Origin of the sequence: Photorhabdus akhurstii (assembly GCF_018448925.1) — a bacterium.
Taxonomy (GTDB): Bacteria; Pseudomonadota; Gammaproteobacteria; order Enterobacterales; family Enterobacteriaceae; genus Photorhabdus; species Photorhabdus akhurstii.
In genome coordinates this window covers 57,672-146,048 of sequence record NZ_RCWE01000010.1, presented here as the reverse complement: position 1 = coordinate 146,048, position 88,377 = coordinate 57,672, and the positions used below count along the sequence as shown (strand labels likewise).

67 protein-coding genes, 3 tRNA genes, 1 pseudogene and 1 riboswitch (1 of these 72 cut by a window edge) are annotated in these 88,377 nt (G+C 44.0%); of the genes and pseudogenes, 44 read left to right on the top strand and 27 right to left on the bottom strand.

What is annotated here, in order from left to right; translation table 11 throughout:
* Window positions 1-247 precede the first annotated feature (247 nt).
* A complete protein-coding gene (locus EAE93_RS13260) occupies window positions 248-1,069 on the top strand; it encodes a S8/S53 family peptidase (RefSeq protein WP_214039848.1) in 822 nt (273 codons plus the stop codon).
* Window positions 1,038-1,814, top strand: a complete 777-nt coding sequence (locus tag EAE93_RS13255; RefSeq protein ID WP_214039847.1) for a S8 family serine peptidase — start codon at window positions 1,038-1,040, stop codon at window positions 1,812-1,814. Before EAE93_RS13260 ends, EAE93_RS13255 begins: the two co-directional genes overlap by 32 nt.
* A gap of 210 nt (window positions 1,815-2,024) precedes the next feature.
* Here the strand turns inward: EAE93_RS13255 and EAE93_RS13250 are convergent, their stop codons facing one another.
* On the bottom strand, window positions 2,025-3,656 hold the full coding sequence (locus EAE93_RS13250; protein WP_214039846.1) for a sodium/sugar symporter: 1,632 nt from the start codon (window positions 3,654-3,656) through the stop codon (window positions 2,025-2,027).
* Window positions 3,657-4,026: 370 nt separating this feature from the next.
* Between EAE93_RS13250 and EAE93_RS13245 the strand changes: the two genes are divergently transcribed.
* The 3 genes from EAE93_RS13245 (at window position 4,027) to galM (ending at window position 7,397) form a co-directional block, all read left to right on the top strand.
* Window positions 4,027-5,079 carry a UDP-glucose--hexose-1-phosphate uridylyltransferase gene (locus EAE93_RS13245; RefSeq protein WP_214039845.1) on the top strand — a complete coding sequence of 351 codons (1,053 nt, stop codon included), beginning with the start codon at window positions 4,027-4,029 and terminating at the stop codon, window positions 5,077-5,079.
* A gap of 69 nt (window positions 5,080-5,148) precedes the next feature.
* Window positions 5,149-6,309, top strand: coding sequence for a galactokinase (galK, locus tag EAE93_RS13240; protein ID WP_214039853.1), 1,161 nt, complete (start codon window positions 5,149-5,151; stop codon window positions 6,307-6,309).
* Window positions 6,310-6,317: 8 nt separating this feature from the next.
* A complete protein-coding gene (gene galM, locus EAE93_RS13235) occupies window positions 6,318-7,397 on the top strand; it encodes a galactose-1-epimerase (protein ID WP_036812269.1) in 1,080 nt (359 codons plus the stop codon).
* A 109-nt stretch (window positions 7,398-7,506) separates the two neighbouring features.
* Here the strand turns inward: galM and satP are convergent, their stop codons facing one another.
* The gene (satP, locus tag EAE93_RS13230; RefSeq protein ID WP_036812267.1) at window positions 7,507-8,076 is read right to left on the bottom strand and encodes an acetate uptake transporter; all 570 of its coding nucleotides are present in this window, start codon (window positions 8,074-8,076) and stop codon (window positions 7,507-7,509) included.
* A gap of 312 nt (window positions 8,077-8,388) precedes the next feature.
* On the opposite strand from satP, the gene dnaK reads away from it, so the two are divergent.
* Together dnaK and dnaJ are read left to right on the top strand one after the other, a co-directional pair.
* Window positions 8,389-10,299: a molecular chaperone DnaK gene (gene dnaK, locus EAE93_RS13225; protein WP_036777027.1), complete on the top strand. Its 1,911-nt coding sequence runs from the start codon at window positions 8,389-8,391 to the stop codon at window positions 10,297-10,299.
* A 108-nt stretch (window positions 10,300-10,407) separates the two neighbouring features.
* Window positions 10,408-11,529, top strand: a complete 1,122-nt coding sequence (gene dnaJ, locus EAE93_RS13220; RefSeq protein ID WP_036812261.1) for a molecular chaperone DnaJ — start codon at window positions 10,408-10,410, stop codon at window positions 11,527-11,529.
* A gap of 137 nt (window positions 11,530-11,666) precedes the next feature.
* Here the strand turns inward: dnaJ and EAE93_RS24590 are convergent.
* Window positions 11,667-11,826, bottom strand: a pseudogene (locus EAE93_RS24590) (family 1 glycosylhydrolase); the annotation flags it as partial.
* A 348-nt stretch (window positions 11,827-12,174) separates the two neighbouring features.
* On the opposite strand from EAE93_RS24590, the gene EAE93_RS13215 reads away from it, so the two are divergent.
* From EAE93_RS13215 to nhaR, 4 genes are all read left to right on the top strand, one after another.
* Window positions 12,175-12,336: a hypothetical protein gene (locus tag EAE93_RS13215; protein ID WP_162835238.1), complete on the top strand. Its 162-nt coding sequence runs from the start codon at window positions 12,175-12,177 to the stop codon at window positions 12,334-12,336.
* 39 nt (window positions 12,337-12,375) lie between these two features.
* Window positions 12,376-12,639 carry a helix-turn-helix domain-containing protein gene (locus EAE93_RS13210; protein WP_040151826.1) on the top strand — a complete coding sequence of 88 codons (264 nt, stop codon included), beginning with the start codon at window positions 12,376-12,378 and terminating at the stop codon, window positions 12,637-12,639.
* A 168-nt stretch (window positions 12,640-12,807) separates the two neighbouring features.
* Window positions 12,808-13,974, top strand: coding sequence for a Na+/H+ antiporter NhaA (nhaA, locus tag EAE93_RS13205; protein ID WP_105398583.1), 1,167 nt, complete (start codon window positions 12,808-12,810; stop codon window positions 13,972-13,974).
* Between the two features lie 209 nt (window positions 13,975-14,183).
* Complete coding sequence (gene nhaR, locus EAE93_RS13200; RefSeq protein WP_040151823.1) at window positions 14,184-15,098, top strand: transcriptional activator NhaR; 915 nt, start codon at window positions 14,184-14,186, stop codon at window positions 15,096-15,098.
* Between the two features lie 71 nt (window positions 15,099-15,169).
* Here nhaR and rpsT read toward each other — a convergent pair whose 3' ends face one another.
* A complete protein-coding gene (rpsT, locus tag EAE93_RS13195) occupies window positions 15,170-15,433 on the bottom strand; it encodes a 30S ribosomal protein S20 (protein ID WP_105398585.1) in 264 nt (87 codons plus the stop codon).
* 350 nt (window positions 15,434-15,783) lie between these two features.
* Here rpsT and ribF point away from each other — a divergent pair, with 350 nt between their 5' ends.
* The 8 genes from ribF to carB all read left to right on the top strand — a co-directional run bounded on the left by ribF (window position 15,784) and on the right by carB (window position 27,244).
* Window positions 15,784-16,728 carry a bifunctional riboflavin kinase/FAD synthetase gene (ribF, locus tag EAE93_RS13190; protein ID WP_036812253.1) on the top strand — a complete coding sequence of 315 codons (945 nt, stop codon included), beginning with the start codon at window positions 15,784-15,786 and terminating at the stop codon, window positions 16,726-16,728.
* A 24-nt stretch (window positions 16,729-16,752) separates the two neighbouring features.
* Window positions 16,753-19,566, top strand: coding sequence for an isoleucine--tRNA ligase (gene ileS / locus EAE93_RS13185; protein ID WP_214039844.1), 2,814 nt, complete (start codon window positions 16,753-16,755; stop codon window positions 19,564-19,566).
* The gene (gene lspA, locus EAE93_RS13180; protein WP_065392087.1) at window positions 19,566-20,069 is read left to right on the top strand and encodes a signal peptidase II; all 504 of its coding nucleotides are present in this window, start codon (window positions 19,566-19,568) and stop codon (window positions 20,067-20,069) included. Before ileS ends, lspA begins: the two co-directional genes overlap by 1 nt.
* Before the next feature lie 5 nt (window positions 20,070-20,074).
* The gene (gene fkpB, locus EAE93_RS13175) at window positions 20,075-20,545 is read left to right on the top strand and encodes an FKBP-type peptidyl-prolyl cis-trans isomerase (RefSeq protein ID WP_214039843.1); all 471 of its coding nucleotides are present in this window, start codon (window positions 20,075-20,077) and stop codon (window positions 20,543-20,545) included.
* Window positions 20,526-21,479 carry a 4-hydroxy-3-methylbut-2-enyl diphosphate reductase gene (gene ispH, locus EAE93_RS13170; protein WP_214039842.1) on the top strand — a complete coding sequence of 318 codons (954 nt, stop codon included), beginning with the start codon at window positions 20,526-20,528 and terminating at the stop codon, window positions 21,477-21,479. Before fkpB ends, ispH begins: the two co-directional genes overlap by 20 nt.
* A 105-nt stretch (window positions 21,480-21,584) precedes the next feature.
* Window positions 21,585-22,406, top strand: a complete 822-nt coding sequence (gene dapB, locus EAE93_RS13165; RefSeq protein WP_214039841.1) for a 4-hydroxy-tetrahydrodipicolinate reductase — start codon at window positions 21,585-21,587, stop codon at window positions 22,404-22,406.
* Between the two features lie 434 nt (window positions 22,407-22,840).
* Complete coding sequence (carA, locus tag EAE93_RS13160) at window positions 22,841-24,004, top strand: glutamine-hydrolyzing carbamoyl-phosphate synthase small subunit (protein WP_036812242.1); 1,164 nt, start codon at window positions 22,841-22,843, stop codon at window positions 24,002-24,004.
* 15 nt (window positions 24,005-24,019) lie between these two features.
* Window positions 24,020-27,244, top strand: a complete 3,225-nt coding sequence (gene carB, locus EAE93_RS13155) for a carbamoyl-phosphate synthase large subunit (RefSeq protein WP_036812240.1) — start codon at window positions 24,020-24,022, stop codon at window positions 27,242-27,244.
* A gap of 97 nt (window positions 27,245-27,341) precedes the next feature.
* Here carB and EAE93_RS13150 read toward each other — a convergent pair whose 3' ends face one another.
* Window positions 27,342-27,956 carry a LysE family transporter gene (locus EAE93_RS13150; protein WP_040151810.1) on the bottom strand — a complete coding sequence of 205 codons (615 nt, stop codon included), beginning with the start codon at window positions 27,954-27,956 and terminating at the stop codon, window positions 27,342-27,344.
* 178 nt (window positions 27,957-28,134) lie between these two features.
* On the opposite strand from EAE93_RS13150, the gene folA reads away from it, so the two are divergent.
* Complete coding sequence (folA, locus tag EAE93_RS13145) at window positions 28,135-28,620, top strand: type 3 dihydrofolate reductase (protein ID WP_040151807.1); 486 nt, start codon at window positions 28,135-28,137, stop codon at window positions 28,618-28,620.
* A 55-nt stretch (window positions 28,621-28,675) separates the two neighbouring features.
* Here folA and apaH read toward each other — a convergent pair whose 3' ends face one another.
* The 6 genes from apaH to lptD all read right to left on the bottom strand — a co-directional run bounded on the left by apaH (window position 28,676) and on the right by lptD (window position 35,387).
* Complete coding sequence (gene apaH, locus EAE93_RS13140; protein WP_214039840.1) at window positions 28,676-29,491, bottom strand: bis(5'-nucleosyl)-tetraphosphatase (symmetrical) ApaH; 816 nt, start codon at window positions 29,489-29,491, stop codon at window positions 28,676-28,678.
* 2 nt (window positions 29,492-29,493) lie between these two features.
* Entirely contained in the window at window positions 29,494-29,871 is a 378-nt protein-coding gene (gene apaG / locus EAE93_RS13135) for a Co2+/Mg2+ efflux protein ApaG (protein WP_036812231.1), read from the bottom strand.
* A 12-nt stretch (window positions 29,872-29,883) separates the two neighbouring features.
* The gene (gene rsmA, locus EAE93_RS13130) at window positions 29,884-30,702 is read right to left on the bottom strand and encodes a 16S rRNA (adenine(1518)-N(6)/adenine(1519)-N(6))-dimethyltransferase RsmA (protein ID WP_214039839.1); all 819 of its coding nucleotides are present in this window, start codon (window positions 30,700-30,702) and stop codon (window positions 29,884-29,886) included.
* Complete coding sequence (pdxA, locus tag EAE93_RS13125) at window positions 30,695-31,714, bottom strand: 4-hydroxythreonine-4-phosphate dehydrogenase PdxA (RefSeq protein ID WP_040151800.1); 1,020 nt, start codon at window positions 31,712-31,714, stop codon at window positions 30,695-30,697. The genes rsmA and pdxA overlap by 8 nt, the downstream gene beginning before the upstream one ends.
* Complete coding sequence (gene surA / locus EAE93_RS13120) at window positions 31,692-32,993, bottom strand: peptidylprolyl isomerase SurA (RefSeq protein ID WP_036812225.1); 1,302 nt, start codon at window positions 32,991-32,993, stop codon at window positions 31,692-31,694. Before surA ends, pdxA begins: the two co-directional genes overlap by 23 nt.
* Window positions 32,994-33,062: 69 nt before the next feature.
* A complete protein-coding gene (gene lptD, locus EAE93_RS13115; RefSeq protein WP_110085955.1) occupies window positions 33,063-35,387 on the bottom strand; it encodes an LPS assembly protein LptD in 2,325 nt (774 codons plus the stop codon).
* 184 nt (window positions 35,388-35,571) lie between these two features.
* On the opposite strand from lptD, the gene djlA reads away from it, so the two are divergent.
* Entirely contained in the window at window positions 35,572-36,393 is an 822-nt protein-coding gene (gene djlA, locus EAE93_RS13110; protein ID WP_036776975.1) for a co-chaperone DjlA, read from the top strand.
* Between the two features lie 236 nt (window positions 36,394-36,629).
* Here djlA and rluA read toward each other — a convergent pair whose 3' ends face one another.
* The 8 genes from rluA to thiB all read right to left on the bottom strand — a co-directional run bounded on the left by rluA (window position 36,630) and on the right by thiB (window position 48,534).
* Window positions 36,630-37,280, bottom strand: coding sequence for a bifunctional tRNA pseudouridine(32) synthase/23S rRNA pseudouridine(746) synthase RluA (rluA, locus tag EAE93_RS13105; RefSeq protein ID WP_036812219.1), 651 nt, complete (start codon window positions 37,278-37,280; stop codon window positions 36,630-36,632).
* A 95-nt stretch (window positions 37,281-37,375) separates the two neighbouring features.
* Entirely contained in the window at window positions 37,376-40,282 is a 2,907-nt protein-coding gene (rapA, locus tag EAE93_RS13100; protein ID WP_110085954.1) for an RNA polymerase-associated protein RapA, read from the bottom strand.
* A 180-nt stretch (window positions 40,283-40,462) separates the two neighbouring features.
* Complete coding sequence (locus tag EAE93_RS13095) at window positions 40,463-42,811, bottom strand: DNA polymerase II (protein ID WP_214039838.1); 2,349 nt, start codon at window positions 42,809-42,811, stop codon at window positions 40,463-40,465.
* A gap of 1,088 nt (window positions 42,812-43,899) precedes the next feature.
* Complete coding sequence (locus EAE93_RS13090) at window positions 43,900-44,640, bottom strand: hypothetical protein (RefSeq protein WP_214039837.1); 741 nt, start codon at window positions 44,638-44,640, stop codon at window positions 43,900-43,902.
* 2 nt (window positions 44,641-44,642) lie between these two features.
* Complete coding sequence (locus EAE93_RS13085; RefSeq protein WP_110085952.1) at window positions 44,643-45,122, bottom strand: Hcp family type VI secretion system effector; 480 nt, start codon at window positions 45,120-45,122, stop codon at window positions 44,643-44,645.
* Window positions 45,123-45,240: 118 nt separating this feature from the next.
* Window positions 45,241-45,948, bottom strand: coding sequence for a thiamine ABC transporter ATP-binding protein ThiQ (gene thiQ / locus EAE93_RS13080; protein WP_214039836.1), 708 nt, complete (start codon window positions 45,946-45,948; stop codon window positions 45,241-45,243).
* Window positions 45,935-47,545 carry a thiamine/thiamine pyrophosphate ABC transporter permease ThiP gene (thiP, locus tag EAE93_RS13075; protein ID WP_110085950.1) on the bottom strand — a complete coding sequence of 537 codons (1,611 nt, stop codon included), beginning with the start codon at window positions 47,543-47,545 and terminating at the stop codon, window positions 45,935-45,937. Before thiP ends, thiQ begins: the two co-directional genes overlap by 14 nt.
* A complete protein-coding gene (thiB, locus tag EAE93_RS13070) occupies window positions 47,521-48,534 on the bottom strand; it encodes a thiamine ABC transporter substrate binding subunit (RefSeq protein WP_214039835.1) in 1,014 nt (337 codons plus the stop codon). The genes thiP and thiB overlap by 25 nt, the downstream gene beginning before the upstream one ends.
* Before the next feature lie 72 nt (window positions 48,535-48,606).
* A riboswitch (TPP riboswitch) is annotated at window positions 48,607-48,711 on the bottom strand.
* Between the two features lie 113 nt (window positions 48,712-48,824).
* Here thiB and rppH point away from each other — a divergent pair.
* From rppH to EAE93_RS13040, 6 genes are all read left to right on the top strand, one after another.
* Window positions 48,825-49,355 (top strand): RNA pyrophosphohydrolase, encoded by a 531-nt coding sequence (rppH, locus tag EAE93_RS13065; protein WP_036812197.1) that lies wholly within the window; start codon window positions 48,825-48,827, stop codon window positions 49,353-49,355.
* A gap of 9 nt (window positions 49,356-49,364) precedes the next feature.
* A complete protein-coding gene (gene ptsP, locus EAE93_RS13060) occupies window positions 49,365-51,611 on the top strand; it encodes a phosphoenolpyruvate--protein phosphotransferase (protein WP_036812194.1) in 2,247 nt (748 codons plus the stop codon).
* A gap of 75 nt (window positions 51,612-51,686) precedes the next feature.
* Window positions 51,687-52,562 (top strand): prolipoprotein diacylglyceryl transferase, encoded by an 876-nt coding sequence (lgt, locus tag EAE93_RS13055; protein ID WP_036812191.1) that lies wholly within the window; start codon window positions 51,687-51,689, stop codon window positions 52,560-52,562.
* Entirely contained in the window at window positions 52,559-53,353 is a 795-nt protein-coding gene (gene thyA, locus EAE93_RS13050; protein ID WP_214039834.1) for a thymidylate synthase, read from the top strand. The genes lgt and thyA overlap by 4 nt, the downstream gene beginning before the upstream one ends.
* 126 nt (window positions 53,354-53,479) lie before the next feature.
* Window positions 53,480-53,746 carry a hypothetical protein gene (locus tag EAE93_RS13045; RefSeq protein WP_110085946.1) on the top strand — a complete coding sequence of 89 codons (267 nt, stop codon included), beginning with the start codon at window positions 53,480-53,482 and terminating at the stop codon, window positions 53,744-53,746.
* On the top strand, window positions 53,743-54,075 hold the full coding sequence (locus EAE93_RS13040) for a hypothetical protein (RefSeq protein ID WP_052739388.1): 333 nt from the start codon (window positions 53,743-53,745) through the stop codon (window positions 54,073-54,075). Before EAE93_RS13045 ends, EAE93_RS13040 begins: the two co-directional genes overlap by 4 nt.
* A gap of 133 nt (window positions 54,076-54,208) precedes the next feature.
* On the opposite strand, the gene EAE93_RS13035 is transcribed toward EAE93_RS13040, so the two are convergent.
* A complete protein-coding gene (locus EAE93_RS13035) occupies window positions 54,209-54,631 on the bottom strand; it encodes a helix-turn-helix domain-containing protein (protein WP_110085945.1) in 423 nt (140 codons plus the stop codon).
* Complete coding sequence (locus EAE93_RS13030) at window positions 54,628-54,756, bottom strand: type II toxin-antitoxin system HigB family toxin (RefSeq protein ID WP_258165361.1); 129 nt, start codon at window positions 54,754-54,756, stop codon at window positions 54,628-54,630. The genes EAE93_RS13035 and EAE93_RS13030 overlap by 4 nt, the downstream gene beginning before the upstream one ends.
* 389 nt (window positions 54,757-55,145) lie before the next feature.
* On the opposite strand from EAE93_RS13030, the gene EAE93_RS13025 reads away from it, so the two are divergent.
* The 14 genes from EAE93_RS13025 to EAE93_RS12960 all read left to right on the top strand — a co-directional run bounded on the left by EAE93_RS13025 (window position 55,146) and on the right by EAE93_RS12960 (window position 81,706).
* Window positions 55,146-55,661: a prepilin peptidase-dependent protein gene (locus EAE93_RS13025; RefSeq protein ID WP_082300976.1), complete on the top strand. Its 516-nt coding sequence runs from the start codon at window positions 55,146-55,148 to the stop codon at window positions 55,659-55,661.
* Between the two features lie 167 nt (window positions 55,662-55,828).
* Entirely contained in the window at window positions 55,829-56,416 is a 588-nt protein-coding gene (locus EAE93_RS13020; RefSeq protein ID WP_214039833.1) for a prepilin peptidase-dependent protein, read from the top strand.
* A 5-nt stretch (window positions 56,417-56,421) separates the two neighbouring features.
* Window positions 56,422-56,883 (top strand): YgdB family protein, encoded by a 462-nt coding sequence (locus tag EAE93_RS13015; protein WP_105399667.1) that lies wholly within the window; start codon window positions 56,422-56,424, stop codon window positions 56,881-56,883.
* Entirely contained in the window at window positions 56,880-57,266 is a 387-nt protein-coding gene (locus EAE93_RS13010; protein WP_214039832.1) for a prepilin-type N-terminal cleavage/methylation domain-containing protein, read from the top strand. Before EAE93_RS13015 ends, EAE93_RS13010 begins: the two co-directional genes overlap by 4 nt.
* Window positions 57,244-60,666, top strand: a complete 3,423-nt coding sequence (gene recC / locus EAE93_RS13005; protein ID WP_214039831.1) for an exodeoxyribonuclease V subunit gamma — start codon at window positions 57,244-57,246, stop codon at window positions 60,664-60,666. The genes EAE93_RS13010 and recC overlap by 23 nt, the downstream gene beginning before the upstream one ends.
* Window positions 60,666-63,554 (top strand): pitrilysin, encoded by a 2,889-nt coding sequence (ptrA, locus tag EAE93_RS13000; RefSeq protein WP_214039830.1) that lies wholly within the window; start codon window positions 60,666-60,668, stop codon window positions 63,552-63,554. Before recC ends, ptrA begins: the two co-directional genes overlap by 1 nt.
* Window positions 63,554-67,159, top strand: a complete 3,606-nt coding sequence (gene recB / locus EAE93_RS12995) for an exodeoxyribonuclease V subunit beta (protein WP_415186290.1) — start codon at window positions 63,554-63,556, stop codon at window positions 67,157-67,159. Before ptrA ends, recB begins: the two co-directional genes overlap by 1 nt.
* A complete protein-coding gene (gene recD, locus EAE93_RS12990) occupies window positions 67,159-69,012 on the top strand; it encodes an exodeoxyribonuclease V subunit alpha (RefSeq protein ID WP_214039828.1) in 1,854 nt (617 codons plus the stop codon). Before recB ends, recD begins: the two co-directional genes overlap by 1 nt.
* A 738-nt stretch (window positions 69,013-69,750) precedes the next feature.
* Window positions 69,751-71,886, top strand: a complete 2,136-nt coding sequence (locus tag EAE93_RS12985) for a type I secretion system permease/ATPase (RefSeq protein ID WP_214039827.1) — start codon at window positions 69,751-69,753, stop codon at window positions 71,884-71,886.
* A gap of 121 nt (window positions 71,887-72,007) precedes the next feature.
* Window positions 72,008-73,423: an HlyD family type I secretion periplasmic adaptor subunit gene (locus EAE93_RS12980; protein WP_214039826.1), complete on the top strand. Its 1,416-nt coding sequence runs from the start codon at window positions 72,008-72,010 to the stop codon at window positions 73,421-73,423.
* 109 nt (window positions 73,424-73,532) lie between these two features.
* Entirely contained in the window at window positions 73,533-74,054 is a 522-nt protein-coding gene (locus EAE93_RS12975; protein ID WP_214039825.1) for a DUF5625 family protein, read from the top strand.
* A 58-nt stretch (window positions 74,055-74,112) separates the two neighbouring features.
* Window positions 74,113-74,631: a DUF5625 family protein gene (locus tag EAE93_RS12970; RefSeq protein ID WP_214039824.1), complete on the top strand. Its 519-nt coding sequence runs from the start codon at window positions 74,113-74,115 to the stop codon at window positions 74,629-74,631.
* 48 nt (window positions 74,632-74,679) lie between these two features.
* Complete coding sequence (locus EAE93_RS12965; protein ID WP_214039823.1) at window positions 74,680-75,210, top strand: DUF5625 family protein; 531 nt, start codon at window positions 74,680-74,682, stop codon at window positions 75,208-75,210.
* 49 nt (window positions 75,211-75,259) lie between these two features.
* Window positions 75,260-81,706 (top strand): S8 family serine peptidase, encoded by a 6,447-nt coding sequence (locus EAE93_RS12960; protein WP_214039822.1) that lies wholly within the window; start codon window positions 75,260-75,262, stop codon window positions 81,704-81,706.
* Between the two features lie 529 nt (window positions 81,707-82,235).
* Here the strand turns inward: EAE93_RS12960 and argA are convergent.
* Window positions 82,236-83,570 (bottom strand): amino-acid N-acetyltransferase, encoded by a 1,335-nt coding sequence (gene argA, locus EAE93_RS12955; RefSeq protein ID WP_214039821.1) that lies wholly within the window; start codon window positions 83,568-83,570, stop codon window positions 82,236-82,238.
* A gap of 245 nt (window positions 83,571-83,815) precedes the next feature.
* Here argA and amiC point away from each other — a divergent pair, with 245 nt between their 5' ends.
* Window positions 83,816-85,060, top strand: coding sequence for an N-acetylmuramoyl-L-alanine amidase AmiC (gene amiC / locus EAE93_RS12950; protein ID WP_040153197.1), 1,245 nt, complete (start codon window positions 83,816-83,818; stop codon window positions 85,058-85,060).
* 77 nt (window positions 85,061-85,137) lie between these two features.
* Here the strand turns inward: amiC and EAE93_RS12945 are convergent, their stop codons facing one another.
* The 5 genes from EAE93_RS12945 to EAE93_RS12925 all read right to left on the bottom strand — a co-directional run bounded on the left by EAE93_RS12945 (window position 85,138) and on the right by EAE93_RS12925 (window position 86,219).
* A complete protein-coding gene (locus EAE93_RS12945) occupies window positions 85,138-85,437 on the bottom strand; it encodes a helix-turn-helix domain-containing transcriptional regulator (RefSeq protein WP_036812155.1) in 300 nt (99 codons plus the stop codon).
* A gap of 11 nt (window positions 85,438-85,448) precedes the next feature.
* Entirely contained in the window at window positions 85,449-85,772 is a 324-nt protein-coding gene (locus tag EAE93_RS12940) for a type II toxin-antitoxin system RelE/ParE family toxin (protein ID WP_036812152.1), read from the bottom strand.
* Between the two features lie 159 nt (window positions 85,773-85,931).
* Window positions 85,932-86,008, bottom strand: a tRNA-Met gene (locus EAE93_RS12935).
* 29 nt (window positions 86,009-86,037) lie between these two features.
* A tRNA-Met gene (locus EAE93_RS12930) sits at window positions 86,038-86,114 on the bottom strand.
* 28 nt (window positions 86,115-86,142) lie between these two features.
* A tRNA-Met gene (locus tag EAE93_RS12925) sits at window positions 86,143-86,219 on the bottom strand.
* 224 nt (window positions 86,220-86,443) lie between these two features.
* Between EAE93_RS12925 and mltA the strand changes: the two genes are divergently transcribed.
* Window positions 86,444-87,541 (top strand): murein transglycosylase A, encoded by a 1,098-nt coding sequence (gene mltA, locus EAE93_RS12920; protein WP_214039852.1) that lies wholly within the window; start codon window positions 86,444-86,446, stop codon window positions 87,539-87,541.
* Between the two features lie 48 nt (window positions 87,542-87,589).
* A protein-coding gene (tcdA, locus tag EAE93_RS12915) for a tRNA cyclic N6-threonylcarbamoyladenosine(37) synthase TcdA (protein WP_036781567.1) crosses the window boundary here: on the top strand, window positions 87,590-88,377 show its 5' portion. Its footprint extends 25 nt past the window's final position; 788 of the gene's 813 nt are visible here — the first part of the coding sequence; the start codon lies at window positions 87,590-87,592; its stop codon lies beyond the right edge, outside the window.

Below are 88,377 nucleotides of genomic sequence, written 5' to 3'. Positions count from 1 at the left end.
TGAAGGGTAAAGTTCTCAAGGCACATGATATAGGTTTTCACTCTCAAAAGAGAGTATAAGATCACAGTGCTTTATTTGAAGCAACCTATTTTATTTTTGGCTAAAAAACATTCGTGATCTTGCCCTGAAGAAAGAACTTGAAGAGTTTGCTAATCAAAAGATTATTGGTTTTGGTCATTCTAAATTTGATAATGTTTTTAAAAATGAAGAAATACAAAAAAAGGGAAATAGATATTTTCCAAGAAAGTTGGATGAGTATTTAATCGACGGAATATTATCATTTACCACAGTAATGAATAGTTTAGAGAATTTTAATAAGTTAATTAGCTCTGGTATTGTTTATAGAATTGAGCCGGTGCATCATGTTTCAGTAAAATCAGTGCCACCAGGTAGCGGTAAAGAACCAATACCTAATTTATCTAACTTGAAAAATATCCCAACAGTAGTAATTGTTGATGGTGGTTGCTCTGCTGTTTCTTATTTACCTTTTAATGTAATGAGTATTACTCCATTAGTAGATCAGCATGATGCAGATTTAAAGCATGGTAATAAGGTTACTTCAGTAATTTGCCAAGGATCTGCGTGGAATAATAATCTCGCTTTACCTGAGTTGGAGTGCAAGTTTATTAGCGTTCAAGCAATTAATAAAAAAGGAGTCGCTATCCAACCAACAACCGAACAATTTATTAACTATCTTAGAGATGTTGCCAATGAGACAAATGGGGTATCTCAGATATGGAATCTTTCATTTAATGAGAGTGAGCCATATTATTCGAATGAGGAAATTAGTTATTTAGGGCATGAAGTTAATAGAATTGCCCGTGAGTTTAACATATTACCAATTATTTCAATCGGTAATGTAAGTAGATCAAATAGTATAAGATTGTGTCCCCCTGCCGATTGTGAATCTGCTTTAACTATAGCGGGACGATGTGCGGATGAAAATGGTATGGCAACTACACCTTGCTCGATGAGCTTGCGAGGGCCTGCTCCAGCAGGAATGAAAAAGCCAGAACTATTGGTTTTCAACGTTACGAATGATTGGTGGGGTAATAGATACTGGAACTAGTTACAGTACACCTCTTATTTCATCAATAGCAGCCCATGTGTTTAAAAATCTAAAAGAACCTACTCCTGATTTAGTTAGAGCATTGTTAATAAATAAAGCTGAGAGGTGTGTACATGATTTGCGTCTAGGTTGGGGATCACCTTGGAAAGAAGGTAATAACCTTCCTTGGTATTGTGATGAAGGGACAGTTACTCTCGCTTGGAATAGTAAAATTCGTGCAGGATTTGCATATTATTGGAATGATATTTTTCTACCTACTGAAATGTTGAAAGATGGAAAAATTAAAGGAGAAATAATATTAACAGCAATATTAAAACCCTTGGTTTCTGAACTGGGCGGCGAAAATTATTTTGCTACTAGGCTACAGTGCTCTTTGCAGAGCATTAGTAACGACGGTAAAGTAAAAAATCTTCTTGGTACTATGAAGGAATCTAAAGAAAAAGAACTTCAGTCTCGCCAAGAGTTAGCTAAATGGAGCCCGATAAGACATCATGGCAAATCTTTTTCAGGAGTATCCGTTGATAATACGAAGTTAAGACTCTATGCTCGAATTTTTACCCGTGATTTATATCAGTTTGATATGTCATCACACCATGAACTATCAGAACAAGAGGTATCATTTGTCTTAACTTTTAAAAGTCACGATAAAGATTCTGGTATTTATAACTCAATGAAACAACGTTTAGGACCAAAAGTTGAAGTTGGAATAATTGAGCAAGATATTGATATCGATAATACAATATAAATACATAGTATCCCCCCTGTATTAGCTGCTTGATACAGGGGCGAATATCTATCATATCTATGTAAATTAACTGTTAGTAACGTGTCAATCCTCGCATATGAGAGGCTTTTTCATTTCTATGCCGCTTAAAAAGTTGAAGTGAACACTAGAAGTTGGATTTAAGGGACTCACTTCACTTTTTTGCGGTAGTCTCAATTGGTGGGAGATTGACTACCAGAAAACAACGTACAATACAGCCAGAATGATCATAATGGCATAAGATGCAATATTAAAACTGCGGTCCGTAGCAAACATAGATGAAACCAATACAATGCCTTTAGGATCGTCGTCATTAGCCGATGTACTTAAACTCGTGAATGCAATAACGACCAGTGTAAAGAGTAATGTGTAGAGCATTTGATCCATAAATGGCATTGCAAACGGCATAAATTTCAGAAATAAGGCAAAGGGGATCGATAAAACCACACCAATTATCGCCCCTTTACTGGACGTCTTTTTCCAGAATAACCCAAGTAAGAATACGGCTAAAATACCGGGGCTGACAAGACCAGTATATTCTTGAATATATTGGAATGCTTGGTTAATACCGCCAAGCATTGGCGCAACAAAACAGGCGATAATCAGGGCAATAGTGGCAGAAATACGGCCAACATTAACCAGTTTGTGGTCGCTTGAATCAGGTGCAATATATTCCCTGTAAATGTCCATAGTGAAAATGGTGGCGGTCGAATTTAGCATCGACGCTAATGATGAAACGATAGCGGCTGCTAATGCGGCAAATACGATACCTTTGAAACCGACAGGTAGAAATTGGGTTAACCACGGATAAGCTTTGTCTGCATGCGTTGCATCAGGCACGTTATTTAGCGCAAGGTCGCCTAAACCTGCCATTAATTCAGGGGAGGTTGTGATCACATAAGCGGCAATGCCCGGCACAACAACCAGGAAAGGCAGAATAAGTTTCAGAAAAGCGGCAAAAACAATTCCTTTCTGTGCTTCCTGCACTGACTTGGCAGCAAGGGTACGTTGAATAATGTATTGGTTGAAGCCCCAATAATAGAGGTTAGCAACCCATAAACCGCCAATCAGTACAGCAATACCAGGCAAGTTTATGAATTGAGGATTACTTTTATCCAAAATCATTTCAAAGTGTCTTGGTGCTGCATCAACCATTTTGGCAAATCCCGCCATTATGCCTTCACTGCCGCCAATATAGCTGACGGCAATAAGTGTTGTGAGCAATCCCCCTAATATTAGGAAAAAGACTTGAATAACATCGGTCCAAACGATAGCCGAGAGGCCGCCGTAAATAGAATAAACCAAGGAAAATATTGCAAGCCCAATAATGGAATAGATCAATGGAATATTCAGAATGGTTTCCAGTGCTAAGCCACCCAAATAAAGCACAGAGGTCAGATTGACGAAAATATAGAGTGAGATCCAGAACACTGCCAGAATGGCTTTTAAATTTTTATTAAACCGTTGTTCCACAAATTCTGGGATAGTATAAATGCCTTTCTCAATGAAGATAGGTAAGAAATATTTACCTACGATGATTAATGTAATTGCCGCCATCCATTCATAAGAAGCTATTGCTAAACCAATGGAATAACCGGAGCCAGACATGCCAATAAATTGCTCGGCAGAAATATTTGCCGCGATCAGTGAGGCGCCTATTGTCCACCAGGGCAAGGATTTACCTGCCAGGAAGTAATCTTCAGTGCTTTTGTCCAAGCCTTTTTTATCCCTGGATACCCAGAGCCCCACACTGATGATAATGGCGACATAGAACATAAATACCAATATATCTACCAAGCTTAAACCGTGTTCTATAGTGGACATGTTTCTTTTCCTGGTTAGTTTATTTGATATTGAATTGTAAACGTTACCATTTGGTGGAGATGTAATCAGAATCACAAAATTGTTATTAAATATCGTATTTGTAATTTATCTTAATTCTTAATAATTTGTTTTAATTAATAGATTAAGTAAATTTACTGTGACTTTAACTCATGTTTGCAGAATATGTCGAAGTTGAACACCTTAATCTGTCTTTTAGGTTTATATCTAAGCTTCTTGTGTAATTGTTTACATTTACGTGATTGGTATCTCAGATTAGTATTAATGCTCGTTGTTAAACTGTGTTCAGCCTGAGTGTGAATAAAGATTTTCACAATCGGTATTGGAAAATATAAATGAGGTAGAGACTGTTATGTCCAAGATTGTATTCAATCCTGCTGAACATCCCCACCGTCGTTATAATCCGCTAACCGGGCAATGGGTTTTGGTCTCTCCCCATCGGGTAAAGCGGCCGTGGCATGGGCAGGATGAGAAATCATTGATAGACGATATTCCAAGTTATGATGAGCAATGTTTTCTTTGCCCATTAAACACGCGTATTTCCGGTGATAAAAATCCTGCTTATCAAGGAACCTTTGTTTTTAATAATGATTTTTCGGCTTTAATACCAGATTCACCTGATGTGCCTCAATCGTCTCACTCATTGTTTAAAATACAAGGAGTACGAGGATTAAGTCGTGTAATCTGTTTTTCTCCGGATCACAGTAAAACGTTACCTGAATTGCCGGTTGAACAAATTCGTCAATTAATTGATACCTGGAATGAACACATTGAAACATTGGGTAAAGAATATCTTTGGGTTCAGGTTTTTGAAAATAAGGGTGAAGCAATGGGCTGTTCTCAGCCTCATCCTCACGGGCAAATCTGGGCGAATAGTTTTCTGCCAAACGAAATTGAGCGTAAAGATAAACAACTGCGTGCTTATTACCAGGAACAGGGTTCCAATTTATTGGTGGATTATGTTCAGGCTGAATTAGTTGATGGTGAACGGGTTGTAATCGATACAACTCATTGGTTAGCGGTTGTGCCTTATTGGGCAGCATGGCCCTATGAAACCATGTTGTTACCTAAAGTTCATGTTCGTCGTATGAATGAATTAACGGATGAACAACGCGATGATTTGGCGGTCGCGCTTAAAAAGCTTACCAGTCGTTATGACAACTTATTTCATAGCTCTTTTCCTTATTCAATGGGTTGGCATTTTGCACCGTTTTTTGACCAAGGTACTGATGTTGAACATTGGCAACTGCATGCACTTTTCTATCCGCCATTATTGCGATCGGCTACTGTGCGAAAATTTATGGTGGGCTATGAAATGTTTGCTGAAACACAACGTGATTTAACCGCAGAACAGGCGGCTAAATTTTTACGTGCGGTGAGTGATGTACATTATAAAGCGCAATAATGTTAATTATCTGGCAGGATATTTCATGAGAAGTATCGTTCAGTTAATATCTTATTTGAGAATGAAATGATGGAAACTTTAATTAATTGTGTTAAAGATGTTTTTGATTTGGTATTTCATTATATGCCAACACATATTATTCAAGCACCAGGTCGGGTTAATTTGATTGGAGAGCACACTGATTATAATGATGGCTTTGTATTGCCATGTGCTATTAATTACCAAATTGTGGTTGCGGCGGCAAAGCGGGAAGATAATATTATTCGTGTTGTTTCGGTTGATTACGGCAATCAATTAGATGAGTTTGATATTAGCCAGCCTATTAAATTTGACGAAAATAAAATGTGGGCCAATTATATTCGCGGTGTTGTAAAATGCTTGCTTAGTCGTGGATATATATTTAACGGGGCAGATATTGTGGTAACGGGTAATGTGCCACAAGGGGCGGGGTTAAGTTCATCGGCTGCACTGGAAACAGTGATTGGTGAAACGATAAAAACACTTTATCATTTAGCTATTAGCCAAACGGAAATAGCGTTAAATGGGCAGCAAGCTGAAAATGAATTTGTCGGTTGCCATTGTGGCATTATGGATCAATTAATTTCCGCGCAAGGTAAGAAGGAACATGCGTTATTAATTGATTGCCGCGATTTAACCACGCAAACCGTATCTATGCCGAAAGATATTACAGTTATGATTATTAATTCAAATAAGAATCGGGAATTGGTTGGCAGTGAATATAATATCCGCCGGGATCAATGCGAACAAGCAGCGGCATTATTTGGGGTTAAAGCTTTGCGGGATGTGACATTAGATGAATTTGAAAAACGGAGTGTTGAGCTTGATAGCATAGTGGCTAAACGTGCTCGCCATGTAATTACAGAAAATGAACGTACACTTCTGGCAGCAAAAGCATTAGCGGAGGGTGATATGTCATTAATCGCGGAACTTATGGCGCAATCACATCAGTCAATGCGTGATGATTTTGAAATTACCGTACCTGAAATCGATACCTTGGTTGATATTGTGACGCAAGCCATTGGTAAACAGGGGGGAGTGAGAATGACCGGTGGTGGATTTGGTGGCTGTGTGGTGGTTTTAGTCCCCCAAACTTTGGTTGATGTGGTTAAACGCGCGGTAGAGCAACACTATTTTGCGTTGATAGGTCTGAAAGAGACCATTTATGTGTGTCAGGCTTCGGACGGTGCAAGTTTGGTTGAAACACGGTAGGTAATAAAATGGCAGATGCTTACTTTGAATTATTGAATGCTTCAATGACACAACATATTGCTTTGGATGGAAAAAAAGCAAATCTTGTCTGCCTTTCCAATGCTTCGGGTTTTTCCATCGTGCTAATGGATATTGGCGCTTCGTGGCTGAGTTGCCGTGTACCTTTAAATAGGGAGAAAAGAGAAGTTTTACTAGGTGTTGCCACCTTACAAGACTTTTATAAACAGACCAGCTATTTAGGCGCTACCGTGGGGCGATACGCCAATCGTATTGCCAATGGGTGTTTTAATCTTGATGGTAAAACTTATCAATTACAGGTCAATCAGGCGGGAAATTGTTTGCATGGTGGGATTGAGGGTTTTGATAAGCGGCGTTGGACAATCACTGCAAGAGATGCCTATTCAGTGAGTTTTACATTACAGTCACCAGATGGTGATCAGGGTTTTCCTGGTAATGTCGTTGTGACTGTTCGTTATGTATTAACCAATGATAATCAGATAATCGTGGATTATTTAGCCCATACAGATGTTGCGACGCCCATTAATTTGACTAATCATGCTTATTTTAATTTGTTAGGGGCCGATTCTGGAAAAACATGTTTATCGCATCGCCTAGAGGTGAAAAGCGATGACTATTTACCGATCGATGAAAATGGTATTCCGTTGGGCCAACTGGCTTCGGTTAATAATACGGGTTTTGATTTTCGAAAACCTAAAGTAATTAACAGTCACTTTATGCTGGATAAACAGCAACAGATTGTGAATGGGTATGATCATTCATTTTGGTTGCAAGCCGCTCGTTTGAATTCGGATTATGCAATTTCAATTACTTCCCCCGATGAGGTAATCACAATGAAAATCTTCACCACAAAACCGGCTGTGCAGTTTTATACAGGCAATTGGTTAGGTGGAGAGCTTAACCGTGATGGTGGGCGATATGAGAACTATGCGGGCATGGCATTTGAGCCACAATTTTTACCGGATTCTCCCAATCATCCTGAATGGGAGCAAGAGAGCTGCATACTTCGTCCTAACCAACGCTATAAGCACCATACTTGCTATCAATTCGAAATCCACAATGCTTATTAAACTTCAAGCGGCTTCAATCAGCACTGAACATTGGAAAAAATAGGGTAGCAATACGCTCATAACGGACTGGAAGAGGGGGAAAAATTTCCTTCTTCCAACCCTTGGTTTATTACGCTTTTATCTCGCCAATGGGCAGAATAGTGCGTCCATACTGTTCATTCAGCACTTCCGCCATTGCCAGATAAATTGCGCTGGCGCCACAGATTATCCCTTCATAACCGGCAATCGTCAGAAGAGTGGTATTTCCGGTAAAGTTGCCAATCGCTAACAAAGCGAACAACAGCGTCAGGCCGCCAAAGATAAACTGTAGCATGCGGTTAGCCTTGAAGGTGCCAAAGAACATAAACAGGGTAAACACACCCCACAGGCCAAGATATACGGCTAAATATTGGCTGCTGGTGGCTTCTGCCAGTCCCATTTTAGGTAGAAACAGCAACCCGACCAGGCTGAGCCAAAATAACCCATAAGAGGTGAAAGCGGTTGCGGCAAAGGTATTGCCTTTCTTATATTCAAAAAGTCCTGCCAGTACTTGGGCCAGGCCGCCGTAGAAAATGCCCATACTCAGGATAACGGATGCCAGTGGAAAGAAACCTGCGTTATGCAGATTCAGAAGAATGGTTGTCATGCCGAAGCCCATCAAACCTAAGGGGCCGGGATTAGCCAATTGATTCGCGCTCATAAGTCCTCTGAAAAAAAATCATAAAAGTCAAAAATAGCAAAGGTGGCGAATCATAATGATCTGTCAGCAAGGAAACAATGACCTTTGAAATAATAAAAAGGTTTTTTTTCACATCCCCCCTTGATGATAGTTTTAACGACCCCATCTTATAATCAACCGCAGTTGCTAATCGCTGTCCTATACAGCCGGTATATATAAGCAAAGGTGAGGAATCGCGTAGAGGCATAAAAATGGGTGCCATTGAAAAGCAGAAAGTTATCCTCATATTGATTAGCAACTTGACTGATTACGAATTTCTTTGGAGGCGTTTAGATGGGTAAAATTATTGGTATCGACCTGGGAACTACCAACTCTTGTGTAGCTATTATGGATGGCACGACAGCTCGTGTGCTGGAAAACAGCGAAGGTGATCGCACAACCCCTTCCATCATTGCTTATACCCAGGATGGTGAAACTCTGGTTGGTCAACCGGCTAAACGTCAGGCTGTTACTAACCCGCAAAATACGTTGTTTGCTATTAAGCGTCTGATTGGACGTCGTTTCCAAGACGAAGAAGCGCAACGCGACGTAGCTATCATGCCATACAAAATTATTGCGGCAGATAATGGCGACGCATGGCTGGAAGTGAAAGACCAGAAAATGGCTCCTCCTCAGGTTTCTGCTGAAGTTTTGAAGAAAATGAAGAAAACAGCGGAAGATTATCTGGGTGAGCCAGTTACTGAAGCGGTAATTACTGTACCTGCATATTTTAACGATGCTCAGCGTCAGGCGACCAAAGATGCGGGCCGTATCGCAGGTTTGGAAGTAAAACGCATTATCAACGAACCAACGGCCGCCGCGCTGGCTTATGGTTTGGATAGAGAAGTGGGTAACCGTACTATTGCGGTTTATGACCTCGGTGGTGGTACTTTCGATATCTCTATTATCGAAATCGATGAAGTTGACGGCGAAAAAACCTATGAAGTGCTGGCGACCAATGGTGATACTCACTTGGGCGGTGAAGACTTCGACAGCCGTATGATCAACTATCTGGTTGACGAATTTAAGAAGGATCAGGGCATTGATCTGCGTAATGACCCACTGGCAATGCAACGTCTGAAAGAAGCAGCAGAGAAAGCAAAAATTGAACTCTCTTCTGCACAGCAGACCGATGTTAACCTGCCATATATCACCGCAGATGCAACCGGTCCTAAGCACATGAACATCAAAGTGACCCGTGCGAAACTGGAATCACTGGTAGAAGATCTGGTTAAACGTTCTATGGAGCCTGTACGAGTTGCATTGCAAGATGCTGGCCTGTCAGTTTCTGATGTGAACGATGTCATTCTGGTGGGTGGTCAGACCCGTATGCCAATGGTACAGAAAGTCGTCGCTGACTTCTTCGGTAAAGAGCCACGTAAAGATGTGAACCCTGACGAAGCGGTGGCAATGGGTGCTGCGGTACAGGGCGGTGTTTTGGCCGGTGATGTGAAAGATGTATTGTTGCTGGATGTTACACCATTGTCTCTGGGTATCGAAACAATGGGTGGCGTAATGACTTCCCTCATTGCGAAAAACACCACGATCCCAACCAAACACAGCCAGGTGTTCTCTACGGCAGAAGACAATCAGTCTGCGGTAACTATCCATGTGTTGCAGGGTGAGCGTAAACGTGCCGGTGATAACAAATCTCTGGGCCAGTTCAATTTGGATGGTATTCAGGCAGCTCCTCGTGGCATGCCTCAGATTGAAGTGACTTTTGATATCGATGCTGATGGTATTCTGCATGTGTCTGCTAAAGACAAAAATAGTGGTCGCGAACAGCAGATCACTATTAAGGCTTCTTCCGGTTTGAATGAAGAAGAAATTCAACGGATGGTTCGTGATGCAGAAGCGAACGCGGAATCTGATCGTAAGTTTGAAGAGTTGGTACAGGTCCGTAACCAGGCAGATCAACTGGTTCACGGCACGCGTAAGCAAGTAGAAGAAGCTGGTGACAAACTGCCGGCAGAAGATAAAACCGCGATTGAAAGCGCTGTGGCTGAGTTGGAAAAAGTTGCTAAAGGCGAAGATAAAGCGGATATCGAAGCGAAAATTCAGGCTTTGGTTCAGGCTTCCGCTAAGTTGTTGGAAATTGCCCAGCAGCAGGCTCAAGCTGGTGCGACCGCAGACGCTGGCGACAGTGCGAAGAAAGATGACGACGTTGTAGACGCTGAATTCGAAGAAGTTAAAGATAAAAAATAATTGCCCTTAGCGGGCGCGGCGACAGTTATGACAATTGTTGCTGATTAACCGGCACGGGCGTTGAGGGAACTCTGCGCCCGTGCGCGTATGTTAAGGGTAAAATAAGAGATGGCAAAGAGAGACTGTTACGAAGTTTTGGGTGTTTCCAAAACAGCGGACGAAAAAGAGATTAAAAAAGCCTATAAGCGGCTGGCAATGAAATATCACCCTGATCGTAATCAGGGCGATAAAGATGCGGAAAGCAAATTCAAAGAAGTTAAAGAAGCCTATGAAATTCTGACGGATGATCAGAAACGAGCTGCTTATGACCAATATGGTCATGCTGCTTTTGAACAGGGTGGCATGGGTAGCGGCGGCGGCGCTGATTTTAGTGATATCTTTGGTGATGTTTTCGGTGATATCTTCGGCGGTGGTCGTCGTCAGCAGCGTCCAAGTCGCGGGGCTGATTTGCGTTACAGCATGGAGTTGACGTTGGAAGAAGCGGTTCGTGGTGTGACCAAAGAGATCCGCATCCCGACATTGGAAACCTGTGATACCTGTCATGGCAGCGGTGCTAAAGCAGGAACCAGCCCTGTAACCTGCTCAACCTGTAAAGGTGCTGGTCAGGTTCACATGCGTCAGGGGTTTTTCACCGTTCAGCAACCTTGTCCACACTGTCATGGCCGTGGTCAGATCATTAAGGATTCTTGCCATAAATGTCATGGACATGGGCGAGTTGAAAGATACAAAACCCTGTCTGTTAAGATCCCGGCGGGTGTTGATACCGGCGATCGCATTCGTTTGAGTGGTGAGGGTGAAGCAGGAGCAAAAGGCGCACCGGCAGGTGATCTGTATGTTCAGGTACAGGTGAAATCGCACCATATTTTTGAGCGTCAAGAAAGTAATCTCTATTGTGAGGTGCCGGTTAACTTTGCAATGGCGGCACTGGGCGGAGAAATCGAAGTTCCAACCCTTGATGGCCGTGTGAAACTGAAAATACCTGCCGAAACTCAGACAGGTAAAATGTTCCGCATGAAAGGCAAAGGCGTTAAATCTGTCCGTGGTGGTGTTCAGGGTGATTTACTGTGCCGGGTAGTGGTAGAAACGCCGGTTAAATTGAATGAAAGACAGAAAGAATTACTGCGCGAATTGGGTGAATCTTTCGGCGGTACTGGCGAAGAAACGAATAGCCCACGCTCTAAAAGTTTCTTCGATGGCGTAAAGAAATTCTTTGATGATTTGACCAAGTAACAGTCAATATCTCCACATATATAGAGCTGGATTGCTAAATAAAGCTCGAATTACTGGTAAAAAGTCCTTGCTTAAATGAGGACTTTTTGTTTGAGTTGAGAATTATAAACTGAAGTAATTTGTGTGAGTAAATTATAGGCATCATTTAAATTGCGTTCTATGCTGTGACCAATGACTCTGTGGGGTTGCATATCTGAGGTTGATAACCCTTTCCCATCTATATTGATAGTCTCCTTCAACCTGATTTGTAGCCAGCGTGCCTCCCCAAAGGAAGTTATTTGGAAATTGTTTTTTCATGATTTTCCTCTTATTAATTGCTCGTTAAACTTGGAAGATATCCTCTTAATATGATTTCTCCTCTCAGAGTTTAAATTAATTATTTGTGCTGTTTTCTCGTTATTATTGTCTTATTTTATCTTATCTGTCGAACGTTTAGAAATTATCTGGTTATATAAATTCTGAAAGAAATATATATTGCATAATATGAAATCATATTGAACACTAATGTTTTTAGATGAAAAATTAATCGATTGACATTGACAATTTAGCTTCAAAAGGGCTACTTTTTATCGTGTAATAATGTAAGGTAGTGGAATGGCCGCAGCCTGGCATCCCTAAAAAGGAAGAACGATAAGCATTACTGAAATGACTACTTCTGAACTCGAAAAAATCCACGCTGAAATAGCAAAATTAATGGCAGAAACGACAAAGATAAATCGTGAGGCTACATGGTATCCGATTGTTGTCGCTTCTGGTCTTATTGGTGCGGTAGCTACCATCACAACTCTATTGCTCAAATTCATTTAATTAATTGGCCCCGTTAAGGGGCTTTTTTCTGGAATACTTATGCGACTGATCGGCAATTATTCTCCTCTTACTACAGAAGATCTCATTAAGCTCAAACAAGAATTAGGTTTCACAGGAGAACAAATGGCCGATTTAGCGGGAGTTTCCGGCAACAACCAATGGAGAAAATACACGGGTGGGAAAATGCCACGCGTTGTTTCTCCGCATATTCTGTTCTATATAGCAACACAGTTAACACTATCAGAAGATGATTTAAACCGCATTTTGGCTAAGATGCGGGAAATTGGTGCTAATGTAAGATAAATAGGGCCTCTCCATTTAACGATTTCCTCTGATTGATAATCTATTTTATTGAGATGTAGATCATCAATAGATCGGTTATAGCGAATTATTCTGGTTATAAAATCGATTTTTTTCGAAACCATCGCTAGAGTACCATTTAAGTCCGATCAATTTCAGAGGTTAATCATCGTGACAGCAATTATTCGTCAATTCCTGAAATTAGAAGCGGCTGGAGGGCTCCTTCTTATCATCGCTGCCATTATTGCGCTGATGATGGCAAATTCACCATTACAGGGTATTTATCAGCAATTTCTTAATCTTCCAGTGGTAATGCAATTCGCTGCACTGGAGATCAATAAGCCTTTATTGTTGTGGATTAATGATGGCTTAATGGCGGTCTTCTTTTTGATTGTTGGTCTGGAAGTCAAACGGGAACTTCTGGAAGGTTCTTTGGCTGGGCGTGATAAGGCAGTATTTCCGGTGATAGCGGCGATAGGTGGTATGGTCGCTCCGGCACTAATATATCTGCTATTTAATGGCAATGATGAGTTTACCCGTCAGGGGTGGGCTATTCCTGCGGCAACCGATATTGCTTTTGCCCTGGGTGTGATGGCGCTATTGTCTAAACGAGTACCAACAGAACTCAAGGTTTTCTTGTTGGCGCTAGCGATTATTGATGATCTGGGCGTTATCGTGATTATCGCTCTGTTTTATACCAAAACAGTTTCCCTTGTGGCGCTTGGATTATCAGTAGCAATGACGGCTTTGCTGGTTTGGATGAATTGGCGTGGTGTCGGAAAAATATCGGCTTATATGGTTATTGGCGCTATTCTTTGGGTTTGCATCCTGAAATCGGGTATTCATGCAACACTGGCAGGGGTTATCGTTGGTTTTCTGATCCCTCTGCGTAGCCGGAATGGTCATTCACCATCTGAATCACTTGAGCATGGTTTGCATCCTTGGGTGGCGTATCTTATTTTGCCATTATTTGCCTTTGCCAATGCAGGCGTCGTCCTGAATGGCGTTACGTTAAGTGGTTTGACCGATATATTACCGCTAGGTATTGCTGTGGCTCTGTTTATTGGTAAGCCATTGGGAATTTTTTTGTTTAGCTATATTTCTATTAAGATCGGATTTGCTAAATTGCCACAGCAGATTAATCTTAAACAGATATTTGCGGTTTCCGTTCTTTGTGGAATCGGTTTTACTATGTCTATCTTTATTTCAGGATTGGCCTTTGAAGGGGTAGATGAATCTTTCAGTATCTATTCTCGTCTTGGCATTCTGATGGGTTCAACCATCGCTGCGTTTATGGGTTATGGCTTGTTACGAATGGTCTTACCAAAGAAAAAGTGATGGCAGAGCTGTGGTAAATTCATTAATTTAGCCGGTAGTTTCAGAAAGAATTTCCGAACTGACTCTCATTTTTGTACTCGCGGTACAATAACAAAATGGTATCGCGGATATTTTATGTAGTGGAAAACAGGAAATCGCCGTAAAACGGTAAATTAGAGATGTATGGCTAGGTAGTCTGTTAGACGAAAGCGATACACAAGGAAAAATATATGCGGGTGTCACATCTGAATTTTAATCATCTCTATTATTTCTGGCATGTTTGCAAAGAAGGATCTGTGGTTGGGGCGGCAGAAGCGCTTTATCTAACACCTCAGACGATAACCGGACAGATAAAGGCGCTGGAGGAGCGTCTGGGAGGCAAGCTGTTCAAACGTCAAGGTCGGGGTCTGGTGCCGTCAGAACTAGGACAGCTTATCTTCCGCTATGCGGATAAGATGTTTATGCTGAGCCAGGAGATGTTGGATATCGTTAACTACAGCCGTGAATCTAACCTTTTATTTGATGTTGGTGTTGCTGATGCACTGTCCAAACGTCTGGTTAGTCAGGTATTGGAAACAGCGGTTGTGGAGCATGAACAGATCCATCTACGTTGTTTTGAATCAACTCATGAATTGTTGTTGGAACAACTCAGCCAGCACAAACTCGATATGATATTGTCTGATTGTCCGGTGGATTCTTCCCAGCAGGAAGGGCTATTTTCAGTAAAACTGGGTGAATGTAATGTGAGTTTTTTCTGCCGACAACCTATCCCGGAAAAACCTTTCCCGGAATGTTTGGAGGAACGTCGCTTATTGGTTCCGGGACGCCGCTCTATGTTGGGGCGTAAGCTGTTGACTTGGATACGTAATAAAAATCTTCAGGTTGAAGTATTGGGTGAGTTTGATGATGCCGCGTTAATGAAAGCGTTTGGTATGTATCATAATGCGATTTTTGTAGCGCCATCTTTGTATACCAATGATATTTTTGCAGATAATGATATTGCTGAAATTGGTCGGTTGGATGCGGTGCAGGAAGAGTATTATGTGATTTTTGCTGAACGAATGATTCAACACCCGGCTGTTCAAAGGGTATGTAATAAAGATTTTTCTGCGTTGTTTAATGTGCCGCCTAAGAAACGCGCTTAAAAAATAATGGATAATAGCTGCAAACACAAAAAAACCGGCGCAGGCCGGTTTTTCAGTAATCCAAACGCAAATTATTGCATTGCGTTGATTTGAGCCGTCAGATTAGATTTATGACGTGCTGCTTTGTTTTTGTGGATCAGACCCTTACAGGCGTGACGATCGACAATAGGTTGCATGTCATTAAATGCTTTCTGTGCAGCTTCTTTATCGCCAGTAGCGATAGCAGCATGTACCTTCTTAATGAAGGTACGCACCATAGAACGACGACTAGCGTTGTGCTGACGACGTTTTTCAGACTGTATGGCGCGTTTCTTAGCTGATTTGATATTAGCCAAGGTCCAACTCCCAAATATATTCTATCGAGGACAATTCAAAGGTCGAGGAATATGCCTGTTCAACCTTCTTTTGTCAATGGATTTGTGCAAATAAGCGCCGTTGTACCGCGGCAACTTGTTTCGTTGTGATGGCGCAGGATTTTATCAGCTTACTCAGTGGGAATACAGTCTTTCACAATAAAAATCTCATTGAATAGTCCAGATAGAAATAAAATGAATATTTTTCGGGATTCCTGCTCGTTTTTGTTGTATGAATCAGGGCTATTGATTTAAATCATCTTATGATGATGGGTTAACCTTGAGCTTTGTACAAGGTATAATTTGGCAATTTCCAGGGTATTGAGCCAGCTATGGAGCTAATTCGCGGTATACGTAATATCCGGACATGTCACCGCGGTTGCGTGTTGACGATTGGTAATTTTGATGGCGTTCACCGAGGTCATCAGGCACTACTGAAACACTTAAAACACGAAGGGCAGCGTCTGGGATTACCAGTAATGGTCATGATTTTTGAGCCACAACCCTTGGAGTTTTTTGCTAAGGGTAATGCTCCTGCGCGTCTGACGAGATTGAGGGATAAAGCCAAATATCTCGCCCAATGTGGCGTGGATTATTTATTATGCGTGAAATTTGACAGAAATTTTGCGGCAAATACGCCAGAAGCTTTTGTTTCACGGTTGCTGGTGGAAAAATTGGGTGTTAAGTTTCTCGCTGTAGGCGATGACTTTCGTTTTGGTCAAGCTCGCAGTGGTGATTTTGCCTTTTTGCAGCGAGCCGGTGAAACATACGGCTTTGATGTGACCAACAGTGAAAGTTTTTGTGATAATGGTTTGCGGATCAGCAGCACAGCTATCCGTCAAGCATTGCAAAATGATGATTTGGTATTAGCCGAAACATTATTAGGGCATCCATATAGCATTTGTGGCCGGGTTGTTCACGGTAAACGACTAGGGAGCACTATTGGTTTTCCAACAGCGAATTTGCCGTTAAAACGATTAGTGGCTCCTGTACAAGGTGTTTATGTTGTTGAAGTCTATGGTTTAGGAGACCAGCCCTTACCGGGTGTTGCCAATATTGGTACACGCCCAACAGTTTCTGGTCAGGGTCAACAACTTGAAGTACATCTAATTGATACCCAAATGGATCTCTATGGGCGTTATATTGATGTGGTGTTACGCAAAAAATTGCGTAATGAGCAGCGGTTTGCTTCCCTTGATGCACTCAAGCAGCAAATTGCTAATGATTTGGTCGCTGCGAGGGAATTTTTTAAACAGCGATCTGTGTCATGTATCTAGCGGAAAATTGGAATTGAGAATCGAATGAGTGACTATAAAAACACCCTGAATCTGCCAGAAACAGGGTTTCCAATGCGTGGAGATTTAGCAAAGCGCGAACCAGATATGTTAAAACGTTGGTACAAAGATGAGTTGTATCAGGTAATTCGTAAAGCAAAAGCCGGTAAAAAAACATTTATTCTGCATGACGGCCCTCCTTACGCGAATGGCAGTATTCATATTGGTCACTCAGTCAATAAGATTCTCAAAGATATTATTATTAAATCCAAAGGGATGGCGGGATATGATTCGCCATATATTCCTGGTTGGGATTGTCACGGTTTACCTATTGAGCTTAAGGTTGAGCAGATTATTGGTAAACCCGGGGAAAAATTTTCCGCCGCTGAATTCCGTGCCGAATGCCGTAAATATGCCAAAGAGCAGATTGAAGGTCAGAAGAAAGACTTTATTCGTCTGGGTGTATTAGGTGACTGGGAACGTCCATATCTGACGATGGACTTTAAGACCGAGGCCAACATTATTCGCGCATTGAGCCGTATTATCGCTAATGGTCATTTGTTGAAAGGCGCTAAACCTGTTCACTGGTGTGCTGATTGTGGTTCATCATTGGCCGAAGCGGAAGTTGAGTATTACGATAAAACTTCGCCATCGATTGACGTGCGTTTTAAGGCAGTTGATGCAGCCGCCGTTTGTGAGAAATTTGGTGTGCAGGCACCAGATCAACCGGTCTCTTTGATTATCTGGACAACCACGCCGTGGACGTTGCCAGCCAACCGGGCAATCGCTTTGCATGCTGAATTTAGCTATCAATTAGTGCAGATTGAGGGCGAATGTCTGATTCTGGCCGCTGATTTGGTAGAAAGAGTGATGCAGCGTGCGGGTATAACTTCGTGGACAGTGCTAGGGCATTGTGCGGGTTCCGCTCTGGAACTGCTGCGCTTCAAACATCCGTTTATGGATTTTGAGTCACCGGTTGTGCTAGGTGATCATGTGACTCTGGATGCAGGTACCGGTGCTGTGCACACGGCGCCAGGTCATGGCCCAGACGACTTTGTTCTTGGTCAGAAATATGGCTTGGAAGTTGCAAATCCGGTTGGGCCTAATGGTTGCTATCTGCCTGGTACTTATCCTTCACTGGATGGCCTGTTTGTTTTTAAGGCGAATGATGTTGTTCTGAATATCCTGAGTGAAAACAATGCTTTGTTGCATTTGGAAAAGTTACAGCACAGTTATCCTTGTTGTTGGCGCCATAAGACGCCTATCATTTTCCGTGCCACGCCGCAGTGGTTTGTCAGCATGGATCAAAACGGTCTGCGTAAACAGTCGTTGCAAGAGATCAAAGGCGTTCAGTGGATTCCGGGCTGGGGTCAGGCTCGTATTGAGGCAATGGTTGAAAACCGCCCTGATTGGTGTATTTCACGTCAACGTACTTGGGGCACGCCGATGTCTCTTTTTGTCCATAAAGAGACAGAAGAGCTTCATCCACGTACTATTGAATTGATGGAAGAAGTGGCAAAACGTGTTGAAGTTGACGGTATTCAGGCGTGGTGGGATCTGGAACCAGCCGAATTGCTAGGTGATGACGCGGCTAACTATGTCAAAATTTTTGATACGTTGGATGTATGGTTCGATTCGGGATCAACTCACGCATCGGTGGTTGATGCTCGCCCTGAATTCCAAGGTAACGCTGCGGATATCTATCTTGAAGGTTCAGATCAGCACCGTGGCTGGTTTATGTCTTCCCTGATGATCTCAACGGCAATAAAAGGTAAAGCGCCTTACCGTCAGGTGTTAACACACGGTTTCACTGTGGATGGTCAGGGCCGTAAGATGTCTAAATCTATCGGTAACACCATCAGTCCGCAGGATGTCATAAATAAATTAGGGGCGGATATTCTGCGTCTATGGGTTGCTTCTACCGATTACACCGGTGAAATTGCGGTATCCGATGAGATCTTGAAACGCTCTGCTGATGCATATCGCCGTATCCGTAACACGGCGCGTTTCCTGTTGGCAAACTTGAATGGTTTTGATCCTGAACAACATAGGGTTGAACCAGAAGAGATGGCTGTGCTGGATCGTTGGGCTGTGGGGCGTGCTCAGGCGGCACAGGCGGGCATTGCAAAAGCCTACGATGAATATGATTTTCACACTGTTGTTCAGCGTATGATGCAATTTTGCTCCGTGGAGATGGGATCGTTCTATCTCGATATCATTAAAGATCGTCAGTACACCGCTAAGAGTGATAGTCTGGCGCGTCGCAGTTGTCAGACTGCGCTGTATCATATTGCGGAAGCGTTGGTTCGCTGGATGGCGCCTATCCTCTCCTTTACTGCCGATGAAGTTTGGAATGAGTTGCCTGGCAAACGTGCTCAATATGTATTTACCGAAGAGTGGTATGACGGTTTGTTTGGTCTGGCCGCGGGCGAAGCAATGAATGATGATTTCTGGGCTGATTTGCTGGCAGTGCGTGGTGAAGTTAACAAAGTGCTGGAGCAGGCACGCGCAGACAAACATATCCGTAGTTCATTGGAGGCCGCGGTGACGCTGTACGCTGATAATGAACTGGCGGACAAACTCAATAGCCTCGGAGATGAATTGCGTTTCGTTCTGCTAACATCTCAGGTTGTTGTTGCAGGTTATGAGCAGGCTGGTGAAGATGCGCAACAAAGCGAAATCGGTAGCCTGAAAATTGCTTTCCGTAAAGCGGATGGCGAAAAATGTCCTCGTTGCTGGCATTACGCTAAAGATGTGGGATTGGTGGCGGAACACGCAGAACTTTGTGGCCGCTGTGTAACTAATGTTGCCGGTAACGGCGAAGAGCGTAAGTTTGCCTGATGAATAAACCCATTTGCTCCACCGGCCTTCGCTGGCTTTGGTTAGTCGTTGTGGTATTGATTCTGGATCTGGGTAGTAAACAGCTAGTGTTGCAACACTTTCATCTGTATGAATCCGTTCCACTGATACCTTATTTTAATCTGACTTATGCCCAGAATTTTGGGGCGGCTTTCAGTTTCCTTGCAGAGAAAGACGGTTGGCAGCGTTGGTTCTTTGCATTCATTGCCGTTGCCATTTCAGTTGTGTTGACGGTGATGATGTATCGTGCCAGTGCAAAGAAGAAACTGAGTAATATCGCTTATGCCCTGATTATTGGTGGAGCATTGGGTAATCTGTTTGACCGGTTGGTTCATGGTTTTGTCATCGATTTTATTGATTTTTATGTCGGTGATTGGCACTTTCCAACTTTTAATATCGCCGATATGGCGATATGTATCGGGGCTGGATTGGTTATCATTGATAGCTTTTTAAGCCCGGATGAAAAGACAATTAAAGTGGGATAAGTAATATGTCAAACCAGGTGCAGGAGGATAGTGCAGTTTTACTGCACTTCACTTTAAAACTGCAAGATGGCTCTATTGCCGACTCCACTTACACTCAGGGTAAACCTGCATTATTCCGCTTAGGTGATGGAACCCTTTCCTCACCTTTGGAACAGCAGCTTACTGGGCTAAAAGAGGGAGATAAACATAGTTTTACTCTGGCTGGTGAGAATGTATTTGGTAAACCGAATCCCGATCTGATCCAATATTTTACTCCGCGTGATTTTGCTGAAACGGGTATGCCTGAAATTGGCACTATAATGTTATTTACGGCGATGAATGGCAGTGAAATGCCGGGTATAGTCAAAGCCGTAACAGAAGAATCTGTGACTGTTGATTTCAATCACCCGTTAGCTGATCAGAACGTCACGTTTGAAATTGAAGTGTTGGAAATTGATCCACAATTGGAGGAAAACCATGCAGATATTGCTGGCTAACCCTCGCGGTTTTTGTGCCGGTGTTGACCGTGCTATCAGTATTGTAGAACGCGCACTGGAATTATATGGCGCGCCAATCTATGTTCGTCATGAAGTTGTGCATAACCGTTATGTTGTAGATAACCTGCGCAAGCGGGGTGCTATCTTTATTGAAGAAATTTCAGAAGTACCGGATGATGCGATTCTGATTTTTTCGGCACATGGTGTTTCACAGGCTATTCGTGCAGAAGCGCGTTCTCGCAATTTGACCATGTTGTTCGATGCGACTTGTCCTTTAGTGACTAAAGTCCATATGGAGGTAGCAAGAGCCAGCCGCAAGGGTAAAGAAGCTATTCTGATTGGTCATGCTGGACATCCCGAAGTTGAAGGTACAATGGGTCAGTACAACAATGCGGAAGGTGGAATGTATCTGGTTGAATCTCCGGAAGATGTATGGAATTTGAAAGTCAAAGATGAAGACAACTTGTGTTTTATGACTCAAACCACGTTATCCGTTGATGATACTTCAGAAGTGATTGATGCACTTAATGCGCGATTCCCAAACATTGTTGGTCCTCGTAAAGATGATATCTGCTATGCGACGACTAACCGCCAGGAAGCAGTGCGGGATTTGGCGTCTGATGCGGATATTGTCTTGGTTGTGGGTTCGAAGAATTCATCTAACTCAAATCGTCTTGCTGAGTTAGCTCAGCGAGTTGGTAAGCCTGCTTATCTGATAGATTCTGCTGAGGATATTAAAGAAGAGTGGATTACCGGTACCTCCTTGGTTGGTGTAACCGCTGGCGCTTCGGCACCGGATATTTTAGTTCAGCAAGTTATTGAACGCCTGAAAAATCTTGGGGCTGATTCCGTCAGGGAATTACATGGTAGGGAAGAAAATATTGTGTTTGAAGTACCGAAAGAGTTACGTGTTGAAGTCAAAGAAATTAGATAAATAATCTAAATTATTACGATAGGTTTATATTCTCTTTATCTAAAACATTCATCTGACTGATCATCGTGTTAATCAGGAAAAGGACTAACTTCATAGTGAGGGCTTATGGCTGATACAGATATTCGTGTTGCTATTGTTGGCGCTGGTGGGCGTATGGGACGTCAGTTGATTCAGGCTATTTATCAATTAGATAATGTGGCTCTTGGTGCAGCTTTGGAACGTTCAGGTTCTTCTCTGATTGGCGCAGATGCCGGAGAGTTAGCGGGTATTGGTCATACAGGTGTGACTGTTTGTGATGATCTGAAAAGTGTTGTTGATAATTTTGATGTCCTTATCGATTTTACCCGTCCGGAAGGAACGTTGGCTCATCTTGAAATTTGTCGCCAGAACGGTAAAGCGATAGTGATTGGTACAACTGGCTTTGATGAGGCTGGTAAGCAGACAATTAAAGAGGCTTCTGCTGATATCCCGATTGTTTTTGCTGCGAATTTCAGCGTGGGTGTGAATCTGGTACTTAAGTTATTAGAAAAAGCAGCGAAAGTGATGGGGGAGTATAGCGATATCGAAATTATCGAAGCGCATCACCGCCATAAAGTGGATGCGCCATCAGGAACAGCTTTAGCAATGGGAGAATCTATTGCTCATGCTTTGGGGCGGGATCTTAAAACGTGTGCTGTCTATGCCCGTGAAGGTTATACCGGTGAACGTGATCCGAAAAGTATTGGTTTTGCGACTGTCCGTGCCGGGGATATCGTAGGTGAGCATACCGCTATGTTTGCCGATATTGGGGAGAGAGTAGAGATAACTCATAAGGCTTCCAGTCGGATGACGTTTGCAAATGGCGCTGTAAAGGCTGCCTTATGGCTAAGGGGTAAAAATAGCGGTCTTTTTGATATGAAAGATGTGCTAAATCTTGATTTACTTTGAAAGAAAATTTTTTCAACTTATTGATATCGCATAATTAAATATTTTATTATGCGATTTTAGATTTCTTTGTTTAATTTTGTTATTTTTTGGTTTGTTTTTTCTATTTTTGTCTTATTTCCAACCTTAATTTTCTGCTTTTTTCTCCTTTTTATGATTATTTTCAGCTTTTCATCTGAGAATCAAGTTTTCTATGCTGATTACTGTTTTCTAAATTAGTTTTGTTGCTGTTTTTAGTCTTATTTTATTAATTCACTCAGTGAAATGTGTAAAAAAATAAGAAAAGTAACATTTTTTGTAGACAACTCCCCCTCTCATCATTAGAATGCGCGCAATTTGCCAAAATTTTGCCTAAAAAGCAGCTTTGGCATTGATTTTGAGGAACAGATCTGAATTAATATGCACTAATTGCGAGTAATTATTCTTTGGAGGGTGTTTTGATTAAGTCAGCTATATTGGTTCTGGAAGACGGAACCCAATTCCACGGTCGTGCCATCGGTGCGGAAGGGGCGGCAGTTGGGGAAGTGGTTTTCAATACCTCGATGACCGGATATCAAGAAATTCTCACAGACCCTTCCTATTCCCGCCAAATTGTCACTCTTACTTATCCCCATATTGGTAATGTCGGTGTTAACTCAGCCGATAAAGAATCACTAAAAGTACAGGCCCAAGGGCTGGTGATTCGTGATCTACCACTGTTGACCAGTAACTTCCGCTGCGAAGAAACGCTTTCTGATTACCTTAAACGCCATAATATTGTTGCGATAGCAGATATCGATACCCGTAAACTTACGCGTTTGCTAAGAGAAAAGGGATCACAGAATGGTTGTATTATAGCAGGTAAACAGATTGACGCTCAGGTTGCACTGGAAAAAGCGCAAGCGTTTCCGGGACTGGAGGGAATGGATTTAGCAAAAGAGGTGACAACTAAACAGATTTATCCGTGGTTACAGGGGAGCTGGACGTTGGCGGAGGGATTACCGGAAGATAAGCAAGAGCAGGATCTGCCTTATCATGTTGTTGCTTATGACTTTGGTGCAAAACGAAATATTTTGCGAATGTTGGTGGATCGTGGCTGCCGCTTGACAGTTGTTCCTGCCCAGACACCGGCTGAAGATGTACTAAAACTGAATCCAGATGGTATTTTCTTATCTAATGGACCGGGGGACCCGGCACCTTGTGGCTATGCAATCGAAGCAATTAAAACCCTGCTTGAGACAGAGATTCCAATTTTTGGTATCTGTCTTGGACACCAATTGCTGGCATTGGCGAGTGGCGCGGAAACCATGAAAATGAAATTCGGCCATCATGGTGCTAACCATCCGGTAAGAGATCTTGAATGTAATGTTGTTATGATTACTGCCCAAAACCACGGTTTTGCTGTAGATGAAAGATCACTGCCGTCAAATCTGAACATTACTCATAAATCTCTGTTTGACGGTACGTTGCAAGGGATTCATCGCACAGATAAACCCGCATTCAGTTTCCAGGGGCACCCAGAAGCCAGCCCTGGTCCACATGAAACAGCATCGTTATTTGATCACTTTATTGACCTAATTGAACAGTATTGTCAGAAAAATAATCGTCATAACACCAAGTAATCAGGAGAAAATAAAATGGCAAAACGTACTGATATTAAAAGTATCCTGATTCTGGGTGCTGGCCCAATTGTTATTGGTCAGGCTTGTGAATTCGACTATTCAGGAGCACAAGCCTGTAAGGCGTTACGGGAAGAGGGTTATCGTGTCGTTCTGGTGAACTCGAACCCTGCTACCATTATGACTGATCCAGAAATGGCCGATGCCACTTATATTGAGCCGATCCACTGGGAAGTGGTGCGCAAAATTATTGAAAAAGAGCGTCCAGATGCGATTCTGCCAACAATGGGCGGACAGACTGCACTTAACTGTGCGCTAGAATTGGAGCGTCAGGGAGTTCTGAAAGAGTTTGGCGTTACTATGATTGGCGCTACCGCCGATGCGATTGATAAAGCGGAAGATCGCCGCCGTTTCGATATATCAATGAAAAAGATCGGCTTGGAAACTCCGCGTTCTGGTATCGCCCATTCAATGGAAGAAGCGCTGGCTGTTGCTGATAAAGTCGGTTTTCCTTGTATTATCCGCCCTTCTTTTACTATGGGAGGAAGCGGTGGTGGTATTGCTTATAACCGTGAAGAATTCGAGGAAATTTGTGAGCGTGGCCTGGATCTTTCACCAACCAACGAACTTTTGATTGATGAGTCTCTGATTGGTTGGAAAGAGTATGAAATGGAGGTCGTGCGGGATAAAAATGATAACTGCATTATCGTCTGCTCCATTGAAAACTTTGATGCGATGGGGATTCACACCGGTGATTCCATCACAGTCGCCCCGGCACAAACACTGACGGATAAAGAGTATCAAATCATGCGTAACGCTTCGATGGCGGTATTGCGTGAAATCGGTGTAGAAACTGGGGGATCTAACGTACAGTTTGCGGTGAACCCAAAAAATGGCCGTTTAGTTATCATCGAAATGAATCCACGCGTTTCCCGCTCTTCTGCGTTGGCTTCGAAAGCGACAGGTTTCCCGATTGCTAAAATTGCCGCTAAATTGGCTGTGGGTTATACCCTTGACGAATTGATGAATGATATCACTGGTGGTCGCACGCCAGCTTCCTTTGAACCTTCTATCGACTACGTAGTCACTAAAGTTCCTCGCTTTAATTTCGAGAAATTTGCTGGCGCTAATGATCGTCTGACAACCCAGATGAAATCTGTTGGTGAGGTGATGGCGATTGGCCGTACTCAGCAAGAATCTTTGCAAAAAGCATTGCGTGGTTTGGAAATTGGGGCAACCGGTTTTGATCCGAAAGTCAATTTAGATGATCCAGAAGCACTGACTAGAATTCGTCGCGAATTAAAAGATGCAGGTGCTGAACGTATCTGGTATATCGCCGATGCTTTCCGTGCGGGTATGTCTGTTGATGGTGTGTTTAACCTGACTGATATTGATCGCTGGTTCTTAGTACAAATTGAAGAACTGGTGCGATTGGAAGAGCAGGTGGCAGAGCAGGGCATTAACAGCTTGACGGCCGACTTCCTGCGTCATCTGAAACGCAAAGGTTTTGCTGATGCGCGTTTGGCAAAACTGGTCGGTGTGGCCGAAAAAGAAATCCGCAAGCTGCGCCACAAATATAATCTGTATCCGGTTTATAAGCGCGTTGATACCTGTGCGGCAGAATTTGCGACTGATACTGCATACATGTATTCCACTTATGAAGATGAGTGTGAGGCTAATCCGAATAGTGATAGGCCAAAAATCATGGTATTGGGTGGTGGCCCTAATCGTATCGGGCAAGGGATTGAATTCGACTATTGTTGTGTTCATGCAGCCTTGGCACTGCGTGAAGATGGGTATGAAACCATCATGGTGAACTGTAACCCAGAAACCGTTTCAACAGATTATGATACTTCGGACCGTCTCTATTTCGAACCGGTGACTTTGGAAGATGTTCTTGAGATTGTACGTGTTGAACAGCCAAAAGGGGTGATTGTGCATTATGGTGGGCAGACTCCGCTGAAATTGGCTCGTGAACTAGAAATCGCTGGTGTTCCAATTATTGGTACCAGCCCGGATGCGATTGATCGTGCGGAAGATCGTGAACGTTTCAAACAGGCAGTAAATCGTCTTGGCCTGAAACAGCCTGAAAATGCCACAGTAACCACGATAGAACGCGCAGTTGAGAAGGCAAACATTCTCGGTTATCCGTTGGTGGTTCGTCCATCTTATGTTTTGGGTGGCCGCGCGATGGAAATCGTATATGACGAAATTGACCTGCGTCGTTACTTCCAGACTGCGGTCAGTGTCTCTAATGATGCCCCGGTATTGCTTGATTGTTTCCTTGATGATGCAGTGGAAGTGGACGTTGACGCTATCTGTGACGGTGAGCGTGTCTTGATCGGCGGCATTATGGAACATATTGAGCAGGCTGGCGTGCATTCCGGCGATTCAGCTTGTTCACTGCCTGCTTACACCCTAAGTCAGGAAATTCAGGACGTTATGCGTCAGCAGGTAGAAAAACTGGCATTTGAATTAGGTGTACGTGGTTTGATGAATGTCCAGTTTGCCGTCAAGAATGACGAGGTTTATCTGATTGAAGTTAACCCGCGTGCAGCTCGTACTGTGCCATTTGTTTCTAAAGCGACCGGTTTACCACTAGCGAAAGTTGCGGCTCGAGTGATGGTTGGTCAATCTCTGGCTGAGCAAGGCGCAACTCATGAGATCATTCCTCCATACTATTCGGTGAAAGAGGTTGTATTGCCTTTCAACAAATTCCCAGGAGTGGATCCGATTCTTGGGCCTGAAATGCGGTCAACCGGAGAAGTAATGGGAGTTGGGCGTACATTTGCCGAAGCTTTCTCAAAAGCACTATTGGGGTGTAGCGCCAAAATGCCACAAAGTGGTAGAGCGCTTCTGTCAGTGCGTGAAGGTGATAAAGGCCGGGTTGTGGATTTGGCCGCTAAGTTGCTGAAACAGGGTTTTGAACTGGATGCGACTCATGGTACTGCGGTTGTACTAGGTGAAGCGGGGATTAACCCTCGTCTGGTGAACAAAGTTCACGAAGGGCGTCCGCATATTCAGGATAGAATCAAAAATGGTGAATATAGCTATATTGTAAATACGACTGCCGGTCGTCAGGCAATTGAGGATTCCAAACTTATTCGCCGTAGTGCACTGCAATATAAAGTGCATTATGACACCACGTTAAATGGTGGATTTGCGACAACAATGGCACTGAGTGCAGATCCAACTGAGCAGGTGATTTCTGTACAGGAAATGCATGCGGCAATTAAAAGTTAGTCTATATTTTGATTAATTGAAGTAATAAAAAGGTGCGCTCTGTTAAGCGCACTTTTTTATGTTTATTGAAAAATTAAAGAGAAAGAATCACTGTCTGTTATCCCAGAGCTACTTTGACACCTAAGCCAATCAAAACAATACCTAGTAGTTTATCAATAACTTTCTGAGTTTTAGCTAATCCGCGGCGTACTGGTGCGCTTTGAATTAATATGACTAACAGTGGCCAATAGATAACCGCCAGTCCCCAGATAATAGAGGCATACCACAATTTCTCACCAACACCAGAATTGATATTTAGTAACTGAGTAAATATTGCCAGGAAGAACAACGTTGCTTTGGGATTGAGCAAATTACATAAAAACCCCTGCATAAACGCTTTTTTGAAAGTGATGATCTGTCGTGGTTGAGCATCGAGAGTGAGAGTATTCCCTCCGCGAGAAAACAAGCTATTGATCCCAATCCAAATAAGATAAGCCGCTCCAGCATATTTCATCAGATTAAATAGCCACGGTGTTGTGGTGATAACAATCGCCAACCCGGCGACACAGTAAACCATATGGCAAGCGATAGCGGCGATTAAGCCCATAACTGTCATCATGGCGGCAGAACGTTGGTAACGTATGGCATTTTTGACTACCAGAAAGAAATCAGGACCGGGAGAGAGCATACCTAACGTTGAGATAGTGATGACGACTAGTGATGTTTCCAGCATAATGTACCCTATAGTTAATATTAGTTTTGTTATTATTTTGATCAATAAATGTCTTAAGTAATAAACCAAGTATAAATTAATTTTTTGTACTTAAGAAGGTGTTGAGCCTATCGACTGGGTACATCCCTTTCCGTATAGTGTCATCAATTTTTATACTATTTGCCTATAAGGTGGCTTAATGAATATCAGCTTGATCGCTGCTTTAGCTATGGATCGGGTTATCGGCATGGAGAATAAAATGCCGTGGAATCTGCCGGGGGATTTAGCCTGGTTTAAACGTAATACATTGAATAAACCCGTTATTATGGGGAGAGTGACTTATGAATCCATAGGTCATCCGTTACCTGGAAGGCTCAATATTGTATTGAGTAATCAGCCGGGTAATGATGAACGTGTAACCTGGGTAAGCTCAGTTGATGAAGCACTGGCTGTGGCGGGTGATGCAGAAGAGGTTATGGTCATGGGTGGTGGTAAAGTTTATGACCAATTTATTTCACGAGCGAATCGCATGTACCTGACACACATTGATGCAGAAGTGATAGGCGATACGCATTTTCCTGACTATGAACCGGATGAGTGGGATTCTGAGTTTACTGAATACCATGATGCCGATGAATTAAATTCTCACAGCTACTGTTTTGAGATTTTACAACGCCGCCTCTAATTGATAGAACACGCCGATGAGCTTTTTTCACGGCGTGTCTGGCTTTATTGCTGTTTTACTGCGGTAACGATAATTGTGTGAAATATTGTTTATCTTCCCAACGTAGCATCGTCAGTTGTCCTCCCCAGCAACAACCTGTATCCAATGCATAAAATCCGTCGGGTGTTCCCTGGCCTTCTAATGATGCCCAGTGACCGAAAACGATGCCATACTCTGATGGGATCTGGCGTGGCAGTTCAAACCAGGGTTTTAGCGGCGCAGGCGCGTTTTCGGGTTTATCTTTGCACAATATATCCAATTGACCATTTGGAAAACAGTAACGCATGCGTGTCAATGCATTGGTACTGAAACGTAAACGCGCCAGTCCAGAGAGTTCTGGTGACCAATTGTTTGGCATATCTCCATACATGGAATTGAGAAACAGAGGGTAACTGCTACTGTTGAGCATAGTTTCAACTTCGCTAGCGCACATTTTGGCTGTTTCCAAATCCCATTGAGGCGTAATGCCAGCGTGTGTCATGAGTAGTTTTAGATCATCATCGCACTGTAGTAACGGTTGTTTGCGTAGCCAATTAATTAATTCATCGGCATCTGGCGCAGACAGTAACGAATCAATTTTATCTTTAGGTTTATTACGGCTGATCCCGGCATAAACTCCCAATAAATGGAGATCGTGATTGCCTAGTACCACTTTTGCGGCTGAGCCTAGCTGTTTAACATACCGGAGAACGTTAAGAGAGTCTGGGCCGCGGGCAACTAAATCTCCTGTTAACCACAACGTATCATTTTTAGGATCAAAATCGACTTTAGTTAATAAAGCTCGTAATTCACGATAACAGCCGTGAATATCGCCAATGAGATATGTAGACATAATCAATTAATCAGCGTTGGGATAGCCAGACGGAAAACCGGAATGGCAACGCGGAATGGTTCGCCATTGTGGTCGACCATTTCATAATGGCCTTCCATAGTACCCAAGGGTGTTTCCAATATTGCGCCGCTGGTGTAACGGTATTCGGTCCCTGGCTGGATTATGGGTTGTTCACCAACAACACCTTCCCCCTGAACTTCTGTTTGATGACCATCACTGTTAGTAATTAGCCAGTAACGATTAATTAATTGAACCAGTTCGCGCCCAAGATTTCGGATAGTGATTGTATAGGCAAAAACGAAACGCCGTTGATCGGGACACGATTGACTTTCTACATAAACACTTTGTACCTGAATAGAAACCCTGGGCGTATTAATCATAATTGACTCCTGTTATGACAGCATTTCAGGTTGTTCTGATAGCCAGTTTGCCATTTTACAGTACTGCTCAACAGAAATATTCTCGGCACGAGTACTTGGATCGATACCAAGTTCTGTTAGCTGTTCTACAGTAAAAAGATCACCGAGGCTGTTACGGATGGTTTTACGCCGTTGGTTGAAAGCTTGAGTCGTGATCCGGCTCAGCATACGAATATTTTTGACGGGGTGAGGTATGCTTTTGTGCGGTATCAGACGTACAACGGCTGAATCGACTTTAGGTGCGGGAGCAAACGCGCTTGGTGGTACTTCCAGCACAGGGATAACCTGACAATAATATTGGGCCATGACACTCAAACGCCCGAAAGTTTTACTTCCGGGGCCAGCTACCAGACGGTTCACCACCTCTTTTTGTAACATAAAATGCATGTCGGCAATAGCATCAGTATAACTAAAAAGGTGGAACATTAACGGCGTGGAAATATTATAAGGTAAATTACCAAAGACACGCAGAGGCTCCCCTCTTTGTTGAGACAATTCGCCAAAATTAACCGTCATGGCATCTTGCTGGATAATGGTAAGTTTATCTTTTAATTTTGGATGAATTTGTAGGCGAGCGGCTAAATCGCGGTCGAGTTCAACCACGGTCATTTTATCCATGCGCTCGCCGACCGGTTCTGTCAATGCACCAAGACCGGGGCCAATTTCCAACACAGCTTGGCCAGGTTGTGGATTGATAGCGGCAACAATACTATCAATGACAAATTGATCGGTTAAGAAGTTTTGCCCGAAGCGTTTACGGGCAAAGTGCCCTTGGTGGACTCTGTTATTCATTACTGTTTTGTATCATTTTAATTGCTAAATTCAATGCGGTGATAAAGCTTCCCACATCAGCTTGACCTGTCCCGGCCAGTTCCAGTGCTGTGCCATGATCGACCGAAGTACGGATAAACGGCAGGCCTAATGTAATATTCACTGCTCTGCCAAAACCTTGGTATTTTAACACGGGTAATCCTTGGTCATGATACATCGAGAGCACGGCGTCTGCATGTTGAAGATATTTAGGCTGAAACAGGGTATCTGCCGGTAAAGGACCCTCCAGCACAATGCCTTCTGCTCTCAGACTGGCTAATGCAGGAATAATGACATCAATCTCTTCCCGTCCCATATGGCCGCCCTCTCCCGCATGGGGATTCAGACCGCAAACATAAATACAGGGTTTCGCCAGGCCAAACTTTGTTTTCAAATCATGGTTAAGAATAGTAATCACTTCCCGAAGACTATCGAAAGTGATGGACTTTGGTACATCAACAATAGGCAGATGAGTCGTTGCCAGGGCAACCCGAAGTTCTTCTGTTGCAAGCATCATGACAACTCGCTGGCATCCACTGCGATCGGCAAAGAATTCGGTATGGCCGATAAAAGGCACGCCAGCATCGTTGATATTCCCTTTATGAACCGGTCCTGTGACTAATGCTGAAAATTCTCCGTTTAAACAGCCGTCACAGGCTCGGGCCAGTGTTTCGGTGACATATCTGCCGTTTTCTTGGTTCAATTCGCCGGCGATTGCGGGGGCATGAAGAGGAACTGGCAATATTGTCAACGTCCCGGCAGCTTGTGGTTCGGGGGTTTTGTCAGCAGAGTATTCTTGTAATTGCAAAGGTAAATTAAGTTGTTTGGCTCTGTCGAGAAGCAGGTTGGGGTCTGCGCAAGCGACCAATTGCATTGGCCAACTTTGTTGAGCGAGAGCAACCGTTAAGTCGGGTCCAACCCCGGCAGGCTCGCCGGGGGTAATAACAATTGGTTTATTGATAATAATCGGTTTATTGTTGTGCATCGCTGCCATCTAAAATTTTCACATAAGCTGAGGCGCGTTGTTCCTGCATCCAGCTTTGTGCTTCTTCGGTGAATTTACGGTTGAACAACATACGGTAAGCGCGATCTTTCTGAGCGGCGTCTGTTTTATCAACTTTGCGGGTATCCAATAGTTGGATTAGATGCCAGCCAAAAGATGAGTGAACAGGTTGACTGATTTCACCTTTATTCAGGCGCATTAACGCGTCGCGGAAAGCAGGATCATAGATATCAGGGGTAGTCCAGCCGAGATCACCACCACGTAGGGCTGAGCCAGGATCGTCTGAAAACTCTTTTGCGGCATCGGCAAAATCAGTTTTTCCGCTGCGAATATCACTGGCGATTTGCTGCAACTTGGTGCGCGCTTGATCATCGGTCATGACAGGGGAAGTTCTCAATAGAATATGGCGGGCGTGAACTTCAGTGACGGCGATGGTTGGGTTACCGCCACGGATATCATTGACTTTGAGAATATGGAAACCAACACCGGAGCGGATTGGGCCAACAACGGCTCCTTTCTGAGCTGATTGCAGTTGTTCAGCAAACAGAGTTGGTAATTCCTCAAGCCGACTCCAACCCATATTACCGCCTTTCAGCGCTTGTGGATCAGCAGAGTAAGCGATAGCCAATTTACCGAAATCAACACCATGTTTAAGTTCAGACATAATTTTCTGCACTACCGTCATGGCTTTTTCCATTTGCGCCTGATCTGGGTTTTCTGGCAATGGGATCAGAATATGGCTGATATTCAGTTCTGTATCGTTAGTATTCTGGTTGCTAATTTGTTTAACTAAGGCGTCGATCTCTTGAGGCAAAATGGTGACACGACGGCGAACTTCATTATTGCGCACCTCTGCTATCATCATCTCTTTACGGATTTGATCACGGTAAGTATCGAAACTCATTCCGTCAGCAGTAATGCGATGTTTCATTTGTTCCACAGTGATGTGGTTCTGAGCTGCAATATTGGCAATTGTAGAATCCAATGCTTGATCAGGAATGGTGATTCCCATCTGTTTTGCCATTTGCAACAGGATGTTATCCATAATCAGACGTTCAAGGATCTGATGACGTAGCGTTTGTTCATCCGGTATTTGCTGGCCGGCATGTTGCGCATCCAGTTTGACAGATTGTAAGCGGTTGTTGATGTCGCTTTCCAGTACCACTCCGTTATTAACGACCGCAGCAATTTTATCCATTTGCTGAGGTGCAGCGAAGGCAGTACTCACTGAAAACATCAATCCGAAAATGAGAGTTCTCCAGTTCTTCATACTTTTCCCATCATATGTAGGTTCCGCAATAGCGGATTTATCGTGTTTAATATCAAAATGTTTTTGGCGTCAGAATGCTCGTTGGTATGGCATGATGCCAGACTTCAACATTTTCTGGCTACCCAAACTATGATTGTTACTTAAGCCACGAAGTTCAAAGTTAAATGACCATTTGTTGTCATATTCGCTATCGCTGTCTTTCCAACCAATGATCTTGCGTTCATAGCCAACGTTGATTGCCCAGCAACAAGTGTTGTACTGCAAACCCACTAACTGACTTGCCGGTTGCTGTTCTTTAGTATCGTAGTAGTAAGCGCCTACGAAACCCCAGCGCTCACTTAACGGCCAACTTGTAACCAGACCGACTTGAGAAATCCCTTGCTGGAAAGCCGGAGCGCTCTTAGCTGTAGCTTGGATATAATCTCTGTCAACAAAACGATAGTTCAATTGCACAAGTCGGTCTTCATCACGGCGATATTCTAGCACTGCATTTCCCATCGTTACGCTACCTAGGCGAGTATCGTATTGCATGCCACCTTTCAAGCCCCAGGAATCATTAATTTTCCAGTAAGTATCACCTGCCCAGGTCATCATACCTGTATTATCTTTACTGTTGATGATGGTTTCTTTACCGGTGCGTGGACGTTCAAAGTAATAGATTTGACCTAATGACAGGTTAAAACGTTCAACTAAACCTTCATCATAAAGGCGGGTAGTGAGACCGGTAGTCACTTGATTGGCAGATGAAATACGGTCCAGGCCACCATAAAAGCGGTCACGGAACAGGCCGGTATAGTCGGTTTGTAGTAAAGATGAGTCGAAGTTGTTGATATTATCCTGGTCTTTGTATGGCACATACAGATACTGAACCTGCGGTTCTAGCGTTTGGGTGTAATTGCTGTTCAGGTATGTTGAACGTTCAAACACCATTTTGGCTTCGCTTTTGAACTGTGGCAGAACCCGGTTAACAGATTCTTTATATTCAGCATTCTCAAGAGCCTTAGGAATATCCTGCTGATAGTGAGTCGCCATCAGCTTAACTTCATTATTCATACTGGCCCAGCCATTGGAGAGTGGCAGGTTAATGGAGGGTTCCAGATGCCAGCGGGTTGCTTCCGGGTTGTTTTTACCTACACTGGTGAATTTTGCCGCCTGACCATAGACTTTCAGGTCAAATGGCCCCAGATCGTTTTTGTAATAGTTCAAATCTAACTGTGGTTCAGCTCTGTAGGCTTTTCTACTGGTATCTTTAGAAAAAATTTGGAATTGTTTAGTTGATAGCGTGGCATTCCAGTTCTGTTGAGCATAGCCCAGACTGAATTTTTGCGTAGCGTAGCCATCGGTGGTGGAACCATACTGAGAGCTGAAATCAGAAAAATATTCAGGATCACTGACTTTGGTATAGTCGATATTAAAACGCCATACCCTATCCATCACACCACTGTGTCTCCAGTAGAATAACCAGCGATTATCACTCTCTCTGGCGGTACGTGTGTTTGTCTTTTTGTCTTTGACATATTGCTCATCGTTATTCAGCCAGTCAAGAGCAAGGGTACCTGTACCTGCATTGGTTAAATAACGGAATTCATTATCCAGTTTTAAACCACGTTTACTGAGATAGTGCGGTGTAATCGTCGCATCATAATTCGGTGCGATATTCCAGTAATAAGGCAGCTGAAATTCAAAGCCGGCTTTTTTGGAATAGCTGGCGTTAGGAATAAGAAACCCTGAACGGCGTTTATTACCGATCGGTAATTGAAGATACGGGCTATAAAATACTGGAATGTTAGCCATTCTGAAACGGGCATTCCATATTTCGGCCACTTCTTCTTCGCGATCGAGAATGACTTCGGAACCGACAACGCTCCAGCTATCATTACCCGGCAGGCAGGAGGTAAAAGTACCATTATCCAGAATGGCATAACGGTTTTCACCACGCAGTTTCATTTTGTCTGCGGTGCCGCGTCCTTGACGCCCGACCATCTGATAATCACTCTGATACATATCGGTATCTTTATTATTTAAATTAGACCAGGCACGTGGCCCTTTTAGAATAATCAGAGGGTCATCATAATGAACATTACCCGTTGCAGTCACGGTTCTTAACGGAACTTCATCTTCTGTTTGATCAAGTTGTACTTTATCTGCGGTTAGGGTCTTATTACCCTGTTTAATATTAACATTACCGATAAATTTAGCAGAACGCGGATAATCTGCGTGTGAATCATCTGCCAGAATATTGATAGGAAGTTGATTGAGATCGCCATTAATTATTGGCTGATCATAAACAGGTATACCCAGCATACACTGTGCTGCGAGATCAGCATGTGCATGCTGACCATAAAGTGCGGCCCATACCGTTGTGGCCAGCAAAGTTGGATAACATTTCTTCATAGATATTTATGCGGTTCCATCATCAGTGGCATTATGCCGGGCAAACCTCAAGAGACTAGCGCACTCGATGAATATGCGCCAGTGTAAAGTCATGCCTTTACTTATCTTGCCGTTAGGCACGGAGCTGAATGAATAGTATGATAATGCAAAACGACACTCAGAGCATTGGTGAATTGAGGAGTATATGCATTATTGGGGAAAATTGCTTGGGCTGATTTTTGGTGTTGTGTCTGGGGCCGGCTTTTGGGGTATTGTCATTGGTCTGTTTATTGGTCATATGCTTGATAGGGCGAGTGCACGGAGAAACCAAGGTTTTTTTGCAAATAATCAGTCTCGTCAATTGCTATTTTTCAGTAGTACTTTTCAGGTGCTGGGGCATATTACTAAATCAAAAGGGCGGGTGACTGAAACAGATATTCGTCTTGCGAGCCAGTTAATGGATCGCATGCAACTTCACGGACAAGCCAGGATAGCAGCACAGCAGGCTTTTCGTGAAGGTAAAGAGCCCAATTTTCCTTTGCGTGAGACACTAAGACAATTGCGTCGTGCCTGTTTTGGCCGGTCTGACTTAGTTCGCATGTTTTTGGAGATCCAATTACAGGCTGCATTTTCTGATGGGCAATTGCATCCGAATGAGAGGAAGGTGCTGTTTATTATTGCTGATGAACTTGGGATCTCTCGTAACCAATTTGAACAATTCCTTGCCATGATGGAAGGTGGCCGCAATTTCGGTGATGGAGGAGAGTGGCGGCAACGGCAGTATGGCGGTTATCAGAGGGCCGCACAGGGGCCAACACTTGCGGACGCTTGTAAGGTGTTAGGTGTGCGTGAAAAGGATGACGCGACGACAATTAAACGTGCCTATCGTAGATTGATGAGTGAACACCATCCGGATAAGCTGGTGGCAAAAGGTTTACCACCGGAAATGATGGAGATTGCTAAACAAAAGGCCCAATCAATTCAGGCTGCCTATGATCTCATTAAAAAAGAGAAGGGTTTTAAATAGGCTATTTTTTTATCTTTAAAAACATGCCACTAAATATATAGGGGAATAACATCCCCTACGGCTGTTGAGTTTATTTTTTATTTCTCTAAAATATTAGAATATTTTATGTTTTATTTTGTTTTAATTTAGGAGGAAGGCAAAAAATGGCAAATATCCGTGTTCTTTTGGCTTGTTGTGGCTTGGCCTTATGTTTGATATTGGCTTCATTGGATTCGGTTACTGTATTTGTCTATTAATCAAAAATCGGCTTTACACTGAAAATGCATTGGCGTTCCATAGGCCGGATGTGTGATATATAACTCTTGTGCATGTAATTGCAGGCGAGGCGCCATTGCTCTTGCCTGCTGGTGAGCATAAAACCGATCTCCCAGAATCGGATGTTCAAGTGCTAGCATATGTACTCTGAGCTGATGTGAACGACCGGTTATCGGTGAGAGTTTTACTCGCGTTGCCTCATCTTCGTAAGCGAGTACTTCGTATTCAGTTTGAGCCGATTTCCCGGTTTCAAAACACACTTTCTGCTTTGGTCGATTCGGCCAGTCACAAATCAGCGGTAAATCGACAAGACCAGTTTTTGGTTCCAGACGTCCCCAAACCCGCGCAATATAGGTTTTTTCCGGTTCTCGTTCACGGAATTGGCGTTTTAATTCACGCTCTGCGTCTTTGGTTAATGCAACTACCATTACGCCGCTGGTTGCCATATCTAGTCGGTGAACAGATTCTGCCGTGGGAAACTGTTGTTGTATCCGCGTCATAATGCTGTCTTTATGTTCTTCTGCCCGACCGGGAACAGAGAGTAACCCGCTGGGTTTATTGACTACGATGATATGTTGATCCTGATAAAGCACATGTAACCAGGGATCGGTAGGAGGGTTATAAGCTTCCATTGAGGCTCCGGTAGCTGAATATTAGGGGAGGCGTGGAATGGGGTGCTTAGTAAAGTTTACCCCATTCCGGTTTAGCCTCCGGGTATTGCTAATATTTACTGATGCGTAACGACAACAAGGCGAATAGCATCCAGACGCCAGCCTGCCTGATTTAAGTTAAGCAGCAACTGTTGGCGATTGGATTCAATGGCTTCCAATTCATCATCACGAATATTTGGATTGACGGCCTTCAATGCTTCCAAACGGGAAAGTTCAGCAGTGAGATTTTCATCTGCTTGCTGTTTCGCTTGTTCAATCAATGATTGAGCTTGAGTTTCTACTAAACCTTCGGCCTGTTGCAAAATAGCGTGAACTTCTTTTTGTACCGCATTGACCAGTTTACTTGCAGTATGACGATTCACTGCATTAAGTTGGCGGTTAAAGCTTTCAAACTCCACCTGACCAGCCAGATTATTGCCTTTCAGGTCCATCAGTATCCGCAATGGCGTTGGTGGAAGGAAACGGGTCAATTGCAGGTGTTTCGGGGCTTGAGCTTCAACTACGTAGATCAGTTCTACCAGCAGGGTTCCAACAGGTAATGCTTTATTTTTCAAAAGGGATACCGCACAACTACCCGTATCGCCGGAAAGGATCAGATCCAATCCATTACGGATAATTGGGTGCTCCCAGCTGATAAACTGAGCATCTTCACGAGACAGGGACTGTTCACGATTAAAGGTGATAGTACAACCATCTTTGGGTAACCCAGGGAAATCTGGGACCAGCATATGATCGGATGGTGTCAGCACTATCATGTTGTCATTGCGATCTTCCTGATTAATACCAACGATATCAAATAAGTTGAGTGAGAAGTTCACCAGATCAGTATCATTATCATACTCTGAAATTTTTTCTGCCAGTTGCAAACCATGTTCGCCACCGTTGGAGTTCATTTCCAGCAGCCGGTCACGGCCTTGCTCCAGTTGCTGTTTGAGTTGCTCATGTTGCTGGCGGCACTGATCAATAAATTCACCAAATTTTTCCTGGCTATTGGGTTTGGCAAGATAGTTCAGCAGAGTTTCATAATAGTGATCATAAATAGTACGACCGGTTGGGCAGGTATACTCGAATGCATCCAAACCTTCGTGATACCAACGAATCAGGACAGCTTGGGCGGTATTTTCCAGATAAGGCACACTAATCTGGATATCACGGCTTTGGCCGATACGATCCAGGCGTCCGATACGTTGTTCTAGTAAATCTGGATTGAATGGTAAATCAAACATCACTAATTGGTTAGCGAACTGGAAGTTGCGGCCTTCTGAGCCAATTTCGGAACACAGTAATACCTGAGCTCCTTCTTCTTCGGAAGCAAAATAGGCAGCGGCGCGATCACGTTCAATCAGTGATAGCCCTTCATGGAAAACAGCGCCACGAATCCCTTCGCGCTCACGTAGTACCTGTTCCAATTGCAGAGCGGTGGTTGCTTTAGCACAAATTACCAGCACTTTTTCATGGCGATTTTCCATCAGAAAACCAAGTAGCCACTCTACGCGGGGATCAAAGTTCCACCAGGTAGCGTTTTCGCCTTCAAACTCCTGATAAATTTGTTCTGGGTAGAGCATATCCCATGCGCGTGCTTCCAGTGATTTTTTAGCACCCATAATATCGGAGACTTTAATAGCGGTCTGATATTGGGATGGCAGAGGCAACTTGATCTGGTGCAGTTCGCGACGGGGGAAGCCTTTTACGCCATTACGGGTATTACGGAACAGAATACGGCTGGTGCCGTGACGATCCATCAGCATGGAAATCAGTTCACGGCGTGCGGTTTCACTTTCATCGCTATTACTATTGGCGGCTTTCAGCAGAGGCTCAATATCTTGCTCGCTAATCAATTCACCCATTAGGTTTAATTGATTATTATTAAGTTGTTCACCGGATAACAGCAGTGTGACAGCATCGGCAACTGGACGGTATTTTTGTTGTTCGTCGATAAAAGCCTGATAATCGTGGAAACGGTTTGGATCAAGTAGACGTAGACGGGCAAAATGGCTTTCTTGCCCTAGTTGTTCTGGTGTTGCAGTCAATAGCAGTACACTTGGGATCTGTTCAGCTAATTGCTCGACAACCTGATATTCACGGCTAGGAGCATCCTCGCTCCAGGCCAGATGGTGAGCTTCATCCACCACCATCAGATCCCAGCTAGCTTCAAGCATATGTTCAAAACGCTGTTTATTACGGCGGACAAAATCCAGTGAACAGAGTATCAATTGTTCTGTTTCAAATGGATTATCACTGTCATGTCGTGCTTCGGTATAGCGGCTATCGTCAAACAGGGCGAAACGCAGGCTGAAACGGCGTAGCATTTCTACCAGCCATTGATGTTGAAGGCTATCGGGTACAATCACCAGAACGCGTTCAGCACGACCGGCCAGCAATTGCTGGTGGATGATCATCCCGGCTTCGATGGTTTTACCTAAACCGACTTCATCGGCCAATAGAACCCTTGGCGCGTAGCGTTTGCCGACTTCATTAGCGATATGAAGTTGATGAGGGATCAGGCTGGCGCGGATACCCCGCAAACCGCTTTCAGCCAGTTTAAATTGTTCGCTTTGATATTTACGGGCGCGAAAACGCAAGGCAAAGCGGTCCATACGGTCAATCTGACCAGCAAACAGGCGATCCTGTGGTTTGTTGAAGGTAAGTTTACTGTCAAGGAGCACTTCGCGCAGACTGATATTCTCTTCCAGAGTATCAAGTCGTGTGCCTGTATAAATCAGCAGGCCATTTTCTAGTTGGACTTCATCCACTTTGAGTTGCCAGCCTTCATGGCTGGTGACAACATCCCCCGAGTTAAACATAACACGGGTAATAGGAGAATCATTGCGTGCATAGAGGCGGTTTTCGCCGCTGGCAGGAAAGAGCAAAGTGACCATTCGTGCGTCCAGTGCAACAACGGTTCCTAATCCAAGTTCGCTTTCTGTATCGCTGATCCAGCGTTGACCGAGGGTAAATGGCATAAATTTTAACTCAGTTTTTGTTAGATAATGTTATTCATAGGTGAAGGACGAAAGCTTTTTATTTGGTCTAACGGAGATAATGGGCAGACAGCAAGACACCCCGTTAATTCCCTTATCACTCGTCAAAGGGGCGATATGTTAATGGAAGCAAAGCCGGTCGTCACCTGCAAAAAATAGTAATCAGCCAAAAGGCATTACCATCTGTCCGGTGAGTAAAGTTATAAAATCATCCTGTAAAAACGGCAGGATAGCATCAGCGATAGGCTGAAGTTGCTTATTGATGTAGTGATCATAGTCTGGTGATGAATGCAGATTTTCCAGTGGTTCCGGCCCGGATTGTGTCATGACATAGCTTATCCAACCCCCATTTTGGTACTGCAAGGGCCGGTTATGTTGCAGATTGTATTCATCTGCCAGCCTTGCTGCCCTCACATGGGGTGGTACATTGCGCTGATAGTCAGACAACTTACGGCCCAACCTTTTACGGTAGATTAGTTTATCATCAAATTTTCCTTTTAGGGTACTGGTAACATAACCACGGATAAACTCTTGGTAAGGCTGTTCATGAAAAATCAGTGAATACAGTTGCTTCTGGAAATTTTGCGCCAGAGGTGTCCAGTCAGTGCGTACTGTTTCCAGACCTTTATAGACTATGCGGTCACCACTCAGACCGGCATAACGTTTCTTACTGCCTTGTTCAGCCCCACGGATGGTTGGCATCAGAAAACGGCGATAGTGAGTTTCAAATTCCAACTCAAGGGTGCTTTTAAGCCCAAAATGTTCTTGCAGGTGTTTTTGCCACCATTGGTTAACGAATCGCGCAAGTTCTTTGCCGATACTGAGAGCCAGTTCTTCTTCATGCGCTTGTTTCAGCCATATAAAGATAGAATCTGTATCACCGTAGATAACTTGATAGTTTTGAGATTCAATCAGCTTTCTGGTCTGGAGCATAATTTCGTGGCCGCGCATAGTAATGGAAGAGGTCAGGCGCGGGTCGAAGAAACGACAGCCCTCCGCCCCAAGAACGCCGTAGAAAGCGTTCATGATGATCTTCAATGCTTGTGACAATGGGGCGTTATGCTGTTTTTTTGCTGCGTCACGTTCATGCCAGATTTGCGTCACGATATCAGGCAGACAATGCTGAGTACGGGAAAAGAAGGCATTGCGAAAACCGGGAACCGCATGCTCGCTGTCCGGCTGTGCCAGACCTTCCACCATACCGACAGGATCGATAAGAAAAGTGCGGATAATCGAGGGATACAGACTTTTATAATCCAGCACTATCACTGAATCATACAAGCCGGGGCGAGAATCCATTACGAAACCACCGGGGCTGTTATCTTCAGGCTTCCCGCCTGGATTTGGGGCGACATAACCGATGCGGTGCATTTTTGGCATGTAAAGATGGGTGAAAGCGGTGACTGAACCGCCACTGCGATCTACGGCGAGACCGGTAACTGTTGCCCTTTCCAACAGGAACTTCATTAAGTGGGTTTTATCGAAAATCTGGTTTACCAGAATACAGTCTTGCAGATTATATTGTGCCAGTGCGGGCTTATCTTGCTGGAAACGGCGGTCAATCTCATCCATACGCTGATAGGGTGTATCAATGGCTTTGCCTTCGCCCAATAGCTCTTGCGAGACATATTCCAGACTGAAAGAAGGAAAATTCCAGGTAGCGGTTTTCAGTGCTTCAATACCATCAATAATCAACCGACCGGCTGTAGAAGCGAAAAAGTGCCCCGGTTTAAAGCCGTGCTCCCGCCACTCTAGTAACCCTCCAGCCCGTCCAAATTTCAGTGGAACACCGTAGCGCTCAGCATGTTTTTGTAAAATCCGTAGATCGAATTGAATCAGGTTCCAGCCAATAATGGCGTCAGGGTCATATTTTTCCAGCCACTCGTTGAGTCTTTCCAGCATTTGCGGACGACTTGCTACATATTCCAAATCAAAATTTACCGGATGCTCATTACTGTTAGCAGGGCCAAGCATAAATACTTTTTGCTGATCACATCCTGCTAATCCAATGGAATAGAGTTCTCCATGCCGACTGGTTTCAATATCCAGGGATACCCATTTCAATGTTGGGCGATAAGCCGGGTTAGGCTTCATCTGATAGCTACCATTAGGCGCCTGACTGAACCAGATGGGAGCAGTGATAAAACGTTCCATCATAAACCTGTCTGGTGGACGGATATCTGCTTCATAAACTTGAATTTCCTGTTGCTGTAGCACTTTCTCAATCCGTTGTAATTGGCGATATTGCTGGCAATAAAGCGCGGCAACAGGCTGGCGATTGAAATCTTTCAATGACAGTGGGCGGAGATGGTAGTTGCGCTCTTGCGCCAGAATTTTTTCTACCTGCGGCATATTAGCTTGCAAGATAAAAGCAACAGCTTGTTGGTGAAGAATTTTTATATGACGTGGCCCCTGATCTGTCACCAGCCAGTATTCCACCTCAATACCCGAGGGAGTATCCCTCCAATGGCGTGTCAGTATAAAACCTTGTTCAGCATGATTCTGTTGCATATAGAGGCAGGCGCTTATATTTGTTGAAAATAACTACAATTATAGCATTGAATCATGGTTATTTATACAGTTGCCTAATCTCACTATATTGTGATGTGGTGCATAAATGATAATTGAAACATTGCCGAATTAATTGCAAAGAATGGAAAATAAATAGCTCTAATGAAGTAGACAGGTATTATTGAATATGTCTATAAGAGTATAGTAGTATTAAATGTATTTCATTCGTTATTTTCAATACGATTTTAATATTATATAGCTTTATTCTTAAGTGTATTTATATAATTAAACACTACCAATAATTAAAGTTACAGTAATGATGGATAATAACGTATTCCATGTGATAATAAGTGTCATTGCCTTATAATCACCACCCATTTATCTGGCTAATATATAATAATTTCCGGCACAAGGTACGGCGGAATATAGAATAGAAATATTTGCAGGCACGTCTGACGAACCTAAATATTTAATACTCTAAATAACTATTTATTTAAATTTTTAAAAATCATGGTTATTAAAATATGGTTATTATTAGTAGAAAAAATTGTTTGAGAATATTTAGATTTTATCTGACTAGTAACCCATCTGGTAACGTTTGAGAGAGCGGCTGGCTTTATGGGTAGGAATAAAATGTTTCATTTTACAAAAATTCGCCAGAGATGAGTTATGGATGATAATCTACGATGGATAATCACTATTGAGATAGGTTTTTATATTTCATAATTCAACCAGAGCTATTTTTCTTATCTTATCTAGCAATAAAACATAAATCTAGCGTAGTAAGTATAGAACCAATAAAGAATAAAAGTGGAGGCAAAAATGAAATAGCTTATTGATCTAATTTTATTGTTTTTAAATAAAGCATATGACTTGTAAAAACAGGCTATATAAAAAGGACTAAGTGGGATTAATATAAATATGGAAGTGATTATATCAATACCTCCATCTTCATATTGCCATATATCACAATCAATTGAGTTGAAGTCAAAAAAGTCTGTAACCCTAGGAAAAGCGAATGAGTTAATTAATCCAAAGGATAAAAAACTTAACATAAAAAATGTAAATATATCTGATATTTTCATTTTTTATCCTTTAAGTAAATTATCTAAATAATCCAGCCGCTTATATATACTTACTCCGTAAGAAATCCATTTTTTTTCATCAGTAGTGCTTAATTCAGGCGGAGTATTCATTATTCTTATGAAATCTCCCTTTTTTCTTGTTATGCCACGGTTATATCTAGAACCAGCCATGATATATTGTTCTTTTGTTAAGTTCTTGGTATCTGCACTAGGATAATCATAGAGAATTAAATCTCTTAAATGACGAGCAACCATTTTAATATTAAATTCATCAATTTGAAGGCAAGTTGCAATTTCTAACTGGTCTGTTGTTGTTAATGTATTTGAGTCGAAACCCATCATATCTGCTACATGTCTTATCTGTATTGCAACTATACCCGTAGAAGTTTCATTTGAGCCTTTTGAGCGAGTTTTATCAAGATTAAAAGCCTGTTCACGCCATTGCCTCATTGTAATAGTGTTTAACTTCCACATATCTGGTTTACCGCCCGCTTCTATTCTGGCAACACCAGCCAAAAGATTTGGTGGGATTTGTTCTATATGGGCATATTTTAAAATTAGGTTTCTGTTATATTTCACATATGCATCTTTATAACCATCCAGATAATTTACTGAGCCTGGAATAAATTGATTAAGAAGATAAATTGAAGCATCTATTTCATCCCATCGCCTAAAAGATGGCCTAGAACTTGGGTTATATGTACAAAAATTATTACTTAATACCCTGTCCCGCAATTTATTCATTCTTAATAAACCTCATCATCTCTGATGCTATAAGCAGAAGTACCAGCAATGTGATGACTCCACGTTATATTTTGATAAATGACAGAGATACTCTCTTCTGGCTGATTTTCTGCATGAGTTAAAGAGTGGGGGTAATTAGTATGAAAAGCATTTATTTTTGCTTTTGTTAATTCTATTGAATAAAACTTTTCTTGAGCGCCTTCTGACGAAGTTCTATAAAAATCTAACAGGATATGAAGTTCTTCGTTGTTTGAAATTGCTAGTCCAAGTAAAGGAGAGGATTTATCGATGGGTTTTATGATATTAAAAGGATGATGGCTTACATGTTGTACTCGAGTTAAAGAATGTGTAGCGGAGTAAACTAGTATTTGATCCCGGTGGTTCTCTTGATATTTATTACCAATAGAATCAAAAGTAGAACAGCCAGCTGAAATTAACCCTTGGTTCTTTCCTTTTATGGTCGCATAAATCAAATTAGACATTATTAAATCCTTTATGAAAAATTAACACATAAAAAACACTTATAACAAGAAAGATTTATATTACCCAGTTTTATTTTTAAAATATAGACTTTGGTCACAGAAGGAAATAATCGAAGTACTAAATAGAAGCGACCTTCCTCCCCAAAATAGCTGATTCAGGAACAGTACCGGCAGCCAGTGCATTTGTTGATCCGTCATAATGAATATTGCCATCAACAATTAATAAAGCGCGATTCGCTATACGAACGGCATCATCCAGATTGTGGGAAACCATCAGTAATGTAAGCTGGCGTTCATGGCAAACTTGTTCCAGTAATACCAGCATTTCATTACGTAGTGCCGGATCTAAGGCTGAAAAAGGCTCGTCAAGTAATAAAATTGGTTGCTGGCGTACCAGGCAACGAGCTAATGCTGCCCGCTGCCGTTGTCCACCAGAAAGTTGAGCGGGCAAACGAGTAAGACAATCTTCCAACGAAACTTGAGAGACTATTTGCTGTAATGTCTGTTTCTGCGTGCTATTAAGGCGTAATCCGGGATGTAAACCTAGCCCAATATTCTGCTCAATTGTCAAATGAGAGAAGAGATTATTTTCCTGAAACAACATGGAAACCGGGCGTTGAGCTGGTGACGTACTGGTATGATTTTTCTCGTTCAGCCATAGGGAGCCTTTTTCTGCTGTTTGAAAACCGGCGATCAGGTTTAGCAGTGTACTTTTACCTGCCCCACTGGGGCCTAGGATTGCGATACGTTCTCCGGCCTTAATTTGCAAGTCAAAGCGCATCACCAGATGTTCATAGCGGTAAGTCAGATTTTCAAGTTTGAGCATTACGTAGTCTCGGTAAGCGTTCAAGTAAACTAAACAGCATAAAACATAACAATAACAGCAATAAAGCAGTGATTGCGCCATCCTGGCTCCGGTAAGCCCCGATTTGCTGGTAGAGATAGAAGGGCAGTGTACGGAAATCTTCATTACCAAACAGAGCTACAACGCCAAAATCTCCAATGGAAAGGACGCAAGCAAAGGCCAGCGCTTGTGCCAGAGGAACTTTCAGTGCTTTTAGTTCAATCCAGCGTAGTCGGTTAATACCTTGAATATTCAGGGAGCGACACAGTGGATTATAGTGGGCCGCCAGATCTTTCATTGGATTATCCAGAACTTTCAGCGCATAGGGAATTGCCATCAGTGCGTTGGTTAAAATTACCAGACCATAGGGTGAACGGGGCAGGCCGACGGTATCGTTGAGCAACAGAAAGAATCCTGTTGCCAATACAATACCCGGCATAGAAAGGATCAACAAACCACTCATTTCCATTGCTTGTCCCCAATGGGGGGAATGACGCAGGTACAACTCACGGCTGCTCCACAGCAGCATCATAGTGAATAAAACACATAATAACCCCGCGCCTAAAGCAATCACCACTGAGGTGATAAATGCCTGCCACAATGCAGGCTGGCGCAATACGTTAAGCAACCCGCTGTTCAGGCCATCCAAGATAACCGCCAATAATGGCGGCACGAGCAGTAATAATGCTGCGATAATTAACAGGCTGTCGCAGATTTTTCTCAACAAAGTGTCCTGTGGATTACGCCATTGCTGTTGGTTGCTGTAGCCGACAGATAGAGCACTGTTAAGCTTCTGGCTGAGGAGCACAAGGCCAAGGCAGCAGGTGATCTGAATCAACGCCAGTAATGCGGCGCGGTTGAGATCGTAGTCATAGCTTAACGCCTGATAGATTGCCAGTTCGACAGTTGTTGCAGCAGGTCCGCCACCTAACGCCAGCACGGTAGCAAAACTGGCGAAACAGAGCATAAAAATCAGTGCGCCAGTGGGCAGGATTTGGCGGCGTAGATAAGGCCATTCAACAAAACGGAAATGTTGCCATTCATTCATACCTAGCTGAGCCGCTAATTGCCGTTGTTCCACCGCGATGTTTTCCAGTGATTGCAGTAAAAGCCGTGTCGCTAGTGGCATATTAAAGAAGATATGTGCCAGCAAAATTCCTGGTAGACCATAAGGGGTGAAATGGTAATCGATGCTGATCCATTCACAGAACTGAGCCAGCCAGCCGGCTCTGCCATAGACCGTCAGAATGCCGAATAGAGCGACCAATACAGGCAAAACCAGCGTCATAGCACATAGGCGGAGAAATAGATTTCGGCCTGGAAAATGACGGCGATAGAGGGCTCTGGAAAGAAAAATAGCCGGGATAACAGAAAACAGCGCCGATAAAAAAGCCTGCCAGAATGTAAAACGCACCACATGCCACAGATAGCTATCTTCCGCCAGTAAAGACCAATTACGTTCAGGTGCATTAAACCAAAGTGCACCGAACGCTAGTAAGGCGACCAATAGTAAAAGACCGGAGGCAATGGCCCCCGGTAACAGACATCGAGCAATCATCGGCTGACAGCGCTTTGCCATGTACGAATCCATTGGTTACGGTATTTTGCGACTTCTTCTGCGGGATATTGCAGCGATTTTTCAGGTATTGAAAGCTGTGAATACACTTCTGGAAGTGGGATATCAATGACCGGATACATCCAGTTAGTGGTTGGAATTTCCTGTTGGAAAGCTGGGGTCAGCATAAACTGCATAAATTTCTGGGCAAGCTCTGGTTGCTTACTGGAGGCCAGTTGTGCGGCCACTTCGATTTGCAGGTAATGACCTTCATTAAAGGTAGCGGCAGCATAATCGTCTGTCTTCTCAGATAAGAGGTGGTAGCCCGGTGAAGAGGTATAGCTTAGTACCAGATCGCCTTCTCCTTTCAGGAACAGACCGTAAGCTTCACTCCAGCCTTTGGTAACAGTTAGTGTTTTCTTTGCCAGTTTTTTCCAGGCTTGTGGGGCATCATCACCATAAATTTTCTGCATCCATAGCAGCAAACCTTGCCCCGGTGTGCTGGTGCGAGGATCTTGATAGATCACTTTCCAGTTATTGGGGCTATTAATTAGCTCATCCATGCTTTTGGGTGGGTTTGGCAAACTCTTTTTGTTGTAAATGAAGGCAAAATAGCCATAGTCATAAGGAATAAATATCTGGTTATGCCATGACACCGGCAGTGCCAGCTTGCTGATATCCACTTGACTTTCAGTGAACAGCCCCGTTTGTTGAGCTGCTTGAATCAAGTTGTTATCCAACCCAAGAATAATATCGGCGGCAGTACGCTTTCCTTCCATTCTTAGGCGATTGAGCAAGGAAACACCATCTTCCAGAGCAATCAGTTTCAGTTCACAGTCACATTCAGCTTCAAACGCTTTTTTAATTGCGGGTCCGGGACCCCATTCTGCGGCAAAAGAATCATAGGTATAGACCGTTAATACCGGTTTAGCCTGTACAACCTGACTCAATAGCAACATAGGGGCTGATAGGACCGTCAGTACGATTAATTTGGAAAATAACGTCTTAAACACTTTGCTCTCCTTACATTAAGAGGATTGGCAAAGGATTTGAGGAAGCGCTAAACGGCAAGATAATGTCTGTGAAATAGTTAGCAGCTCAAATCCCTACGCCGGTATTAGCCGGATCAGGTTCGGCGGGTTTACTCTCAGCAAGGCTGTTTTAAACAGCCAGCACCCCGTTGAGATGGCGCTATTGTAGAGATTTAGCTAGCGACTGCAAAGTCCAATGATAGAGGTTTACCACTTGAGGGTAGTGTGAAACAATTAGTCATCTTTCAAATTTAGTTTATCGAGGTAGTCTGGTGATCGATGATGATGGCTACCGCCCGAATGTAGGAATTGTAATTTGTAATCGGCAAGGCCAGGTTTTGTGGGCGCGGCGTTATGGGCAGCATTCCTGGCAATTTCCTCAAGGGGGCATTAATCCGGGGGAATCACCAGAACAGGCTATGTACCGGGAACTGTATGAAGAAGTGGGTTTAGGTCGGAAAGATGTACGCGTTCTGGCTTCTACTCGTAATTGGTTGCGTTACAAATTACCCAAGCGTTTGGTGCGTTGGGATACTCGACCTGTCTGTATCGGTCAAAAACAGCGGTGGTTTTTATTACAACTGCTCTGTAATGAAGAAGATATTAATGTGCAACACAGTAATACCCCGGAGTTCGATGGTTGGCGTTGGGTCAGCTATTGGTATCCTGTCCGGCAGGTTGTCTCTTTTAAGCGTGATGTTTATCGGCGCGTGATGAAAGAGTTTTCTTCGGTTGTCATGCCAATGCAGGAAAGCTCATCTCTGCCACGTTCTTCGTATTCTTATCGTCGCAAAAGAAGTTAGGTGAGTTCTATGCTCATGCGCTTACGGGAAATTGTTGAAAAAGTTGCTATGGCAACCAATCTGGCCGAAGCGCTTGAGCTATTGGTGAACGAGACCTGTCTGGCGATGAACACGGATGTCTGTTCTATCTATCTTGCTGATCATCAACGGCGGTGTTATTACCTGATGGCAACCCGAGGGTTGAGGAAACCCCGGGGAAGGGCTGTCAGTTTGGCTTTTGGTGAGGGAGTCGTCGGACAAGTTGGTCAATTGTCTGAACTGATTAATCTGGCTGATATTCGCAGCCATCCAAGTTTCAAATATTTGCCTCAAGTGAAAGAGGATAGCTTCCGCGCGTTTTTGGGCGTTCCGGTGGTCTATCGCCGCCAGTTGCAAGGTGTTTTAGTCGTTCAGCAGCAGGAACAACGCCTGTTTAATGAAACCGAAGAGTCCTTTATGGTGACTCTTGCGACACAACTGGCGGTGATCCTTGTTCAAGCTCAGACTAAGGGATTGTTTGGTCAGTATCGGCAAACCAGAATTAAAGCGCTGGCAATTTCCAATGGCATCGTGATGGCTCAGGGATGGCAAGATTGTTCCCAACCCTCACTTGACCAAATTTTTGAAGCTTCAACCCTTGATCATGCAGCAGAACGTTCTCGTTTGATTCAGGCACTTGAAGATGCAACAGCAGAATGTCGTCGGCTCAGTAAACGTTTTACCGCGGGTTCTCAAAAAGAGAGTGCTGCAATTTTTAATCTTTATTCCTACCTTTTGAATGACCCTCAGTTGAAACAAGATCTGTTCTCCTGTGTTGAACAGGGATCTGTTGCGCAATGGGCGGTTAAACAAGTTATTGAGAAATACGCAGAACAATTTGCCAGCTTGCAGGATGCTTATATGCGGGAAAGGGCATCAGATCTACGGGCGCTTGGGCAGCGATTACTATTTCATCTTGATGATTCACTGACTGCCAGCCATCAATGGCCTGAATGGTTTATTCTGGTTGCAGATGAACTGAGTGCCAACCTATTGGCAGAAGTGCCGCAAGAAAGATTAGCAGGAGTTATTGTTCGTGATGGCGCTACCCATTCACACTCTGCCATATTGGTACGTGCAATGGGTATCCCGGCCATTATGGGGGCAGATATCCAGCCGGAACTCCTGCACAATCGTATGCTGATTCTTGATGGTTTCCGTGGAGAAGTTTTTATTGAACCTGAACCACTGATTTCGCAGGAATATAAACAGATTATTGAGGAAGAAAAAGCACTGAGCAAACTGGCTGAGGGGGATGTTGATCAGGAAGCGCGGCTCAAAAGTGGTGAACGCATTCTGGTTCAGCTTAATGCAGGTTTAAGCCTGAAATATGAGTTACAAATCAGTAGCAGTATTGATGGTGTTGGACTCTATCGCACCGAAATCCCCTTTATGTTGCACAGTGGTTTCCCGTCAGAAGATGAACAAAAAGCGCGTTATCAGGAAATGTTGCAATTATTTCCCGATAAACCGGTGGTATTACGTACACTTGATATCGGTGCGGATAAACAACTGCCTTATATGCCGATTAGCGAAGATAACCCTTGTTTGGGATGGCGTGGTATACGGGTGACGTTGGATCAACCGGAGATTTTTCTTATTCAGCTTAGGGCAATGCTCAGAGCTAATGCTGACACGGGCAATCTGAAAATCCTGTTGCCAATGGTGACGAATGTAGAAGAAATTGATGAAGCTAAGCGATTAGTAGACAGGGCGAAAGAGGAAGTCGAGCAAATTCTGGCGTGTCAAATACCTATGCCTCAACTTGGTGTAATGATTGAGGTTCCTTCGATGATTTTTCTGTTGCCACAACTCAAAAACAGAGTTGATTTTGTGTCTATTGGCACCAATGACCTAACGCAGTATCTATTGGCGGTGGATCGGAATAACACCCACGTCGCCTCTCTTTATGATTGTTTGCATCCGGCGGTGATTCGGGCATTAAAACTGGTATTTGAAAATAGCCAACGAGTAGGTCTTACGATCAGTATTTGTGGTGAAATGGCAGGAACCCCGATGGGTGCGTTATTATTGATTGGTCTTGGCTATCGTAGCCTGAGTATGAGTGGTTGTAGTGTGCCAAGAATTAAGTATTTATTGCGTCATCTGGAGATGGCTCAGGTTGAAAAATTAATGGCCGAAATATTACAAGCTGAAACCAGCCTAAGAGTAAAGGAGCTATCAGCAACATTTATGGAGCAGCATGGGGTTGGCGGTTTGGTCAGAGGTAGCATTTAATCCGTTTAACCGCCTGTGCTATGATTCTCAATCACTTGCCTTAGGGCATTAACGCTAAATATTAAGTGGGGAAAGATGAGTAACAGCTACCTGGCATTTCCTAATATTGACCCGGTTATTTTTTCAATAGGTCCAATAGCCCTCCATTGGTATGGTTTCATGTACTTGGTTGGGTTTGTATTCGCCATGTGGCTAGCGACACGCAGAGCAGCGAAACCCAATAGTGGTTGGACGAAAAACGAAGTAGAGAACTTACTTTATGCAGGTTTTGCTGGCGTATTTGTTGGCGGCCGTTTGGGCTACGTCCTGTTTTATAATTTCCCTGCCTTTCTCGACAACCCGCTTTATTTGTTTAAAGTTTGGGACGGTGGCATGTCTTTCCACGGTGGTTTGATGGGGGTTATCTGCGCAATGTGGTGGTTTGGCCGCAGAACGAAACGCCATTTCTTACAAGTTGCCGACTTCATTGCACCGTTAGTCCCTTTTGGCTTAGGCATGGGGAGAATCGGTAATTTTATTAACGGCGAGTTGTGGGGACGCGTCACCTTGGATACGCCGTGGGCAATGCTGTTCCCAAGCTCCCGTAGTGAAGATATTGCCCTGGCTGCAACGGAGCCTTCATTGCTATCAGTACTGGAACAATATGGTGTTCTGCCACGTCACCCTTCACAACTTTATGAAATGGCGTTGGAAGGGATCGTTCTGTTCATTATCTTGAATTTATACATCCGTAAACCTCGGCCGATGGGCAGTGTTTCTGGTTTATTCTTAATTGGTTACGGTATTTTCCGAGTGATAGTCGAATTTTTCCGCCAGCCGGATGCACAATTGGGTTTATTCGACGGGATCAGCATGGGACAAATTCTTTCTATCCCAATGATTCTTGCGGGAATTTTAATGATGATATGGGCATACAAACACCAAGGTAATAAGGTACAAAAGGTAAAATGAAACAGTATCTGGATTTAATGACAAGAGTGCTTGCAAAGGGCACTCCGAAGGCAGACCGTACCGGGACGGGGACTCTCTCCATTTTCGGGCATCAGATGCGTTTCAATTTGCAGGAGGGTTTTCCGCTAGTTACAACTAAACGCTGCCATATTCGTTCAATTATTCATGAACTTCTTTGGTTTCTGAATGGTGATACCAATATTAAATATCTGCATGAAAATGGGGTGACTATTTGGGATGAATGGTCGGATGAAAATGGTGACTTGGGGCCTGTGTATGGTAAGCAATGGCGTGCATGGGGTACCGCAGATGGCCGTCAGATTGACCAATTGAAAACCGTACTGGAACAGCTTAAAAGCGATCCAGATTCACGTAGGATCATTGTTTCGGCTTGGAACGTTGGTGAATTGGATAACATGGCATTAGCGCCATGCCACGCTTTCTTCCAGTTTTATGTCGCGGATGGCAAACTTTCCTGTCAGCTTTACCAGCGCTCTTGTGACGTATTCCTTGGCTTACCGTTCAATATTGCCAGCTATGCATTGCTGGTGCATATGATGGCGCAACAGTGTGATCTGGAAGTGGGCGATTTTGTCTGGACCGGTGGCGACACCCATCTTTATAGCAACCATATGGAGCAGGCAAATTTACAGCTCAGTCGTGAACCGCGTTCACTGCCAAAACTGGTGATAAAGCGTAAACCGGAATCACTTTTTGATTATAAATTTGATGACTTTGAAATAGTTGATTATGACCCGCATCCAGGAATAAAAGCACCGGTTGCTATTTAACGGTTGTGGTTAAAATAGCTCTTCTATGTTTGTCAACATTCTGGGGGAACAATTTATTATAAATTGTTCCCCTTTTCATTTTGGTGGTATAGTATACAGATACATAGAAGTAGGAGGAAAAAGACCATGAATACCTTTTCTCAAAAAAAAGCTAGGGATCTACTCAGTAACCCAGAGAATTTCGAGGGCGGCGTGTTTATTACCAAAAATGGGGTATCTGAATTGTTTATTCAACCGATAGCAGAACGTGAGAGGGAGCAAGCCGATAGAAACGCAGAAAGACAGGCGATGGCGTTGCTTAAAATCGCTATGCTGTCTAAGAAAGATATCATGGATGGTAGAAAAATGACTCCTGAAGAAGCACTTCGTAGACGCAGGGAATGTCGGACGTGATATATAAAGTTCAAGTTGCTGAAACAGCCTACCAGACACTTTCTATTATTGAAGACTACAAGGCTTACACAATAGGGTTGGAAGCGGCTCAAAATTTGGTAGATGATTTATTGATTGAATCATCGAGATTGATTGGGGAAAACCCGTTAGCATACGGCTATTCCTCAATGTTACTGGATAAAGGAATACAATTTCACCAGTGGTTTTCCAAAGATCGGCAATTCCGTGCCATTTATGATGTAGTCGGGGGTGAAATTCAAATATTAGCATACGCAAGCACAAACCAAGATTTAATTACCCTCTTGTACCAACTACTGATCGTACACTGATAGTAAAAACACTTTATGGTGTATTAGTCTTAGAGTCAGGTTAGGATCGGCATTAAACCCGACCTAAGACAGCAATTATGAAAGATCTTAAAAAATCTTTTTGTTACTCAATCAGTTGTGGAAATAGATAAAGCTAATCGATAAAAACTGCACTAGAAACCTTAAAACGTTTACTCAGGGCTTTTATATGGGTTACTGTCAGTGACTTTGTTCCACTCAGAATTTGTGATACCAGAGAAGCTTCTCCGATTTCGTTTTTAAGGTCGGCTGGCGTAAGACCGTATTGATCCATCAGAACTCGTAGGGCTGCAACCCCCGTAGGGATATTTTCAATAGCCCGGTTAAATTCTGCAAATTCAGGGGCGGTATCTTCATAGCGTTCAATTGTTGTAGTTAGAATCTCAATTAACCCTTTGTTATTGTCATAGTCTTTGAAAAGCTCATCAATCAAATCCAGCGCTTCTTTGTACTGTTCTGAGGTATCGATGTAGGTCAGCCAAGGGATCTCTGAAAACAGAGCGCTAGCCCGTTCCTGAACGACTGCAAAATTGATCATTCTCTGTTTCTCCGGTAGTAATTGGTTAGCTTGTCGTATTCTGCATGGGATACGATGTGTTTAATGTAACAGTGCTCCATTGAAAACTCGATAAAGGCCAGTAACCGAAAATTATTACCACCAATATCGATACACCGCTATTGCTCGTTATACTTTAAACATTGAACGCTATATTTAAAATAATTTTCTCAATTAATTACTTTCTAGTCTGCTATTAATTATCTTTATAGAATAAATTAATAGTAATAACAACCTCATGTAAATCACTCAATATTTTCTTTATTATGTTCATGAAGCTTCTTCCTCATAGCCATATAATCTTACAATGTATGACAATAATAAGAAACAAAAATAACTATTCTCGTTGATTTTTGCGAAGCTCTACGCAATTTAAATGTAACAATAATAGGCTATTATTTTTTTATTGATGCGCTCTCGCATAAAATTTAATTATGTATTTATTCTGTTTTTAAAATGAATAAAATGTTTTACGAAAGGATATAAGGAATTATCAATGGGAAATAATATTAATATAATTAGCCATTATAATATTGATAATCAATTAGGTTTTTCTTTATTGGAATTGATGGTCGTTATTGTTTTGGTTTCAATATTCTCTTTATGGGGAGTACAGGAATGGGGATATCACCAGGAAAGAGCTAGATTACAGGAATCAGCACAGAAGATATTGACATTTATAGCCAGGCAACAATCTTTGGCAAATTATCTGAATAAAAGGGTAATGCTGTGGTTGAAAACGGGAAAAGGCTGGTGCATAGCGCTCTCTAATTCGGTGTTGTCTGATTGTGATTTGGAAAATGTTGAGGGAATAAGTTCCCCACATCAAGATGTTATTATCAGTTCGGCAACGAAGGATCAGATAGAGTTTCATGGAATAAGAAATACGATGATACCCGCGAGTTTTACTTTAGCGAATTCCGCAGGTGAAATATCTATTATTTTTTCTTCTCGAGGCAGGATGAGATCATGTAGTAATAATAAGTTTAATCAAATTCCAGCTTGTGATTAATTATACCCTATGGATTTCAAGATGGATCGCGACGGCAAGGGAGCGAATCCCCGGGAGCATAGATAACTATGTGACCGGGGTGAGTGAGCGCAGCCAACAAAGAGGCAACTTGAAAGATGACGGGTATATGCTTTTTTCATTAAAATAGGAGATGCTTTATTGGAATAATGAAAAATAAAAACCAATCTGGAATGACATTATTAGAAGTTATTGTAGCAATGGCTATTGGTAGTATTATCTTACTAGCAATTGCTAAGAGTTATCCTATTTTAACCAAACAAATAATGGAGTTATATCAAAGATATCGTTTAGGCTATTTTGTTAAACAAACACTACATATTATAGAGAAAGATATTCGCCGTTCTGGATATTGTCAGCATTATTGTGACGGTAAGCCGATAGTAATCAGTAATAAAAGTGATGAGAGTGAGGATTCATGCCTGATTATTGCATATGATCTTAACACAAATAACCAATGGGAACCGCCAGAACACAGTGAATCGGAATTCTTTGGCTATCGCCTTAGCAATAAGTCAGTAGAGTGGAAAAGAGGGGCGGGTAACTGCCAGGAAAATGGCTGGGAAAGGCTGTTTGATCCAAATGAAATAGTGGTAGATTCCTTTAAAGCTGAAAAATTACCGGCAAAAGATGGCTTAGTTTTTATCAAATTAACGTTTATTGCACATTGGTTTAAACATCCATCGATAAACTACCAATATCAGTCAGTAATACGTTTGCGCAATATCAGGGGATAAGTACCGTGGCTGAGCATTCTCCGCATGGTTGTTTTCAATATCAGCAAGGTAATGTATTGCTAATTTCAGTGCTAATATTGTTGGCGGTGAGCCTGATGATGTTAAAGGCTTTGCATCATCATCTGGATAACGCTTTAATCATGATGGTCGATGAACGTAGATATCTAAAGGCTTTTCAGCAAGCAGAATCTTCATTGGCATGGGGAATCGCTCAGTCATGGTCACTTGATGAAACAGAAGAGTGGTATTGCCAGCAACAGCAAGAATTTCATTTGACCAGTTGCTTAAAAAGGCAATCGAGTCATTTTTTTCTACTGAAAGGTATGGCTGATATGGCATCTGGGCAATCTGTCGGGTTATATCAATGGATGAAATTACTTTCTGCTGGTGGAAGAGACTCCCTTATTCCGGTAGAAAGTGGTTGGCTGGATTTTTGTCCTGAGGTAGATGTGGGATTTTGTTCATGAAGTCAGAACTTTTTTATGAGCATCAATCAGGTATGAGTTTGCCCGAAGTAATGATTGCTGTTATGGTCTTTTCGGTCTCTCTATTGGGACTAATGCGTTATCATCAGGGGTTATTATTTGGGTTTCAGCAACATTGGCAGCAATCAAAGGCGGATAAGTTATCTTATGAGTATCTGGAACAATATGAATTAATCGCAGGTCAAAACCCTTTGCCAGAAATAATATTACCACTGGGGTGGCACGCTGAATTTCAGACAGCATATCCGTTGTCTGGCTGCTATCAGCTTAAAGTTATAGTGACAACACCTTATAATCAGCAAAGTAAAGCAAGCCGATGGATTTGTTCAAGTGGGAGTTCTGATGTTCAAAGTTTATCATTCTAATCAATTAGATCTTCTTAAGGAATTGATAGCAATATTGATCGGGGATAATCCACTGACTGATCCATTTGCTCAGGAAGTCATTTTGGTGCAAAGCCCGGGTATGTCACAGTGGTTGCAAATCCAACTGGCTGAAAGAATAGGCATATCAGCCAATATTTCATTTCCGCTTCCCGCTACGTTTATTTGGGATATGTTTACCAAAGTATTGCCTGATATTCCTAAAGAAAGTGCTTTTAGTAAAGATGCTATGACATGGAAATTGATGGCGTTATTGCCTCAATTATTGCCAGAAGCGGAGTTTGTCGCGCTCAGGCACTACCTTGATCAAGATTTTGATAAACGGAAGATTCATCAATTGGCCGGGCGGGTTGCTGATCTGTTTGACCAATATCTAGTTTATCGTCCGCAATGGTTGGAAAGTTGGCAACAAGGTCAGCTTATTGATGGTTTGAGCGATAATCAGTTGTGGCAGAAAAGGTTATGGCTGGAACTGACGGAATATACTAACCAGTTACAACAACCCCAATGGCATCGTGCTAATTTATATCAGCGTTTTATTTCGACGCTGGAAAATAGCCCTGAACTGGGAAATAGTCTTGAACTGAAAAATAGTACTGAGCTTTCAGCTTGTTTACCGAAACGGGTATTTATCTGTGGTATTTCTGCCTTACCACCGGTCTATTTACAAGCTTTGCAGGCATTGGCACGGCATATTGATATTCACCTGATGTTTACCAATCCATGTAAATATTATTGGGGGGATATTCAGAATTATGCTTTTCTGGCAAAACTGAGCAGCCGTAAACCACGTCATTATAAGAACGAACAGGAGTTGGAACATTTTAAAGACCCTGGTAATGCTCAATCACTGTTTAACGATGATGGTGAACAAGAAGTCAGTAATCCCTTGTTGGCATCGTGGGGACGGTTGGGTCGTGATAATCTCTATTTATTATCGCAGCTTGAGCAGAGTTCGGATGTTCACGCCTTTGTTGAATTAGAACAGGATAATCTATTACATCAATTGCAAAGGGATATTCTCTATCTGGAAGATCATGCCCAAATTGGTTCAACAAAAGAGACATTTGAAAATAGCCTGCGAAAAAGAGTACTTGATCCGTTGGATTGCTCTTTGTCTTTCCATGTTTGCCATAGCCCTCAACGTGAAGTGGAAGTTTTACAGGACCAGTTATTGCGATTATTGGAAGATAATCCATCGTTGACGCCAAGGGATATTATTGTGATGGTCGCGGATATTGACAATTATACTCCCTATGTTCAGGCAGTATTTGGTAATGTCTCTGCTGAACGTTATATTCCATTTGCTATTTCTGATCGTAAGGCTCGTCAGGCACATTCGGTTTTACAGGTATTTATTACACTGCTTGATTTACCTCAAAGTCGTTTTACGACGGAACAGGTTTTAGCATTGTTGGAAGTACCCGCGCTGGCGAATAAATTTGACATTCATGAAGATGGTTTGCGTTTATTAAGGCGTTGGGTTGAAGAGTCAGGCGTTCGTTGGGGGCTGGATGACGATAATGTAGAAGAACTATCTTTGCCGGTAACAGGTCAGCATACATGGCGTTTTGGACTCACTCGAATGTTATTGGGTTATGCAATGGATAGTCGGTCTGGCCCTTGGAAAGAGGTATTGCCTTATGATGAATCCAGCGGTTTAGCCGCAGAGCTTGCCGGTCAATTAGCGGAGCTTTTGATGCAATTGAGCTATTGGCGCAAGATTCTGGGCGAGAGCCGAACATTAACGGGCTGGTTACCTATCTGCCAGGAGTTGCTGGAGACATTTTTTGCATCAGATAGTGAAACTGAATTAGTACTGGCGATGATAGAGCAGCAATGGCAGAAAGTCATAGTCAATGGCTTGAATGCCCGTTATCAAGAAAGTGTGCCATTGGTTCTATTGCGAGATGAATTGGCGCTTCAGTTTGATAATGAAAAAATCAGTCAGCGTTTTCTCGCCGGATCTGTCAATTTTTGCACTCTAATGCCGATGCGTTCTATTCCCTTTAAGGTTGTCTGTTTATTGGGAATGAATGATGGTATCTACCCCCGTTCAATTCCACCGCTTGGATTTGATCTCATGGCGGAAAAAGGTCAGAGGGGGGACAGAAAACGGCGGGATGATGACCGTTATCTATTCCTTGAAGCCTTAATATCTGCCGAACAGTTTCTCTATATCAGCTATATTGGTAAGTCCATTCGTGATGATACGGAATGTAACCCTTCGGTGTTGGTGAATGAATTACTGGATTATGTTTGCCAAAGTTTTTGTTTACCGGGAAATGAAAAACTGAATGTTGATCAAAGTGCTATTCATGTCAGAGAACATCTGTTGTATCTTCATTCCCGCGTTCCATTTGCACCGGAAAATTTTATACCGGGCAGTTATCAGCAAAGCTATGCCGGGGAGTGGTTACCGGCGGCAACTGAGCAAGGTGCCGCATACGCTGAATTTTGCCAATCTATTGAAACGGCGCAAATTCAAGAAATTACACTTGATAGTTTGAGCAGTTTTTACCGCCATCCGGTTCGGTTTTTTTTCCAACGTTGCTTGAAAGTCAATTTCGTTATCGAAGAAACGGAATTACCAGAGGAAGAGCCTTTCGTTTTAGATAACTTTCAACGTTATCAGTTTAATCAGCTATTGTTGAGTGCACTAATTGAACAGCAATCGCCTGAGCCGCTTTTCAGTCGGCTTCGTGCTGCTGGCGGGTTGCCTTTTGGTGCTTTTGGTGAGGTTTATTGGTTGAAGCAACAAAAAGAGATGCAGCCTCTGGCGGATAAAATTCGTGAACAACAGATGGAAACTTTATCTATTGATTTACATCATGATTTAGGACAAATGATTCTGACAGGACAAATTAATAAGGCGCAACCGGATGGTTTGCTGCGTTGGCGGCCGGCCAGCTTAACAGCCAATGATGGCATGCAATTGTGGATTGAGCATCTGGCTTACTGTCTTGCCGGGGGGGAGGGTGAAAGCCGCAGTTATGGGCGTGATGGCAGCGAATGGCGTTTTGCTTCTGTGTCTTCAGAACAAGCGAAAGATTATCTGAATCAATTGATTGAAGGTTATCAACGAGGAATATCAGCGCCTTTACCACTGTTTTGTAAAAGTGGTTGGGCGTGGCTTTCAACATGTGTGAATAAAGAAACGGGTGAGATTGATGATAGCAATGAAATTCAATCAAAAGCTGAAAGCCAGCTATTGAAGGCATGGCTTGGAGATCAGGGACGCACAGGCGAAGGGGATGATCCTTATATTCAGCGGGCTTTCAGGCAAATCGATGAATCATTTTTAGCAAAACTTAAACAGGAAGCGCTCAATTATTTGTTACCGATGGCGCTAAATCAGAAACATAGGGAGAATATCGGATAATGCATAAACATTTTGTTCGCATGATTACTGTGATGTTCCTGCTCTTTTGGGGAACAGTAAGTTATGCGCAAACATCACAGTGGCAGCGACTGCAAGAGACAATTTATAAAAGCGAAAATGATCATCGTCAGTATCAGGGAATCAGATTGGCAAACAATATGACGGTCTTGTTGGTATCTGATGAGAAGGCAACCAAATCTCTGGCAGCGGTAGCAATTCCGGTTGGTAGTATGGAAAACCCTGACAGCCAGCTTGGGCTTGCACATTATCTGGAACATATGGTTCTGATGGGATCTGAACGTTACCCACAGTCAGGTGATTTGTCTGAATTTTTGCAAAAGCATGGTGGTAGCTATAATGCCAGCACAGCCTCTTACCGCACGGCTTTTTACCTTGAAGTAGAAAATGAGGCGTTAGCTCAGGCTACAGATCGTCTGGCTGATGCATTGGCTGAGCCGTTACTTAATCCAGTGAATGCAGATCGGGAGCGAAACGCCGTGAATGCAGAGCTGACAATGGCGCGTTCTCGTGATGGGATGCGGGTGGCTCAAATACGGGCAGAAACCTTGAATCCTAAGCATCCCAATGCCCGTTTTTCTGGTGGTAATCTAGAAACATTGAAAGATAAACCAGGGAGTAAATTACAGACAGAACTGGTGGATTTCTATCAGCGTTATTATTCGGCCAATTTGATGAAAGGAGTCATTTACGGTAATCAGCCTATCGATAAACTGACTCAAATTGCAGTTGATACTTTTGGTCGGATACCTGACAGAGAAGCGAGAGTGCCGCCGATTACTGTTCCGGCAGTAACGGAAAAAGAGAAAGGGATTATCATCCATTATGTTCCTGCCCAACCGCAAAAGGCATTGCAATTGGAGTTCAGTATTGACAATAACAGTGCCGATTTCCGCAGTAAAACCGATGAATATCTTGGTTATATGATTGGCAACCGTAGCCTGAATACATTATCAGATTGGCTACAAACTCAAGGACTCGCAGAAAGTATTAGTGCTGGTGCGGAGCCTATGGTTGATCGTAACAAGGGTATCTTTTTTATTTATGTGACGTTGACAGATAAAGGGCTTGCACAACGGGAGCAGGTTATTGCGGCCATTTTTGCTTATATTAATTTGTTAAAACAAAAAGGCATCCAGAAAAGTTATTTTGATGAAATCGCGAAGGTTTTGAATCTGTCTTTCCGATATGGCTCCATTGTTCGTGATATGCACTATATCGAATGGTTATCGGATGCTATGTTGCGAGTTCCTGTTTCTAATGTACTCAATGCTGGTTATTTGGCTGATAACTATGACCCGGAAGCAATTGCCAACCGGCTTGCCGAGTTGACGCCTGAAAATGCAAGAATCTGGTATATCAGCTCAAAAGAGCCGCACGATAAACAGGCTTATTTTGTTCAGGCGCCTTATCAGGTTGATCGAATCACATCACAGCAACGAATGGAATGGCAGCAGTTAGAGGCGCGGATGAATTTTTCTTTGCCTGTGCCAAATCCTTATATTCCTGACGATTTGAAGCTGATAAAAGCAGGTAAGAGTCAAAAACATCCAGAGATGATCCTTGAACAGCAGAATGTCCGCCTACTCTATATGCCGAGTCAATATTTTGCTGATGAGCCTAAGGCCAGTATTACGCTTGATTTACGTAATGCGAACAGTTTGGATAGTGCCCGTGAGCAGGTTACTTCCTCTTTGCTTGATTATTTAGCAGATCTTTCCCTTGACCAGCTTAGTTATCAGGCTTCTGTTGCCGGAATGAATATTTCTACTAGTTCATCACAGGGACTGCAACTGGGAGTAAGCGGTTACACTCAAAATCTGTCGGCGCTTTTAACCTCTTTAATCAGTAACTACATGGCGTTCACTCCAACGGAGGATCAACTGGCACAGGCTAAGTCTTGGTATCGTGAGCAGATAGAGGTTTCTAATAACGCTAAAGCTTATGACATGGCGATGCAGCCGTTGAAGCGCCTTTCTATGGTGCCTTACACTGAGCAGTCCACTCGTTTAAAAGCGCTGGAGACTATCACAGTTCAGGATATTGTTACGTATCGTCATGAAATGATAAAAAATGCTGCTTTGCAAATGATGATAATTGGGAATTTGACCGAACAGCAGAGCAAAGTGATTGCTGAATCTGCCCATAATCAACTGGCCAATCAAGGAAATGACTGGTGGATTGGGAATAAGGTGGTGATTGATAAAAATTACCCGGTTAATTTCCAGCGTGTGGGCAGTAGCACAGATGGCGCTTTAGCAGAGATTTATATTCCGACGGGTTATAACCGTATAGAGGGTTATGTTTATTCCAGTTTGTTGAGCAATATGCTCCAGCCGTGGTTCTATGAGCAGTTAAGAACAGTAGAGCAACTAGGGTATGCGGTGTTTGCTTTCAATACCAGTGTGGGGGAGCAGTGGGGATTAGGGTTCCTGCTACAAAGTAATAGTAAACAACCGAAATATTTGAATCAGCGTTATCGAGATTTCTATCAGAACGCCGGTAATAAATTGAAAGCAATGTCTCAAGCTGATTTTGAACAATACAAGAGTGCGCTGATTAATGAAAAGCAGCAGCCGCCACAAACTTTCTATGCCGAAGTTGCCCGTTTCTCTCGTGATTTTAGCCGCAATAACTTTAGTTTTGATAGCAGAGATAAAATGCTTGAGATTCTAAAGAAAACCACACAGCAGCAGTTGATTAATTTCTATCGGAATGCGGTAATCAAACATCGAGGGCTGTCATTGATTTCACAAGTGATTGGTAAATCAGGAAGCTTGGATGGATATGCGAAATTGAAAGGTTGGAAAACCTATCAGAATGTAACTCAATTTCAGAAACGGTTACCTGTTGAGGTAAGAGATCGGTGATCACAGAGACATCTGTTCACAGGCTTAATGTATTAACTCTGCCGCTGAATGGTCAGCGGCTGATCGAAGCATCGGCCGGAACGGGTAAAACCTACACTATCGGTATCTTATATCTGCGTCTTCTGCTTGGGTTGGGGAAAGATGCCGCTTTTTCACGGCCTTTGAGCGTGGAAGAAATTCTGGTAGTCACTTTTACTGAGGCGGCGACAAATGAGTTACGTGGGCGTATCCGTGAAAATATTCATCAACTTCGCCTTGCTTGTATTCGAAACGAAGTAGAAGACGCAGAACCTGCCTATCAACAGCTATTGGATGAAATCCCGGATAAAGAACAGGCGGCTATCTGGTTACTGGCCGCAGAGCGGCAAATGGATGAAGCCGCGATTTATACTATTCATGGTTTTTGTCAGAGGATGTTGGTGCATAACGCTTTTGAATCTGGGATCTTGTTTGAACAGACATTGATTCAAGATCAACAGCCATTAGAACGGCAGGGGTGTGCCGATTTCTGGCGGCGCCACTGTTATCCATTGCCATTATCAATGGCACAGGTAATCAGCCAGGAGTGGAGTGGGCCAGAAGCCTTGTTGGCTGAATTACACCCTTATTTACAAGGGGATATGCCATATATTGTTAATGCGCCGGACAGTGATGAAACACTGTTAAGTCGTCATGAAAAAATTACCCAGTTGATCAGCGATGTTAAATACCAATGGAATGAAGTTGCCGGAGAGTTGCACGATTTAATTGCGGGTTCTGGTGTCGATAAAAGAAGTTACAGTAGTAAGCACTTACCAAATTGGCTGAATAGTGTCACGGATTGGGCTCAGGCGCCTACAGAGGATTATCTGTTGCCAAAAGCGTTGGAGAAATTCCGGCAGTCGGTATTGGCAGAAAAGACAAAAAAAGGTGAGGTACCTGAACATTCACTTTTTGTTGCAATAGATGATTTATATAAGCAACCACTTACTTTACGTGATTTGATTATCTCCAGAGCTATTATTGAGATTCGCCAATCAATCCGTCAGGAAAAATTAACACGTGGTCAAATGGGGTTTGATGATTTACTTACCCGTCTTGATGATGCGCTGAAAGGTCCCGGCAGCGATTTGCTTGCTGAGACTATTCGTCGGCGCTATCCGATTGCGTTGATCGATGAATTTCAGGATACCGACCCACAGCAATACCGGATTTTTCATACCATTTATGGCACTCAGCCTGAAAATGGATTGCTGTTCATTGGTGATCCCAAACAAGCTATTTATGCATTTCGCGGCGCAGATATTTTCACTTACATTCGCGCCCGCTCTCAGGTAAGTGCTCACTATACTCTGGAAACAAATTGGCGCTCTGCTTACTCAATGGTACAGGCAGTAAACAAACTGTTTATGCGTTCGGAAAAGCCATTTTTGTTTGAGCAGATCCCTTTTATTGAAGTCTCTGCGGCAGAAAAAAATCGAGAGCTCTCTTTTAGCTATGACGGTGAAGAACAGGCCGCACTGAATTTCTGGTTACAACCGGGAGAAGGCGTTTCTACCGGAGATTATGAGCAAACGATGTCACGGCTCTGTGCTGCGCAAATTCGAGATTGGTTGCAGGCAGGTAGTGAAGGGCGGGCTTTGTTACATAAAAGTGAAGGTTCTCGACCTGTGACGGCGGCTGATATTACGGTTTTGGTGCGTAGCAGAAAGGAAGCTACATTGATCCGTAATGCGCTTAACTTGTTATCTATTCCTTCCGTATTTCTTTCTAACCGAGAAAGTGTATTTGCTACCGCGGAAGCCAAGGATATTCTCTGGTTACTGCAAGCGGTGTTATCCCCGGAAAAAGAACGGGTTTTGAGAAGTGCGTTGGCGAGTGGTTTATTTGGTCTGACTGCCTGTCAGATAGACAAGTTGAATCATGATGAAAAGAGATGGGATCAGTTAGTTGATGAATTTGATGGCTACTTTCGTCTGTGGCAACGCCGTGGTGTGTTGCCTATGTTACGAGCGGTAATCGCCAACCATCATATTGCTGAGAATTTGCTTGCCAGTTATGGCGGTGAACGGCGTTTGATGGATGTGATGCATATTGGTGAGTTGTTGCAGGAGATATCTTTACAACTTGATAGTGAACATGCAGTCACCCGCTGGTTGGCTCAACAAATTTCTCATCCTGATCCACAATCTGAAAACCAGCAGATGCGGTTGGAAAGCGATCGTCATTTGGTACAAATTTGCACTATCCATAAATCTAAAGGTCTGGAATATCCGCTGGTATGGCTGCCATTTATCTGTAATTTCAGGGAGCAGACGCGGGCGATATATCATGATCGTACAAGCTTTAATGCTTGCTTTGATATCTTTCCTGACGACGAGACGATTGAGTTGGCGGAACAAGAGCGATTGGCAGAGGATTTGCGTTTGCTCTATGTCGCATTGACGCGTTCTGTTTACCATTGCAGTGTCGGCGTGGCTCCGCTGATAAAAGGCAATAAGAAAAAGATCGGCGATACTGATCTGCATCAGTGTGCTCTAGGCTACCTGTTGCAAAAGGGGGTGAAAGGGGATGCTGATTTTCTGGCGACATCGCTTAAAGAATTAAGTGGAGATGGCATCGTTGTATCATCAATTAATGATACTGATGGTCATCCCTGGCAATTGCAAAGTAAAAATGATTTAGTCCTATCGGCCAGGCAATTTAAACGCAGAGTTCAGGATGAGTGGCGTATTACCAGTTATTCTGGTTTACGAAACTCTGTGGTGCATCGTGGCAATGCTTCTGCTTATTTTGCGGGAGAAGAATCGATTGACGTGATTGTCCAGTCTATTGCGCCAAAGCTTGATGTTGATGCTAGTGGTGAAAAGCAGTTAGCAGAACAACCTGAAATGACGCCACATACATTTCCTCGGGGAGCCTCGGCAGGGACGTTTTTACACGCTATTTTAGAAGAAATTAGTTTCAGCCAACGACCTGATGAAAAATGGTTGGCAGAACAACTGCAATCAGCCGGATTTGATGAACGCTGGAGTGGGACATTACAGCAATGGATGACCGATATTTTTACCATTCCATTGGATGATGAAGGAATGCAGCTTGCAAAAATTCCGCTGCATCATCAACAGGATGAAATGCAGTTTTATCTGCCGGTTGAACAACTTTTGCGATCTCAGGAATTGGATATGGTAATGCGTCGTTATGACCCGATTTCTGCTCGTTGCCCCCAACTGGAATTTCAGCAGGTGAAAGGAATGCTGAAAGGGTTTATTGATTTGGTCTTCTGTTGGCAAGGCAAATTCTACGTGCTGGATTACAAATCAAACTGGTTGGGAGAGGAGAGCCAGTTTTATACTCAACAGGCAATGGAAATAGCCATGATTGAGCATCGCTATGACCTGCAATATCAGCTTTATACACTGGCGCTGCATCGTTACTTGCGTCACAGGTTGGCTAATTATGACTACCAACAACATTTCGGCGGCGTGATTTATCTGTTTCTCAGGGGGATAGATAAACAACAGCTGGGGAATGGTATTTTTAGTTGTCGGCCATCGGCTGAATTTGTCGATGCTTTGGATCTGCTTTTCAGTGGTAATGAACAGTCTGAAAAAGAGAAAAATTGATGATTTCGTTATTACAACAGGCAGTAAACCTCAGGCTTTTGCGTTCATTGGACTTACAGTTTGCTCATACATTGATTGAGGATAAAGATCCTGTTTTGTTGTTGGTGATGGCGTTGTTGAGCGCTGAAACTGGTACTGGGCATGTTTGTCTGCCGGTTAATCGGATAACGCCAGAATATTTTTTTGATGGGCGACATCGTGAATTTGCAGAGCAATTATGGCGAGCTGCGGGAAAACCTGATGAGCAGAGTTTGCTGATAGCGCTGGAAAATTGTGCTGCGGTTAGTGATGGGCTTCAACCAACGCCTGTGGTGTTTTCCCATGACCGGCTTTATTTGCAGAGAATGTGGCAAAGTGAATGTCAGGTGGCGGCTTTCTTTTCCGGCAATCAACCAACCGATAATATTCAGGAACAGCAACTGAGAACTGTTTTAGATGAATTATTCATGCTGCCTGAGGAAACGGTGGACTGGCAAAAGGTGGCTGCGGCTGTCGCGGTGACTAGCAGAATTTCGGTTATCTCTGGCGGACCGGGAACTGGGAAAACAACGACAGTTGCTAAGTTATTGGCTGCCTTAATCAAACTTAATCCTGATAAAAAGCAGGTTATCCAACTGGCGGCTCCGACTGGAAAAGCAGCCGCCAGATTGACCGAATCTCTTAATAGCGCGGTCAGAAAATTGCCTCTGACGGAGAAACAGTTTGCATATATGCCGGATCAGGCGCAGACGATTCATCGCTTGCTAGGAGCGCAGCCTGATAGCCAGCGATTACGCTATGATCGAGATAATCCACTTAGTCTGGATGTGCTGGTGGTGGATGAAGCTTCAATGGTGGATTTACCCATGATGGCTAGGTTGATTGATGCATTGCCACCGAAAGCGAAAATTGTTCTGCTTGGTGACCGAGATCAATTGGCATCAGTGGAGGCTGGAGCGGTGTTGGGTGATATTTGCCGTTTTGCAGAACTGGGATACAGCATAACGAGGGCGCAACAGTTAAGCAGATTAACGGGATGTCGGTTAGATGCTGGTGATCAGCAAAATATCCCAGAAGTTCGTGATCGTTTGTGTCTTCTACGTAAAAGTTATCGCTTTAATATGGATTCGGGGATTGGTCAGTTAGCTGCGGCAGTTAATCAGGGAAAGAGTCGACAAGCTCTCTCTATTTTGCAGCAACCGTTGAAGGATATCTGTTTTTACCCATTGTCTGACGATGAAGATTATCAGCGATTGCTGACAGAAACGGTATCGGGTTATCACGCCTATTTGCGTCTGGTGGCAGAGCAGGCACCAGTCAAAGAGATTTTAGATGAATTTAACCGCTATCGTTTGTTGTGTGCTCTTAGAGAAGGACCGTTTGGCGTCAGTGGGCTTAATGAGCGTATAGAACAGCTATTACATCGTCAGGGGCTTATTCGTCGCCCTGTCGGGACTTTCAGCCGAGGTTATGCAGGCCGACCCATCATGATATCGCGTAATGACAGCACACTGGGTCTGTTTAATGGTGATATTGGTATTATGCTCAGAGACGAAAATCATGAACTGCGAGCTTATTTTCAGTTGTCTGATGGACAGATTAAAGGAATCCAGCCAAGTCGTTTACCACAACATGAAACTGCATATGTGATGACCGTACATAAATCACAGGGTTCGGAATTTGACCATACAGCTTTGGTATTGCCGACGCAGTTTGTGCCGGTTGTCAGCCGTGAATTGGTTTATACAGCGATAACCCGGGCCAGAGAAAAACTAACTCTTTATGCACATGAAGCGGTATTGCGTCAGGCAATCCAGACGCCAACTCAAAGGCGAAGTGGGTTAGCAGAGCGGCTTAGCTTACCGGTGGATTAACTCTTGCTCTGATAAACGGACTTGTGTAAAAAAATTTATATATTAATGATGTTGCCATATCTTCTCTGACATTTTTTTGATCGTGATTTGTTCGGTTGTTGGATGGGATTTTAAGCCCGACAATCAGATCATTAATGCCTTTAATGAGATTTCTGATTTGCCGTGCTGACTTCGGCAAATACGCCTTTTTGTTTTTGTAAAAAGTTATCGGTTAGGTGATTAAAGAATTCTCGTGCAGTGAACTAGAGATTACATTGACCTATGTAAGATAAATGTATCTTAAACCTACCTATGCAAAATTTTTGTTATTTTTTAATTGAAATATCTTTTCTTAGTCCTTCATGTTGATTGATTGTGAGTCGTAATCGTTCAGTCAGCAATACCGAATAGTTTCATCGTGATGGCTATATACTGATCGATATCTTAATTTCACCGATTCAAAAGATTCAAAAATAGTTGCAATGACTGAATCAAATTGTTGATGTTTTTATTTTGTTATCAATGTAAACAGTAGTATTGTAAATTTAATAAATTTTAATATTATTGTGTGGTTAATGTCACAGTTTGTGAATGTATTAAATGAAATTTATTATTATTTGATGATATAAACGCCTAATTATATGAATTGTGATTTGTTTACTAAACGGATTGCGGATATGTCTGGATAGCTTGCTAGGGGTGAGATGAATATCCAGATGTTTGATTTAAGGATTAAGTTGTCTGATGCAGGATAATGAAATGAGTACTGAGTCACCCCACTCTTCCCCGGAGCTGGATACCGGCCTGATTTGCCTGGCCATGTTGGCCAGGTTTCACAACATAGCTATATCGACTGAACAACTTTCGCACGAATTTTCTACTTCCAACCAAGGTCTTACCCTGAAGGAGCTGTTGCTGGCTGCCCGTCATTCAGGGCTGAAAGCCAAGGCTGTACATACAACACTTGCCAGACTTGAACATACTCCATTGCCCGCTATTGCTATGGACAGAGATGGGCAGTTTTTTATTTTGGCTAAGTTGGACAAAGAACAGGCTTTGATTCAGGACCCACGTTCGGTGCGCCCCGAAGTTATCAGCTTCGAGCAGCTTGAGCAGCGTTGGACAGGGCAACTGGTGCTTGTGCGTTCCAGTAACGGTTTGCCCGGAGAGACTTCACGCTTTGACTTCACCTGGTTTATCCCGGCTATCGTCAAATACCGCAAGTTGTTGGGCGAAGTTTTGCTGGGGTCTTTTGCCTTGCAGCTATTTGCCTTGGTGACGCCGTTGTTCTTTCAGGTGGTTATGGACAAAGTACTGGTGCACCACGGCCTAACCACACTGGATGTTGTCGCGGTGGGATTGCTGGGCATCATGCTGTTCGAGTCGGCTCTGAGCGGTTTGCGTAGCTATGTGTTTGCTCATACGACCAGCCGTATTGATGTGCAGTTGGGATCGAATCTTTTTCGGCACTTGATTAATCTGCCGCTGGCTTACTTCCAGGCCAGGAGAGTCGGTGATTCTGTGGCTCGTGTACGCGAACTGGAAAACATCCGCAGCTTCCTGACCGGCAACGCCATTACCTTGATGCTCGACGTGCTTTTTTCTCTGGTGTTCATCCTTGTGATGTTCTATTACAGCGGCTGGCTGACTCTCGTTGTGGTGTTATCATTGCCGCTCTATGCGCTCGTCTCGGGGTTGGTTACACCTCTCTTGCGTAAGCGATTACAGGATAGTTTCACACGTAACGCCGAGAATCAGGCATTCCTTGTCGAAACGGTGAATGGCATCGATACCCTAAAGTCAATGGCGGTTGAACCGCAGGCCATTCGCAAGTGGGACAATCAACTGGCGGCTTATGTTGCCGCAGGTTTCAAAACACAGACCTTATCCACCCTCGCCAATGAAAGCGTATCGCTTATCGGCAAGTTAGTGACGGTCGCCACACTCTGGCTCGGCGCCCGTCTCGTGATAGAGGGGCAGCTATCGGTGGGGGAACTGATAGCATTCAATATGCTGGCTGGCCGTGTCAGCGGCCCGATCATGCGCCTGGCGCAACTGTGGACCAGCTTCCAGCAGACCGGGGTCTCGGTGCAGCGTCTGGGAGATATCCTCAATTCCCGTACTGAATTGTCTCAGGCTACACGTAGCACAGTACCGCCGCTCAAGGGGAGGGTAGAGTTCGAACAGGTGCATTTTCGTTACCGGGCTGATGGTTCTGAGGTGTTGCACGGCGTCAATTTGGTCATTGGCGCGGGAGAAATCATTGGTGTGGTGGGCCGCTCCGGTTCTGGCAAAAGTACTCTGACCCGCTTGTTGCAGCGGCTCTATGTTCCAGAGCGCGGACGGGTCATGGTCGATGGCATGGACTTGGCATTGGCTGATGTGTCCTCGCTGCGCCGGCAGATTGGCGTGGTGTTGCAGGACAATATGCTATTCAACCGCAGCATTCGTGAAAACATTGCCTTGAGTGATCCGGGTGCGCCGCTCGAAATGGTCATGCACGCCGCCCGCATGGCTGGTGCCCATGAATTCATCCTTGAACTGCCCGAAGGTTACGACACCATTGTGGGTGAGCACGGCGCGTCACTTTCGGGCGGTCAGCGGCAACGGGTGGCCATTGCCCGAGCCTTGATCGGTAATCCTCGCATTTTGATTTTCGACGAGGCGACCAGTGCGCTGGACTACGAATCTGAACGGGTGGTGCAGCAGAACATGCAGAGCATTTGCAAGGGGCGCACGGTCATCATTATCGCTCATCGGTTGTCCGCTGTACGCGACGCGCATCGTATCCTTGTGATGGATCGCGGGCAGATCGTTGAACAGGGAGCCCACGCCGAGTTACTGGCGCGTCAGGACGGCCACTATTCACGACTGTATCGAATGCAGCAAGGCTGAAAGGTTTCCATTTCCAGAACGTACGATGAAAACGCTAATAACGTAATCAATGGTTAATAACACAATCAGAGGCAGATGTGACCAAGATAAACATACTCCGATTCAAGGAAAATAACTTCGAATGAGCGCCACCCTTTCCTTATTGCAGCGTTATCGTCACGCATGGCGTGAGTCTTGGCGCCAACGTAAAAACATGGACGTGTCGCCGCGACTTGCTCATGAATTACAGTTTTTACCGACGGCTTTGGAGTTGCAGGAAACACCTGTTCACCCAGCGCCGAGGATTTTCACCTGGGGCATTATGGGTTTCGCTGTATTGGCGTTGCTCTGGGCCTACATCGGCAAAATCGAGGTAGTGGCTATCGCTCCGGGAAAGGTTGTTCCCAATGGCAAGACCAAGTTGATTCAACCCAGTGAAACGGCGGTGGTCAGAGCGATCCACGTCAATGATGGTCAGACGGTGAAAGTTGGTGAGTTGTTAGTCGAGCTCGACCCGACGGCGGCGAGCGCCGACGTCAGCCGGATTCAGAGCGAGCTGTTGGCTGCTCGTATCGACAGTGCGCGGAGTGCCGCCATGCTCGACGCGATCAATCAACAAAAGTCGCCGGCTTCGCTGGTAGGAACGATTGCCAATGCCAGCCCTGAGCAGGTGCTCAGTGCCCAACGCTGGCTTCAAGGACAATATCAGGAATACCGCAGCAACCTGGAGTTGGTGGATGCAGAAATTCTCCAACGCAGCGCCGAAATCCAGTCAGCCCAATCTCAGGTGGCTAGCCTGCGAAAAACGCTGCCGATTGCTACACAATTGGCCGAGGATTACCAACGGTTATTGACGAAACAGTATGTGTCGCGGCATGAATATCTGGAAAAAGAGCAGACGCGGTTGGATCTGCAACGCCAGTTAAGCGTACAACAGGCCAGTGTCTTGCAGTACACCGCCGCTCAGGACGAGGCGCGGCGTCGGCGTGAAACTGTTGTTGCGCAAAATCGTCGCGCCATGCTCGACTTGCAACAGGAAGCCAACAAAAAAGCAGCGACCTTGGTTCAGGAGCTGGCGAAGGCTCGTTATCAGGAAACTCTGACCAGTCTTAAAGCCCCGGTGGCCGGCACAGTTCAACAACTCGCTATCCATACCGTTGGCGGCGTGGTGACACCCGCTCAGCCGCTGATGGTCATCGTCCCCGCAGACCAACCGGTAGAAGTGGAAGCCATGCTGGAAAACAAGGATGTAGGTTTCGTCCATGTTGGTCAACCGGTCACCGTCAAGGTGGAAACCTTCACTTTCACCAAGTACGGCACCGTTGACGGCGAAGTGCTGAACGTATCGAACGACGCTATCGAGGACGAAAAGCGTGGACTCATCTATAGCAGCCGTATTCGCTTGAAGTCTGATCACGTGCTGGTCAATGGTCAGCGAGTCCCACTGTCTCCGGGCATGTCGATCACGGCGGAAATAAAAACCGATCAACGACGAGTAATCGATTACTTCTTGAGTCCATTACAGCAACATATAGATGAAAGTCTGAGAGAACGGTAGGTTATGAGGGCAGCTCTGTGAACTCGGCTCGCCATACTCACCGTTTTCCGGGTTTGAGATAAATGATCGTTAATGTTTTTCGCAGCCTTACTTTATTTGGAGTGATGAAATGAAAGAATTGCGTATACACGAAAGGTTCAAAAACTGGCGCAATATGATTATTTTCATGAGCTGCACTTTGTTAATGGCATGCTCTAAGTACATTGATATATACAAACCGATTGATGTGACACAGTCTGATCAATCAGTTAAATTTGATTTTGAAATCAGTAAGGAAGGAAATTATCAATTCGCCCTGCTGTTTGCGACTGGGCGTGGTTTTGATGAAATGGAAAGGCGATTTAAGTTGTTCGGGAATCTTGATCATGATGGGATTGCTATCCCCGTTTCTCTTCGTCTGGTTAAAGACGGCAAGGTTTTTTTTGACAAGGAAATAAACGCGGTAGGGTACGGTTGGATACGTGCTTTCTATAACGAAGAGAGAAGGATAAATACGGCAGCGCGCAATATTAAAATACTAGAGTTACCCTCTGGACGCTACTCTGCGGTTATTACAACCCTAGAGGATGTGCCTGCTTTTAATGGAATTGAGAGTTTTGTTGAGTTCACCTATTACAATCCGAAAATTTAAGAAGATTTAAAATGGGATCAGTATAAACAAAGGAAATATCAAAATTTGGAGTGACAAAATGAAAGTGTTACGTATATATGAAAGGTTTAAAAATTGGCGAAATATTATTATTTTTATGAGCTGTACATTATTAATGGCCTGCTCTAAGCACATTGATATATACAAACCGATTGATGTGTCTAAGTCTGGTCAATCAGTCAAAATTGATTTTGAAATCAGCGAGGTTGGAGATTATCAGTTTGCTCTGCTGTTTGATAAAGGGGATGACGATGAAATGAAAAGGCGGCTTGAATTATTCGGTTATATTGATAAGGACGGAGTTATAACCTCCGTTTCGCTTCATTTGGTTAGAAACGGCGAGGTTTTTTTTGACGAGAAAATAAACGCAGGGGGACGTAGCTGGGGACGTAGCTTTGATTTCGAAGGGAGAAGGATAACTACGGCTGTGCGAGAAATTAAAACACTTTCGTTACCTCCTGGGCGTTATTCTGCTGTCATTACTACCTTGGAGGATGTCCCCGCTTTTAATGGCATTGAGAGTTTTGTAGAGCTCACTTATTTCAAGCCGAAGATTTAAACGGGTATTAATATAAACAAAGAAAATATCAAAATTTTGAGTGAAGAAATGAAAATATTACAAGTACACGAAAGGTTCAAAAACTGGCGAAATATTATTGTTTTTATGAGTTGTACCTTATTAATGGCATGCTCTAAGCACATTGAGACTATACGCAAACAGATTAATGTGTCGCATTCTGGGCAATCCGTTGAGATTAATTTTGAACTCAGCAAGAGAAAGGCTGGAGATTATCAGTTTGCTCTGCTGTTTGCTAATGGGAATGGTTTTTATGAAATGGAAAGGCGAGATAAATTGTTCGGAAGTATTGATAAGAACGGGATTGCAATTCCCGTTTCGCTTCGTCTGGTTAAAGACGGTAAGGTTTTTTTTGACGAGAAAATAAACGCAGTGGGCAGTGGTTGGATACAATCCTTCTATTACAAAGAGAGAAGTATAAATACCACGGTGCGCAATATAAAAATACTTGAGTTACCTCCGGGACGTTACTCTGCGGTAATTACCACTCTGGAGGATGTTCCTGCCTTTAATGACATTGAGAGTTTTGTCGAATTCTCCTATTTTAATCCAAAAATTTGATTTATTCAGAAAAGACAAAGAGAAATAACAAGTAGAGGAAATAATAAGTATGGAAAAGAAGTATACAGTAACTTATAAAGTTGCTCCGATGGGGGCTAAGTATATTTATCAGGCCGATAAGAACAAGCACAAAGCGGGAGATGTACATTCTTCATTTGGCGGTCATATGTGGTATGTTTTAAGTGACGGGAACGGAAATGAAAAAAGTTACGGTTTCGAGTCAAGGCATGATGAACTGTGGGGCGAAGGTCGAGTAACGGTTCATGATAATGCGGCCTATCAACAGACCTCTTACGAAACCACCGTAGAATTGACTGAATTTCAGTACAACAGGTTAAAAGTTTTTTCAGAAGACCCATCGTTAGTTGGATTTGATGCTAAGCATTACAACGTGGCTAAAAACAGTTGCGTGGATTTCGTATTTGCATCATTAAAAGCCATTGGTTATAACGAAAAAGGTTCCAAGGGAGAACTGTTCCCTAATCATAATCCTATGCATTTGCGTGATATGTTGCAAAATAATGGAAGGAAAATTATTCGTGACAACTTGAGTCTTTATATTCGTCATAGTGATTTTTATTATCTTGACGATGAAAGTGGTCGGGCATGTTTATGGCTTAGGCCAGAGGATACGAAAATCACCCTACCGATGAAGCCATTGATTAACATCGATATCGTGTCCACGCCAAAACCTCTGCGGCATATTCAGGGTGAAAACAAAGCTCAGCAGGATGTTGTTAACGGGTTTATACAAAATTCCGCAACACATAAAATATCTGCCGTCGGGGATATGCTCAATAAAACAGACTTCGCCTCCACCCAAATGGCTGGCCTTGCCACCGGCGGTATTCGTCCCGGTGAAATGCAGCTTGACCCCAATGTTAAACCCAACAGCTATCTGTCGGAGTTCTATAAGCCTTTCTACCAACCCGGGGACACTAGCAAGCTGAACTTTGGCCTACGTAACGCCGTGACGTTGAACGGTTTATCGGCAATGACGACGTTCAACACCTATGTTGACCCGCTGTTATTGGATCTGAGCGGCAATGGTGTACATATGACTGACATTCGTGACGGCGTGCTGTTCGACATGGACAACAGTGGCACGCTTAAGCGCAGCGGCTGGGCGGATCGCAATACCGGGATATTGGTGATCGATGATGGTAGTGGTCAGATAAAAAATGCCAGCCAGATGTTTTCCGAATACTACGGTGGCAAGGCTGGGATAAATGGTGCCGCTGGCGAGAAAAAATTCAAGGATGGCTTCGGTGCTTTAGCCAGTGAAGATGCCAACAAAGACGGAGTGATTGATGAACGTGATCCGATCTGGAGCCTGTTGCGGGTCTGGGTTGACAGCACACACGATGCAAAAGTTGATGCGGGCGAACTCAAAACACTGGCGGAATTGGGTATTAGCCAGATAAACGTCCGGGCTTCGAACAAAACAGAAGTCCGTGATGGGAATAAGGTCATTGCTAGTGGGTCGTTTACTATCAATGGTAAAACTCAGGAAGTGCTGGCTGTCGACTTTCTTGGTGATACCGTTAGCAACACCCTGAGCACTCAGGGAACTGGCACGAAAGTGACTTCCACCGCCAACGATATTACAACCACAGCTTACGCCAGCCAGAGTGAAACAGATGAAACCCTGGATGCGGGGCAACTGGGGGTGGGCAATCTGTATGGTGGCAGCGGCAATGATACGTTGATTGCGGCAAAAACCGGTAGCTGGCTGGTTGGGGGCGCAGGGAGTAATACCTATGTCGGTGGTACCGGCGATGATGTTTTTGTTATCAGCGCTTCTGACGATACGAAAAACATCCACGGCAATGGCGGGCACGATACGGCGATCATTGTCGGTAACCAAGGCGTGGAACTGAACATGGGTCAAGCCAGTTTAACCATCGCCCAAGGCGGGAGCGGCAACGATACTATCATAAGCGGTAGTGTCAACGGTGTCTTTATCAAGGGGGGCTCCGGCAATTCGACTCTGATAGGTGGCATGGGTAATGATGTCCTGGTCGGCGGCAGTGGGCACAACACCATCGTTGGTGGCACTGGTAAGTCGGTTATTTATGCCGGTCCTAAGGGCGACACAATTTACGCCTCCAAAGGCGGCAGCATCATTCACGCTGGCGGCGGTGATGATAAGATTTTTGGCGGCTTTGGTGACGACGTGATCGAAGTGGGTCATGGCAATGCTACGATTGATGGGGACGGCGGGATCAACATCGTCAGCCTGCACGGTAACCACGGCGATTATCAAATCACCCGTACCGACAGTGGGTATGTAGTGGCCGACAAGGTTGTCGGGCGTGACGGCACGGTTACGCTGAAAAATATCCAAAAACTCAATTTCTCAGATATTTCGGCGGTTGATTTACAAACACCTAATGCGATGCCTGTCGAGGATGTCCTCACTCACGACAAGGACGGCAAGGTTTTTGATCGTACTCAGCCACATCTGATTGCCGCAGAAAGCCTGCTGGCTAACGATCAACACCTTAACAGTCAGGGCGCCCTGCGCATTGCCAATGTTGGGGATGCGATAGGCGGTACGGTCAAACTCACAGCCCAGGGCGATGTCTTGTTTACGCCGGATGCAAATTACACCGGTGTCATTAGCTTTAAATATGGTGTAACTGACGCAGCCGGTAATCCGTCAGCATCGGTAGTCGATCTGAGTAGTGGGGAAACCGCGCCGATGCGTGCCGTTGCGACATTACTGACGCCGGAAGTTCCGCTCGATCCATTAGCTGCTCAACAATGGTATTTGAGCGATGCCAACATTCTGCCGGTCTGGAAGGACTACACCGGCAAGGGCGTACGCATTGGTCAGTTCGAGCCGGGCGGTAAGTTTGCTACCGCACCTGAAATATTTGATATCAATCACCCCGATCTTGCGGCGAATGTCGACAAAGCCTGGTTGCAGACTCAACAAACCAATGGCGCCTTGCCGAATGTGGTCTCCAACCACGCGACAATGGTGGCGGGTGTGATGGTCGCGGCGAAAAATAATACCGGTGGCGTCGGGGTTGCCCATGATGCTACGTTGGGTGGCTATTATCTGGCCAATGACGGCGCCGATCTTGCGGGATTGGGGCATATGGTCAGTTTTGACATTGCCAACAATAGCTGGGGATTTGCCAACGATTTCGCGCTCAGCAGCTTTCAGGGCGGCTCCATAAATACTGCCGCGTCGCTGAGCATGAATGCGCAATACGCGGCGGCTAATGGTCGTGGCGGGTTGGGTACCGTCATCGTGGCGGCGGGCGGCAACCATCGTGCGGAAGGCGGCAATGCCCAAGGGTCGCTGACCAATAACAACCGCTTTTCGGTGGAAGTCGGTGCGATCAACGCACAAGGAGATTTGTCGACTTTGCAGATTGGCTCCTCACCCTTCTCCAATCCAGGAGCCAGCCTGTTGGTTTCGGCGCCGGGCAGCAATGTCGTGTCTACCAGCTATATGCTGAAAACCGAACGTGGCTCAACTTTCGGCAATGACTATACCAGCATGCAAGGCACCAGCTTTGCCGCTCCGATAGTCTCCGGTGTTGTTGCGTTGATGCTTGAGGCCAACCCGAACTTAGGCTATCGGGATGTGCAGCAGATCCTTGCTCTATCCGCTCGCAAGATCAATGACCCATCTACCGCATGGAACGATAATAACAGCCATAGCTGGAATGGCGGCGGCATGCATACCAGCAACGATTACGGTTTCGGTCAAATCGATGCGCGAGCCGCTGTTCGTTTGGCTGAGTCTTGGATGACTCAAAGCACCGCTGCCAACGAGTTCGTCTATAGCGCATCCAGCGGCCCTCTGGGGAAAACCTTGGCGGCGGGAGAGACGCTAACATCGTCCATCGCCATGAATGCCGGTCTGAATGTCGAACATGTCGAGATCGATTTTGACGCTCAGGTAGGCCGTCTTGGCGATCTGACGCTCAAACTGATCTCTCCTGATGGCACTCAGAGCATCTTGCTCAATCGTCAGGGTAAGGTTCCAGACGGCATGCCGGGCGCGAGCGCGACCGATCTGGGTAGTAGCCAGTCGGGGACGTTCAAATACAGCTTTATGTCGACCCACGATTTTGGTGAACGCTCGGCTGGCAACTGGACCCTACAGGTGAGCGATGCGAATTCCGGCCTGCCGGTCACATTAAATGCCTGGTCGCTACGTTTGTACGGCAGCAAGAGCACCCCGGATGACACTTACTTTTACACCGACGAATATATTCAGTCAGTGGTCGGGCAGGCCAACCGCGCGGTATTGGATGATGCGGTGAATGGCGTGGCGGGAGGGCGTAATACCCTCAATGCGGCGGCTGTTTCGCGGGATACCTCGGTCAACTTGCTGACTGGTGTTGCCAACATTGGCGGTACAGCGTTGACGATAAAGAATCCATCGGGCATTCAGAACATCGTCACCGGCGATGGCAACGATACGCTGGTCGCTGGTAATGCCGATGCATTGCTTGATGGCGGGCGTGGAAACAATACACTGGCAGGTGGCGCGGGCAAGGACTTCTTTGTGGTCCACCGCCGTGAGGCGGGTAGCGATATCATTAGCAACTTCGAGGCGGCTCGTGGCGAAATCATTGATCTGGTAGGATTTCGTGGAAAAACGTTTGCCGATCTGTTGCTGACGCAGCAGGGGGCGGATGTTAAGGTCGATCTGGGTAAGGGGCAGAGCATTGTCCTGAAAAATCAGACACTCGCCGGGATCGGTGCGGCGAACTTCAAGTTCCAGGACACCTTTATCGCTCCGGTGGCTTACACGAGTAGCGACGCCTCAACGCTCCAGCCGCAAGAAGGCTTGGGAACCGTGATCCTTAAGGGCGGCGGCAAGGGCGTCATGCTCACTAGCGATGCTCAGGGTCAGATGAAATTTAGCTTGAATGGGACGATCTATAGCCATGACAGTGCGGCGTCAGACGTTTTTGTGGTGGCAGCCCAACCGGGTGTTAAGGACTACAAGAATGCATTACGTGGGTTCCGTCACGGCATTGATAAAATTGATTTGCGTCAAACCGGCGTCACTGATTTCAGCCAACTCACCATTGCTAAGAGTAATCGTGGCACGATCAACGGCCTGTCACAAATTCATGGCGTTGAAGTGATCTTTAATGGGGCCAGCGGTACTGATTCAAACGTGAAGTTACTGTATCTCGATACCCTGGATATTTCGCAGGTCGATGCGGCCGACTTCCTTTTTGCGGAGCCTACACCGGATTTGGTCCCAACGGTCAAGCCAGTGGTGACGCAATCTCTTGATAAACCAACGATTACTGTACCGGGTTCATTGACACCAATTGTCGACCCCCTTGGCGTTGATAAGCCTTTACCACTTTCCCCTATCGACCTGAAGCCGATTAGTATTCCCCCAAGGAAGCCGGTTAGCATTCCCCTTATAGACTGGAATCTGACTAAAGTTTCTTCTACTGATATTAACCGGGATATGATTAAAGTTACCCCTGTTAAGCTGGAGCCGATTAGAATTAACACTGGCCTTGTCGACCTGAGGTCGCGTATTGACCAGAATGTTGACCGGATGTCACTGATTGACCGGAAGCCGATTAGCACTCCTCCTGTTGAGCCAGCAGTGGAACCTACACCGGTGACCACTGACCCTAATTCCATTACGGTCGAAATTCCCTTTGCTAAGGTTACGTTGGGGGACGAGAGCAAGACTATCAATGTGGAAGCTATAGTTGGCAATGTGGTTGCCGGTAGCGGTGATAATAAGGTTAATGTGACCGGCCGGGATTCCAATATCACGCTAGGTAATGGTAACAATGTCATTGTCGGCAATGTCGACAGACTAACAGTCGGACATGGTAATAATCGCATTACCGGCACGGGAATTTCAGCGACGCTGAAAGTAGGGGATGGTAATAACCATATCGTGACTAGCGGTGATATGTCGACGGTAGAAGTAGGGGATGGTAATAACCATATCGTGGCCAGCGGTCGTATGCCGGAGGTGAAGGTAGGGGATGGTAATAACAATATTGTGGTTAGCGGTAGTACGCCGAAGGTGAAAGTAGGGAATGGTGATAACTATATCATGACCAGTGGTATTATGTCGAAAGTGAAAGTCGGGGAGGGTAATAACCATATTGTTACCAAGGGAACTATGTCGACGGTAGAAGTCGGACATGGGGACAACGATTTGGAATTTAGTGGTGATATGGGGGACTTGGTGTTCGGAAAGGATATTAGCCCTGAGCGTCTGTGGTTCCAGCATGAAGGGCAGGATCTGCAAATTTCGGTCATTGGCAGCAAGCAGGAGGTAACACTGCATAATTGGTATGCCAGTCCCGCCGAACGCCCCGGTAGCATCATGGCGGGTGACGGTCATCGGTTGACGGACAGTGATGTCGAAAATCTTGTCCAGGCTATGGCTGCCTTCGCGCCGCCGACACCTGCGACCACAATGCTCGGCGATGTCGAGCAACAGCGGCTGCAACCTGTGCTGGCAGCCAACTGGCACTGATCGGTAACAAGGCCCGCGATGGTTATCGCGGGTCTCATAAATAGGTGAATCGCGCCGTTTAAATGTAAGCGCCCCAATATGAGGACTTCTGTCTTTCGACAGGCAAAATGTCTAACTTTTGGGGCGTACTTCAATTGGGCCAGGGTTTACGAGGTAATTGCTAAAAAACAGACGGACGTCGGGTAATTGATTATTTTATCAGTCCGTTGCAGGTTTGTTTGGGTGAAAGTTTAAGGGAATACGAACATGTTTGCTTCCAGATTAACGGTGTTGCACTTGTATCATAGTAATTATGGTGGTTAGCTTATTATGTGAATTTACCATTGGCTTGAATGATACCATGCAAAGTACCGATATTTCGCAATAAGCAATGCAGATATAAAATACCATTTACAAAACCAAAGATAAGAATTATTCATTCGATTAATCACTGAATTAACAGACTAAGGTAGAGGTAGGATGCCGTAGGTTTTATATCATTACCGCTGAGTTTAAGGGTAATGTAAACCTTTCGGCATGAATACATTTATTACTGTGGTTCCAAACTTAACATAAGGATTTTAGAACGGCGCTGATAGTTGTATAACACTTGTTTCTGAATCGGTAGCATTGAGAGTTCTGCGGGTTCAAAACCTCGCTCTTGGAACCAATGAATGCTGCGGGTAGTCAGAACAAACAGTTTTTCCAGTCCGAACTGTTTGGCGTGCTCCGCAATGCGATTCAGTAATACTTCACCTCTTAAAGAGCTGCGGTATTTAGGGTGAACCGCTAAACAAGCCATTTCGCCAATTTTCTCATCAGGATAAGGGTAAAGCGCAGCACAGGCGATAGTCAGGTTATCGCGTTCGATAATGATGAATTTATCAATTTCTCTTTCAAGTTGTTCTCTTGAACGGCGAACCAGAATACCTTGTTGTTCCAGTGGGCGAATAAGTTCGAGAATACCACCAATATCATTGATGTTAGCTCGGCGTATTTGTTCTGCGCTTTCCATCACTATTTGAGTGCCAATACCATCTCGGGAGAATAATTCTTGAAGTAGAGAACCATCAGCCTGATAACTTAATAAATGGCTGCGACGAACGCCACGACGGCAAGCTTTTACTGCACTCCGTAAAAAACGGATTGTACCTGAATAGTAGTCACCTTTAACTTCTAGCTCTTTAATCAGCTCTGGTGCTTGATTAAGAAAGACTTCTGATAGAATTTTTCCGTCTTTGTCTTGTACGCCTTGAGTAGAACAGAAACCAATTAGTTTTTCAGCCTGTAATTTGATAGCTAATTGGGTGGCGACATCTTCAAATGGCAAATTAAAACTCTCTCCGGTGACAGAAACCGCGACAGGGCCAATTAGCACAATTGCGCCATTGTCTAATTGACGATTTATGGCATTCTCATCGATACGGCGAATTTTGCCGCTGTGGCAATAATCCACACCATCATCAACACCAAGAGGTTGAGCAATAATGAAGTTACCGCTGACAACGTTAATATTGGCTCCTTGTAACGGGGTATTATTCAGGTTCATAGAAAGACGTGCGGTAATATCCAGTTGCAGCAAACCAGCAGATTGTTTGACTAATTCTAATGTTTTATTATCGGTTACACGGGTATGTTTGTGGTAAACCGGTTTGTAATGATGGTCTGCAAGATTTTGTTCAATTTGAGGTCTGGCGCCATAAACGACGACTAGGCGGATGCCCAAACTATGCAGTAATCCTATATCGTTGATGATGTTAGAGAAATTTTCATGAGCAATAGCTTCTCCACCAAGCATAATCACAAAGGTTTTACCACGGTGTGCATTGATGTACGGAACAGAATGACGAAATCCTTCAACTAATTCGGTGCTGCGTTCTTTCATAACAGACTCTCGATTGAATTTTTATTCGTAATTTATGCTTTTTTATTCCTTTTGAGAAGAAATGGCAAGAGGCAATTCAGATAAAAACATTTTCATGTACCTGTAGACGTTAATAATTTGCAAAATATAAAATGCTGTTTATTGATGACAGCATAATGCTGATTGGTTAAAGTTTTTCATTTGATCGTTTCATTTGGTGAATATCACCCTGAATATTTGTATTTTATGAATGGAATATTAAGTAGATGAGTCATTCAGATCATAATCTGTCGCGACGTCGTTTGTTGCAGGGAGCCGCAGCGATGTGGTTGCTTAGTGTTAGTCAGGTGGGTTACGCAGCGTCAGCAAAAGTTATAGCAGTACGTATTTGGCCGGCATCCAGTTATACCCGTGTGACTCTTGAATCTAATATTCCACTCAAATATCGCCAGTTTGTGTTAAAGAACCCAAATAGAATTGTCGTTGATCTTGAAGGTGTACAACTAAATCATACCTTGAACGGAATGGACGGGCAGATTCAATCCCGCGATCCTTATCTTAAACTGGTCAGGGTAGGGCAGTTTAATCCTAAAACCGTTCGTTTAGTGTTCGAAGTTAAACAAGCTGTCAGCCCGCATATGTTTACTTTGAAGCCAGTGGCAGAATTTAAACATCGTCTGGTATTGGATATTTATCCCGCTGCGGGGGCTAATACGAATGATGATCCATTGCTTGCTCTACTCGAAGAGTACAATAAAGGTCATTTGGCCGAGGATCTGCCAGTGGAAAGGCCAAAGCCAGGCAAAGCAGGTAAAGACAGGCCGATTATTATCATGCTTGACCCTGGACATGGAGGGGAAGATCCCGGCGCTATCGGTAAATATAAAACTCGTGAAAAAGACGTTGTTCTGAAAATCGCCCGTCGATTGAAAACGCTTATTCAACGTGAACCGGGTATGAAAGTTTATATGACCCGTAATGAAGATGTGTTTATCCCATTAAAAGTTCGGGTGGCAAAAGCGCGTAAAATGCGAGCTGATCTATTCGTTTCTATTCATGCTGATGCTTTTGCTAACCGAGCGGCCCGTGGTTCTTCGGTTTTTGCGCTTTCTACTAAAGGCGCAACCAGTAATACCGCACTTTTTCTAGCCCAGACGCAAAACGAAGCTGATCAAATTGGCGGAGTAAGTAAAAGCGGTGATAAGTATCTGGATCACACGATGTTTGATTTGTTACAGACTGCGACAATCAATGATAGCCTTAAATTTGGTGGTGAAGTGCTCAAGCACATGGGCAAGGTGAATAAACTGCATAAAAACCGGGTGGATCAAGCTGGATTCGCGGTACTGAAAGCGCCGGATATCCCCTCGATTCTGGTAGAGACTGCTTTTATTAGCAATTTGGAAGAGGAGCGGAAACTGAAAACCGCGCGTTTCCAGCAGCAAGTAGCAGAGTCAATTTTTGCGGGTATCAAAGCTTATTTTAAGAATGGCGGTAGTTTGGCAATTTGAGCTTGCCGCTATGGGTAATTTTTGCTGTTAAACAGGGAAGGAGGCTATTTTCCTTTAGCCTATACTCCCCGCCCTATTTAGTGGGTAGTGATAGGTTGAACTGCCAGGCGCAAGCCCATGACACGCAGAATCGCGCTTAGACTTCTAACTTCCGGGTTGCCCTCGGCTGACAAGGTGCGATAGAGCTGGTTCGGATTCAACTCAGCTTCCTTGGCCACGTTACGAACTCCGCCGAAAGCCTTGGTCATTTGGCGAAGGGCAATCAGTAACTCGGCTTGTTCGCCATCTTCAAGGATGCTGTTTAGTAGCTCAATCGCGTAAGCCGGGTCTTTGCGGAACACCTCGGCCATTGCGTCGTCGTGTGATCTATCTTTCATTATTTGTTCTCCTATCTGTTTCTACTCTTCCATTCACGCCAGTATTCACATGCTCTGGCTATGTCTGCGTTTTGCTTACGTTTGTCGCCGCCACAGAGCAGAAGAACTACAGTTAAGCCAGATTTGGCGTAATAGACCCGATACCCCGGCCCTATGTCAATGCGCAGTTCCCAGACACCCTCGGACAAGGGTTTGTGATCGCCAAAGTTACCCAGTTCCATGTGCATAATGCGTCGGTCAATGGCAATTTGAGCCTTGGTGTCACGTATTTGTTCTCGCCATTCTTCAAAGACATCACGTCCGTTGTTGTCGATATAGTGTCGTATCTCATTCATAGCTTTGTTATCGTTTATAAACGATAATCTGTCAAGCCAGAAATGACTATATGTGGATATTTATCATTAAACTGAGAGCAGATACGATGACGAAAAAATTATCTAAAAGTCATTATGAAGTTACTTTTGGGAGTTTATATGCTGAAACGCATAGAGAATTGGTTGCGGGGGCCGGATTTGAACCGACGACCTTCGGGTTATGAGCCCGACGAGCTACCAAGCTGCTCCACCCCGCGTCCGTTTTGATATTTTGAGTAATGAAAATTGGTTGCGGGAGCCGGATTTGAACCGACGACCTTCGGGTTATGAGCCCGACGAGCTACCAAGCTGCTCCATCCCGCGTCCGTTTTATCGAACTACTTTATTGCTTTGGTTGCGGGGGCCGGATTTGAACCGACGACCTTCGGGTTATGAGCCCGACGAGCTACCAGGCTGCTCCACCCCGCGTCCGATAGCGGGCACTATACTCAGGATAAGAGCCGTTGCAAGTTTTTTTATTAAAAATTGTTTGTTTCGTTACTTTTTTGATGGGTTACTCTGCATGTTGGAGTTTTTTTATTCGTTTGTGTCGTTGTTTTGTTAAGTTATTTTTTTATGGTAGGTTTCATTATTTTTATTGGTTTGGTATGGTTTGCCGTTGGGTCATGTTGGCAAGTGTAGAGAAGACAACAATGAAATACTGGGGTAAGTATCTGCTGTGTGGAACCGTGATTTCACTGTTGGTTGGATGTCATTCTCGCCCAACAGCACAGGGTCAACAATATAGAGATGGTCGTATCGCTCAGGATTTACGGCTGGTTAATCAACCCAATGCGCAGGGTAAGCCAGTTAATGCAAAGGATTTTTCAGAGCAGGTTGCGCTGATTAATCAGGTCGCTCCTCGTCTATATAATCGTAATAGCTTAACTTTTGACGCCGTTCAAAACTGGATGTTAGCGGGCGGTGAAACCAGTAAGTTGAATCTGTTTAATTTACGCGCTTACCAGATGGAAGGTGTGGATAATTACGGTAACGTCCAATTTACCGGCTACTATACGCCAGTGTTGCAAGCTCGCCGCGTTAAACAGGGGGAATTTAAATATCCTCTGTACCGGATGCCGCCTAAGAGTAAATATCGCTTACCAAGCCGAACTGAAATATATAATGGCGCTCTTAGCCCTAGTTTGATTATTGGTTATAGTCGTTCACTGATTGATAATTATATTATGGAGGTTCAGGGTAGTGGTTATGTCGATTTTGGTGATGGCGGGCCCCTGACTTTTTTGGGTTATGCCGGTAAGAATGGGCATATTTACCGGAGCATTGGTAAGTTGCTGATTGAGCGTGGAGAAATCGCGCAAGAAGATATCTCTATACTAGCGATTCGTAAATGGACAGAATCTCACAGTGAGGCAGAAGTCCGTGAACTGTTGGAGCAGAACCCATCATTTGTTTTTTTTAAACCTGAAGACCTTGCGCCGGTACGGGGGGCGAGTGGTGTTCCTTTAATTGCAAAAGCTTCCGTAGCTGCTGATAAAAGGCTTATTCCACCAGGAACAACGCTGTTGGTAGAGATTCCTTTGTTGGATAAAGAGGGTAAATTTACCGGTCAGTACCAAATGCGCCTGATGGTTGCGTTAGATGTTGGTGGAGCAATAAAAGGCCATCATTTCGATATCTATCATGGTATTGGTGATGAGGCAGGCATAAAAGCAGGTTTCTATAACCACTACGGTCGGGTTTGGGTGTTAAAAAAAGCGCGGCCTACCATGCTGATGGTAAGTCAGTGATTGATATTAAAAAATTTTATAACAGGTTTTCAGGGTTGATATTCAGTAATGCAAACTTCTCTTTCTGATGCATATATGCAGCGCTTTGCCGGGACTGCCCGTTTATATGGACAAAAAGCGCTTTCTTTGTTTTGCCATTCTCATGTTTGTGTTGTGGGTATCGGTGGTGTGGGCTCTTGGGCGGCGGAGGCTTTGGCTCGTACAGGAATCGGTGCTATCACTTTGATTGATATGGATGATGTTTGTATCACCAATACCAACCGCCAATTACATGCTTTAAAACAGCATATTGGGCAACCAAAAACCGAAGTGATTGCCGAACGTATTCTGGCGATTAATCCAGAGTGTAAAGTGACCTGTGTTGATGATTTTCTCACACCCGATAATGTTGAAGAGATGATGGCTGCTGGATTCAGTTATGTGATTGATGCTATCGATAGTGTCAGACCAAAAGCGGCGCTGTTGGCTTATTGCCGTCGCCATAAAATTCCGCTGGTGACAACCGGTGGCGCTGGTGGGCAACTTGACCCGACACAGATTCAGGTTGTTGATTTGGCGAAAACGGTTCAGGACCCTTTAGCGGCTAAACTGCGCGAAAGGTTGAAATCTGATTATCGTGTTGTGAAGAATGGTAAAGGTAAATTGGGTATTGATTGTGTGTTTTCAACTGAGCAATTGGTTTATCCGCAGAGTGATGGCTCTGTTTGCGCCGCGAAAAGTACCGCAGAGGGCACTAAGCGTATGGATTGCGCTTCTGGTTTTGGTGCCGCAACGATGGTCACGGCGACATTTGGGTTTGTTGCGGTTTCCCATGCCCTAAAAAAGATGGTAGCTAA

Bases quoted from the DNA above. Each gene is read 5' to 3' on its own strand.
- nhaR (WP_040151823.1), top strand. From the start codon at position 14,184: ATGCGGGTGTCACATCTGAATTTTAATCATCTCTATTATTTCTGGCAT.
- dnaK (WP_036777027.1), top strand. From the start codon at position 8,389: ATGGGTAAAATTATTGGTATCGACCTGGGAACTACCAACTCTTGTGTA.
- EAE93_RS12940 (WP_036812152.1), bottom strand. From the start codon at position 85,772: ATGAATGAGATACGACACTATATCGACAACAACGGACGTGATGTCTTT.
- ispH (WP_214039842.1), top strand. From the start codon at position 20,526: ATGCAGATATTGCTGGCTAACCCTCGCGGTTTTTGTGCCGGTGTTGAC.
- EAE93_RS12970 (WP_214039824.1), top strand. From the start codon at position 74,113: ATGAAAGTGTTACGTATATATGAAAGGTTTAAAAATTGGCGAAATATT.
- surA (WP_036812225.1), bottom strand. From the start codon at position 32,993: ATGAAGAACTGGAGAACTCTCATTTTCGGATTGATGTTTTCAGTGAGT.
- satP (WP_036812267.1), bottom strand. From the start codon at position 8,076: ATGAGCGCGAATCAATTGGCTAATCCCGGCCCCTTAGGTTTGATGGGC.
- rapA (WP_110085954.1), bottom strand. From the start codon at position 40,282: ATGCCATTTACCCTCGGTCAACGCTGGATCAGCGATACAGAAAGCGAA.
- EAE93_RS13210 (WP_040151826.1), top strand. From the start codon at position 12,376: ATGCGACTGATCGGCAATTATTCTCCTCTTACTACAGAAGATCTCATT.
- EAE93_RS13010 (WP_214039832.1), top strand. From the start codon at position 56,880: ATGAAGTCAGAACTTTTTTATGAGCATCAATCAGGTATGAGTTTGCCC.
- EAE93_RS13245 (WP_214039845.1), top strand. From the start codon at position 4,027: ATGTCCAAGATTGTATTCAATCCTGCTGAACATCCCCACCGTCGTTAT.
- thiQ (WP_214039836.1), bottom strand. From the start codon at position 45,948: ATGCTCAAACTTGAAAATCTGACTTACCGCTATGAACATCTGGTGATG.
- EAE93_RS13020 (WP_214039833.1), top strand. From the start codon at position 55,829: ATGAAAAATAAAAACCAATCTGGAATGACATTATTAGAAGTTATTGTA.
- ptsP (WP_036812194.1), top strand. From the start codon at position 49,365: ATGCTCATGCGCTTACGGGAAATTGTTGAAAAAGTTGCTATGGCAACC.
- recD (WP_214039828.1), top strand. From the start codon at position 67,159: ATGATTTCGTTATTACAACAGGCAGTAAACCTCAGGCTTTTGCGTTCA.
- EAE93_RS12985 (WP_214039827.1), top strand. From the start codon at position 69,751: ATGAGTACTGAGTCACCCCACTCTTCCCCGGAGCTGGATACCGGCCTG.
- carB (WP_036812240.1), top strand. From the start codon at position 24,020: ATGGCAAAACGTACTGATATTAAAAGTATCCTGATTCTGGGTGCTGGC.
- EAE93_RS13095 (WP_214039838.1), bottom strand. From the start codon at position 42,811: ATGCAACAGAATCATGCTGAACAAGGTTTTATACTGACACGCCATTGG.
- fkpB (WP_214039843.1), top strand. From the start codon at position 20,075: ATGTCAAACCAGGTGCAGGAGGATAGTGCAGTTTTACTGCACTTCACT.
- EAE93_RS12975 (WP_214039825.1), top strand. From the start codon at position 73,533: ATGAAAGAATTGCGTATACACGAAAGGTTCAAAAACTGGCGCAATATG.
- pdxA (WP_040151800.1), bottom strand. From the start codon at position 31,714: ATGGCAGCGATGCACAACAATAAACCGATTATTATCAATAAACCAATT.
- dapB (WP_214039841.1), top strand. From the start codon at position 21,585: ATGGCTGATACAGATATTCGTGTTGCTATTGTTGGCGCTGGTGGGCGT.
- mltA (WP_214039852.1), top strand. From the start codon at position 86,444: ATGAAATACTGGGGTAAGTATCTGCTGTGTGGAACCGTGATTTCACTG.
- apaG (WP_036812231.1), bottom strand. From the start codon at position 29,871: ATGATTAATACGCCCAGGGTTTCTATTCAGGTACAAAGTGTTTATGTA.
- rsmA (WP_214039839.1), bottom strand. From the start codon at position 30,702: ATGAATAACAGAGTCCACCAAGGGCACTTTGCCCGTAAACGCTTCGGG.
- dnaJ (WP_036812261.1), top strand. From the start codon at position 10,408: ATGGCAAAGAGAGACTGTTACGAAGTTTTGGGTGTTTCCAAAACAGCG.
- EAE93_RS13035 (WP_110085945.1), bottom strand. From the start codon at position 54,631: ATGATCAATTTTGCAGTCGTTCAGGAACGGGCTAGCGCTCTGTTTTCA.
- EAE93_RS13150 (WP_040151810.1), bottom strand. From the start codon at position 27,956: ATGCTGGAAACATCACTAGTCGTCATCACTATCTCAACGTTAGGTATG.
- galM (WP_036812269.1), top strand. From the start codon at position 6,318: ATGGCAGATGCTTACTTTGAATTATTGAATGCTTCAATGACACAACAT.
- ileS (WP_214039844.1), top strand. From the start codon at position 16,753: ATGAGTGACTATAAAAACACCCTGAATCTGCCAGAAACAGGGTTTCCA.
- lgt (WP_036812191.1), top strand. From the start codon at position 51,687: ATGAGTAACAGCTACCTGGCATTTCCTAATATTGACCCGGTTATTTTT.
- apaH (WP_214039840.1), bottom strand. From the start codon at position 29,491: ATGTCTACATATCTCATTGGCGATATTCACGGCTGTTATCGTGAATTA.
- recC (WP_214039831.1), top strand. From the start codon at position 57,244: ATGTTCAAAGTTTATCATTCTAATCAATTAGATCTTCTTAAGGAATTG.
- folA (WP_040151807.1), top strand. From the start codon at position 28,135: ATGAATATCAGCTTGATCGCTGCTTTAGCTATGGATCGGGTTATCGGC.
- galK (WP_214039853.1), top strand. From the start codon at position 5,149: ATGGAAACTTTAATTAATTGTGTTAAAGATGTTTTTGATTTGGTATTT.
- EAE93_RS12980 (WP_214039826.1), top strand. From the start codon at position 72,008: ATGAGCGCCACCCTTTCCTTATTGCAGCGTTATCGTCACGCATGGCGT.
- EAE93_RS12965 (WP_214039823.1), top strand. From the start codon at position 74,680: ATGAAAATATTACAAGTACACGAAAGGTTCAAAAACTGGCGAAATATT.
- EAE93_RS13025 (WP_082300976.1), top strand. From the start codon at position 55,146: ATGGGAAATAATATTAATATAATTAGCCATTATAATATTGATAATCAA.
- EAE93_RS13045 (WP_110085946.1), top strand. From the start codon at position 53,480: ATGAATACCTTTTCTCAAAAAAAAGCTAGGGATCTACTCAGTAACCCA.
- EAE93_RS13255 (WP_214039847.1), top strand. From the start codon at position 1,038: ATGATTGGTGGGGTAATAGATACTGGAACTAGTTACAGTACACCTCTT.
- argA (WP_214039821.1), bottom strand. From the start codon at position 83,570: ATGAAAGAACGCAGCACCGAATTAGTTGAAGGATTTCGTCATTCTGTT.
- thiP (WP_110085950.1), bottom strand. From the start codon at position 47,545: ATGGCAAAGCGCTGTCAGCCGATGATTGCTCGATGTCTGTTACCGGGG.
- thyA (WP_214039834.1), top strand. From the start codon at position 52,559: ATGAAACAGTATCTGGATTTAATGACAAGAGTGCTTGCAAAGGGCACT.
- EAE93_RS13250 (WP_214039846.1), bottom strand. From the start codon at position 3,656: ATGTCCACTATAGAACACGGTTTAAGCTTGGTAGATATATTGGTATTT.
- EAE93_RS13085 (WP_110085952.1), bottom strand. From the start codon at position 45,122: ATGTCTAATTTGATTTATGCGACCATAAAAGGAAAGAACCAAGGGTTA.
- rluA (WP_036812219.1), bottom strand. From the start codon at position 37,280: ATGGAAGCTTATAACCCTCCTACCGATCCCTGGTTACATGTGCTTTAT.
- EAE93_RS12945 (WP_036812155.1), bottom strand. From the start codon at position 85,437: ATGAAAGATAGATCACACGACGACGCAATGGCCGAGGTGTTCCGCAAA.
- lspA (WP_065392087.1), top strand. From the start codon at position 19,566: ATGAATAAACCCATTTGCTCCACCGGCCTTCGCTGGCTTTGGTTAGTC.
- amiC (WP_040153197.1), top strand. From the start codon at position 83,816: ATGAGTCATTCAGATCATAATCTGTCGCGACGTCGTTTGTTGCAGGGA.
- lptD (WP_110085955.1), bottom strand. From the start codon at position 35,387: ATGAAGAAATGTTATCCAACTTTGCTGGCCACAACGGTATGGGCCGCA.
- EAE93_RS13090 (WP_214039837.1), bottom strand. From the start codon at position 44,640: ATGAATAAATTGCGGGACAGGGTATTAAGTAATAATTTTTGTACATAT.
- ribF (WP_036812253.1), top strand. From the start codon at position 15,784: ATGGAGCTAATTCGCGGTATACGTAATATCCGGACATGTCACCGCGGT.
- EAE93_RS13215 (WP_162835238.1), top strand. From the start codon at position 12,175: ATGACTACTTCTGAACTCGAAAAAATCCACGCTGAAATAGCAAAATTA.
- djlA (WP_036776975.1), top strand. From the start codon at position 35,572: ATGCATTATTGGGGAAAATTGCTTGGGCTGATTTTTGGTGTTGTGTCT.
- ptrA (WP_214039830.1), top strand. From the start codon at position 60,666: ATGCATAAACATTTTGTTCGCATGATTACTGTGATGTTCCTGCTCTTT.
- EAE93_RS12960 (WP_214039822.1), top strand. From the start codon at position 75,260: ATGGAAAAGAAGTATACAGTAACTTATAAAGTTGCTCCGATGGGGGCT.